Source organism: Phyllobacterium myrsinacearum (assembly GCF_002980555.1).
GTDB classification, from domain to species: Bacteria; Pseudomonadota; Alphaproteobacteria; order Rhizobiales; family Rhizobiaceae; genus Phyllobacterium; species Phyllobacterium myrsinacearum.
The window spans coordinates 1-112,408 of sequence record NZ_PVBT01000007.1 but is presented as its reverse complement, the minus strand read 5'-3'; the positions used below and the strand labels follow the sequence as shown (position 1 = coordinate 112,408).

The 112,408-nt window shown below is 60.6% G+C and carries 111 protein-coding genes and 1 tRNA gene (1 of these 112 cut by a window edge); 72 read left to right on the top strand and 40 right to left on the bottom strand.

The genetic code is table 11. From position 1 onward, the window contains the following. Nucleotides 1–27: the 3' portion of a beta-ketoacyl-ACP synthase III gene (locus tag C5750_RS20890; RefSeq protein WP_105736366.1), read on the top strand. 1,098 nt of this gene lie to the left of the window's left edge; 27 of the gene's 1,125 nt are visible here — the last part of the coding sequence; its start codon lies off the left edge, out of view; its stop codon occupies nt 25–27. Between the two features lies 1 nt (nt 28). After that, the gene (locus tag C5750_RS20885) at nt 29–781 is read left to right on the top strand and encodes a YiiX/YebB-like N1pC/P60 family cysteine hydrolase (RefSeq protein ID WP_105736364.1); all 753 of its coding nucleotides are present in this window, start codon (nt 29–31) and stop codon (nt 779–781) included. Here the strand turns inward: C5750_RS20885 and C5750_RS20880 are convergent. Next, nucleotides 766–1,389 carry a TetR/AcrR family transcriptional regulator gene (locus C5750_RS20880; protein WP_105736362.1) on the bottom strand — a complete coding sequence of 208 codons (624 nt, stop codon included), beginning with the start codon at nt 1,387–1,389 and terminating at the stop codon, nt 766–768. The genes C5750_RS20885 and C5750_RS20880 overlap by 16 nt on opposite strands. Before the next feature lie 90 nt (nt 1,390–1,479). On the opposite strand from C5750_RS20880, the gene C5750_RS20875 reads away from it, so the two are divergent. After that, complete coding sequence (locus tag C5750_RS20875) at nt 1,480–2,271, top strand: crotonase/enoyl-CoA hydratase family protein (RefSeq protein ID WP_105736360.1); 792 nt, start codon at nt 1,480–1,482, stop codon at nt 2,269–2,271. A gap of 7 nt (nt 2,272–2,278) precedes the next feature. Here C5750_RS20875 and C5750_RS20870 read toward each other — a convergent pair whose 3' ends face one another. The 4 genes from C5750_RS20870 to aceA form a co-directional block, all read right to left on the bottom strand. Next, on the bottom strand, nt 2,279–3,565 hold the full coding sequence (locus C5750_RS20870) for an NAD(P)/FAD-dependent oxidoreductase (protein WP_105736359.1): 1,287 nt from the start codon (nt 3,563–3,565) through the stop codon (nt 2,279–2,281). 10 nt (nt 3,566–3,575) lie between these two features. Beyond that, a complete protein-coding gene (locus tag C5750_RS20865) occupies nt 3,576–5,009 on the bottom strand; it encodes a glutamine synthetase family protein (protein WP_105736357.1) in 1,434 nt (477 codons plus the stop codon). A 184-nt stretch (nt 5,010–5,193) separates the two neighbouring features. Continuing rightward, the gene (locus tag C5750_RS20860; RefSeq protein WP_027230260.1) at nt 5,194–5,427 is read right to left on the bottom strand and encodes an SMc00767 family acetate metabolism repressor; all 234 of its coding nucleotides are present in this window, start codon (nt 5,425–5,427) and stop codon (nt 5,194–5,196) included. A gap of 107 nt (nt 5,428–5,534) precedes the next feature. Next, nucleotides 5,535–6,824: an isocitrate lyase gene (gene aceA / locus C5750_RS20855; RefSeq protein WP_105736355.1), complete on the bottom strand. Its 1,290-nt coding sequence runs from the start codon at nt 6,822–6,824 to the stop codon at nt 5,535–5,537. A gap of 250 nt (nt 6,825–7,074) precedes the next feature. Here aceA and C5750_RS20850 point away from each other — a divergent pair, with 250 nt between their 5' ends. The 6 genes from C5750_RS20850 to C5750_RS20825 all read left to right on the top strand — a co-directional run bounded on the left by C5750_RS20850 (nt 7,075) and on the right by C5750_RS20825 (nt 13,754). Then, nucleotides 7,075–8,496 (top strand): helix-turn-helix domain-containing protein, encoded by a 1,422-nt coding sequence (locus tag C5750_RS20850; protein WP_105736353.1) that lies wholly within the window; start codon nt 7,075–7,077, stop codon nt 8,494–8,496. Between the two features lie 96 nt (nt 8,497–8,592). Beyond that, nucleotides 8,593–9,540 (top strand): DMT family transporter, encoded by a 948-nt coding sequence (locus C5750_RS20845; RefSeq protein ID WP_105736351.1) that lies wholly within the window; start codon nt 8,593–8,595, stop codon nt 9,538–9,540. A 169-nt stretch (nt 9,541–9,709) separates the two neighbouring features. Next, complete coding sequence (locus C5750_RS20840; RefSeq protein ID WP_105736349.1) at nt 9,710–10,801, top strand: polyamine ABC transporter substrate-binding protein; 1,092 nt, start codon at nt 9,710–9,712, stop codon at nt 10,799–10,801. A 66-nt stretch (nt 10,802–10,867) separates the two neighbouring features. Then, nucleotides 10,868–12,013 carry an ABC transporter ATP-binding protein gene (locus C5750_RS20835; protein WP_105736347.1) on the top strand — a complete coding sequence of 382 codons (1,146 nt, stop codon included), beginning with the start codon at nt 10,868–10,870 and terminating at the stop codon, nt 12,011–12,013. 9 nt (nt 12,014–12,022) lie between these two features. Continuing rightward, complete coding sequence (locus C5750_RS20830) at nt 12,023–12,934, top strand: ABC transporter permease subunit (protein ID WP_105736345.1); 912 nt, start codon at nt 12,023–12,025, stop codon at nt 12,932–12,934. Between the two features lies 1 nt (nt 12,935). After that, the gene (locus C5750_RS20825; protein ID WP_105736343.1) at nt 12,936–13,754 is read left to right on the top strand and encodes an ABC transporter permease; all 819 of its coding nucleotides are present in this window, start codon (nt 12,936–12,938) and stop codon (nt 13,752–13,754) included. A 16-nt stretch (nt 13,755–13,770) separates the two neighbouring features. On the opposite strand, the gene C5750_RS20820 is transcribed toward C5750_RS20825, so the two are convergent. Next, nucleotides 13,771–15,708, bottom strand: a complete 1,938-nt coding sequence (locus C5750_RS20820; RefSeq protein ID WP_158531264.1) for an AsmA family protein — start codon at nt 15,706–15,708, stop codon at nt 13,771–13,773. A 182-nt stretch (nt 15,709–15,890) separates the two neighbouring features. After that, the gene (locus C5750_RS20815) at nt 15,891–19,070 is read right to left on the bottom strand and encodes a sensor histidine kinase (RefSeq protein ID WP_105736340.1); all 3,180 of its coding nucleotides are present in this window, start codon (nt 19,068–19,070) and stop codon (nt 15,891–15,893) included. Between the two features lie 290 nt (nt 19,071–19,360). Between C5750_RS20815 and C5750_RS20810 the strand changes: the two genes are divergently transcribed. Together C5750_RS20810 and C5750_RS20805 are read left to right on the top strand one after the other, a co-directional pair. Further along, nucleotides 19,361–19,816: a phasin gene (locus tag C5750_RS20810; RefSeq protein WP_105736338.1), complete on the top strand. Its 456-nt coding sequence runs from the start codon at nt 19,361–19,363 to the stop codon at nt 19,814–19,816. A 224-nt stretch (nt 19,817–20,040) separates the two neighbouring features. Continuing rightward, nucleotides 20,041–20,117: transfer RNA gene (locus C5750_RS20805), tRNA-His, on the top strand. Nucleotides 20,118–20,174: 57 nt separating this feature from the next. Here the strand turns inward: C5750_RS20805 and C5750_RS20800 are convergent. After that, the gene (locus C5750_RS20800; protein WP_245421188.1) at nt 20,175–20,609 is read right to left on the bottom strand and encodes an acetyltransferase; all 435 of its coding nucleotides are present in this window, start codon (nt 20,607–20,609) and stop codon (nt 20,175–20,177) included. Nucleotides 20,610–20,782: 173 nt separating this feature from the next. On the opposite strand from C5750_RS20800, the gene C5750_RS20795 reads away from it, so the two are divergent. The 3 genes from C5750_RS20795 to C5750_RS20785 are packed head-to-tail and all read left to right on the top strand — an operon-like array spanning nt 20,783 to nt 23,935. Next, nucleotides 20,783–21,460, top strand: coding sequence for a response regulator transcription factor (locus C5750_RS20795; RefSeq protein ID WP_105736336.1), 678 nt, complete (start codon nt 20,783–20,785; stop codon nt 21,458–21,460). After that, nucleotides 21,450–22,835 carry a sensor histidine kinase gene (locus tag C5750_RS20790; protein ID WP_165403429.1) on the top strand — a complete coding sequence of 462 codons (1,386 nt, stop codon included), beginning with the start codon at nt 21,450–21,452 and terminating at the stop codon, nt 22,833–22,835. The genes C5750_RS20795 and C5750_RS20790 overlap by 11 nt, the downstream gene beginning before the upstream one ends. Nucleotides 22,836–22,846: 11 nt before the next feature. Beyond that, nucleotides 22,847–23,935, top strand: a complete 1,089-nt coding sequence (locus C5750_RS20785; RefSeq protein ID WP_245421187.1) for an ABC transporter substrate-binding protein — start codon at nt 22,847–22,849, stop codon at nt 23,933–23,935. Between the two features lies 1 nt (nt 23,936). Here C5750_RS20785 and xseA read toward each other — a convergent pair whose 3' ends face one another. Next, on the bottom strand, nt 23,937–25,520 hold the full coding sequence (xseA, locus tag C5750_RS20780) for an exodeoxyribonuclease VII large subunit (RefSeq protein ID WP_105736330.1): 1,584 nt from the start codon (nt 25,518–25,520) through the stop codon (nt 23,937–23,939). A gap of 84 nt (nt 25,521–25,604) precedes the next feature. On the opposite strand from xseA, the gene C5750_RS20775 reads away from it, so the two are divergent. Next, nucleotides 25,605–26,174, top strand: a complete 570-nt coding sequence (locus C5750_RS20775; RefSeq protein WP_105736744.1) for a DUF2585 domain-containing protein — start codon at nt 25,605–25,607, stop codon at nt 26,172–26,174. A 4-nt stretch (nt 26,175–26,178) separates the two neighbouring features. Here the strand turns inward: C5750_RS20775 and C5750_RS20770 are convergent, their stop codons facing one another. After that, nucleotides 26,179–27,135 (bottom strand): LysR substrate-binding domain-containing protein, encoded by a 957-nt coding sequence (locus C5750_RS20770; protein WP_105736328.1) that lies wholly within the window; start codon nt 27,133–27,135, stop codon nt 26,179–26,181. Between the two features lie 205 nt (nt 27,136–27,340). On the opposite strand from C5750_RS20770, the gene C5750_RS20765 reads away from it, so the two are divergent. Beyond that, complete coding sequence (locus C5750_RS20765) at nt 27,341–27,628, top strand: DUF1127 domain-containing protein (RefSeq protein WP_158531265.1); 288 nt, start codon at nt 27,341–27,343, stop codon at nt 27,626–27,628. A gap of 110 nt (nt 27,629–27,738) precedes the next feature. On the opposite strand, the gene C5750_RS20760 is transcribed toward C5750_RS20765, so the two are convergent. From C5750_RS20760 to C5750_RS20735, 6 genes are all read right to left on the bottom strand, one after another. Next, entirely contained in the window at nt 27,739–28,698 is a 960-nt protein-coding gene (locus C5750_RS20760; protein ID WP_105736324.1) for a DUF937 domain-containing protein, read from the bottom strand. A gap of 78 nt (nt 28,699–28,776) precedes the next feature. Further along, on the bottom strand, nt 28,777–29,715 hold the full coding sequence (locus C5750_RS20755) for a phosphoribosylaminoimidazolesuccinocarboxamide synthase (RefSeq protein WP_105736322.1): 939 nt from the start codon (nt 29,713–29,715) through the stop codon (nt 28,777–28,779). A 75-nt stretch (nt 29,716–29,790) separates the two neighbouring features. Beyond that, a complete protein-coding gene (locus C5750_RS20750) occupies nt 29,791–30,534 on the bottom strand; it encodes an SDR family oxidoreductase (RefSeq protein WP_105736320.1) in 744 nt (247 codons plus the stop codon). Nucleotides 30,535–30,557: 23 nt separating this feature from the next. Further along, nucleotides 30,558–31,931 (bottom strand): glutamate--cysteine ligase, encoded by a 1,374-nt coding sequence (locus C5750_RS20745; RefSeq protein ID WP_105736318.1) that lies wholly within the window; start codon nt 31,929–31,931, stop codon nt 30,558–30,560. Nucleotides 31,932–32,038: 107 nt separating this feature from the next. Continuing rightward, the gene (locus tag C5750_RS20740; RefSeq protein ID WP_105736317.1) at nt 32,039–32,773 is read right to left on the bottom strand and encodes a 16S rRNA (uracil(1498)-N(3))-methyltransferase; all 735 of its coding nucleotides are present in this window, start codon (nt 32,771–32,773) and stop codon (nt 32,039–32,041) included. 46 nt (nt 32,774–32,819) lie between these two features. Further along, the gene (locus C5750_RS20735) at nt 32,820–33,257 is read right to left on the bottom strand and encodes an Lrp/AsnC family transcriptional regulator (protein WP_105736315.1); all 438 of its coding nucleotides are present in this window, start codon (nt 33,255–33,257) and stop codon (nt 32,820–32,822) included. Nucleotides 33,258–33,390: 133 nt separating this feature from the next. On the opposite strand from C5750_RS20735, the gene C5750_RS20730 reads away from it, so the two are divergent. Together C5750_RS20730 and C5750_RS20725 are read left to right on the top strand one after the other, a co-directional pair. Next, a complete protein-coding gene (locus C5750_RS20730) occupies nt 33,391–34,290 on the top strand; it encodes a DMT family transporter (protein WP_105736313.1) in 900 nt (299 codons plus the stop codon). A gap of 83 nt (nt 34,291–34,373) precedes the next feature. Further along, nucleotides 34,374–34,898, top strand: coding sequence for a GNAT family N-acetyltransferase (locus tag C5750_RS20725; protein ID WP_105736742.1), 525 nt, complete (start codon nt 34,374–34,376; stop codon nt 34,896–34,898). Between the two features lie 9 nt (nt 34,899–34,907). On the opposite strand, the gene C5750_RS20720 is transcribed toward C5750_RS20725, so the two are convergent. Further along, nucleotides 34,908–35,525 (bottom strand): hypothetical protein, encoded by a 618-nt coding sequence (locus tag C5750_RS20720; RefSeq protein WP_105736311.1) that lies wholly within the window; start codon nt 35,523–35,525, stop codon nt 34,908–34,910. A 72-nt stretch (nt 35,526–35,597) separates the two neighbouring features. Here C5750_RS20720 and C5750_RS20715 point away from each other — a divergent pair, with 72 nt between their 5' ends. Together C5750_RS20715 and C5750_RS26650 are read left to right on the top strand one after the other, a co-directional pair. Further along, nucleotides 35,598–36,296, top strand: coding sequence for a type 1 glutamine amidotransferase (locus C5750_RS20715; protein ID WP_105736309.1), 699 nt, complete (start codon nt 35,598–35,600; stop codon nt 36,294–36,296). 174 nt (nt 36,297–36,470) lie between these two features. Continuing rightward, the gene (locus tag C5750_RS26650) at nt 36,471–36,611 is read left to right on the top strand and encodes a hypothetical protein (RefSeq protein ID WP_165401767.1); all 141 of its coding nucleotides are present in this window, start codon (nt 36,471–36,473) and stop codon (nt 36,609–36,611) included. Here the strand turns inward: C5750_RS26650 and C5750_RS20710 are convergent. Together C5750_RS20710 and C5750_RS20705 are read right to left on the bottom strand one after the other, a co-directional pair. Further along, nucleotides 36,608–37,345: a metallophosphoesterase gene (locus C5750_RS20710; RefSeq protein ID WP_105736307.1), complete on the bottom strand. Its 738-nt coding sequence runs from the start codon at nt 37,343–37,345 to the stop codon at nt 36,608–36,610. The two genes, C5750_RS26650 and C5750_RS20710, sit on opposite strands and share 4 nt — an antisense overlap. Next, nucleotides 37,342–38,124, bottom strand: coding sequence for an FCD domain-containing protein (locus C5750_RS20705; protein ID WP_105736305.1), 783 nt, complete (start codon nt 38,122–38,124; stop codon nt 37,342–37,344). The genes C5750_RS20710 and C5750_RS20705 overlap by 4 nt, the downstream gene beginning before the upstream one ends. Before the next feature lie 180 nt (nt 38,125–38,304). Between C5750_RS20705 and C5750_RS20700 the strand changes: the two genes are divergently transcribed. After that, complete coding sequence (locus tag C5750_RS20700) at nt 38,305–39,612, top strand: DUF3422 family protein (protein ID WP_245421186.1); 1,308 nt, start codon at nt 38,305–38,307, stop codon at nt 39,610–39,612. Here C5750_RS20700 and C5750_RS20695 read toward each other — a convergent pair whose 3' ends face one another. After that, nucleotides 39,613–40,512: a LysR family transcriptional regulator gene (locus tag C5750_RS20695; protein ID WP_105736303.1), complete on the bottom strand. Its 900-nt coding sequence runs from the start codon at nt 40,510–40,512 to the stop codon at nt 39,613–39,615. A 32-nt stretch (nt 40,513–40,544) separates the two neighbouring features. After that, the gene (tet, locus tag C5750_RS20690) at nt 40,545–41,744 is read right to left on the bottom strand and encodes a Tet(A)/Tet(B)/Tet(C) family tetracycline efflux MFS transporter (protein WP_105736301.1); all 1,200 of its coding nucleotides are present in this window, start codon (nt 41,742–41,744) and stop codon (nt 40,545–40,547) included. Between the two features lie 68 nt (nt 41,745–41,812). Here tet and C5750_RS20685 point away from each other — a divergent pair, with 68 nt between their 5' ends. The 5 genes from C5750_RS20685 to glcF all read left to right on the top strand — a co-directional run bounded on the left by C5750_RS20685 (nt 41,813) and on the right by glcF (nt 47,177). Beyond that, nucleotides 41,813–42,454 carry a TetR/AcrR family transcriptional regulator C-terminal domain-containing protein gene (locus tag C5750_RS20685; RefSeq protein ID WP_105736299.1) on the top strand — a complete coding sequence of 214 codons (642 nt, stop codon included), beginning with the start codon at nt 41,813–41,815 and terminating at the stop codon, nt 42,452–42,454. A 115-nt stretch (nt 42,455–42,569) separates the two neighbouring features. After that, nucleotides 42,570–44,066, top strand: a complete 1,497-nt coding sequence (locus tag C5750_RS20680; protein ID WP_105736297.1) for an FAD-linked oxidase C-terminal domain-containing protein — start codon at nt 42,570–42,572, stop codon at nt 44,064–44,066. Between the two features lie 3 nt (nt 44,067–44,069). Then, nucleotides 44,070–44,642, top strand: coding sequence for an ASCH domain-containing protein (locus C5750_RS20675; protein WP_105736295.1), 573 nt, complete (start codon nt 44,070–44,072; stop codon nt 44,640–44,642). Further along, entirely contained in the window at nt 44,639–45,850 is a 1,212-nt protein-coding gene (glcE, locus tag C5750_RS20670; protein ID WP_105736293.1) for a glycolate oxidase subunit GlcE, read from the top strand. The genes C5750_RS20675 and glcE overlap by 4 nt, the downstream gene beginning before the upstream one ends. A 1-nt stretch (nt 45,851) precedes the next feature. Further along, a complete protein-coding gene (gene glcF / locus C5750_RS20665; protein ID WP_105736291.1) occupies nt 45,852–47,177 on the top strand; it encodes a glycolate oxidase subunit GlcF in 1,326 nt (441 codons plus the stop codon). 147 nt (nt 47,178–47,324) lie between these two features. Here glcF and C5750_RS20660 read toward each other — a convergent pair whose 3' ends face one another. Further along, nucleotides 47,325–48,119 (bottom strand): L,D-transpeptidase, encoded by a 795-nt coding sequence (locus C5750_RS20660; RefSeq protein WP_105736290.1) that lies wholly within the window; start codon nt 48,117–48,119, stop codon nt 47,325–47,327. 195 nt (nt 48,120–48,314) lie between these two features. Between C5750_RS20660 and C5750_RS20655 the strand changes: the two genes are divergently transcribed. The 6 genes from C5750_RS20655 to msrA all read left to right on the top strand — a co-directional run bounded on the left by C5750_RS20655 (nt 48,315) and on the right by msrA (nt 53,759). Continuing rightward, nucleotides 48,315–48,962: a DNA-3-methyladenine glycosylase I gene (locus tag C5750_RS20655; protein ID WP_105736288.1), complete on the top strand. Its 648-nt coding sequence runs from the start codon at nt 48,315–48,317 to the stop codon at nt 48,960–48,962. A 134-nt stretch (nt 48,963–49,096) separates the two neighbouring features. Beyond that, nucleotides 49,097–50,611 (top strand): histidine--tRNA ligase, encoded by a 1,515-nt coding sequence (hisS, locus tag C5750_RS20650; RefSeq protein WP_105736286.1) that lies wholly within the window; start codon nt 49,097–49,099, stop codon nt 50,609–50,611. 6 nt (nt 50,612–50,617) lie between these two features. Further along, a complete protein-coding gene (locus C5750_RS20645) occupies nt 50,618–51,748 on the top strand; it encodes an ATP phosphoribosyltransferase regulatory subunit (protein ID WP_105736284.1) in 1,131 nt (376 codons plus the stop codon). Then, nucleotides 51,745–52,443, top strand: coding sequence for an ATP phosphoribosyltransferase (hisG, locus tag C5750_RS20640; RefSeq protein WP_105736282.1), 699 nt, complete (start codon nt 51,745–51,747; stop codon nt 52,441–52,443). The genes C5750_RS20645 and hisG overlap by 4 nt, the downstream gene beginning before the upstream one ends. A 112-nt stretch (nt 52,444–52,555) precedes the next feature. Then, nucleotides 52,556–53,050, top strand: a complete 495-nt coding sequence (gene msrB, locus C5750_RS20635; protein WP_105736280.1) for a peptide-methionine (R)-S-oxide reductase MsrB — start codon at nt 52,556–52,558, stop codon at nt 53,048–53,050. Nucleotides 53,051–53,072: 22 nt separating this feature from the next. Continuing rightward, the gene (gene msrA / locus C5750_RS20630; protein ID WP_105736278.1) at nt 53,073–53,759 is read left to right on the top strand and encodes a peptide-methionine (S)-S-oxide reductase MsrA; all 687 of its coding nucleotides are present in this window, start codon (nt 53,073–53,075) and stop codon (nt 53,757–53,759) included. A 65-nt stretch (nt 53,760–53,824) separates the two neighbouring features. On the opposite strand, the gene C5750_RS20625 is transcribed toward msrA, so the two are convergent. Both C5750_RS20625 and fumC read right to left on the bottom strand, forming a co-directional pair. Next, entirely contained in the window at nt 53,825–54,232 is a 408-nt protein-coding gene (locus C5750_RS20625) for a DoxX family protein (protein WP_105736276.1), read from the bottom strand. 108 nt (nt 54,233–54,340) lie between these two features. Then, nucleotides 54,341–55,732: a class II fumarate hydratase gene (fumC, locus tag C5750_RS20620; protein ID WP_105736274.1), complete on the bottom strand. Its 1,392-nt coding sequence runs from the start codon at nt 55,730–55,732 to the stop codon at nt 54,341–54,343. 159 nt (nt 55,733–55,891) lie between these two features. Here fumC and C5750_RS20615 point away from each other — a divergent pair, with 159 nt between their 5' ends. The 3 genes from C5750_RS20615 to C5750_RS20605 all read left to right on the top strand — a co-directional run bounded on the left by C5750_RS20615 (nt 55,892) and on the right by C5750_RS20605 (nt 57,510). Next, nucleotides 55,892–56,668: a helix-turn-helix domain-containing protein gene (locus tag C5750_RS20615; RefSeq protein WP_158531266.1), complete on the top strand. Its 777-nt coding sequence runs from the start codon at nt 55,892–55,894 to the stop codon at nt 56,666–56,668. A gap of 70 nt (nt 56,669–56,738) precedes the next feature. Beyond that, on the top strand, nt 56,739–57,146 hold the full coding sequence (locus C5750_RS20610; protein WP_105736270.1) for an SRPBCC family protein: 408 nt from the start codon (nt 56,739–56,741) through the stop codon (nt 57,144–57,146). A gap of 10 nt (nt 57,147–57,156) precedes the next feature. Then, entirely contained in the window at nt 57,157–57,510 is a 354-nt protein-coding gene (locus C5750_RS20605) for a VOC family protein (RefSeq protein ID WP_105736738.1), read from the top strand. An 11-nt stretch (nt 57,511–57,521) separates the two neighbouring features. Here the strand turns inward: C5750_RS20605 and C5750_RS20600 are convergent, their stop codons facing one another. Beyond that, a complete protein-coding gene (locus C5750_RS20600) occupies nt 57,522–58,202 on the bottom strand; it encodes a glutathione S-transferase family protein (RefSeq protein ID WP_105736268.1) in 681 nt (226 codons plus the stop codon). Nucleotides 58,203–58,271: 69 nt separating this feature from the next. Then, nucleotides 58,272–58,832, bottom strand: coding sequence for an NADPH-dependent FMN reductase (locus C5750_RS20595; protein WP_105736266.1), 561 nt, complete (start codon nt 58,830–58,832; stop codon nt 58,272–58,274). 91 nt (nt 58,833–58,923) lie between these two features. Here C5750_RS20595 and C5750_RS20590 point away from each other — a divergent pair, with 91 nt between their 5' ends. From C5750_RS20590 to C5750_RS20580, 3 genes are all read left to right on the top strand, one after another. Next, nucleotides 58,924–59,331 (top strand): winged helix-turn-helix transcriptional regulator, encoded by a 408-nt coding sequence (locus C5750_RS20590; RefSeq protein ID WP_105736264.1) that lies wholly within the window; start codon nt 58,924–58,926, stop codon nt 59,329–59,331. Nucleotides 59,332–59,405: 74 nt separating this feature from the next. Continuing rightward, entirely contained in the window at nt 59,406–59,660 is a 255-nt protein-coding gene (locus C5750_RS20585; RefSeq protein WP_105736262.1) for an AbrB/MazE/SpoVT family DNA-binding domain-containing protein, read from the top strand. Further along, entirely contained in the window at nt 59,657–60,058 is a 402-nt protein-coding gene (locus C5750_RS20580; RefSeq protein ID WP_105736259.1) for a type II toxin-antitoxin system VapC family toxin, read from the top strand. The genes C5750_RS20585 and C5750_RS20580 overlap by 4 nt, the downstream gene beginning before the upstream one ends. Before the next feature lie 124 nt (nt 60,059–60,182). On the opposite strand, the gene groL is transcribed toward C5750_RS20580, so the two are convergent. The 3 genes from groL to C5750_RS20565 form a co-directional block, all read right to left on the bottom strand. Then, entirely contained in the window at nt 60,183–61,829 is a 1,647-nt protein-coding gene (gene groL, locus C5750_RS20575; protein WP_105736257.1) for a chaperonin GroEL, read from the bottom strand. Between the two features lie 65 nt (nt 61,830–61,894). Then, the gene (gene groES / locus C5750_RS20570; RefSeq protein ID WP_105736255.1) at nt 61,895–62,191 is read right to left on the bottom strand and encodes a co-chaperone GroES; all 297 of its coding nucleotides are present in this window, start codon (nt 62,189–62,191) and stop codon (nt 61,895–61,897) included. Nucleotides 62,192–62,432: 241 nt separating this feature from the next. Next, nucleotides 62,433–62,807 (bottom strand): winged helix-turn-helix transcriptional regulator, encoded by a 375-nt coding sequence (locus tag C5750_RS20565; RefSeq protein WP_105736253.1) that lies wholly within the window; start codon nt 62,805–62,807, stop codon nt 62,433–62,435. 99 nt (nt 62,808–62,906) lie between these two features. On the opposite strand from C5750_RS20565, the gene C5750_RS20560 reads away from it, so the two are divergent. Beyond that, nucleotides 62,907–63,920 carry a zinc-binding alcohol dehydrogenase family protein gene (locus C5750_RS20560; protein WP_105736251.1) on the top strand — a complete coding sequence of 338 codons (1,014 nt, stop codon included), beginning with the start codon at nt 62,907–62,909 and terminating at the stop codon, nt 63,918–63,920. A gap of 136 nt (nt 63,921–64,056) precedes the next feature. Here the strand turns inward: C5750_RS20560 and C5750_RS20555 are convergent, their stop codons facing one another. From C5750_RS20555 to C5750_RS20545, 3 genes are all read right to left on the bottom strand, one after another. Further along, nucleotides 64,057–64,353: an ArsR/SmtB family transcription factor gene (locus C5750_RS20555; RefSeq protein WP_199537984.1), complete on the bottom strand. Its 297-nt coding sequence runs from the start codon at nt 64,351–64,353 to the stop codon at nt 64,057–64,059. A 5-nt stretch (nt 64,354–64,358) separates the two neighbouring features. Further along, nucleotides 64,359–65,354 (bottom strand): cation diffusion facilitator family transporter, encoded by a 996-nt coding sequence (locus C5750_RS20550; RefSeq protein ID WP_105736247.1) that lies wholly within the window; start codon nt 65,352–65,354, stop codon nt 64,359–64,361. A 129-nt stretch (nt 65,355–65,483) separates the two neighbouring features. Beyond that, a complete protein-coding gene (locus C5750_RS20545) occupies nt 65,484–66,188 on the bottom strand; it encodes a glutathione S-transferase family protein (RefSeq protein ID WP_105736736.1) in 705 nt (234 codons plus the stop codon). A gap of 133 nt (nt 66,189–66,321) precedes the next feature. Here C5750_RS20545 and C5750_RS20540 point away from each other — a divergent pair, with 133 nt between their 5' ends. The 7 genes from C5750_RS20540 (at nt 66,322) to C5750_RS20510 (ending at nt 74,750) form a co-directional block, all read left to right on the top strand. Next, nucleotides 66,322–66,654, top strand: coding sequence for a winged helix-turn-helix transcriptional regulator (locus C5750_RS20540; RefSeq protein WP_105736245.1), 333 nt, complete (start codon nt 66,322–66,324; stop codon nt 66,652–66,654). A gap of 102 nt (nt 66,655–66,756) precedes the next feature. After that, entirely contained in the window at nt 66,757–67,605 is an 849-nt protein-coding gene (locus tag C5750_RS20535) for a TIGR01459 family HAD-type hydrolase (protein WP_105736734.1), read from the top strand. A gap of 12 nt (nt 67,606–67,617) precedes the next feature. After that, nucleotides 67,618–68,598, top strand: a complete 981-nt coding sequence (locus C5750_RS20530; protein WP_105736243.1) for a bifunctional riboflavin kinase/FAD synthetase — start codon at nt 67,618–67,620, stop codon at nt 68,596–68,598. A gap of 103 nt (nt 68,599–68,701) precedes the next feature. Next, complete coding sequence (locus tag C5750_RS20525) at nt 68,702–69,550, top strand: MipA/OmpV family protein (protein WP_105736241.1); 849 nt, start codon at nt 68,702–68,704, stop codon at nt 69,548–69,550. A 282-nt stretch (nt 69,551–69,832) separates the two neighbouring features. Continuing rightward, nucleotides 69,833–72,751, top strand: coding sequence for an isoleucine--tRNA ligase (gene ileS, locus C5750_RS20520; protein WP_105736239.1), 2,919 nt, complete (start codon nt 69,833–69,835; stop codon nt 72,749–72,751). Nucleotides 72,752–72,942: 191 nt separating this feature from the next. Then, a complete protein-coding gene (locus tag C5750_RS20515) occupies nt 72,943–73,617 on the top strand; it encodes a hypothetical protein (RefSeq protein ID WP_105736237.1) in 675 nt (224 codons plus the stop codon). A gap of 146 nt (nt 73,618–73,763) precedes the next feature. Continuing rightward, on the top strand, nt 73,764–74,750 hold the full coding sequence (locus C5750_RS20510) for a DUF4105 domain-containing protein (protein WP_245421185.1): 987 nt from the start codon (nt 73,764–73,766) through the stop codon (nt 74,748–74,750). Here C5750_RS20510 and C5750_RS20505 read toward each other — a convergent pair. Beyond that, entirely contained in the window at nt 74,747–75,178 is a 432-nt protein-coding gene (locus C5750_RS20505) for a nucleoside deaminase (protein ID WP_245421203.1), read from the bottom strand. The genes C5750_RS20510 and C5750_RS20505 overlap by 4 nt on opposite strands. 108 nt (nt 75,179–75,286) lie before the next feature. Between C5750_RS20505 and C5750_RS20500 the strand changes: the two genes are divergently transcribed. Genes C5750_RS20500 through C5750_RS20480 form a run of 5 tightly spaced genes read left to right on the top strand, consistent with a single transcriptional unit; the run spans nt 75,287 to nt 81,436 of the window. Continuing rightward, entirely contained in the window at nt 75,287–77,107 is a 1,821-nt protein-coding gene (locus C5750_RS20500; protein ID WP_105736233.1) for a pseudouridine synthase, read from the top strand. An 11-nt stretch (nt 77,108–77,118) separates the two neighbouring features. Further along, the gene (gene rsmD / locus C5750_RS20495; RefSeq protein ID WP_105736730.1) at nt 77,119–77,676 is read left to right on the top strand and encodes a 16S rRNA (guanine(966)-N(2))-methyltransferase RsmD; all 558 of its coding nucleotides are present in this window, start codon (nt 77,119–77,121) and stop codon (nt 77,674–77,676) included. Between the two features lie 57 nt (nt 77,677–77,733). Further along, nucleotides 77,734–79,200: a M16 family metallopeptidase gene (locus tag C5750_RS20490; protein ID WP_105736231.1), complete on the top strand. Its 1,467-nt coding sequence runs from the start codon at nt 77,734–77,736 to the stop codon at nt 79,198–79,200. Continuing rightward, nucleotides 79,197–80,516 (top strand): M16 family metallopeptidase, encoded by a 1,320-nt coding sequence (locus C5750_RS20485; protein ID WP_105736229.1) that lies wholly within the window; start codon nt 79,197–79,199, stop codon nt 80,514–80,516. The genes C5750_RS20490 and C5750_RS20485 overlap by 4 nt, the downstream gene beginning before the upstream one ends. 17 nt (nt 80,517–80,533) lie before the next feature. Next, on the top strand, nt 80,534–81,436 hold the full coding sequence (locus C5750_RS20480; RefSeq protein ID WP_105736227.1) for a patatin-like phospholipase family protein: 903 nt from the start codon (nt 80,534–80,536) through the stop codon (nt 81,434–81,436). Between the two features lie 44 nt (nt 81,437–81,480). Here the strand turns inward: C5750_RS20480 and C5750_RS26645 are convergent, their stop codons facing one another. Together C5750_RS26645 and C5750_RS20475 are read right to left on the bottom strand one after the other, a co-directional pair. After that, a complete protein-coding gene (locus C5750_RS26645) occupies nt 81,481–81,654 on the bottom strand; it encodes a hypothetical protein (protein WP_158531267.1) in 174 nt (57 codons plus the stop codon). A gap of 81 nt (nt 81,655–81,735) precedes the next feature. Beyond that, on the bottom strand, nt 81,736–83,556 hold the full coding sequence (locus C5750_RS20475; RefSeq protein WP_105736225.1) for a monovalent cation:proton antiporter-2 (CPA2) family protein: 1,821 nt from the start codon (nt 83,554–83,556) through the stop codon (nt 81,736–81,738). A 143-nt stretch (nt 83,557–83,699) separates the two neighbouring features. Between C5750_RS20475 and C5750_RS20470 the strand changes: the two genes are divergently transcribed. From C5750_RS20470 to lpxK, 6 genes are read left to right on the top strand one after another with little or no spacing between them, the layout of a single operon-like run. Next, nucleotides 83,700–85,043: a TldD/PmbA family protein gene (locus C5750_RS20470; RefSeq protein ID WP_105736728.1), complete on the top strand. Its 1,344-nt coding sequence runs from the start codon at nt 83,700–83,702 to the stop codon at nt 85,041–85,043. Next, nucleotides 85,030–85,839, top strand: a complete 810-nt coding sequence (locus C5750_RS20465; RefSeq protein WP_105736223.1) for a 3'(2'),5'-bisphosphate nucleotidase CysQ — start codon at nt 85,030–85,032, stop codon at nt 85,837–85,839. The genes C5750_RS20470 and C5750_RS20465 overlap by 14 nt, the downstream gene beginning before the upstream one ends. Before the next feature lie 45 nt (nt 85,840–85,884). Beyond that, nucleotides 85,885–86,133: a DUF4170 domain-containing protein gene (locus C5750_RS20460; protein ID WP_105736221.1), complete on the top strand. Its 249-nt coding sequence runs from the start codon at nt 85,885–85,887 to the stop codon at nt 86,131–86,133. Nucleotides 86,134–86,163: 30 nt separating this feature from the next. After that, entirely contained in the window at nt 86,164–86,937 is a 774-nt protein-coding gene (locus tag C5750_RS20455; RefSeq protein WP_105736219.1) for a lysophospholipid acyltransferase family protein, read from the top strand. Then, complete coding sequence (waaA, locus tag C5750_RS20450) at nt 86,934–88,256, top strand: lipid IV(A) 3-deoxy-D-manno-octulosonic acid transferase (protein ID WP_105736217.1); 1,323 nt, start codon at nt 86,934–86,936, stop codon at nt 88,254–88,256. The genes C5750_RS20455 and waaA overlap by 4 nt, the downstream gene beginning before the upstream one ends. Next, nucleotides 88,253–89,284, top strand: coding sequence for a tetraacyldisaccharide 4'-kinase (gene lpxK, locus C5750_RS20445; RefSeq protein ID WP_105736215.1), 1,032 nt, complete (start codon nt 88,253–88,255; stop codon nt 89,282–89,284). The genes waaA and lpxK overlap by 4 nt, the downstream gene beginning before the upstream one ends. Here the strand turns inward: lpxK and C5750_RS20440 are convergent. From C5750_RS20440 to mutL, 3 genes are all read right to left on the bottom strand, one after another. Continuing rightward, complete coding sequence (locus C5750_RS20440) at nt 89,279–89,734, bottom strand: hypothetical protein (protein WP_105736213.1); 456 nt, start codon at nt 89,732–89,734, stop codon at nt 89,279–89,281. The two genes, lpxK and C5750_RS20440, sit on opposite strands and share 6 nt — an antisense overlap. Before the next feature lie 3 nt (nt 89,735–89,737). Next, nucleotides 89,738–89,974 (bottom strand): DUF2093 domain-containing protein, encoded by a 237-nt coding sequence (locus C5750_RS20435; protein ID WP_105736211.1) that lies wholly within the window; start codon nt 89,972–89,974, stop codon nt 89,738–89,740. Between the two features lie 66 nt (nt 89,975–90,040). Further along, nucleotides 90,041–91,900, bottom strand: coding sequence for a DNA mismatch repair endonuclease MutL (mutL, locus tag C5750_RS20430; RefSeq protein ID WP_105736726.1), 1,860 nt, complete (start codon nt 91,898–91,900; stop codon nt 90,041–90,043). Between the two features lie 140 nt (nt 91,901–92,040). Here mutL and C5750_RS20425 point away from each other — a divergent pair, with 140 nt between their 5' ends. Both C5750_RS20425 and C5750_RS20420 read left to right on the top strand, forming a co-directional pair. After that, nucleotides 92,041–93,231: an acyl-CoA dehydrogenase gene (locus C5750_RS20425; protein ID WP_105736209.1), complete on the top strand. Its 1,191-nt coding sequence runs from the start codon at nt 92,041–92,043 to the stop codon at nt 93,229–93,231. A 2-nt stretch (nt 93,232–93,233) separates the two neighbouring features. Further along, a complete protein-coding gene (locus tag C5750_RS20420; protein ID WP_105736207.1) occupies nt 93,234–94,085 on the top strand; it encodes an MBL fold metallo-hydrolase in 852 nt (283 codons plus the stop codon). Here C5750_RS20420 and C5750_RS20415 read toward each other — a convergent pair. Next, entirely contained in the window at nt 94,072–95,370 is a 1,299-nt protein-coding gene (locus C5750_RS20415; RefSeq protein WP_105736205.1) for an aspartate aminotransferase type Ic, read from the bottom strand. The two genes, C5750_RS20420 and C5750_RS20415, sit on opposite strands and share 14 nt — an antisense overlap. Before the next feature lie 76 nt (nt 95,371–95,446). Then, nucleotides 95,447–95,785: a protein tyrosine phosphatase family protein gene (locus C5750_RS20410; protein ID WP_105736203.1), complete on the bottom strand. Its 339-nt coding sequence runs from the start codon at nt 95,783–95,785 to the stop codon at nt 95,447–95,449. A gap of 315 nt (nt 95,786–96,100) precedes the next feature. Between C5750_RS20410 and urtA the strand changes: the two genes are divergently transcribed. The 13 genes from urtA to C5750_RS26400 all read left to right on the top strand — a co-directional run. Further along, a complete protein-coding gene (urtA, locus tag C5750_RS20405) occupies nt 96,101–97,405 on the top strand; it encodes an urea ABC transporter substrate-binding protein (protein WP_105736201.1) in 1,305 nt (434 codons plus the stop codon). 116 nt (nt 97,406–97,521) lie between these two features. After that, the gene (gene urtB, locus C5750_RS20400) at nt 97,522–99,144 is read left to right on the top strand and encodes an urea ABC transporter permease subunit UrtB (RefSeq protein ID WP_105736200.1); all 1,623 of its coding nucleotides are present in this window, start codon (nt 97,522–97,524) and stop codon (nt 99,142–99,144) included. Further along, a complete protein-coding gene (gene urtC, locus C5750_RS20395) occupies nt 99,141–100,328 on the top strand; it encodes an urea ABC transporter permease subunit UrtC (RefSeq protein WP_105736198.1) in 1,188 nt (395 codons plus the stop codon). Before urtB ends, urtC begins: the two co-directional genes overlap by 4 nt. Before the next feature lie 3 nt (nt 100,329–100,331). Next, a complete protein-coding gene (urtD, locus tag C5750_RS20390) occupies nt 100,332–101,078 on the top strand; it encodes an urea ABC transporter ATP-binding protein UrtD (protein ID WP_105736196.1) in 747 nt (248 codons plus the stop codon). A 37-nt stretch (nt 101,079–101,115) separates the two neighbouring features. After that, complete coding sequence (urtE, locus tag C5750_RS20385) at nt 101,116–101,811, top strand: urea ABC transporter ATP-binding subunit UrtE (protein ID WP_105736194.1); 696 nt, start codon at nt 101,116–101,118, stop codon at nt 101,809–101,811. A 65-nt stretch (nt 101,812–101,876) separates the two neighbouring features. Further along, nucleotides 101,877–102,773 carry a LysR family transcriptional regulator gene (locus C5750_RS20380; RefSeq protein ID WP_105736192.1) on the top strand — a complete coding sequence of 299 codons (897 nt, stop codon included), beginning with the start codon at nt 101,877–101,879 and terminating at the stop codon, nt 102,771–102,773. Between the two features lie 102 nt (nt 102,774–102,875). Beyond that, nucleotides 102,876–103,349 carry a formate dehydrogenase subunit gamma gene (locus C5750_RS20375; protein WP_105736190.1) on the top strand — a complete coding sequence of 158 codons (474 nt, stop codon included), beginning with the start codon at nt 102,876–102,878 and terminating at the stop codon, nt 103,347–103,349. Continuing rightward, the gene (locus C5750_RS20370; RefSeq protein WP_105736188.1) at nt 103,346–104,902 is read left to right on the top strand and encodes a formate dehydrogenase beta subunit; all 1,557 of its coding nucleotides are present in this window, start codon (nt 103,346–103,348) and stop codon (nt 104,900–104,902) included. The genes C5750_RS20375 and C5750_RS20370 overlap by 4 nt, the downstream gene beginning before the upstream one ends. Before the next feature lie 9 nt (nt 104,903–104,911). After that, nucleotides 104,912–107,791, top strand: a complete 2,880-nt coding sequence (gene fdhF / locus C5750_RS20365; RefSeq protein WP_105736186.1) for a formate dehydrogenase subunit alpha — start codon at nt 104,912–104,914, stop codon at nt 107,789–107,791. Nucleotides 107,792–107,793: 2 nt separating this feature from the next. Then, nucleotides 107,794–108,729, top strand: a complete 936-nt coding sequence (gene fdhD, locus C5750_RS20360) for a formate dehydrogenase accessory sulfurtransferase FdhD (RefSeq protein WP_105736184.1) — start codon at nt 107,794–107,796, stop codon at nt 108,727–108,729. Further along, nucleotides 108,722–108,973 carry a formate dehydrogenase subunit delta gene (locus C5750_RS20355; protein ID WP_105736182.1) on the top strand — a complete coding sequence of 84 codons (252 nt, stop codon included), beginning with the start codon at nt 108,722–108,724 and terminating at the stop codon, nt 108,971–108,973. Before fdhD ends, C5750_RS20355 begins: the two co-directional genes overlap by 8 nt. Nucleotides 108,974–109,142: 169 nt before the next feature. Then, a complete protein-coding gene (locus C5750_RS20350; RefSeq protein WP_105736180.1) occupies nt 109,143–110,798 on the top strand; it encodes an OFA family MFS transporter in 1,656 nt (551 codons plus the stop codon). Nucleotides 110,799–110,989: 191 nt separating this feature from the next. Next, the coding region (locus C5750_RS26400; RefSeq protein ID WP_146118189.1) for a S8 family peptidase at nt 110,990–112,408 on the top strand (1,419 nt) is incomplete at its 3' end.

Sequence of the window (112,408 nt, the reverse complement as noted above, 5' to 3'; positions counted from 1 at the left end):
GGCAGCGTGATCGTGAAGAAGGTGTAGCTTGGCGCTCCCGGAGCCTCTCACCACGGCGAAGACGTCCCGGCCCGATCCATCGGGATTTCAGTCAGGTGATTTTGTGTGGCCGAAGAAGCCGGGCGTTATCGTTCCCTATTCCGCGTCCTACGCGCCTGAGATGCGGCAGATTCCAACTGATTTTTACGACAAGCAAAAGTTCGAAGCCGAGAAGAGCGCTTATCTGGAGCGAGCAGCAAAATCCGATCCGGATTTCGCCGCATCGCAAGAAAACCGGCTCAATCGGCTGAGCTTTGAAGCGTTTGCCAGACAATATCACGGGTCGCACACCCTGAACGCGGCGTCATTGGGGACGGGATCGATCGTCTACGTTGGACATGTGGCTATCCTTGAAATTTGCGATGGCGCGCCGTTTGTGATTGAGGCAGTCTCGGGCCAAGGCGTGATCAGGCATTCCTATGAAGACTGGCTTGCTTCCCGCCCCGGAGAAGATATCTGGCTTGGCCGGGTTGAGGATTTGCCGCAGGAACAGCGCTCGGAAATACCAGCCGAAGCAAAAAAATATCTTGGCCGCCCCTATGAATTCTTCAATCTGGATTTGAACGACGATTCCGGTTTCTATTGTTCGAAACTCGTTTGGCTGGCCATTTTCCGCAGCCTGCAATTTGCCATCGATGACGATCCGCAGGGCGAGAGATTTTTCTGGTTCTCTCCCAAGCAGTTGATGAATGCCAGGCGAGTCCAGCTTCTCTACAATCCTGGAAGCTATCTGGACAACTGAGACTTGTTTGAAAGCGAAGGTCGCTCGGCGGTCCTGATTTCAGACAGGTGAACAAGGGCCGCTGCCGCTTTGCCCGCAGCCTCGACATAGCTGGCGTCGCGATGGACGAGCATGACCGAAAAGGCTCCGTCCATCAGCAGAACAATCTGCCGGGCGAGGGCTTGCGGCTCTTCCACGCCGGCTGTTGCCAGAACATCCGCCAGCCACGCCTCGAATTTCTTCTTGTGTGCGGAACCGATCTTGATGGCGGGATGGCCGGGCATGTTGGCCAGTTCGGCGGCTGTCCGCAGGAAACCGCAGCCTTTCCATTTTTTGTGCCGCGCGGCCTTGGCCAGATGGGTGAAGATCGCTCCGACCTTGTCCGCAATCGCGCCGTCCGCCGCGTTGAACCATTTCGCAAACAGCGCAAGATTGGGCTGGTCGCGCGACTGGAGATAGGCGGCAACCAGATCGTCCTTGCTCTTGAAATGATAGTACAGCGTCCGCTTTGTCAGCTCCGCCGCTTCCGCAACGGCATCCACGCTGACTGCACGGATACCCTGCGCATAGAACAGGCAGCTGGCGGCATCGAGAATGCGGTCGCGGGTCGGGTCGGATGTCCTTGGCATAGTGATAAAGTATACCAACCAGTGAATATACACAATGCGCAAGGGGCATTACATCTTCGGCCTTGATCCCTTCTGTGAAAGGCAAAGCCGATGTCCGATCCCGTGCTCTTCGAAATCAAAGACAATATCGCGTTCCTGACCCTGAACCGGCCGGAAAAGCTCAATGCCCTGAACTATGCAACCAATGATCTGCTGCTGCAGCTTCTCGACCGCATCGAGGATGATCCCGGCATCCGCGCCGTCATTCTGACGGGCGCAGGCGACCGGGCGTTTTCAGCAGGCGGAGACATTCATGAATTCTCGCAGAGCATAAGCGAGGGCGTTGATATCGCCGTCAGGGCGTTCGTGCGGCGGGGGCAGGCGATGACCGCACGGATGGAGGCGTTTCGCAAGCCGGTCATTGCTGCCGTCAATGGCATTGCCTTCGGCGGCGGTTGCGAAATCACCGAGGCGGTGCATCTGGCCGTTGCAAGCGAGCGCGCCGTATTTGCCAAGCCCGAAATCAATATCGGTATCCCGCCGACCTTTGGCGGCACCCAGCGCCTGCCGCGCCTTGCCGGACGCAAGCGCGCGCTGGAACTGCTGTTGACCGGCGATACTTTTTCAGCGGCGCGAGCCCTCGAACTCGGCCTCGTCAACAGGGTGGTTCCCCACGAAGACCTGCTTCCCGCAGCGATCGAGCTTGCCGGCCGTATTCTGCGCCATTCCCCGGTGGTGGCTGCGGGCATCATCACTGCGGTCACACGCGGGTTGAACATGCCTATCGGCGAGGGGTTGCAGATGGAAAGCGAACAGTTTGCCCGTGTCGCGCCGTCGCACGATACACGGGAAGGGTTGAATGCCTGGATCGGGCGGCGGGTGCCCGCATACCGGGGAAACTAGCCGGGATTCAGATCCGGTCCATCAGGGCATACCAGCTGAGTGCCAGAAACAGCAAGGGCGCGCGGAAGGTGCGCCCGCCCGGAAATGCCGGTACTTTCAGCTCTTCCAGCAGTTTCAGGCGGTCGCGATTGCCGGCGACGGTTTCGGCATACAGCTTGCCGGCATAGTTCGACAGCATCACGCCATGACCGGAATAGCCGCCCGCCGAAATGACATTGGGCATGACTTCGCGCACGAAGGGCTGCCGGGGCAGAGTGATGCCGACGGAGCCGCCCCAGGCCTGCGTGATTTCCACCTCGGCGAGTGCCGGATAAATCTCGGCGATCTGCCGGCGGATATGGGTGCTGATATCAAGCGGATTGTCTGCGGTGTAGGCTTCCCGTCCGCCGAACAGCAGCCGCCCATCCTTGGAACGGCGGAAATAGCGCACGACAAAGCGGGAGTCATCGACGCTCTCGCCGCCGGGCAGGACTGGACTGTCTTGGCCAAGCGGCACCGTAGCGCCGATGAACGAGCGGATCGGCATGACATGCGAAGCACTGACCGGTTCGAGGTTGCCGCCATAGGCATTGACCGCGATCAGGCATTTGGCGGCCGTCACATCGCCTTTGGCCGTTGCCACCGTCACGCGCCCGTTCTGCGAGGTGATGCCGGTAACTTTGGTATTCTCGTAAAGATGGGCCCCGGCCCGCGCGGCCGCCCGTGCTGTGCCGACCACAAGTTTCATCGGCTGGATATGGCCGGTGCCCGCATCGTAGACACCGCCGAGATAGCGCGTGGAACCGAGGCGTTCCGCTGTCTCCACCGCATCCATGTAGTGAATATGCGGATAGCCGAAACGCGTTGCCATCAGTTCGGCATGGGCGCGGTAATCTTTCAGATAGCGCTTCTTGTGCACAACGGACATTTGCCCCGGCACGAATTCGATGTCGATCTTGTGCGTGTCGGCGAACTGCAGAAGGTGTGCCTTCGCCTCTTCGGCAAGATCGAACAGCGCCTTGGCGCGGGTAAAGCCGTATTGTCCTTCCAGCTCCTCCGCCCAGGCGCGCTGTCCGGTGCCGAGCTGACCGCCATTGCGCCCCGAGGCGCCGTCACCGAAACGGCAGGCTTCCAAGAGGACGACGCCGACGCCCGCCGAGGCGAGGTGAACGGCGGCGGAAAGGCCGGTAAAGCCGCCGCCCACGATGACGACGTCGGCGGTGCGCGAACCGTCCAATGCCGGATATTCGGTGCGATCCGCAATGGTCGACTCATACCAGGAGACGCCGGGGGAAATCGGGGATTGGTAGGGCATGTTCTACTGATCAGACGTTGAGGAGCAGATATTCGCGCTCCCACGGACTGATAACCTCCATGAAAGTCTCGAACTCCGCGCGCTTGATGGCGGCGTAGGTGATGGCAAAGGACTGTCCCAGCATGGCGGTCAGGTCCTTGTCCTGCTCGAACAATATGGTCGCCTCGATCAGCCCGCGCGGCAGCTCGATCAGGTTGTCATTGACCGTGGTCGACGCAGGCGCATCCGGCTCGATCCTGTTGTTCATGCCGAGCAGGCCGCAGGCGAGTGACGCCGCCAGGGCGAGATAGGGATTGGCGTCCGACGACGGAATGCGGTTTTCCACACGCCGGGCATTGGGGTCCGAACGCGGCACGCGGAAGGCCGTGGTGCGGTTGTCGTAGCCCCATTTGACATTGACCGGCGCAGACGCGGCCGGTGTCAGCCGCCGGTATGAATTCACGTAAGGTGCGAACATGACCAGGGAGGCCGGAACGTGCTTCTGCATGCCGCCGATAAAGTGGCGGAAGGCCTCGCTTTCACTGCCATCGGGATTGGAAAACACGTTGCGGCCGGTCTTCTTGTCGACAATCGACTGGTGGATATGCATGGCCGATCCGGGCTGGCCCTGGATGGGCTTGGCCATGAAGGTCGCATACATGTCGTGCTTCAGCGCCGCCTCGCGGATGGTGCGCTTGAACAGGAATACCTGGTCCGCAAGCTCGACGGGGTCGCCGTGGCGCAGGTTGATTTCCAGTTGTGCCGCGCCTTCTTCGTGGATCAGCGTGTCGATCTCCAGACCCTGACCCTCGGAGAAATGATAGATATCGTCGATCAGTTCGTCGAATTCGTTGACGCCGGCGATGGAATAGCCCTGGCCGCCGCCAATCGCCCGGCCGGACCGGCCGACGGGCGGGGTCAGCGGATAATCGGGATCGGGGTTCTTCTTGACGAGATAGAACTCGATTTCGGGCGCGACGACAGGCTTCAGGCCCTTCTTGTTATAGGCGGCAACAACGCGCTTGAGCACGTTGCGCGGGGTGAATTCCACCGCAGCGCCGTCCTTGTTCACGAGGTCGCAAATGACCTGCGCGGTGGGGTCGCTCTCCCAGGGCACGACGGAAAGGGTCGACAAATCCGGCATCAGTTTGAGGTCGCCGTCGTCTTCCGGATAGGAGAAGCCATAGCCGTCTTCGGGATAGTCGCCGGAGATCGTTGCCATGAACACCGCGGAAGGCAGCGCCAAGGATGTGTTGGAGGTGAATTTCTTCGACGGCATCATCTTGCCGCGGGCAACGCCCGCCTGATCCGGGGTGATGCATTCGATGTCTTCGATATCCCGCCAGGCCAGCCACTCGGAAGCTTCACGCCAGTTTTTTACGCCGCGGGTGGCTTTGACATAGGCGGGCGTGCGCCGCCGCGTTGAGGTCCGTGCGGGTTTCTTCTCAGGGGTTTCAGAAGGCATCAATCACCAGAATTTATTGCGGTTTTTGGATGATAGATCAAAACTCATCCCGATGGGAAGGCGGGCGCGAGAAAATTGTGGTCGTGTTTTTTGCCGTCAAAAACCAAAACCGCCCGCAATTGCTTGCGGACGGTCCGGCGCGCCGTGCTGGTTCCAGACCGAAACCAGAGACGGCCACGGTGAGCTATTGCCGGGTGACGACCACCGGGATCAGCAGGTCGCCCCAGTTGCCGTCGCCGCCATGGTGACGGGCGGAGCGGACCAGCTCCACGGACACGCCGGCATCCACTGCCTTCATGACGGATTGGTTGAGGCGATGCAGATCATTCGCGACCATGCGAATGACAGCCTGCTGGTCTGCATTCATGGCCGATGATTGCTCCTCGGCCCGTTCCTTCACGCGTGTCTGCGGTGCCATGATGATGCTCCTTGTTTCTGGCGTTGCAGTGGAACAATCACCGTGATTGTCCCGTATGGACCGGCGGCATGTAAGGGCCTCGCCGGCGGTCCGGATTGGGATGCCTGTTACTCGGCTGCCGGACGGAACTGCGCCGTCTCGGTCGATTCCTTCATGGCCGTCGTCGACGACTGACCGCCCGTGATGGCCAGTGAGACCGCATCGAAATAGCCCGTGCCAACCTCGCGCTGGTGCTTGGTGGCGGTGTAGCCGTTTACCTCGGCGGCGAACTCCGCTTCCTGCAGCTCAGAATAGGCGGACATCTGGCGGTCCTTGTAGCCGCGGGCCAGTTCGAACATGCCGAAGTTGAGCTGATGGAAACCGGCCAGCGTGATGAACTGGAACTTGTAGCCCATCGCACCCAGCTCGCGCTGGAACTTGGCAATCGTTGCTTCGTCCAGATGCTTCTTCCAGTTGAACGAGGGCGAGCAGTTATAGGCCAGCAGCTTGTCCGGATGTTCCTTGCGCACGCCTTCGGCAAAACGCTTGGCCTGTTCGAGGTCCGGCTTCGAGGTCTCGCACCAGATCAGATCCGCGTGCGGTGCATAGGCAATCGCCCGGGCGATGCAGGAGTCGAGACCGTTCTTGACCTGATAGAAGCCTTCCGTGGTGCGTCCGGCGTCATAATCGACGAATGGGCGGTCGCGCTCGTCAATATCCGAGGTCAGAAGCTTTGCGGCTTCCGCATCCGTGCGGGCAATGACCAGGGTCGGCGTTCCCATCACGTCGGCGGCAAGCCGCGCGGCGTTGAGGTTGCGGATATGGGCAGCGGTCGGGATCAGAACCTTGCCGCCGAGGTGGCCGCACTTCTTTTCCGATGCCAGCTGGTCCTCATAATGCACGCCCGCAGCCCCGGCCTCGATGAAGGCCTTCATGATCTCGAAGGCATTGAGCGGCCCGCCGAAGCCGGCTTCCGCATCGGCAACGATCGGTGCGAACCATGTGTCGACCGACAGACCCTTGCCTTCCGCCGTTTCGATCTGGTCGGCGCGCTGCAATGTCTTGTTTATGCGTTTTGCAAGCTCTGGAGCAGCATTTGCAGGGTACAGTGACTGGTCAGGATACATGGCGGAAGCAGTATTGGCATCGGCTGCAACCTGCCAGCCGGAGAGATAAATCGCCTTAAGGCCCGCACGCACCATCTGCATCGCCTGGTTGCCCGAGAGAGCGCCAAGGGCATTGACGAATCCGTCTTCATGGATGAGCTGCCACAGGCGGTTGGCACCGTTTTCAGCAAGAGTATATTTGATCTGAACCGAACCGCGCAGTCTTTTGACATCGTCAGGCGTATAGGGACGTTCAATACCATCGAACCGGCCTCCCGGGGCATTGGGTACGAGATTGTAAAAATCAGTCATTGTCTTTCTCCAGCTTCTGTTGACGCGATCGCAGACAGGTCATTTGGGAGTTTCGATGGCTGCGTTCATGTGACTGAATTTACATTGCAGTGCAGTAATTCCAATAAATATCGCCATAATAGGCGGATTTATCGAGTTAGCATGTCGCTGCTTTGACAAATATGATTTGTAAATTTGTAAACTTTGTAATACTGCTTCGATGTCCAAGCGTGTGTAAATTTTGTCAATATTGCTGACATAAGAGGTGGAAATGGCCGAGGGCAAGATATTCGCCGGTCCCCGCATCCGGCGCATCCGCAATGAGCAGGGGCTGACGCAGACGGCCATGGCCGAAGCGCTGGGCATTTCGCCGTCCTATCTCAATCTCATCGAGCGCAATCAGCGCCCGCTGACAGTGCAGCTGCTGTTAAAACTGTCTTCCACCTACAAGATCGAACTCGATACGCTGCAGGTTGAAACCGGCTCGTCCATGGCGGCACTGAAAGAAGTCTTTTCTGATCCCTTGCTCAACGGCGAATTGCCCGGAGACCAGGAACTGATCGAGATCGGCGATGCCGCACCCAATGCAGCGGCCGGTGTCATCAAGCTGTACCGCGCTTACCGGGAATCGCTGGAGCGCCTGTCCGATCTCTCGGGAATGCTGGCAAAGGAAGGGCATGCGCCGTCGCTGTCATCCACGCGTTTGCCGCTCAGCGAAGTGCGGGACGTGCTGGAGCGCAGACCCAACCATTTTGCCCGCATAGAAGGGGAGGTTGACAGCTTCATTCACCTGATCAAGCCGGGCGATGATCTGTCCGGTGCCTTGAAGGCATGGCTGAAAAGCGAGCATGGGATCACGGTGCGTGTCCTGCCGGTTGCAACCATGCCGAACTGGCGGCGGCGCTATGACCGGCATTCGCAGCGCCTGTTTATCTCCGAACGGCTGTCGCCGTTCGATCAGCTGCGCGAACTGGCCATCGAGGCGGTTCTCATCCGCATGCAGGTGGTTGTCGCGGCTGAGATCCAGGAGCTGAAACTATCCTCCGATGAAGCGCGCCGCATCGCCCGGTTTGAACTTGCCCGTTATGCGGCGCAGGCCCTGATGATGCCGTACCAGGCATTCCAGACCGCTGCCCAGCGCGCCCGCCACGATGTCGACGTGCTGCGCTCGCGTTTCAATGTCTCCTTCGAGCAGGCGGCCAACCGGCTGACAACCCTGCAAAAGCAGGGGGCGGCGGGCATTCCGTTTTTCATGCTGGAGGTGGATCACGCGGGCAACCGCTTCCGCCGGGCTGGCGCACAGGGCTATCCGCAGTCACGCTTTGGCGGCGAGTGTCCAAAGCTGGCGGTGCACGCCGCCTTTGCTCAGCCGGGCCAGATTCTTGTCGAAGCCATCGAGATGCCGGGCGGCGCCGAATTCATGACCATTGCCCGCACGCTCGAGGGGCCGCAAGGCGGGTTCAATGAGCGCCCCCGGCGCACGGCGATCCTGCTCGGCTGCGATATCGGCTTTGCCGATGAAACGGTTTATGGTGCTGCGCTTGGCGGCAGGAATATCGGTGCGACGCCGGTGGGACCCGCCTGCCGTCTCTGCGAGCGCTCGGCCTGCCTTTCGCGTGCCGAGCCGCCGGTTACCCGGCCGCTGGGGCTGGACGAGATGGTGACGGGGCTGAGTGCCTTCGATTTTCAATGATGCCGCTGGATTTGCGGGCGAAAACGATGCAGAAAGCGACAATCTCCGGTCGTTTCCCACACTCACTGCAGAGTTGAAATTTGGCATTGTATCCCCATGAGTGTTTCGTCTGTCCCGCTGCCGCCGGTTGCCGCGCCTGATCCCGCCAAGAGCGCATCGGAGACCGCGGTCGGCTGCCTGCTGGTTGCGGGCTCGGCCATCGCCTGGAGCACGGGCGGCGCTCTGACCCGGTTTCTCGACACGACGGATAACTGGACGGTGGTGTTCTGGCGCTCCGTATTCGCCGGGCTCTTCCTTTTGTGTTTCATGCTGGTCCGCGATGGTCCGCGCGGTACGCTGCGGCTGTTCCGCAGCATGGGGCTGGCCGGGGTGGGCGTCGGCATCTGTTTTGCCATTGCATCATCCTGCTTCATCGTTGCCCTGTCCTACACGACGGTCGCCAATGTCCTGTTGCTTCAGGCGGCAGTGCCGCTGCTGGCGGCGCTGATTTCCTGGGTGCTTTTTCGCGAAAGGGTCAGTCTTGCAACCTGGGGTGCCATTGCCGTGGTGATCGCCGGCGTTGCCATCATGGTTTCCAACTCGCTGGATGGTGCGGTTTCACCCATCGGCGACCTTCTCGCCTTGCTGATTGCCATCTCCTTTGCATCCGCCACGGTGATCACGCGGCGCAAGGCGCATCTGCGCATGACGCCTGCGGTTTTTCTCGGCGTGGTGATGGCTGCCTGTGCCGCCTCGATGATGAGCGGATCATTCTCGGCAAGCGCGCGGGACTTCGGTTTCCTGTTTGCTCTGGGGGCGGTCAATCTCGGTCTGGGCCTTGCGCTTTTCGTCAGCGGCGCCCGTCTTATTCCCTCGGCGCTTGCCGCGTTGATCGGCACGCTCGAGCCTGTGCTCGGGCCGGTGTGGGTCTGGCTTCTGCACAATGAAGTCCCGACGCAGCGCACCATCATCGGCGGCGGCATCATCCTTTGTGCCTTGCTCTTTCATCTGGGCTGGGAATACCGGCGCCAGCGCGCGGCTTCGACGCGAAAGCCGGTGGTCTGACACTCCCTGCGCGGGAATGCGGCGATCAAAATCGCGTTGATCTGCAACTTTAGATGAGGGAGTTGCTGCAACCCAGTTGACGAAGTGATCGCAATCTAAAAAGGTAGAGGAAACTTGGGAACCCCTGGCACGGCTGAAAGATCAGGTGCCAGCAGCATGGAGGCATTTTATGGGTATCAAATCCATCCTTTTAACGGCCACTTTCGCCCTTGGACTTGCCACGGCAGCCGGCGCGCAGGAACGCGTCGTCAACGTCTACAACTGGTCTGACTATATCGACGACAGCATCCTGGCTGACTTCACCAAGGAAACCGGCATCAAGGTTGTCTATGATACCTTCGACTCCAATGAAATTCTCGAAACCAAGCTGCTGGCAGGCGGAACCGGTTACGATGTTGTTGTTCCGACTGCGTCCTTCCTGCAACGCCAGATTGCCGCCGGTGTGTTCCAGAAGCTCGACAAGTCGAAGCTGCCGAACCTGAAGAACATGTGGGATGTGATCAACCAGCGCATCGAAAAATATGATCCCGGCAATCAGTACGCCGTCGACTACATGTGGGGAACCACGGGTCTTGGCTATAATGTCGACAAGATGAAGGAAATTCTCGGATCGGATGCGCGTCCGAACTGGGATATCCTGTTCAAACCCGAAATGGCGGCCAAGTTCAAGGATTGCGGCGTCCACGTGCTTGATTCTGCTTCGGATGTCCTGCCGTCGACGCTCGCCTATCTCGGCCTCGATCCGGACAGCAAGAATCCCGACGACCTCGCCAAGGGCGCGGACCTGTTGACAGCGGTTCGCCCATCGATCCGCAAATTCCATTCGTCGGAATATATCAATGCACTCGCTGCCGGCGATATCTGTCTGGCACTCGGCTATTCCGGCGACATCCTGCAGGCCAAGGCGCGTGCGGAAAAGGCCAATGCCGGCGTGAAGCTGGACTACGCCATTCCGTCGCAGGGTGCGCAGATGTGGTTTGACGTGATGGCCATCCCCGCCGATGCGCCGCACGTGGCGGAAGCCCACGAATTCATCAACTACATCATGCGTCCGGAAGTGGCTGCCAAGGCTTCGAACTTCGTGTCCTATGCCAATGGCAACAAGGCCTCGCAGGAATTCATCGACAAGGCCATTCTGGAAAATCCGTCGGTCTATCCGGATGAGGCCACATTGGCCAAGCTCTTCACCGTGACGCCTTACGATACGAAAACGCAGCGAACCGTCACGCGGCTCTGGACCAAAGTGGTAACAGGCCAGTAAATATCGAGAAAACCCCGGCAGAAAATGCCGGGGTTTTTAACGTCAAGACCAAATACCGGGGCAATCATGAAATCACTGGGAAGCTTTCGCCGTAAATTCGCACCTTGGAATGATCCTGAAGCAAAACCCTATATTTCCTTCGAGAATGTCACCAAAAAGTTTGGTGACTTTACCGCTGTCGATGACTTGTCCCTGACGATCTACAATCGTGAATTCTTTGCCCTTCTCGGCGCATCCGGCTGCGGCAAGTCCACGCTCCTGCGCATGCTGGCCGGGTTTGAGGAGCCGACCTCGGGCCGCATCCTGCTTGACGGCCAGGACATGCGCGGCATCCCGCCCTACAAGCGGCCTGTGAACATGATGTTCCAGTCCTATGCCCTGTTCCCGCACATGACCGTCGAGGGCAACATCGCCTTCGGCCTGAAGCAGGATGGCATGCCGGCGAACGAGATCGCCGCGCGCGTTGCGGAAATGCTCAAGCTGGTCAAGCTCGAGCAGTTCGCCAAGCGCAAGCCGCATCAGCTTTCCGGCGGTCAGCGCCAGCGCGTGGCGCTTGCCCGTTGCGTCGCCAAGCGGCCCAAGGTGCTGCTGCTGGACGAGCCGCTGGGTGCGCTCGACAAGAAACTGCGTGAAGAAACACAGTTCGAACTGATGGACCTGCAGATGAAGCTGGGCCTGACCTTCGTCGTCGTGACGCATGATCAGGAGGAGGCCATGACCATGGCCGACCGTATCGCCGTCATGGACAAGGGCAAGGTCAAGCAGGTGGCAACGCCCGCGGAAGTCTACGAAGCCCCGAATTCCAAGTTCGTCGCCGATTTCATCGGCAATGTGAACATGTTCGAAGGCACGGTTTCGACCGTGGTGCCCGGCAAGGTCGACATCGATGTCCCGGCCGACAAGATCACCATTCGCACGGATGCAACCCGCGACTGCGCCGCCGGCCAGTCCGTCGGGTTTGCCATCCGGCCGGAGAAAATCCGCCTCAGCCGCAAGGAACCGGCCAATACCGCCGTCAACGCCGCGCATGGCGAACTCTACGATATCGCCTATTTCGGCGACATGACGGTCTTCCACGTCCGGCTTGAAAGTGGCCGCATCATCAAGGCGGCCAGTTTGAACGCGGTGCGCACGGTCGAAGACCCGCTTGGCTATGACGACATGGTCTGGGTCAATTTCGATACCGATGCCGGCATCCTGTTGACGGCGTAGGGGGCTGCCATGCAAAAACTGATCGCGTCCGTCGTCAGCCGCCTCGTCATCAGCATTCCCTACCTGTGGATGCTGATCTTTTTCCTTATCCCGTTCATCATCGTCTTCAAGATTTCACTCTCGCAAGTGACGATGGCGATACCGCCCTATACGCCGACGATTGATATCTGGGCGGGCTGGCAGGGGCTGGTCAACAGCGTCTCGCAGTTCTCCTGGGACAATTACACGTTCCTGGGCAGCGATCCGCTCTATGTCAAAGCCTACCTGTCCAGCGTGATCATTGCTGCCATTTCGACATTCCTGACGCTGCTGGTGGGCTATCCCATCGCCTATGGCATGGCGCGGGCGCCCGCGACGGTCCGGTCAACCCTGCTGATGCTGGTGATCCTGCCTTTCTGGACAAGCTTCCTCATCCGCGTTTATGCGTGGATCGGTATTCTCAAGCCGGAGGGGCTGCTCAACCAGTTTCTTATGTGGGCCAATGTCATCCACACGCCCCTGAACATTCTCAATACCAACACCGCGGTGCTGATCGGCATTGTTTATTCCTATCTGCCGTTCCTAGTGCTGCCGATCTATTCGACACTGGAGAAGATGGATTATTCCCTGGTCGAGGCGGCAGAGGATCTCGGCTGCCCGCCCATCACCGCCTTCTGGAAAATCACCTTCCCGCTGTCGCTGCCCGGCGTTGTCGCCGGTTGTTTCCTTGTCTTCATTCCGGCCGTCGGCGAATTCGTCATTCCCGATCTTCTCGGCGGATCGGAGACGTTGATGATCGGCAAAACCCTGTGGAACGAGTTCTCCGCCAACCGTGACTGGCCGCTGTCTTCCGCGGTCGCCGTGGTTCTGCTGGCGCTGCTGGTCGTGCCCATCGTGCTGTTCCAGCGGTCGGAAGCCAAAGCCCAGGAAAGCGAGAAGTGACATGAACACCACCTGGTCCCGCTTCAATATCGTTTCGCTGGTCATCGGTTTCGCGTTCCTCTACCTGCCGATCGTGCTTCTGGTTGTCTTCTCCTTCAATGAATCCCGTCTTGTCACCGTCTGGGCCGGCTTCTCGACCAAATGGTATGTGTCGCTGTTCAACAACAAGAGTTTCATCGATGCGGCGTGGGTCACCATCCGCGTCGGGTTGATTTCGGCGACCTTTGCGACAATCCTCGGAACGCTCGGTGCCCTCGCGCTCACCCGCTATACGCGCTTCCGGGGACGGATGCTGTTTTCAGCGATGATCTATGCGCCGCTGGTCATGCCCGAGGTTATCACCGGCCTGTCGCTGCTCCTGCTGTTCGTCGCCATCGGTTTTGACCGGGGCATCTGGACCGTCACGCTTGCCCATATCACATTCACCATGTGTTTCGTGGCTGTTGTGGTGCAGTCGCGCCTGGTAACGTTCGACCGTTCGCTCGAAGAGGCGGCCATGGATCTCGGGGCGACACCGGTGACCACCTTTTTCAAGGTTACCCTGCCGGTGATCATGCCCGCGGTGGTATCGGGCTGGATGCTCGCCTTCACGCTGTCGCTCGATGATCTGGTGATTTCAAGCTTCACTTCGGGACCGGGAGCGACCACCCTGCCGATGCGGATTTACTCGCAGGTGCGTCTCGGGGTGACGCCGGAGATCAATGCTGCCTGTACCATCCTGATTGCCATCGTGGCCGTGGGCGTGGTGATCGCGTCGATTGCCAACAAGCGCCGCGAAGTACAGAAGGCGCGGGACGAGCAGGCCGCCGCCCGTCACTAACCTCTTTCTCGATGCACTAATTCCCCGGTGCGATGATCGGCGAGATGAAGGGATTGTCCCACGATCCGCCGATAAAGAAGCGCGTGTGGTTGAATACCGGCGCGGGCTTCTGTTCGGCAGGCGCGGCTTGCGCGGTGGCGTCAGCGGGCGCCGGGGCAGGGGCTGCCGTTGTTGCAGGAGCTGGAGCCGGTGCCGTAGCCGGAACTGGCACCGCGTAGTCGCCGGTCAAGGCCAGGCTCTTGCCGATGAGGGTGACAATGCCGGCAAAGCTCAGCACGCCGGATTTCATCTGCACTTGCGCCGTCTCAAGGGCGGCGACGCCGTCCATGATATTGGCCTTGATCTCCATGCGGTCGAATGCCAGCCAGGCGTCGGTTTTCTCATTCAGGCTGAAAAACCGGTCGGTTTTGGCCCGGTTAAGCAGGTTGTTGAAATCGATGCTTTTGATCTGCCCGGTGCCGAAGCGCATGCTGAGGGTTCCCTTGGCGTTCTCCATGGCCGATGACCACCGGGTGATCGGCCCCTTGAGAACGAGGGATATCGTGCCCTTGCCCAGTTCGAACCGGTTGCCAAGCCCTAGCAGCGGGGCAATGGCGGCGCTGTTCACATCCGTGCCGTTGAGACGCAGTTCACCGGTGGCGCCGCCATCGCCTTCTTCTGCCAGCTGGAAACTTGCGGCAATGGAGCCGTTGAAGGCCGCCGCCTCGCCGATGTCGAAAATGGCCCGGCCGTTGCGAACCTGCGCGGTGGCGGCAACATTCGTCAGATTGACCGAACCGGCCGTGGCCTTCTGGGTGGAGACGCGCAGGTCCACATTGGCCTGTTTGAGGAACCGGGTATCGATAACCGCATTGGCGTTGGCCGACCCGTCGGGCAGGGGCATGAAGCCTGCCAGCACGGAGCGCAGGTCGAGCGTCTCGAAGGCAAGCGTGCCGGTGACGCTTGGCGTTCCATCGTTCAGGACGATTTCAATGCCGCCCTTGGCCGGATTGTTGTTCAGCGTTGCCGTCAACCCGTCCAGCTTCATGCGGTTGGCCGAGCCGGAAACCGTGGCGTCGAGGGCGAAGCTGCCAATGGGTGCGCCGGGAATGGATGGGGTCTTCGACCATTCCAGCGTCCGGCGCAGGGACGGGGAGGTCAGCGACAGGGTACCCTGAAAGAACTGGTTCTTGGCAATATTGGCCGAGCCGTTGAAAGCAAGGGTGAGCGGCGTCGATGTCAGGTTCACCTGAAGCGGGCTGGTGCCGCCGGCCAGCAGCAGCAGCGCCTTGCTGGCGGAGCTGTCGATCTCGGTTTCCTCGCCATGCCAGATGGCATTGCCGCGGAAACTGGCGACGCCCGAGGTCTGCGGCCATTCAAAAACGCCGCTGATACTGGAAATCTGCTCTTCCGCTCCGTTGAGCGGCCGCTTGAATGTGACCATGGCGTCTTCAAGCCGGATGCGTCCGAACGGCTGCGACGACACATTGCTCATATCCGGCTTTGCTGGATTGGCCTCGATGGCCGCCCGTGCCTCGCGCATGACGTCGCCGATGCGCCCGTCGGTTTTTGCCAGGGATTCGCCGATCTGCGACAGGCTCTTGATCGGCTCATCGATGACAAAACGCGGCCGGATGATGGTGGTCTCGGTGAATTCCGTCCGGCCCATCAGGGCGGAAAGCAGCGACAGATCAACCTCGATGCGTTCCGCCTTCATGAAAGGCGTGCCTTCGCTCTGCCAGGGATTGCGGATGGTCACGTCGGCGAGCGAGGCGGAAAAGACCGGAAAGAACGAGATTTGCGGCGTCTGCCGTGATTCGACACTGTAACCCGTCCAATTGCTGAGCTCCTGAATGAGCCGGGCACGGATGACATCCGTGCTGACGAGATAGGGAATAGCGGCGAGAAGTCCCGCGGCAACGAGAGCCAATGCGATGATTGTCGCGAATATGTTCCTCGGCCGGTACCAGGACATGAATATTCCGATGTCTGCTGTTCTTCCGGCGTCACGCCGGAAGGTTTCACGCTTCTCCATCTACGGTTTAGCGATGATGCGTTGCAATTCAAGGGCCAGAGATAGTCGGACGCCAATTTGTTGCAGAGCGTTTGCCATCGCATTGCGGAGTGAATGAGGCGATGGAAGCTGTCTTACAATTTTCAGTCAGCGAGAACGCGGGTCGATGGAAAACTGATTTCGACCATCGTGCCGCGCCCCGGCGCCGAATCGATGGCGAAGCTTGCGCGGTTTGCTTCGGCCATGGCCTTTGTCAGCGGCAGGCCGAGACCCGTGCCGTCGGTGCGCGCATGTTTGGGCGTGGTGATCTGCTTGTAGGGACGCAGCGCCTGTTCGACTTCCTGCCGCGTCATGCCGATGCCGGTATCGCGCACCCGCAGAAGCACGTCGCCGCTCGGTTCGTAACTGGTCGAAACGATCACCTGTCCGCCCGGTCCCGTGAAACGCACGGCGTTCGACAGAAGGTTGAGGGCAATCTGGGTGATTGACCGCTGGTCGGCGACAATGTCGGGCAGGCGCGAGGTAAGGCTGGAGCGGATGATCACCCGCTCGCGGTTCGCCTGCGGCTGCATGATCGCCACGGCCTCGGTGAGAGCGTCATTCAGCGAAACCGCCTGGAAGTCGAACTCCACCGCCCCCGCCTCGATCTTGGAAATGTCGAGGAGATCATTGACCAGCGACAGCACGTGATTGCCGGAACGGCTGATATCATGGAGATAGTCGCGATACCGCTCATTGCCGACAGGGCCGAATTTTTCGTCGGCCATCAGCTCGGAAAAGCCGATGATGGCATTGAGCGGCGTGCGGATTTCATGGCTGATCCGGGCGAGGAATTCGCTCTTCTGGCTGGAGGTGCGCTCTGCCTCGCGCTTGGCGCTGAGCAGTTCTTCCTCGGCCTGTTTCCAATGGGTGATGTCCCGCAGCACGACGCAAAAGCCCTTTGACGCGTCGAGCTTGCCGATGGTCATGAACAGCGGAATGAACCGCCCCTTGCTTTCGCGGCCGATGACCTCGCGGCCATCATTGAGAACGCTGGCAACCCCGTTGTCCGACAGGCCGCTGACATAATCCATGGCCGTCCGCTGGCTTTCGATGGCAAAGAGCAGGGAGAATGCCTTGCCTTCCACGTCTTCCGGATTGTAGCCAAACAGCGCCGCCGCCGAATGATTGACCGAACGGATGGCACCGGCGGAATCAAGCAGGATCACACCATCCGTCGCGGTATCGAGAATCGCATTCAACTCGTCGATGCGGGTTTGCAGAAGCTGCCGCTCGCTGTCGTCAAACCGCTGTTCCGGCGATTGCACGACGGGCGGCTGCACCTCCGGCGACAGGGCCAGCAGCAGGGCGCGTTCGCCGTCTTCGTCCCAGCGTACGGCTTGAAGATGTGCCTGGACACGTCTGGTCGTGCCGTCGCTCAGCTGCAGGTTTACACCTTCCGCTGTCTCGCCGTCCGTCTGTTCCGGACTTTCGGCAAACAATGCGTTCAATCCGCCCGCCGCATTGATGTCCGCATGCGTTTCATGAAGCGTGGCATCGAGCAGGGCCTTGTTGGCGTAGAGAAGAATGCCATGGCGATGGATGAGGACAGGAAGAGGCAGGGCGGCGAGAACGGTGGTATCGACGCCGTGCCGGGCCTTTGTCCGGATATTCTCGGCAAAATCCTGCTGCGGCGACGGACCGGCCGCAATTGCCGCCGTCTCCTTGTCTACCGGTACGGAGAAGCCTGGGCCGACCACTTCCGCATCGGGAACGGGCGGCACGACGGGCGCGGACATCGCCGGCTGGTCCGATGGCGCTTCGACGCTGGTTGCAGAAGCCGCAGGGGCGGCTTCCTTTGGGTTGTCAGCCAGAACTTCACGGCGCAGCCGCTCCGCGATTTCCCTGAAGGCATTGCGTTCGGCATCGTTCAGGCGCCCGTCATCGCGCGGAAGACGGTTGGTCTTCAACGGGATGACATTGCCTTCAATCGCTTCTATCCCGGCTTCGTCGCGGGCGGGTTCGGCCGGTGCGGCCGGCGTAATGGCGATGACGGGTTTTTCGCCGTTGAACACATCGCCGTTGAACACATCGACGGGCGGGATGGGCTTGGGCGCGAGTGCCTTGCCGATGGCTTCCGGATCGGTGGTAACATCACCCATGCGGGCAACACCGAACCCGCGAAAGCCCATGAATACCCGCTCGCGCGAATAGATCGGCAGGCCCGCCAATTCGACGGGCACGCGCAAACCGGTGCCTTCAATCGGCCACAGCACCGAGCGGCCGGACCACGTGTCGCGCCGTTCGAGAAGTTCGGCAATCTCGCCGCTGCTGTCGAGCCCGTAGACATTGGCGACGTCGCGGAAGGATTTTCCGATGACCGCCGCCGAGTTGGGGCCTACCGCGCTAACGAATTCGGGCGATATTTCATCGAAGGTTGCATCGGCATCGACTTTCCAGACAAACCGGATGGGATTGTCCGAGGGCTTGTAGTGGAAGGACCCGTCTCCGGAGATCGCATTCTCCGCCTGTCGCAGGGCTGGTTCGACGGCAACAGTGTCCTGCGGCGGTACCGCCGCTTCGGCACGGCTTTCCCGGACATCCTGGACAACGCTGATTGGCGGTGCCACGGGCGCTTCCGGCTGTCTGTCTTCCGTATCTGCCGGCTGCTCTGCGCTTGCATTGACGTCGCGGATGGCAAAGAGAAGATGCAGGGCAGGGCTGTCGGTCAGCCGCGCTATGCCGGCCGGTACGGAACCGTTGGCTGTCTGCACCGGACGTTTCACCAGCCGGTTGCGTTCCAGGCGCACTTCGCGCACCAGATCGCCCAGCATCTTGTCGCTGAAGCCGATGCTGCGGAACTGCTCCGAGGCAGCCAATATCGTGCCCGCGGCGTCGATCATGGCCGCATGGGTGGTGCTGTCGCCGAAACCCTTGATGGCCAGCGCGGCAATCCCGGTTTCGGAATTCAGCCGGGCGGTATTGGCAATGGACAGAAGGATGGCGGCTTCGCCGCGTGGCAAGGTCAGGTCGCTTGCCTGGAGTGTCAGGATGCGGCTGGCCAAGCCGAAGGCCACGCGCAATGACACGGTGCGGCCATGGCCGATGGCGGGGAAACCGTCCAGCGCCTTGAGCTGCCGTCTCGCCTGCACATTCAGAACAGCGCCGGCATCGAGAATATCGTCGATGGTCGCATAGCCAAGCGCGTTTGCACCCTGGCCATTCGCCCAGATGACATTCTCCAAATCCGGAGAAATCACCACAAGCGCATCGCCATTGGCAAAATGCTCGCGAATTTCATCCAGAACGGCAATATCGATGAATGGGTAAGTTCCAGACGTCATCGTTTGACCGGTGCACTCCACAATAAAGCATCCGCTGTCTGCGGATTGTCTTAATACTCTGTTAATAATCGTCTGGCGACCAATCGTCCACTCACAGTCCCTTACGTCACACGTCTTTCTCTTGGTTTAGTTAACTTGGAAGACGCTCCACAAAAATATTTGAATGAAAAATCAGGCGCTTGATTGTGCACCGCAAAAGAAATGTTGCATTGCACAATAAATTGGGTTATATACTCGTCATGAATTCACAAGCAGTCGCATAGACCGGCTGCACACGGAAGGAACAGATTATGAGCAAGACCACCAAACAGACTGCTGATGCGTTCTCGATCCCTGCCTTTGATGCAACCGCTGTAACCGATCAGGTTCGCGAATTCACCGAGAAGGGCGTTGCCCAGTCCAAGGAAGCCTATGCTAAGATCAAGGATCAGGCCGAAGCTGCCCAGAAGACACTCGAAAGCACCTTTGAAACTGCACAGTCGAACACTGCTGCTCTCTCGCTCAAGGCTCTGGCTGCGCTGCGCGCCAACACCGAAGCCAGCTTCGCTCATATCGAAGCTCTGATCGGCGTTAAGTCTTTCGGCGAAGTCATCGAACTGCAGAGCGCGTTCGTTCGCAAGCAGGCTGAAGCCCTGACCGATCAGGCCAAGGAATTCCAGACAGTTGCAACCAAGGCTGTTGAAGAAATCTCCGCTCCGGTCAAGTCGGCTGTCGAGAAGGCAATCAAGGACGTCAAGGTCGCCTGATTTAAAGGCCCTTGATGAAAAAATACTCCGGCGGCACTCCTCCTCCCGGCCGCTGGACGAGCAAGACCCGATAGTTCCTCCCGTATGGGTCTTGCATTAATGGAAAAGGCCGGTTCCTCCCCCGGCCTTTTCTTTTTTGTTGGTTTTTGCCTTTCTGTTGCATCGGGTGCTTGCCAAAAGCATCAATCTTACGTATGTGACCCCTGTCGAAAAGAAGACGGTGCGCGGTCGTAGCTCAGTTGGTTAGAGCGCAGGATTGTGGCTCCTGAGGTCGGTGGTTCGAATCCACCCGTCCGTACCACTTCTTCCCAAAGCCCCCCAATATCCTCCGAAATACAAAGCCGGATCAAACCGGTTCTCAGGCTGGCTGCTGCATGTGAATCAGCGGAAAGGGGCGGCCCGATCCATCGCGTTCGGATCGCCCGACGACAACAAATCCATAATGTCGGTAAAAGCCGTGCGCACCGGGATTCTGCTCGTTCACATCAACGCTGAGCCGGCCCTTGAGCGTTCGCGCGTGATCCAGAAGCTGCCGGCCGGTTCCCTGGCCATGCCATGCCGGATCGACGAACAGCATCTCCACCTTGGCACCGGACAGGCCCATGAAACCCAGGAGCGGGCCGGATGGCGACTGCGCCACCCACACCTCAAGTCCGGGAAGGGCTTCGTCCCGCACGAGCGGCAGGAAGAACTGGATGTCTTCCTCGGACAGGAAATGGTGCGTCGCCCGGACGGCGCTTTCCCAGATTGCCACCAGCGGCGGTATGTCGTCCGGTTGTATTGGTCGGATCATCATCATCTTCATTCTCTGCCCGATGTCATCAACGGGAGTTCGATATCGCTCCGGCGCCCATTTGCCAAGCCGGTCCGGTTCGTCCGGCCCATGCGCCCGCTGCATTCAATCCCTGCATGGTAAAAGCATTCATCGTCAATTGATCCCGGCGGGCGTTCATGCCAATGAAAAACATGCGCATATTGCTGGTTGAGGATACGCATGATGTGGGGGAGGCTATCGCCAAACGGTTCGAGGCGATCGGCCATGCTGTCGATTGGGAAACCGACGGGCGCGCGGCGGCGGAAATCATTGATTTCACCGAATATTCGCTGATCATCCTCGATGTCATGCTGCCGGGCATGGACGGTTTTGAGATTCTCAAGCGCCTGCGCAAATCCGGCAATGCCGTACCCGTCCTCGTGCTCACGGCGCGTTCCGAGATCGAGGACCGCGTCGGCGCCCTTGATCTGGGTGCGGATGATTACCTCGTCAAGCCCTTCGATTTTCGTGAGCTTGAGGCGCGCGCCCGTGTGCTGATCCGGCGCCGCACCGGCGGCGAGGCGACCAATCTGATCAAATGCGGCGATATCGCCATCGATCGCGGCGCACGGTCCGTGCATGTGGGCAAGCGCGAAGTCCAGTTGAAGCGGCGCGAGCTGACACTGCTTGAAGTCATGGCCGCGCGGCCCGGCCGTGTTTTCAGCAAGGATGAACTGCTCGACCAGATTTTCGGTTTCGACGAGGCTGCCAATGCCAATGCCATCGAGCTCTATGTCGGCCGGTTGCGCAAGAAACTGGAAGGCGCGCAGGCGCGCATCGTGACGGTGCGCGGACTGGGCTATCAACTGGTGCCCGGCGATGCAGCATGAGCCGTCCCTCTTTGCCCGCCTGGCCCGGCGAATTTCGCTGGTTCTGGGCATTGGTGCCGCCCTTCTTGTCAGCGCAGCCTGGTATTATGCGGAAACGGCGGCCGACAAGGCCTACGACCGGCTGCTTGTCGGCGCTGCCCTGCAAATGGCGGAAAGTCTTTCGGTCGAAAGAGGGGCGCTCAGTGCCCGTTTGCCCACATCGGCATTCGAACTGCTGGGACTGGCCGAACGGGACCGGATTTTCTACCGCGTCATCGACACCAACGGCAAAACCGTGACCGGCTATGATGATCTGCAAAGCCCGGCGCCCTCGGACGGCGCGCGCGATGCTGTCAGCATCAGCGAAGGTATCTACAAGGGCGAGGCAGTGCGCATAGCCCGCGCCACCCGTGTGCTGGCCGACCCCTCGGTGACGGGGCATGTCTATGTCATCGTGGCACAGACCAACGAGGCGCGCTCCGCCCTGACGCGGGAGCTGACGCTGCGCGCCACCATCCTTGTCGTTGTCATGAGCTTTCTCGCCTTTGCCGGTGCCATGCTGGCCATCCGCTATGCCTTGCAGCCCGTGGAGCGCTTGGGGGCGGCCGTGCGCCGCCGTGACCCGCATGACCTGACGCCTGTCTCGGTTGGCGTTCCGCGCGAACTCGATCCGTTTGTCAGTTCCATCAACCATTTCATGGGCCGCCTGAATGAACGCGTCGACCTGCTGCAACGGTTCATCGCCGATGCCGCCCATCAGATCCGGACACCGCTGACAGCTCTGTCCGCGCAGATCGATCTTCTCGGGCATGACAAGCTGGACAAGACCGGACGGCAGCATTTCGAACGCGTGCAGCAGCGCACCGGCGAGCTGGCGCGCCTGACCAACCAGTTGCTCAGCCATGCCATGGTCATCCACCGCGCCGATTCCATCCAGCTGGAGCCGATCAGCCTTGTCGATGTGGCGCGCCGTGCCTATCGCGCCGCCATTCCCATCACCGTTGACCCCGATATCGTCATCTCGTTCGAAGCGCCCGATGACCGCCCCTTTGTCCTTGGCGATGCGGTCAGCCTGCGCGAGGCTATCGTCAATGTCATCGACAATGCCCTGCGGCACGGAACGGATCAGCGGCTTGAGGTGCGCGTGCGCTCCGATGCGCTTGATGCCTATGTCGAGGTCGAGGATGACGGGCCCGGCATTCCGCCGGAGGGCTGGGAAAAAGCCACCCAGCGTTTCGCCACGTCGAAATCGCACGAAGGCAGTTCCGGCCTCGGCTTCGCCATTGCCCAGGAAGTCGTCAATGCCCATGGCGGTACGCTGGGTTTTCGCGCGCGCGACGAGAAGAGCTTCACGGTTATCCTGACATTGCCGTTGTACAAGGGCCCCGCGAAATGATGAAACGTTTCATGGCTACCCTGATGGCCACAATCCTTGCCCTGACATCCCAGGTTCTGGCGGCCGCGGACAACCAGACGCGGTTTCCGTCGCTGCAGACGGAAACCGGTAGGCTGACGATCTATTCGACCACGGACCTGGCCGCCATGAAGCCGCTGATTGACGATTTTCAGCGCTCCGCGCCGGGCATATCGATTGATTACATCGAGTATCTCACCAATGAGCTGCACGCGCTGGCCAGCGAAGCCTGCCGCAAGGATGAGCCGCTCGGCGACCTACTCCTGTCCTCGTCAGTCGATCAGCTGCTGAAACTGGCCAATGATGGCTGCGCCGCATCGCATACATCGCCGGAAACGCTGCGTGTGGCCGATTGGGCCAACTGGCGCGACGAGGTTTTTGGTTTCACCTATGAACCGGCGGTCTTCGTCTACAACACGCGCAAGGTGCCGCCGGCCGAAGTGCCGCGCACCCATGTGGAACTGGCCGACCTCCTGCGCGAACGTCTCGATTACTATCGCGGCCGTGTCGGCACCTACGACATCCGCCTGTCAGGCATTGGCTATTTGCTGGCCTTCAACGACGCGCGCCAGACGAATACCGTTTTTGGCCGCTTGCTGGAAAGCATGGCGCGCGCTTCTGCGGTGGCGCGATGCTGCACCGGCGAAATTCTCGAGGAGGTGGCGAGCGGCCGGCTGTATATCGGCTACAACATGCTGGGTTCCTATGCCTATGACGCGGCGCGAAAGCATCCCGACCTCAGGGTTGTCGTGCCGCGGGACTATACGTTGGTGCTCAGCCGCGGCGCGCTCATTCCCAAATCCGCAGAGCGCGGCGACCTTGGCGCGCAGTTCCTCGATTATCTCCTGTCGGAGCGCGGCCAGGCGATTGCGCGCAGCAACGCCTTCTATTTTTCCGAAACGGGCGGCCTGCCGCCGGATGTTGACGGGCCGCAGAACCTGAAGGAATCAGGAATTGCCCAGCCCATCCGCATCGGGCCGGGGCTGCTGGCCGTGCAGGATTGGGCGCAGAGACAGCGTTTCATCGAGGATTGGTCGCGCTCATTGATCGAGCTCAACAGCCCGGAATGGACGCGCGAGTAAATTAAAACAGCGAGCCCTGGTCGGTGCCGGGCGCGGCTGGCTTTTTCGCTGGTGCCGGACGGTCCGGCTTTGGCCTGATCGGATTGGCATCGGATTCCCCGGCCACGGCCTGAACCTCGCCATCCTGGAAGCGCAGCGTCAGATGATCACCGCTGCCGACGGCGGCGGCGCGTTTCACCGGTGCTCCCGCCGTGTCGAGCACGATGGCAAAGCCGCGCTCAAGCACGCTTGCGTGCGAAAGCGTTTTCATCAGCCGTTCCAGTTCGCTGCCGCGCCGCCTGGCCCGGTCCAGCGTGATGCCGATGGCCTGATCCTGCCGCCGCTCCAGCTGGGTCAGCGATTGGCGTCCCCGCACGGCAAGGCGGGCAATCGGTTCGGGCGACAGGCGCTGGGTATGACGGGCGAAGACGGCGCGCCGGTCCCGCAGGAAAACACCAAGGCTGCGCGGCAGGCGGTCGGCGAAAACGGTGACTTCCCGCTGCTTTTCGCGAAACCGCTGCTGCAGGACCCGCGGCGACAATTGCCGGGCACGGCCATCGAAATGCGCACGCTTTTTCTGGGTGTTCGCCTGCAAGGCACGGCCGAGCCGGGCGGCGGTTTCGTCGAAATGCCGCCGGGGCAGGGCAAGCAGCTGGTCGGCCGAGGGCAGGGCGCGCGACAGGGCGCGCTGGGCCTGGCGGCGACTGTCGAGGTAGCGCGACATGCCCGCAGCCAACCGCGCGCCATAGGTGGCAACGCTTGCCTGCAGGTCGGCCCGCACCGGTACCGCCATTTCGGCGGCGCCGGTCGGGGTCGGCGCGCGGACGTCGGCGGCAAGATCGATCAGCGTCCAATCCGTTTCATGCCCGACGGCTGAAATGACGGGGATATCGGATGCCGCAACGGCGCGCACGACGACTTCATCGTTGAACCCCCAGAGATCTTCCAGGCTGCCGCCGCCACGCGCCACGATGAGAACATCGGGCCGGGGCAAGGCGCCGCCCGGCTGCAGGGTGTTGAAGCCATTGACAGCGGCGGCCACTTCCGCGCCTGACGTTTCGCCCTGCACACGCACCGGCCAGACCAGCACATGCAGCGGAAAGCGGTCGGTAATGCGGTGAATGATATCGCGGATAACCGCGCCGGTGGGCGAAGTGACCACGCCGATGACGCGCGGCATGAAGGGCAGCAATTGCTTGGCGGCCGGGTCGAACAGACCTTCCGCACCGAGTTTGCGCTTGCGCTCTTCCAGAAGCGCCATCAAAGCCCCTGCGCCGGCCGGCTCCATCTGCTCGATGACGATCTGGTATTTTGACGAGCCGGGATAGGTGGTCAGCTTGCCGGTCGCGATGACTTCCATGCCTTCTTCAGGCTGGAATTTCAGCCGGCTCATGCTGCCGCGCCAGACCACTGCCTCGATCCGCGCCTTGTCGTCCTTCAGGGAAAAATAGGCATGGCCCGAGGAATGGGGGCCGCGATAACCGGAAATTTCGCCGCGCACGCGCACATGGCCGAACGTGTCCTCAACAGTGCGCTTTAGCGCTCCGGAGATTTCGGATACGGAATACTCGGCGACATTGGACGTCGATTCGGACTTTTCGGTCATTTCCTATTCCTACCGGGGTGGCGAACGGCGTCAAGTCTTGGACAGGCGGGTTCCAGGGTCCGGGGATGAAAAGGGGGAATGCTCATGATGCAACGTCTCAGTCTGCGCCATTATCTGATGATCGGCGCCGCGATGATCGCGGTGACCGCCATCGTCCTGCTGTGGATGGGCCGCAATCCGATCTGCACCTGCGGAACGGTCAAGCTTTGGGTGGGCGAAGTCAACTCGTCCGACAATTCCCAGCATATTTCCGACTGGTATTCCCTGTCGCACATTATCCACGGCTTTCTGTTCTACGGCCTTTTGTGGCTGGTTGCGCGCGGCAGGCCGGTGGGTTTGCGCCTGCTGCTTGCCATCGTGGTGGAAGCCGCGTGGGAGATTTTCGAGAACACCGACATGGTCATCAACCGCTACCGCGAGGCGACCATTGCGCTCGGTTATACCGGCGACAGCGTGCTGAACTCGGTGTGCGATATCCTGTTCATGGTGATCGGCTTTTTCTTTGCCTCCCGCGCGCCGCTCTGGCTGACGATCCTCATCGCCATCGTGTTCGAATTGCTGGCGGGATATGTCATTCGTGACAACCTCACCCTCAATGTCCTGATGCTGGTCTATCCGCTCGATGCCATCAAGGCGTGGCAGGGCGGGCTGTAACTGCCTACCAGCCCGGAACCAACTCTGTCGAGCGCACCTGCCGCAGCCGCGGGTTGACCTGGTTGGGCGCGGCCGCCGGCGCCATGCTGACCGGGGTTGGCATCGACAGGTTGTCGAGGCTTTCGACGATATGCTGCGCCAGCGCGTCCACGATGGCCGAGGGCTTGGTGTGGCCGCGCATGATGCCGATGCCGAATTCCGGCAGGCGGCCAAAGCCGTCGGCTTCGGTGAGCACGCGCATGCCGGGGCGCAGGGCGCATTCCGGCAGGATCGAGACGGCAAGACCAGCGAGCACAGCGGCCGCCAGAACCGTCGCCGACCAGCTGGTGAACAGGATGCGATAATCGTGATGCATGGTGTCGAGCACGTCGATTGCCGCGGCGCGCCAGATGCAGGTCGGCCGGCCAACGGCAAGCGGCAGCACCTTCTCCTCATGCACCGTATGGTGCGCCGACGTGACCCAGAGCAACTGCTCGCTGCGCACCACTTCCGAACGGCGCATGTCGTCGCACTGGGTGACCAGCGCGAGATCCAGCTGCCCCTTGCGGATCATCTCATCGAGATTGACCGTGGGCTCGCACACCACCGAAAGTTCGACGCGCGGGTTGGACCGGGAAAAGCGCGCCATGATTTCCGGCAGGAAGCGGTCGGCATAATCGTCCGGGGTGCCGATGCGGATGTGTCCCTGCAACTGCGTATCGTCGAAAGCGGCGATGGTTTCGCCGTTGAGCTGCATCATGCGGCGGGCATAGGCCAGCAGACGCTCGCCGTCTTCGGTCAGCTTGTTGGTGCGCCCGTCCCGTTCGAAGAGTGCCTTGGAAACCCGCTCTTCCAGCCGGCGCATCTGCATGGAGACCGCTGACTGTGTCTTGTTGACCGCATCCGCAGCTCGGGTGAAGCTGCCGCTGTCGGCAATGGCGATAAATGTCTGCAATTGGTCAAGATCAAGAGGCGCATTCATGGCTTCGCTCCCGGACGGCACAATCCATCATTATTATTGAACGTTTACATGAAAAACATTCGTTTGAATAATCAATTTTTGTGGATCATTCTACAGATGTTCAGGAGACGCCCGTGTTGAAACGATACCGGGCGTGATGCGTAGAAAATGGTTTCAACGCGGTTCAACCCTTCTTGATCAGCGCCATTCAAAAAGGAGTAGGGCGATGACGACGACAACGAGAACGACTGAAGTAAATGGATTTGTGCCCGCGATCGCTTTCGCGCTGGCTCAGGCCGCTGGCTTTGTCACCCGAATGATCGTCGCCCGCCGCAATCGCAAAACGATTTTGAGCCTCGGGGAGTGGAACGATCAAATGCTGCATGACATCGGTGTCACGCGCGGTGATCTGCATTCGGCTCTTGGCACGTCGCTGCTTGAAGATCCGAGCGAAAAACTGGGTGCACTGGCCGATGTACGGGCCCGTTTGCGCGCAGCACGCTCGATCAGCTGAGCATCGATTTTGACGGTTTAGCAGGCGTCCCATTCACACCGGAATCCCCTCCCGGTGCCCCGCCTGCCCACTGCCCGGCCTTCTGGCCGGGCTTTTTCTTTATGGGGCCGCTACTTGTTGCGGTCCATGCCGCGCAGATACTGGTCGAAAATGGATTCCACGCCCTTCTGGTATTGTTCGTTGGTTTTCCGGCCCGTTTCGAACATCTGGTCGAGGACATCCTTGAACGGATTGTTGGCAGTGGGTGGTTGGTCCGGCTGCCGGGGCTGAGGCTCCGGTGCCGTGCGCTGTTGCGCGCCGCCGCCGAGCATATCGCCGAAGATTTTGCCGAGGGGATTGTCGCCGAACGGGTTCTGCGCATTCCCCGCCGGCTGCTGGCCTTGCGGCGTGGCGCCGGGAAACCCGCCGCGCGTCATCTGTTCGAGGATTTGGCCAAGCGGATTGTTGCCCCACGGATTGGCCTGACCCTGCGGCTGCTGCGGCGCTCCGGCAGCGCCGCCGCCAAGCATGCTTTCCAGAATCTGGCCCCAGGGGTTGGCGGCGCCCGGCTGGTTGGGCGCGGTCTGGCCGCCGATGCCGCCGCTTTGCCGCATCATCTGCTCGATGAAATCGCCAATGACATTGCCGCCGCCGAGCCCGGCCGCCGCAAACTGGCCTGTCGACTGCTTGTAGAGCCCGCCCATGGTCATGGATGCGAGCACCGGCAGCATCTGCTGCAGCGTACTGACGGCGATGCCGGTCATCCGCGCGGCGTGATCGGCGACGGCGCGTGACAATTCCTTCGAACCGAACAGATTGTTCAAAATGGCATTGCCGTCGGCGATACCCGCCGGATTGAAGGCCGCTTGCGGATTATCAAAATAATTGACGTGTTGGCCCGATGACAGCGACTGGATGAAGGCGCCGACGCCCATGGGATCGGCGGTATTGCGCTGCAAGCCCTGCGAAAAGGCAGGCATCAATGCCTCGATGGCGGCGATTGTCTGTTGTTGCGAGAGCTGAAACTGGCGGGACAATGCCTCCACGGCCTGCCCGCCCTGTCCCTTCAGGAACATGTCTACAAGATTCATGGCGCCGATCCTCCTTCGGGCTGATGCACGAGAGAAGAGTAGCCCTGCCGACAACCAAAGTTCAATCTTTTTATCGGGTTAGAAGTACTGCGCCAGATTCTTGCGGATGCGTTCGAGCGGATCAACGGCGGGATCGCCGGGCACGAATGTTTCACCGGTAATCGTTTCATAGGCCTGGATATAGACCTTGGTCGTCGCCTCGATCATATCCTGCGGAATCTCGGGGATATCATCCTTGTAGGGGTCGCAGCGTTCGACCACCCAGGTGCGGATGAAGTCCTTGTCGAAACTGACCGGGCGCTTGCCCGGCGCATAGCTGTCGGCAAACCAGTAGCGGCTGGAATCCGATGTGTGGATTTCATCGGCCAGCACGATGTTGCCGTCGGCGTCCGTGCCGAACTCGTACTTTGTATCGGCCAGAATGAGGCCGCGGCTTGCGGCAATTTCCTGTCCGCGCGCGAAAAGCTTGAACGCATAGCTGGAAATCGTGTCCCACTGTTCCTGCGTCAGTAGCTTCTGGTCGAGTATTTCCCGGGCGGTCAGCGGTTCATCATGGCCACCATCGAACGCCTTGGATGTCGGCGTGATGATCGGTGCGGGAAGCTTTTCATTGTCCTGCAGGCCGTCGGGGAAGGTCGTGCCATACATCTCCCGCTTGCCGGCCTTGTAGAGCGTTAGGATCGACGTGCCGGTGGTTCCCGCGAGATAGCCGCGCACGATGATTTCGACCGGCAGGATATCGAGGCGGCGGGCAACCACGACGTTCGGGTCGGGGTAATCAAGCACATGGTTGGGACAGATATCGCTGGTCTGCTCGAACTGGTAGCGCGCGGTCTGCGTCAGCACTTCGCCCTTCAGCGGAATGCAGGCCAGAATCCGGTCAAATGCGCTGATGCGGTCCGTGGCGATAATGATGCGCCGCCCATCCGGCAGATCATAATTCTCGCGCACCTTGCCGCGGTAATAATTCGGCAGTTCGGGAATGAAGGCTTCGGTGAGCGCTTTGTGTGTGGGCATGGTGTGAAGAATCCGCGTCAGACAATCTGGCTTCCGCATAACACATAAGTCGGGCAACGGGAGTCAAATTCTTGACTAGCGCCCGCCGGTTACATCAAGGAGTGCGCCGGTCACATAGGACGCGGCATCGCTGAGCAGCCAGACGATGGATTCGCCGACTTCGTCAGCCGTTCCCGGCCGTCCCAGCGGTGCCATCACGCCGAGGCGCTGCGCCCGGTCCGGCTGGCCGCCGCTGGCGTGGATGTCGGTCTCGATCAGGCCGGGGCGGACGGCATTGACGCGGATGCCTTCGGCACCGACTTCCTTGGAAAGGCCGATGGTCAGCGTATCCATCGCGCCCTTCGATCCGGCGTAGTCGACATATTCCGACGGTCCGCCGAGGCGGGCTGCGGCGGATGACAGGATGACGATCGACCCGCCTTTGCCGCCGCGCGATCGCGCCATGCGTCGGACACCCTCGCGGGCGCAGACATAGGCGCCGAGGATATTCACATCGAACATGCGTTTGAGGCGTTCGGTGTCGATATTCATCAGCTTGGATGCGGGCGCTACGATACCGGCATTGATGACAAGGCCGTCCAGCGGGCCGAGTTCCTCGGTCTGCTTGAACATGGCGATGACGTCGGCCTCGTTGGCGACGTCACCCTGTATGGCTTTTGCCTTACCGCCGGCTGCGATGACGGCCGCAACCACCTCGTCGGCGGCAGCCCTGTTGCCGATATAGTTGACGCCGACCGACCATCCCTTTTGACCCGCAAGAATGGCCGCCGCACGGCCAATGCCACGGCTTGCACCTGTTATCAGGATGGTCTTGGTCATCGCATGTCTCCCAAAGGGTGGAATTAGTAGGCGTACTCCAGAAAGGCAGGTTCAACCGAACCGCCCCAGACCGTGTTGTACTGGCTGAGCATCTGCTCGGCGGAGGTCGTGCCGCGCGCGACCACTTCCTCCAGCGATGCGAGATAATGCGTCTCGTCAAAACCTTCGCTGTTGAGCAGCGCGCGGTTTTTCAGGCCAAGGCGCGAAATCGCCAGCACGTCGCGGGAAATGTCGTGCACAGAGCGGTTGCGCAGCGTGGCGCGCAGGCCCTTTGCCGGCACTTCATCGCGCAAAGCCTGCACTTCCGGATAGGTCCAGTCGCGGGTGAGGGCTTCCGCCGCATCCAGGGCCTCGGCGTCGTAGAGAATGCCGACCCAGAATGCCGGCAGCGCGCAGATACGCCGCCACGGGCCGCCATCGGCGCCGCGCATTTCAAGGAAGCGCTTCAGCCGCACTTCCGGGAACAGCGTTGAAAGGTGGTTCGTCCAGTCGCCCATATTGGGCGTGGCGTCCGGAATGGTATCCTTCAACGCGCCGTTCATGAACTGGCGGAAGGTCACATGCGTGCAGTCATGGTAACGGCCATGGCGCAGGACAAAATACATCGGCACGTCGAGCGCCCATTCCACGTAATCGGCAAAGCCGAAATTTTCGTTGAAGATGAACGGCAGCACACCCGAGCGGTTGTTGTCCGTATCGCGCCAGATATTGGAACGCCAGGACAACAGGCCGTTCGGCTTGCCCTCGGTGAACGGCGACATGGCGAACAGCGCCGTGGCGATGGATTGCAGCTTTACGGACACCTGCATCTTGCGCCGCATGTCGGTTTCCGAGGCGAAGTCGAGATTCACCTGGATGGTACAGGTGCGGTACATCATGTTCAGCCCGTCCTTGCCGACCTTCGGCATGTAGTTGGACATGATGTTGTAGCGGGATTTCGGCATGCGCGGCGTTTCGGCCAGGGTCCATTTCGGGCTGCCGCCGAGACCCAGGAAGCGGATGCCGAGCGGTTCGGCTATCTCGCGCACCTGCGCCAGATGCGCATTGGTTTCGCGGCAGGTCTGGTGGATGGTGGAGAGCGGTGCACCCGACAGTTCGAACTGGCCGCCCGGTTCCAGCGAGATTGCGCCCTGTCCGGTTGGCTCGACCAGGCCGATAATATTGCCTTCGTCAATGATCGGTTCCCAGCCCAGCTTCGACTGCATGCCTTCAAGGATGGCGCGGATGCCGCGCGGACCGTCATAGGGAACCGGACTGTTGTCTTCGGTGTAGAACGGGAATTTCTCATGCTCCGTGCCGATGCGCCATGCCGATTGTGGCTTGGAGCCCTGGGCGAGGTAGGTCGCCAGTTCTTCCGTACCGGAAAGGGGCGTCTCGTCTGTTGTATCGCGCGCCATGGATGGTGCTTCCCCACTAGAATGTTCGAACTTGCGGCGTGATTGGCTGTTTTCGGAAAAGAGCGCAAGCAAATTTCGCTGATGCACTCATCAAGAGAATTTGTAACTCACCAATCGCCGATCGTCGCCTGAATAAGCGCGAGTGCGGCAACGGCGGCTGTGTCGGCGCGCAGGATGCGCTGGCCCAGCGGAATGGCGGTGACAAACGGCAGTTTGCGCAAGGTCTCGCGCTCCGTATCCGAGAACCCGCCTTCCGGGCCGATGAGAACACCAAGCGGCCCGCGCGGCAGGCTTTGTAGCAGTGGCAGCGGGTTATGGGTATCATGACCTTCGTCGCAGAAAATCAGCCTCCGCCCCGCATCCCAGCCATCCAGCAGTTTCTCAAGCTTGACCGGTTCGCGCGTTTCCGGGATGGCCAGCACGCCGCATTGCTCCGCCGCCTCGATGGCATTGGCCTCGATCCGGTCCGTGCCGATTCGGGTGACCTGCGTGTGCTGGGTGATCACCGGTTGCAGAACCCCGGCACCCATTTCAACCGCTTTTTGCACGAGGTAGTCGAGCCGCCCCTGCTTGAGCGGGGCGAAACAATAGACAAGATCAGGCGTTGCCGGTTGCACCCGCGTCAGTTCAAGCGGTTCCAGCGCCAGTTTCTTCTTGCTTTCAAAGCGCAGGGCGGCGCGCCATTCGCCGTCCCGGCCGTTGAAAACGAGGATTTCATCGCCGTCCTTCATCCGCAGCACATTGGCAAGATAGTTGACGGCTTCCGCCGGGGCGTCGGTTCGCCTGCCTGCCGCCAGATCTGCGGTCATATAAAGCCGTTGCATTCTGTAATTTGCGCGCATGGGAGATGGATGCCAGAGAGGGGATGGGGCGGTCAAGCGGACGGTGTCAGCCGAGAGGCGGCAGACGCCGCTTCACCGGCGAGGATTTGACGATGGAGGTGTTGGTTTCCGCCTTTTCCGCCAGCCGGTCGAGCAGGCCATCCAGCTGTTCCATGCTGCGGAAATGCAGCTTGCCGATAAAGCAGTCATCACCCGTCACCTTGTCGCATTCCGTAATTTCAGGCATCTCCTGGATCAGCCGCTCGACGATATGCAGCATGCCGGGCAGGGGCCTGACCCGCACGATGGCTGTCAGATTGTAGCCGAGCGCCGCCGGATCGATATCGACGGTGAAGGCGCGGATCACCTTTTTTTCTTCAAGCCGCCGCAGTCGCTCGGACACGCTGGGGGACGAGAGCCCGACTTTCTGGCTCAGTTCCTTCAGCGAGATTCGCGCATCTTCGATCAGAATGCCGAGGATGGTCTTGTCCATTTCGTCGAGCATAGCAACCTCGTAAGGCAGATCAGGGAATTTACCTGCATTAAACAGGTGTACTCAATATTGTACCTTCTTCTTCATATATCAAAACGCCGTCCCGCCGAATAGTCTTGTGATGCAAGATGAAGGGACGAGCGCTATGGAACGGGATGTAGCAAGAGGCAGCGTGGAAATGACCGCTGCGATGATGATTTCGGGCACGATCGGCTGGTTTGTGCTGATGTCCGGTCAGCCGGTCTTATCCGTCGTGTTCTGGCGCTGCGCCTTTGGAGCGCTGACATTGCTCGGCGTTTGCGCTGCACTCGGCCTGCTGCGTCCCAACATCATGTCATGGAAGCTGTTCGGTCTTGCCGTTCTTGGCGGCGTTGCCATTGTGCTCAACTGGGTGCTGCTCTTTGCCGCCTATTCCCGTGCGTCCATTGCCATTGCGACGACGGTCTACAATGTCCAGCCGTTCATGCTCGTCGTGTTGGGCGCGCTGATCTTCAAGGAGAAACTGACATTCACCAAGCTGTTCTGGCTGGCTGTCGCATTTGCCGGCATGCTGCTGATCGTTCAGGCCAAGCCCGGCGGCGGTTATACGGGAACCAACTACATGGCCGGTATCGGCCTGTCGCTGGGCGCGGCCTTTCTCTACGCCATCGCATCCATCGTGGCCAAGCGGCTGAAGGGCACGCCGCCGCATCTGATTGCGCTCATTCAGGTTTGCGTCGGCATCGTGCTGATGGCGCCGCTTGCCGATTTCAGTGTCCTGCCGAAAGGCGCGGCTAAATGGGGCAGCATCGTCACGATTGGTGTGGTTCACACGGGATTGATGTATATTCTGCTCTATAGCGCCATCCAGAAATTGCCAACCCATCTCACCGGATCGCTGTCCTTCATCTATCCCATCGCTGCCATTCTGGTTGATTATTTCGCCTTCGGGCATCAGCTGCAGCCCGTTCAGTTCCTGGGATCTGCAGCCATTCTCATCGCTGCGGCCGGTACCAGCCTTGGATGGAAACTGGGCCGGTCAGTACCGGAGGGCGCCAAGGCATAAGATCAGACGGCATTTGCCAGATACGGTTTTGTTCTATATGTCTGGAAAGAACATGAACACTTTTGACATTGCAGAACAAAGCCATGGAAATACGTCCTCTCACCCGCGATCAGATCGAACATGTCTGGAGCATTGACCGCAGCGAAATCATCGAAAACATCTATACGCTGAAAGATGGGGAACTGGTTCTCCATCCCGAATTTTGTGATGCGCCGGGTTGGGAAGAGGGCGAGCCGGAAAAATACACGCCCTTGCTTCAGGAAAGTTTTGACCGGGGCGGCCAGTTCTTTGGCGCCTTCGATGGCGGAAAACTCGCGGGCGCGGCCATTGTCGACAGCATCTGGCGCGGTCCAAGGAAAGACTTGCTGCAGTTGAGTTTTCTGCATGTCAGCCACGCCTATCGCGGCCGCCGCCTGGGTGTGCGGCTGTTTGAACGCAGCAGGCAGGCGGCGAAGGAGCGCGGCGCCAAGGGCTTCTATATCTCCGCCACGCCATCGGAGCACACGGTGAATTTCTATCGACATCTCGGTTGTATCGTGACCGCGCCCGATCCGGAACTGTTTGCGATGGAACCGGAGGACATTCACATGGAGTGCGTTTTTAGCTGAAATAACGCATTAAGATTGAACTCCCGTGATGATTGGCTGGTAACCGCCGCGCAAGGCCTCAACGGTGGAGGGCGGTGTCAGCAGGCTGACGTCCCGTGTGGGCAGGGGGCAGGCCGCATAGCCGTCCCAGGACCAGAGATAAGTCGCGCGCCGATAGACGAGATAGGCATTGTCGCCGGAGGCGATCATGCTTCCATCCGGCAGGTCCTTAACCGCCGTTGCAAGCCGGTGGCGTCTCTTGGCGCCGTCCCCGTCGAGGCGCTCCCCGTGCAACACGCGGTCCATTTCCGGTGCCGATTGTCTGGCGATGCGCTTGCCATCGGCCCAGGCCGCCTGAAAGGCCTTCGCCCGTTCCCGCTGGCAATAGAAGCATGGGCGGTGTCCGGCACTGAGCGCCGTCGGCTCATCGAGAAAGAACAGCTCGGTCCAGCTTTGCCGGGCCATGACGGCGCGCCGGACGTTCCTGAATGCGCAGACGCAGATGATCCAGGCCCTGGTGGTCCAGCGCCGTTTCAGCAGGGTGCGCGTTGTCGGATCGTGGATGATGCCGCGATTGCCCATGAGGGTTCCGCGCTGGGGAACGGCGAGGATGTCGCCGAAGGGTGTGACACGGTTTTGCAGGGGCATTTGATGGCTTCCGGCTGTGAAGGCTCCATGCTATCGCAGGATCATCGTCAATGCGATCATCAGGCAGGTAGAATGCGCGTTCTCGTTGTACAGAATTATCAGAATACCGGATTGGGGCTTGTTGGACAGGCCTTGGCGGAGGCCGGTGCACAGATTGATCTGGTGCAGGCCCATACCGGTGAACCGTTGCCTGCCGATGACGCCGGTTACGACGCGCTGATCTCGCTCGGCGGCGATCAGAATGCCCTTGCTGACGACCAGTTTCCCTATCTTCCCGCGCTTGCCCGGCTGATCCGGCGCTTTGGCGATGCGGACAAGGCGGTGCTTGGCATCTGCCTTGGCAGCCAGCTTGTCGCGCGCGGCTACGGGGCTGAAAATATCCTGGATCGTCCGCAGGAATTCGGCTGGCATGCGGTCACGGTGACGGCCGAAGCGGCAGCCGATCCCGTGCTGTCCGCGGTTGCGCACGACTTTCCGATTTTTCACTGGCACAGGGATACATTTTCCCTGCCTGAAGGCGCTGTGCATCTCGCCTCGAGTGCGATGACGCGCAATCAGGCCTTCCGCGTCGGGCGGGCCGTCTATGGTATCCAGTTTCACTTCGAGGCAGATACCGCGCTGGTCGAGGAATGGCGGCATGTTTTCCACGGCGAGATCATGAGGGACAACCCCGGCTGGCTTGCAAACTATCCGGCACTGGTTGCGGAAAACGGTGCTTCGGCCGATGCGGCCGGCCTCGCTTTGGCGCGCGCCTGGGTCGCACTGATCTAGCGGCGGACGATTCAGTTGCATCTGTGCAACAGGCAAAATTTGAATCAAATTGCCCCGTCGGTATTCATGGGGAGCGTGGCTTTCGTTCACTTGCTGGAAAGAATTGTGCGCTGTAGTTGCCGGGCCGGTTAGCTGGCATGAAGCCAGGCCGTAGAGACTGATGGAAACGCCCGAATGACGATGAAAAGTGCCGCCCTCTTGACCGCAATGATGCTTGCATCGATCCTTTTCATGGGCGCCGAACTGGTATCGGTTGATGCCGGAGGCCGCACCGTATCGAGCGATGGTTACGGAATCAGCTCCGCCTCGCGTTAAACAATCGCTTCCAGAAAAGACTTGGCTTCAGCGTCGATCCTGATGGCGCTGAGGCGGCCGCTGGCATAGGCGCCGGTATCCAGATTGACCCGGTTCTGCCGCACTTCCACATCGCTGGCCGGTGTGTGACCGTGAATGACGACCTTGGAATGCAACCGGGGATCGTCGAGAAACTCCCAGCGAATCCAGATCAGATCGTCCGGATTTTGCCGGTCGAAATCAACCCCGGGCCTGATACCGGCGTGACAGAAGAAAAAATCTCCGAGGATCATCGAGCGGCGCAAACCGCGCAGAAACTCCACATGGGTTGCCGGCACGGCGCGCAGCAGGGCAGAGCGTCCCGCCGCCACCGAGGCCGGATCGTCAAAATCGATCGTTACGCCATAGGAGCGCGCTGTCTGCCTGCCGCCATGCCGGGCGAAGACGCCATGCGCGTCGCCCGTGGCCAGAAAATCCAGAAATCCGATATCGTGATTGCCTGCCAGCGTCAGCATGCGGTGGTTCTTCCTCTGGGCGTTCACCAGATGCTCCAGCACCCCCCTGGAATCCGGGCCGCGATCCACATAGTCGCCGAGATGCACCGCCACCCAGTCGAACGGCGGCTCCTTGGCGTTTTCAGCCAAAATCCACCGGTGCATCTCCTGCAGCAGATCGAGGCGGCCATGCACGTCACCGATGGCATAGACCCGCAGGCGATCGGGACCGCGCGCATGTTTGAAGTCGACTGTCTTCATGGGCGATCCAATTCCCGCTGGCTGCGCCGCAGCCGCGATGTTTCCTGCCAGGCACTGCTGCGCGCCGCGTCTTTCTGGGCCTGTTCGATAAAGTCGATGTGCCCGTGCACGGCAGCCCGCGCCCCGTCGGGATCTGCAGCCAGGATGGCGGCGGCGATGGACAGATGCTGCTGCAGCAGCTTTTCCCGGGCGCCGGGAAAGCCGTAGATGAGGGTGCGATTGTAGAACACATCGTCGGCGAGCAGCCGGTAGCAGGAGCGCAGCGTGTGCAGCAGAATGATATTGTGGGCACATTCGCCGATGGTGCTGTGCAATTCGACATCCAGCTCGGCCTCCCGTTTGAAATCATCGGTCTCGTAGGCGCGCTGCATCGCGTCAACGATACCGCGCAAAAGCAGGCGGTCATCGTCCGTTGCCCGGCGCGCGGCATAATCCGCCGCGATGCTTTCGATCTCCCGGCGGTATTCGAGATAGTCCGCTGCTGCCTTCGGGTGGCTGGAGATCAGCTCCATGACCGGCTTGGAAAAGACCTCGCCGATGACATCTGCAACGAAGGTGCCGCCGCCATGGCGCGCGACAAGCAATCCCTTGGCTTCGAGAGCCTTGAGCGCGCTGCGCAGAATGGGGCGCGATACGTCGAACTGCACGGCAAGGTCGCGCTCGCCCGGCAAGCGGTCGCCCACGCGCAGAATACCCTCGAGAATGAGTGTCTCGATCTGGCCGATAATGTCATCGGCCGTTCGCGAGGAGTGGATGCGGGCAAAAACCGGGCTGCTCATGATGAAAATCGTCCGCAGGAGTGATGTGTCCTGACAGCGTACCGGCAAATCACGAAACTGGTCAATTCTTTGATCCAGTTGGCAAGCGTCGCATAGCCGCAGCCTTCCGGCGTAAAGGAGCATTGAAAGGGCCGGTCATTGCGTTCACCATCTTGTGAACACGCCACCAAAGGGGCCGGTATGAAGGGGAAAAGACTGAAAACAGCGGCGGCATTTTCCAACGCGGCCACGGGGCCGGGCGTGATGGGCTTTCCGGGGCATGCGGAGCGTTGCGTGGCGCTGGGTGAAGTGCATGCGCGGCCCTATCCCCTGGTGGATACGCCGCGCCTTCTCATCCAGCTTGCCTTCATGACCGAAGGCGGTTCCACGGTCGATCATGCGGTTCTGGCGGAGCTCAGCCGCAGCATAGGCATAGCGCCTCCCGCGCGCGATGCCCGCCACCACATCATGCCCTGGGGCAACGGCACGTTGCGCTGGGAGCGGCATACGGAGTTCTCGACCTATCTGTGGGAAGGTCCGTTGCCGCGCGCCGGCCAGGCAGCACAGCATCCGTTCGGGGAGGGCTTCAATCCGCCGGGCACCGTGATTGACGGCGTGCGGCTGGAGATCATCCGCAAGGACAATGGCGCCGCGGCGCTGGTGGAGGAATTCGATCCGGCCAGCCTCTGCTACAGCGATGTCGAGACCGGGCGTGCATCCATCGTGACGGATTTCCGGCAGGACGGCGACGGCATGACCCGCATTCTGATCCTCGATGATGGCCTGTCGCCCGCCCGCGCCGGTGCCCTGTCGCAGCGTGTGATCGAAATTGAGACCTACCGGACCCTTGCCATGCTCGGCCTGCCGCTGGCGCAGTCCCTGTCGCCGCGCATTCGCCGCATCGAGGACCGCCTGGCGGGTCTGACCACGGAAATGCGCGCACCGGATGCCGATAATCACAAACTGCTCGATGAATTGACCTCCCTTGCCGCGGAACTCGAAGCCGATGCAGCCTCGAGCCTGTACCGGTTCGGGGCAAGCCGGGCCTATAATGGCATCGTGCTGGAACGGCTGGCCGCGCTGCAGGAGGAGCCGGTGACCGGCTATGAAACCTGGGCGGCGTTCATCCAGCGGCGCATGGCACCGGCCATGCGCACATGCCATTCTGTCAGCGGAAGACAGGAAAACCTGTCGGAAAAACTCTCGCGCGCCGCCACGCTGCTGCGCACGTCGGTTGACGTGGAACTGGAACGGCAGAACCGTGATCTCCTGAGCTCGATGAACCGGCGCGCGCAACTGCAGCTGCGCCTGCAGCGGACGGTGGAAGGCCTGTCGGTGGCCGCGATTTCCTACTATGTCGTGGGCCTGTTCTATTATCTTGCCAAGGGCGCCGAGGCCTATGTGCCGGAACTGCACTCATCGGTTGTCACCGCTGCCTTTGTTCCCATAGCGATCATTGCCATGTGGTTTCTGGTGAAATCGATCCGCAAATCCCACAATGACGACTGATCAGACCCGGTCCCATGGCGCCACTGGGCCGTAGAGCGCCGCGAGATAGTCGATGAACACGCGGACCTTCGCCGGCAGAAACTGCCTTGAGGGATAAATCGCGTAAATCGCGATGTTGTGCGAAGCGGCGTAGCCGGTCAGCACGCGGACAAGCTGGCCGGCAGCAAGTTCAGGCCCGATGTCCCAGGTGGAGCGCAAGGCTATGCCAAGACCGCCGAGCACCGCGGCGCGCACCACCTCGCTCGAATTGGTCAGGATCGGCCCGGTCGGGCGCAGGGATACGCTGCCATCCGGCCCGTTCAGCCGCCAGGGATCGCCGTTATGGGCGGCAAGACAGATATGATGGTCGAGGTCCGCAATGGAATGCGGGGTTCCGTGCTCGGCGATATAGCGCGGCGATGCAACAAGATATCTTTGCACCGGCGCGAGCTTGCGCGCCACCAGGCTGGAGTCGGACAGCTCCGCAATGCGGATGGCGAGGTCATAGCCTTCCCCGACAATGTCGGCAAATTCATCCGTCAGCATGAGATTGATGGACAGATCCGGATTGGCCCGCATGAAGGGTTCGAGATGCGGCGCAATATGCATGCGCCCGAAGGTGGTGGGCGCCGAGACTTTCAGCAGGCCGTGTGCCTGTTCGGAACGGCGCGATACGAAAGCTTCCGCTTCCTCGACACCCGACAGGATCGCCAGGACCCGCTCGTAATAGCCTTGCCCCGTTTCGGTCAGGGCAATTTGCCGGGTGGTGCGCTGCAGGAGGCGGGTGCCCAGCCGCTCTTCAAGCCGCCGCAGCCGCTTGGAAATGACGGCGGGCGACAGGCCGAGCTCCCGCCCCGCCGCCGACATGCTGCCGGATGAAACCACGCGCGCAAAAATTTCCATGTCATTCAGATGATCCATCGGCGCACTCTTTCCGCGGGATCAATCCAAGGTCAAGCCCCTGAAGGGCCTGCCGCCCGGCGATAGGCGATGGCGCGCAGCAGCGGAATGCAAGGAATGTACAGCATCGCAGCGGAAATCCAGACAAAGCCGCTCCAGCCGGGCCGGGTGGCAGCATAGATGGCGGTAAACGCCACCGGTCCGATGATGCCGGTCAGGCTTGTTGCGCCGGCAAGAATGCCCTGGACTTCGCCGAGCCTGGTTTCATCGACCTGCCGCGTGATGATCGACTGGAGCGCGGGGCTGGCGATGCCGCCCATGGACAGGAAGACAAGGATGGGCAGGACCATCCAGCTCTGGCTGGCAAAGCCCATCAGCACATAGCCGATGCCGTCCATGCCCATTCCAAGGATCAGCGTGCGCCTTTCGCCGAGCTTTTCAGTGATGGGACCGGTAAGCAGCCCCTGGACGAGCGCATGGCACAGGCCGAAGGCGGCCAGTGAAAGACCCACGGCCGAAACGCTCCAGGCGAACCGGTCCTGCGTGTAGAGGATCCACAGCGCTGCAGGCACCTGGCCGATAAGCTGGATCAGCGTGAACACCATGACGAGCGGTGTCAGGCTCCCGATGCCGGTCACCCGGCGGAAACCGCCAAGCGGATTGAGATTTTGGGCCGCAAGCGGCGCTTTCACACCTTTTCTGGTTTCCGGCAGGAAGAAAAGCGCGAGCAGGAAGTTGGCGCCGTTGAGCGCCATGGCCAGCAGAAACGGGTAGTGGATGCCGAAACCTCCGGCAATGCCGCCCAGCAGGGGGCCGGCAATGAAGCCGAGGCCGAAACAGGCGCCGATCATGCCAAACCGCTGCGCGCGGCCGTCTTGCGGGGTGATATCCGCGATGGCGGCGCTTGCCACGGACATGGTTGCGCCGGTAACCCCCGAAATGATGCGGCCGATATAAAGCAGCGGCAGCACCATGGCCGACGCCATGACCAGATAATCCGCCGTCGCCCCGGCGAGGGAGACAAGGATGACCGGCCGCCGGCCAAAGCGGTCGCTCAGCGCCCCCAGAAGCGGCGCGCACAGAAACTGCATCAGCGCATAGAGAGCAAGGAGAATGCCGTAATGCGCGGCAACGTTGTCCGCATGCGTCAGCCCCGTCAGGAGTTCCGGCAGGACGGGCATGATCATGCCCACGCCCACAGCATCAAGGGTAACCGTTGTCAGAATCACGATCAGGGGTTTGTCGAAAGTCATGGATAACTCTTATTTATCATTGATAAGTAACTGGACGCATATCCCTTATCGGTGATAAATTGTCAAGCATGGCAAAACGAAGTGATATCAAATTGCAGCGCGAGGCGGTCATCAGGACGGCCCTGGATCTGCTCGGCGAAACGGGCGTCGATGGCCTGACCACAAGGCGCATTGCGGCGGCTCTGGGGGTGCAGCAGCCAGCATTGTATTGGCATTTCAAAGACAAGGCCGCTTTGCTCGATGCGCTGGCCGAGGCCATGCTGGTGGAAAACCACAGCCGCTCCCTGCCGCTGCCGGATGAGGACTGGCGGCATTTCCTCATCGAGAATGCACGCAGCTTCCGGCGGGCCTTGCTCGCCTACCGCGACGGAGCCAGGGTCCACGCGGGGTCGCGGCCCAGTCCGGCACTTTACCCAGCCGTGGAAGCGCAGCTCGGTTTCATGGTTGCCGCAGGATTTGATATTGTGGCGGCCGGGTACATCCTGCAGGCGGCCGGGCATTATGTCGTCGGTTCGGTGCTCGAGCAGCAGGCCGCCATGGCGGCAAATGGTCTGCCCGGACACGGGACAGGGAGCGATATGGCGCCGGAGACAGGCGTGCAGTTTCCGCTGCTCGGTCAAGCCTTCAGGAAGATCGAGAATGTCTCGCCGGATGAAGGCTTTGAATTCGGGCTTGTCGCGCTTGTCGCTGGCTTTGAGAGTCTGCTGTGAGACGCGTCACTTTGGCTGTGTGCCGCCTCCATTCAACAGTTTAGACTGTTTACAAACTCGAATGGACACTGGTAAACATAATTTACCAGTTAAGGAGTTTGCTGGAGGAGGTTTCATGTCCGGATTGGTGATGCCGAAAGCCGATGCGGCGACCATGTCGCGCCGCAAGGAGATCGTTGCCGCCTTGCAGGCCATCGTTCCGGGCGAGGGGGTTGTCGACGTTGCCAGCGCAATGCGCGCGTTCGAGTCCGATGCGCTGACCGCCTATCGCCAGCTTCCGCTCGTTGTCGTTCTGCCGCAGACCGTGCGGCAGGTTTCGCAGATCCTCAAATACTGCCACGACAACACTGTGAAAGTCGTGCCGCGCGGGTCGGGAACATCGCTGTCCGGCGGCGCCTTGCCGCTCGAAGATGCGGTGCTGCTCGTCATGTCGCGGTTCAACCGCATCCTTGAAATCGATTATCCCAACCGCGTTGCCGTCGTGCAGCCGGGCGTGACCAATCTCGGCATCACCAAGGCGGTGGAACATGAAGGTTTTTATTACGCGCCGGACCCCTCGTCGCAGATCGCCTGTTCGATCGGCGGCAACGTCGCGGAAAATTCCGGCGGCGTGCATTGCCTGAAATACGGGCTGACGGCCAACAATGTCCTCGGTCTGGAGATGGTTCTGATCAGCGGCGAGGTCGTGCGGCTTGGCGGCAAGCATCTCGATTCGGAAGGCTATGACCTGCTCGGCCTGATGACCGGTTCGGAAGGTCTGCTGGGCGTGGTGACGGAAGTCACCGTCCGCATCCTGCAGAAGCCCGCAACGGCCCGCGCGCTGATGGTCGGTTTCCCCTCGAGCGAAACCGCCGGACAATGCGTTGCCGATATTATCGCCGCGGGCATCATTCCGGGGGGTATGGAAATGATGGATCGTCCGGCGATCCACGCCGCCGAGGATTTCGTCCATGCAGGCTATCCGCTCGACGTTGAAGCCCTGCTGATCATCGAGCTCGATGGTCCGGCGGTGGAGGTCAACCATTTGATCGACATGGTCGAGAAGATCGCCGGCAGAAACGGCGCCTCCTCCTGCATCATATCGCAGAGCGAAGAGGAGCGGATGACGTTCTGGGCGGGGCGCAAGGCGGCCTTTCCGGCGGTCGGGCGCATTTCACCGGATTACCTCTGCATGGATGGCACTATCCCGCGCAAGGAACTGTCGCAGGTTCTGGCGGGCATGCGGGCGCTTTCGGAAAAATACGGATTGCGCGTCGCCAACGTCTTCCATGCGGGGGATGGCAATCTGCATCCGCTCATCCTGTACGATGCCAATATTCCCGGTGAACTGCGCAAGGCGGAGGATTTTGGCGCCGATATCCTGCGGCTGTGCGTCAAGGTGGGCGGCGTTCTCACCGGGGAACATGGCGTGGGTGTCGAGAAACGTGAGCTGATGCCGGAAATGTTCAACGAGATCGATCTCAACCAGCAGATCCGCGTGAAATGCGCCTTCGATGACAAGCATCTGCTCAACCCCGGAAAGGTTTTCCCGCAGTTGCATCGCTGTGCCGAACTGGGGCGGATGCATGTCCACCGCGGTCAGGTGCCGTTTCCCGACATTCCGAGATTCTGACCGATGTTGTTCAGGGCACATACGCTCGAAGCCATTGCCCGCGGGGATGTCGATCTGGCATTCCGGCGCTGGACCCGGCCGACCGTGAAAACAGGATCGCGTCTGCGGACGGCCATCGGCTCATTGATCATAGGCGAGGTCTCTCTGGCCGCACCGGAAAAGATCACGGCGGACGAGGCGAAGCGGGCGGGATTTGCTGACGTTGCGGCCCTGGAGCGGGACCTGCGCCAGGGCAACGGCGCGATCTACCGTATAGCCATTGCGGGCGTGGACGTGGACGAGAGAATAGCCTTGCGCGAGGAGGCCTTGTCGCAGGCGGATCTTGCCGGCCTCGCGGACCGGCTCGCCCGCTGGGACAAGGCGGCGACGCAACCGGGCTACCACCGGAAGATATTGCAAGTGATTGCGGACCACCCGGAAATGGCGGCGGCGGATCTTGCCGCCCGGCTCGGCGTTGAAAAGCTCAAATTCAAGCGTGATGTGCGCAAACTCAAGGAGGTCGGCTTGACCATCAGTCTCGACATTGGCTACCGGCTCTCGCCGCGGGGCCGGAGCTTTCTGGGCGCGCTGACATGACCATATTCACCCCTTCAACCGAAGCCGAGATTGTCGAGGCGGTGCAGTGGGCATTGTCCGAGGGCGCACCGGTGGAGGTCTGCGGCCATGGGTCGAAGCGCGGTCTCGGCCGTCCGCTGCAGACCGAGCACACGATAGCCCTGTCGAACCATTCCGGCGTGACACTCTATGAACCGGATGAACTGGTATTGAGTGCCAAGGCGGGAACACCCATTGCGGAACTGGAGGCCTTGCTTGCGTCCAAGGGGCAGGCCTTTCAGTTCGAACCCATGGATTACGGGCCATTGCTGGGACAGGCGGCGGGGCAGGGCAGTCTTGGTGGTGTCCTTGCTGCCAATCTGTGTGGTCCGCGCCGGTTGAAGGCGGGATCGGCCCGCGATCACGTGCTGGGCGTGCGTGTTGTCTCGGGACGCGGCGAGCTGTTCAAATCGGGCGGCCGGGTGGTCAAGAACGTGACTGGCTACGACCTTTCCAAGGGCATGGCCAATTCCTGGGGCACCCTTGGTATCGCAACGGAAATCACCTTCAAGGTCCTGCCCGCGCCGGAGACGGAGACAACGCTCGTTGTGCGCGGCCTGATGGATGACGAGGCTGCACGGGCTATGGCCATCGCCATGGGATCGAGCGGCGAGGTGGCGTCCGCGGCGCACCTGCCGGTGAACATTTGCGGACGGCTTGTCGATGGCGTTCTGAAAGGCGAGGCGTCGACACTGCTGCGGCTGGAGGGGTTTGCGCCCTCCGTTGCTGACCGAGCGGCGATGCTGCGCGGCTTGCTGTCATCCGCTGGTGCCATTGAGGAACTGTCCGGTGAGATATCGCGCAAGCTCTGGCAGGAAGTGCGCGATGTCATCCCGTTTGCCGATGGAACCGAACGGCCGGTCTGGCGCGTGTCCATGGCGCCGATGGAAGCCTACAAGCTGGTGGCATCCATGCGCATGGGCGCTGCGGCCGATGCCTATTATGACTGGCAGGGCGGGCTGGTCTGGATGCGGCTCGACGGAGAACCCGAAGCGGAGGCAGTCCGGGCCCTCATCCGCAAATATGGCGGCGGCCATGCCACGCTGGTGCGCGCGCCGGATGCTGTCCGCGCCGCCACCCCCGTCTTTGAACCGCAGCCCGCAGCACTGGCGGCGCTGTCGAAGCGGCTGAAACAGCAGTTTGACCCGGACGGTATTCTCAATCCCGGCCGCATGGTTGCAGGAGTGTAGCATGCAGACCAACTTCACCCCGCAGCAGTTGCTTGACCCCGGTGTTGCCGAATCCGAAAAGATCCTGCGCAAATGCGTCCATTGCGGCTTCTGCACCGCCACCTGCCCGACCTATGTCACGCTGGGCAATGAACTCGACAGCCCGCGCGGGCGCATCTATCTCATCAAGGACATGCTGGAAAATGGCCGTCCTGCCGATGAGCAGATCGTCAAGCATGTCGACCGCTGCCTGTCCTGCCTTGCCTGCATGACAACCTGCCCTTCGGGCGTCAACTACATGCATCTGGTTGATCACGCCCGCGCCCACATCGAAAAAACCTATAAACGTCCGGTGATGAACCGTTTCATCCGGGCGCTGCTGGCGTTCGTTCTGCCGTATCCCCAGCGCTTCCGGCTGTCATTGACGGCGGCGAAACTCGGCCGTCCCCTGGCGCCGCTGTTCCGGTCCATCCCGGCACTGAAACCGGTTGCAGCCATGCTCGATCTCGCGCCGAAATCCGTTCCGGCAACATCGCGCTTTGCCGAGCCGGGCCTGCACAAGCCGGCACAGGAAAAGCGGGGCCGGGTCGCCATTCTGACGGGCTGCGCCCAGCCGGTGCTGAAGCCCGGCATCAACGAGGCGGCAATCCGTCTTTTGACCCGCCTCGGCGTTGAAGTTGTCGTGCCGAAAGGCGAGGGCTGCTGCGGCTCTCTCGTCCACCATATGGGGCGCGAGGAGGCTGCGCTGGACGATGCCCGCCGCAACGTCGACGTCTGGACGCGTGAGTTGAACACGGGCGGGCTCGACGCCATCATCGTCACGGCGTCGGGCTGCGGCACGACAATCAAGGATTACGGCCATATGCTGCGGCTCGATCCGGATTACCGCGACAAGGCGGCCGTCATCTCGGCGCTGGCCAGGGATATCACCGAATATCTGACGACCCTTAATCTGCCCGCGCCGCAACATCAGGCGGATCTCGTCGTCGCCTATCACTCCGCCTGTTCCATGCAGCATGGCCAGAAGCTGACACGGCAGCCGAAGGATTTGCTGAAGGCTGCCGGTTTCACCGTCCGCGAGCCCGCCGAGGGGCATCTTTGCTGCGGCTCCGCCGGAACCTACAACATTATGCAGGCGGAGATTGCCCGCACGCTGCGTGACCGCAAGGTGAAAAACATCGAGGCAACGGGCGCCAGCGTCATCGCCACAGGCAATATCGGCTGCATCACGCAGATCGCCAGCGCTGCGAAGCTGCCCATTGTTCACACGGTGGAGTTGCTGGACTGGGTCTATGGCGGGCCGCGTCCAGAGGGCGTGCCTGCGCCTGTCATGCGTGCTGCCGGATAGGCAAAAGAATGGCGGTGGCTCCCATGGAACCACCGCCCAGTTTCGGCACCGCCCCCGGTGCCGTCCCCACTAGAGCGGTTTGCGGCCATGTTGAACCAAATTCCCTCCGGCAGAACGATTCAATATGGCCGCAAACCGCTCTAACTCTCACATCACAACGACTTTCGTGCCGACTTTGACGCGTTCGTAGAGATCCGTGACATCTTCATTGCGCATGCGGATACATCCGCTGGAGACGGCCTGACCGATTGTCCAGGGTGCGTTGGTGCCGTGAATACGGTACAATGTATCGCCGAGATAGAGTGCGCGGGCGCCGAGCGGATTGGCCGGGCCGCCTTCCATGTGAACCGGGAGAATCCGGCCCTTTTCTTTCTCGCGCTCGATCATCGACGCGGGCGGGCGCCAGTCGGGCCATTCCGCCTTGCGGGTGATGTTGTTGGTGCCGTTCCAGCCGAACCCCTCCTTGCCGACGCCAACACCGTAGCGGCGCGCTTGGCCGTCGGCTTCGACGAGAAAGAGGAAACGCTGGGAGGTGTCGATGACGATGGTGCCGGGCGCCTGCGGGCCGCTATAGGCAACGGTCTGCGGCAGGAATTTCGGGTCCATGGCGCGCTTTTTGGGTTGCGCTTCGGCGGCAGGTTCGGCCGGGCGGCGGAATGACACTTCGCGCACGGCGGGGTTGGCCGCCTCTTCGGTCCGGGCCGGACGGCGCGCCTCGCGGCGATGCATGCTTGTTGCGCGTGCCGGCGGGTCGCTCAGGATAACCCGGTCACGAATATTCGCCGAGGTGCCGACGGGGCGCTCCCGCAGCTGCATCACCCAGGGCGCGGACAGATCGGGGCTCATGACCACCGGCGGCCGCGTGGCATAGCGCTCGCTGGCATTGGCGTGGAAGGCAAAGACGGTCAGGCAGGAGGTGGCAAGCAGCAACGCGGTCTTCATCGGACAATTCTCTTGGCAATCAACGCTCCTGACAGGATTTGTCAGGTTTCGGATTGAGTTTGCCCGCGCGGCGGTAGAAAAAAGTGAACGAGGATCAATAAAAAGCGATTCTTTCCGGAAACTATTTGTTGTGGTTACCGGATGGTTTCGGCGACTGGTTAATGCCAGGTGAACATGTTCCGGAAGGACAGGCAGATGACGGAAGAAGCGCTGGTAAAGACGGGTTTGATGACGGGCGAGGACGGGCAAACCAGATGTTCCTGGCCCGGCGCGCTGCCGGAATATATCCATTACCACGATCACGAGTGGGGACGGCCCGTCACGGACGACCGCCGCCTGTTTGAAAAGATATGCCTGGAAGGCTTTCAATCCGGCCTGTCGTGGCTGACCATCCTGCGCAAGCGCGAGAATTTCCGCGAGGCGTTCGACGGTTTCGATTTCGAACGCATCGCCCGCTATGGCGAGAAGGATATCGAGCGGCTGCTGGCCAATGCCGGGATCATCCGCCATCGCGGCAAGATCACCTCAACCATCAACAATGCCAGGCATGTCCTTGAACTCCTCGAGGAGAAAGGTTCGCTTGCCGCCTATTTCTGGAGTTTTGAACCACCGGTTGAAGAGCGCCCCAGCATTGTCGACTACGGCACGCTGATGGCCAATCCGACGACACCGGCATCGGTGCGTCTTTCCAAGGATTTGAAAAAACGCGGTTTCAGCTTTGTCGGCCCGACCACCATGTATGCGCATATGCAGGCCATGGGGCTGGTGAACGACCATGTGGAAGGCTGCAAATGCCGGGCGGAGATCGAAAAAATCCGCGCGAACTTCAAGCGGCCTGTCTGATCCACCGGCAGGAAACTGAAAACGGCCCGTGAACCCGCTTTGCTGCGGCAATTGCGAGCCGGTAATTCCTTGCCCTCCATGCCCTGATCGGTTAGAGCAAACTCCAATTCACTTCAGGGTATCGGATCAAAATCATGACAACGAAGGCAGACAGGTTGAAGGCGCGGCTGCCGCGCGGTTTTGTGGATCGGGTTCCCGATGATCTGCGTGCAGCCGAAACGATGATGGCTGATATCCGCAAGGTCTATGACCTCTATGGTTTCGAGCCGGTGGAAACGCCGCTCGTCGAATACACCGATGCGCTCGGCAAGTTCCTGCCCGACCAGGACCGGCCGAACGAGGGCGTGTTCTCCTTCCAGGACGATGACGAGCAGTGGCTGTCGCTGCGCTACGATCTGACTGCGCCACTCGCCCGTTACGTAGCGGAGAATTTCGAGAGCCTGCCAAAGCCCTATCGCAGCTACCGCGCGGGCTGGGTGTTCCGTAACGAAAAGCCGGGTCCCGGCCGTTTCCGCCAGTTCATGCAGTTCGATGCCGATACGGTCGGCGCGCCCTCCGTCTCGGCGGATGCGGAAATGTGCATGATGATGGCCGATGTGATGGAAGCCGTCGGCATCAAGCGCGGCGACTATGTCATCCGCGTCAACAACCGCAAGGTGCTCGACGGCGTGCTGGAGTCCATCGGCCTCGGCGGCGATGACAAGATGGGCCAGCGTCTGGTCGTCCTGCGCGCCATCGACAAGCTCGACAAGTTCGGCGCCGACGGTGTGCGTTTGCTGCTTGGCAAGGGCCGTCTTGACGAAAGCGGCGACTTCACCAAGGGCGCGGGCCTCGACGAGGCGGCGATCACCAAGGTGCTGGCATTTACCTCCGCTGGCGGTGCCAATGGCAGCGAAACCATTGCCAATCTGGAAGCCGTTGTCGCCGGCAACGACAAGGGTGTCGAAGGCGTTGCCGAACTCGCCACCATCGAGGCCCTGTCGTCGGCAGCCGGTTATGGCGCACGCATTCGCATTGACCCGTCCGTGGTGCGCGGTCTCGAATATTATACCGGTCCGGTGTTCGAAGCCGAACTGACCTTCGACGTGACCAACGAGAAGGGCGAAAAGGTCGTTTTCGGTTCCGTCGGCGGCGGCGGCCGTTATGATGGTCTGGTGTCGCGTTTCCGCGGCGAACCCACGCCGGCAACGGGCTTTTCCATCGGCGTATCACGCCTGATGACGGCCCTGAAGAACCTTGGCAAGCTTGACACGTCGGATAATGTCGGGCCGGTCGTCGTGCTGGTCATGGACCGCGACACGGCAAGTCTCGGCCGCTACCAGAAGATGGTTTCGGACCTCAGGCAGGCGGGCATTCGCGCGGAAATGTATCTTGGCGGTTCCGGCATGAAGCCGCAGATGAAATATGCCGACCGGCGCGGCGCACCCTGCGTTATCATTCAGGGTTCGCAGGAACGCGACAATGGTGAAGTGCAGATCAAGGACCTGATCGAAGGGGCGCGTCTTTCGGCCGAGATCGAGGACAATACCGTGTGGCGTGAAGGCCGTCAGGCACAGATCACTGCCAGGGAAAGCGATCTCGTGGCGGAAGTGCGCAAGATTCTCGAAGCCCAGGCTGAGGATCGTGCCAACGCCGCGAAGGCAGGCTGATCTGATATGACCGGTTCCCGTGCTCCTGTCTTTGCCAGTGATCTCGCCGCGCTGATTTCAGCGCGGGATGCGGAGCTTGTGGATATTCCGGTCATTCAACCGGCTGACCAGTTTCTCGATATGGCGGGCGAAGACTTGCGCCGCCGGATTTTCCTCACCGAGAACGAGAATGGCCAGAGCCTGTGCCTGCGCCCGGAATTTACCATACCGGTCTGCCGCAACCACATCGAGCTGAATGCCGCCACACCCAAGCGCTATGGCTATCTCGGCGAAGTCTTCCGCCAGCGGCGTGAGGGCGGCAACGAATTCTTTCAGGCCGGGGTTGAGGATCTGGGCGATGCCAACCGCGCCCGCGCCGATGCCCGGTCGCTGGCAGACGCCATTGCCTCCATCCGTCTCGTCGCGCCGAAGGCCGAGCTTGAAACGCTGCTCGGCGATCAGGCGATTTTCGAAGCGGTTCTGGCGGCACTCGGCCTGCCGCGCGGCTGGCAGAAAAAGCTGGCGCGCGCCTTTGGCAATCCGGGCCAACTCAAAAGCCTGCTTGCCGATCTCTCGTCCAGCCAGAAGAACGGTTCTCTGCCCGACCATCTCACTGCGCTGGTTGCAGACGGCGACGAGACCGGACTTGCCGCCGCGCTGGAGCAGGACATGCAGGTGGCGGGTCTGTCGCCCGGTGCCGGGCGCAGCCCGCAGGAGATTGCGCGCCGCCTGATCGAGAAGGCCAATCTGGCCTCGGTCAAGCTGCCGGCGCAGGCCTTTGCCGCGCTCGAAACTTTTCTTGCCATACGCGTGCCGTTGCAGGCTGCGTCGTCCCATCTGCGCACGTTCTCGCGTGCCAATGAATTTGACCTCGGTCCTGCTCTCGACCAGTTCGAAGCCCGGGTTGTTGCCGTGCGCGAAGCGGGGATCGAGCAGGAAAATATCGTCTACGACGCTGCCTTTGGCCGCCCGCTCGATTATTACACCGGCCTTGTCTACGAAACCCGCGCACTGAACAGCCCCGACCTCGGCGCCATCGTCGGCGGCGGGCGCTATGACCGGCTTTTGACCATGCTCGGCGCGGTCGATTCCATTCCCGGCGTCGGTTTTTCGATCTGGCTCGACCGGCTGGAGAAAATTGCCGGAGAGGCGCAATGACCATCACGCTCGCGCTTCCCTCCAAAGGCCGCCTCAAGGAACAGGCACTGGACGTGCTTGAAAAGGCCGGACTGAAGGTCATCCTGCCGAAAGATCAGCGCAATTATCGTGCGCAGGTTGAGGGCGACAGCAGGATCGACATCCTGTTTCTGTCGGCCTCCGAGATTGCCCGCGAGCTTGGCTATGGCAGCGTCGATCTCGGTGTGACAGGCGAGGACCTCATCCGCGAGAGCCTGTCCTCCGCCGACGAGCGCGTGCAGATCGAAGCGCGGCTGGGGTTCGGCCATGCGGATGTGGTCGTGGCCGTGCCGGAAGTCTGGTACGACGTGTCGACGATGGCTGACCTTGACGATGTGGCAGCCGAGTACCGCCAGCGTCACGGCAGGCGCATGCGGATCGCCACCAAATACTGGCGCCTCACTCAGCAGTTTTTCTCGCAGATGCACGGTATCCAGGTCTACCGCATCGTTGAAAGCCTTGGCGCCACCGAGGGCGCGCCCGCATCCGGCTCCGCCGATATCATTGTCGATATCACCTCGACCGGTTCGACCCTGCAGGCCAATCATCTGAAAGTGCTGGAAGACGGCATCATCCTCAAATCGGAGGCGTGCCTGGTTTCCTCGCGCCGCAGTGCCGATCCAGCGGCCGTTGCGGCCCTGGCGCAGCGCATACAGGCGGCGATAGCGCACGGCTAAGCATCAACTATCCGTGATATTGCGCGGGCCCTGTAACTTTTGTTGCCTCCCGTACGTATTCCCCTGCAGATGACTGGTATGTTTCGGTCATCCTGTTCAGGGAGACTTTGTCATGATGACACGCCGATCGCTTTTTGGCGGTGCTGTTCTGGGACTTGGAGCGCTGCTTGCCGCACGCTTTTCCACCCAGCCCAAGGCCTATGCAGCCGGCACGTTTGAGGTCGAGCACACGGATGCCGAATGGAAGAAGCTGCTCACATCGGACCAGTATGACGTGCTGCGCCGGGAAGGCACGGAGCGCCCGTTCTCAAGCCCGCTCAACCACGAAAAGCGCAAGGGGACCTTTGCCTGCGCCGGGTGTGATCTGCCGCTCTTCGATTCCGATACGAAATTTGACAGCGGCACCGGCTGGCCGAGTTTCTGGGCGCCGATCAAGGGAGCCGTGACGGAAGTGTCGGACAGTTCGTTCGGCATGACACGCACCGCCGTCAATTGTCACCGCTGCGGCGGCCATCTCGGCCATGTCTTTGACGACGGGCCGCAGCCGACCGGTCTGCGCTATTGCATGAACGGCGTTGCCCTTACCTTCAAACCAGCTGCCGCCTGATATCCGGGAAAGGATCATCGATATGAAATTGCGTCAAATTCTGCTCGCCTCCTGCCTCATCTTTACGCCGGCCACCGCCTTTGCCGAAAGCATCACCATGGTGCCGCCACCCGCTATCGACCAGACGGCAACCGCAAAGACGGAAACGATCGTTCTCGCCGGCGGCTGCTTCTGGGGCGTGCAGGGTGTCTACCAGCACCTGAAGGGCGTCACCAATGCCGTATCCGGTTATTCCGGCGGCAAGAAGGAAACCGCGAGCTATGAGACAGTCAGTTCCGGCAACACGGGCCACGCGGAATCCGTCGAGGTGACGTTCGATCCCAAGGTGGTCAGCCTCGGCAAGATCCTGCAGGTCTATTTCTCCGTGGTGCACAATCCGACCGAACTGAACCGGCAGGGGCCGGATTCGGGAACACAGTACCGCTCGGCGATTTTCACCACCAATGAGGATCAGGCGAAGATTGCCCAAGCCTATATCGCCCAATTGGACAAGGTAAAGGCCTATTCGGGACCGATCGTCACCAAGATTTCCGCGCTGGATACATTCTATCCCGCGGAGGGCTATCATCAGGATTATGCAACGCTGCATCCGTCGCAGCCCTATATCGCCTATTACGATCTGCCGAAGATCGAGGGCCTCAGCAAGTTCTTCCCGCAGGATTACCGGGACAAACCGGTTCTGGTGAGCGAAGCCAAGGCTTCGAACTGACCGGGAAAACCGGGCAATAAAAAAGGCCGCGTTAAGCGGCCTTTTTCATGAAACCTCGATTGATTTCAGCGAAGCTTGGCATCGACCGAAAGCGAGCCTGCACCATGCTGGGCCAAAACGAAGAAACCGCCGGCGATAGCAAGGTTCTTGAAGAACTGGATGCTTTCGAACGGTGCCCAGTGACCGACATAGGCGGCGCCGAGCGTGAAGAGGCCGAGAAGAATGGCGGCATAGCGTGTCTGGAAGCCGAAGAGAACGGCAAGGCCGCCCACGAGTTCGACGAGACCGACGATAACAGCTGTTACCGTTGGCAGCGGCAGGCTCTTGGCTGCAAAATATTCAGCCGTACCGGCCAAGTTGGTCAGCTTGCCATATCCCGCCGGGATGAACAAAAGGGTCAGCAGAATGCGGCTGATCAGCGTGACGATGGCATTGCTGGACGTTGTTGAGTTGGCAAGTGCGTTGTCTGACATGGGATCGTTCTCCAGAGTTTGTCGTGACAACCGAATATCTAAATTCGATTGTCAAACAAAGCCACTATTTTCTCGACGCATTGTTCACAACGAAATGATTTTCTCTTCTCATTCCGGTGCGATCATGCGTTCCGGGCGAACGAGGCGGTCATAATCCTCGGCCGAAACGTGGCCGCTGGCCAGTGCTTCCTCGCGCAGGGTTGTGCCATTCTTATGGGCGGTCTTGGCGATTTTGGCGGCATTGTCATAGCCGATGGCGGGCGCAAGCGCCGTCACCAGCATCAGGGAACGCTCGAGCAGGTCCTTGATCCGCACTTCATCCGCTTCGATGCCTTCGACGCAATTGTCGGCGAAGGACACCATCGAATCCGCAAGCAGACGGATCGACTGCAGGACGTTGAGGGCAATGACCGGCTTGAAGACATTGAGTTCGAAATGGCCCTGGCTGGCTGCGACCGTGACGGTCGTCTGGTTGCCGAATACCTGTGCGGCCACCATCGTCAGCGCTTCGGCCTGCGTGGGGTTGACCTTGCCCGGCATGATCGACGAGCCCGGTTCGTTTTCCGGCAGCTTCAGCTCGCCCAGGCCGGAGCGGGGGCCCGAACCCAAAAAGCGGATGTCGTTGCCAATCTTGAAAAGATCGGTGGCAAGGGCATTCAGGCTGCCATGGAAATTGGCGAGTGCGCCATGGCTGGCAAGCGCTTCGAACTTGTTCGGTGCCGTCCTGAAGCTGAGGCCGGTGATATCAGACACGGCTTCGGCAAAGCCCGTGTCGAAACCAACCGGCGCATTCAGGCCGGTGCCGACGGCCGTGCCGCCCTGCGCCAGCAGGAACACATCGGCAAGGCTCTGTTCGATGCGCTTGCGGGCATATTCCAACGCGGCGCGATAGCCGGAGAATTCCTGGCCGAGCGTGACCGGTGTTGCGTCCTGGGTATGTGTGCGGCCGATCTTGATGATATCGGCAAAGGCCTTTTCCTTCTTCGCCAGGGCGGCGGTGAGATGGTCAAGGGCAGGATAGAGCCGCTTGGTCGCCTCGACGGCGGTGGCGATATGGATGGCGGTCGGGAACGTGTCGTTCGACGACTGGCTCATATTGACGTGGTCGTTCGGATGAACCGGCTTCTTCGAGCCCTTTTCCCCGCCAAGCATCTCGATGGCGCGGTTGGAAATGACCTCATTGGCATTCATGTTCGACTGGGTGCCGGAACCGGTCTGCCAGACGACGAGCGGAAAATGATCGTCCAGCTTGCCTTCGATGACTTCTTCCGCTGCGACGGTGATGGCGCGGCCGGTCACCTCGTCGAGCTTGCCGAGCGCCATGTTGGTCTCGGCGGCAGCGCGCTTGACGATGCCGAGGGCGCGGACGAGCGGGATCGGCATTCTTTCGCCGCCGATCTTGAAATTATGCAGCGAGCGCTCGGTTTGCGCGCCCCAGTATTTGTCCGCGGCGACTTCGATGGGACCAAACGTATCTGTTTCGGTGCGGGTATTGCTCATCGTGCTTTCTATCCTGTTGGAAGTTGCCGGAAGAACTACTGCTAACCTCCGCGCGAGGCAAGGTTTGCCAGGAGAATGTTGTTCTGGAAATCGTTCGGCAATGGGATAAAATCGATTATACGGCGTTCTGCGCAAACGAAAATTTCAGCGGGGTTCCCCATGAATTCACACCAGGAGACGCCTGTTCTTGCCAATTGCTCGGGGCAGTATCGTGAGTCGGTGCCCCAGGCGGCGCTCAAGCCGCATTTTCTCTGCGTCTGGAGCCATGTGAGCCCACATGCCGGGGGAAAGCCGGTGACGGTTGTTCCCGATGGCTGCGTCGATATCCTGTGGTCGCAAGGCCGCTTGAGCGTCGCCGGGCCCGACATCGCACCCCATGTGGTCGACCCCGGCATAACCAGCGTCGTCGGCCTGCGCTTCGCGCCGGGTGCTGCCGCAAAATGGCTTGGCCTGCCCATGTCCGAACTCGTCGGCTTGCGCGTTGATCTCAGTGAATTGTGGGGCACAAAGGCTGCCGCGCTTGTGGACGCCCTGAGCCCGGCACAATCCGAAGCGGATGCCATGCGGCGGCTGGAAGCGGGCATCGCCGCAATGGCGGGCGCGATTGACCGGCCTGATGCGGTTATGTCCCATACCTTCTCGGTGCTTGGCCGGGTGGGCGAGGGGTCGCATGTCTCCCGGCTTGCCAGCCATCTCGACATGAGTGCGCGCACCTTGCGGCGGCACTGCCGGACCCATTTCGGCTATGGCCCAAAGACACTCGAACGCATCCTGCGCTTTCAGCATTTCCTCCATCTGGCGCAATGTACACCGGAAAGCAGCCTTGGCATGCTGGCCTTCGAGGCGGATTATGCCGATCAGGCGCATCTGAGCCGGGAGGTAAAAGCGCTGGCGGGCATTTCGCCCGGCGACGTCGTGCAGCAGATGGCCGCCTGATTGGCCGTTTTGTTCAAGACAGGGCCGGCGGGATCAACGATAGGTAACGTGCAAATGGGGAGGACAGGCCGTGGTGACGCGTGACTCGCGAACTCTACAGGTTTCCATCGAACGGGATTGGCGCGCGGTTTACGACTTCGCGTCCGATCCGGAGAATGTGCCGAAATGGGCATCCGGGCTGGCATCCGGTTTGCAGAAACTCGGCGACGAATGGCTTGCGGACGGCCCGGCCGGGAAACTACGCATCCGCTTCGCCCCGCTGAATGCCTATGGGGTGCTGGATCATTGGGTCGTGACGGAGACCGGCGAGGAAGTCTATGTGCCGTTGCGCGTGATCCCGAACAATGATGGCTGCGAGGTCAGTTTCACGCTGTTCCGCATGCCTGAGATGAGCGACGGGAAGTTTGCCGAAGACGCCGCCTGGGTTTTGAGAGATTTGACGGCATTGAAAGCCGTTTTGGAAACACCACAGACATGAAGGACAGATGATGGCTCCATCGGGCAAGGACAAACGGATCGACTATATCGAATTCAACGTCAGTGATATCGGCCGCATGCGGGCCTTCTATGGCGCGGCGTTCGGCTGGACTTTCAAGGATTACGGGCCGGAATATTGCGAATTTTCCGACGGCAATCTCACCGGCGGCTTTGCTGCAGGCGGTGATGCGCGGACCGGCGGGCCGCTGGTCATTCTCTTCGCCGATGACCTTGCCGGTGCTCAGAAGCGCGTCGAAACAGCCGGCGGAAAAATCGTCAAGCCCATTTTCGATTTCCCGGGCGGCCGGCGCTTTCACTTCGCCGACCCGGATGGCTACGAGCTTGCGGTCTGGTCAGACCAATAGCCGGGACACGCTCAGGCGGCCAGCTTCAGCATGTGCGCATCGTAGCGCTCCATGAACTGGCGCAGCAGCTGCGGATATTCCGGCGTGACCGCAGCCTTGACACTCGCGCGCTCCGACAGGGCGCGGCGCCACGCACGCACGTTCGGGTAAGCGGCAAACACGCCGTGATCGCCGAGTGCATCGAACGTATCGAAGTAGCGGAAAACCGGAGCAAACACCGCATCGACGAGGCTGAATTTTGCTCCGGCAAAGAACGGCCCGTCGCCGAGAACCTCTTCGAGGCGGGCAAACTTGGCTTTCAGTGTCGCGAGCTTGTCGTTGAACAGCGCTGCGTCTTTGGTGGTTTCCAGTGACCAGATATCCGAAAGGATGGTCGAGCCGAATTCCATCCAGCCGCGATGGCGGGCCCGGTCGAGGGCATTGTCGGGATGCAGGCGCGGTTCACCCTCGGTCTCTTCGATATATTCGGCAATGACCGAGCTTTCAAACAGGATGGCCTCGCTGCCGTCGTCCTGTTCCACCTTGAGGAGCGGGACCTTGCCCAGCGGCGATATCTTGAGGAACCAGTCCGGCTTGGCATTGAGATCGATATAGATCTTGTCGAAGGGCACGCCTTTTTCCGCCAGTGCAATCGCCGCGCGCTGCACGTAGGGGCAAAGGAGATGGCTGATGAGGGTAAGCTTCTTGGTCATGGCGGGTCTCCCTGTTCGGTATGGCTGAAAAGCAAAAGGGCGGCCGTTGGAACGGCCGCCCTTTAGAATTTATGCGGAGCGGGCTGCCTTCAGCGCCTGTCCCCACCAGACAAGCTGGTCGAGCTGATTGGTGGCTGCTTCATTCAGGTGGGCATAGTCGCCAAGCGTCTTTTCGCCTTTGACCACGCTCAGATATTCCGGGAAGGAGATGTGGATGCCGGTTTTGACCGATGCCGCGCTCATCTCGACGAAAATCAGGCGAAGGTGCTCGACGGCACGCGCGCCGCCGACGCCGCCATAGCCGACGAAACCGACCGGCTTGTGGATGAAATCGCCAAGATCGATCGCGTTTTTCAGCACGCCCGTCGGCGCATGGTTGTATTCGGCGACCGTAACCACATAGGCATCGAATTCGCGCAGTTTCTTCTTCCAGCGTTCCGCTGTCTCGCTCTGTTCCGTGGTTGCGCGCTCTTCGCCGAAGAACGCCATCGGATAGTCGATGAGATCAAGGATTTCGACCTCGACATCGGCGCGTTTGCCTGCAATCTCGGCGATCCATTTTGCCGGGAACTCGGCAAAGCGGCCAATGCGCGTGCTGCCAACGATGATGCCGATCTTCAGTTTCGTCATATTCAGAATTCCTCAGGTTTTCGCTATGGTAACTATTGGTTACTGGCGCTATATAAGTGACTGTTGAAAATACCCGCAAGGAGGCACTTTTTTGAAACCGAAGCACTTCCAAGTAACCTCTGCCTGCACGGCGGTGAATCACATTCTGGCCCGCGTCGGTGACAAATGGACCGTTCTGGTTATCAACTATCTGGGCAATGGTTCAATGCGCTTTAACGAGCTGAGACGGACCATCAACGGAATTTCGCAGAAGATGCTCACCAGCACCCTGCGTGGGCTTGAGCGCGACGGCTTCGTCACCCGGACCGTCTATCCGACCATTCCGCCGCGCGTGGACTACGCGCTGACCGATCTTGGCCGCGAGCTGCTGGTGCCGGTTCGCGGGCTGGCGGATTTCGCTATCCAGAATGAGCAACGTATCGCCAATGCGCGGGCACGGTTCGACAACGCTACCGGCGTGGCTGACATTGCCGCCTCGTTTGCCGAAGCTGCGGAGTAGCGCGTTCGCCATGCACTCTTGAAAGTAAGGTAAAAATGCCTTACTTTGCTGCGGATTGAACAGGCGGCGATGTGATGAGCATACTGACAGTGACGGCCAAGGGCCAGGTTACCCTTCGAAAAGAAGTACTGCAGCATCTGGGCGTGCAGCCCGGCGACAAAATCGTGACTGAGCTTCTGCCCAACGGCAAGGTTGAAATTCATGCCGCCAAGCGGTCTGGTTCGATAGAAAATTTTATCGGACTTCTAAGCCGCCCGGATCAAAAACCGCTCAGCGTCGAAGAGATAAATGAGATCATTGCGGACGGATGGGCTGGTCTCAAAAAATGAAAGCCGCGCTTGATACCAATGTTCTCCTCAGAGCGGTTGTTCAAGACGATCCGGTCCAGTCCGCCACCGCGGCCAATCTCCTCAGAGAGGTTGAATTGGTGGCTGTCAGTACGACGTCCCTGTGCGAATTCTGTTGGGTGCTCGCCAGAGGCTATAAGTTTGATCGAAGCGATATTGCGCGAGCCGTGCGTGCTTTGACCGAAAGCGAAAATGTGGTCTCCGCCAAAGCCGCCGTCGAGGCCGGCCTTGCCGTGCTCGACGCGGGCGGTGACTTTGCCGATGGCGTGATCGCCTTCGACGGGCAGCGATTGGGCGGTGAAGTGTTCGTCACTTTCGATAAAATTGCGGCCAATATCATTGAAGCAAGTGGTGTGCCGGTAAAGCTCTTGTCGGTTTAACAGGCCATATAACCGGGCGATCTCTCCCCGATCGACACGCCTTGATCGAACATTGCTTAAAACACGGACAGCAAAAAAGGCGGGCCAAAGCCCGCCTTTTCCGTATGCGATTGGCGTGGACTGATTAGAAGTCCATACCGCCCATGCCGCCCATACCGCCGCCTGGCATCTGGGGAGCGCCGCCATTGTCCTTCTTCGGAGCTTCGGCGATCATGGCTTCCGTCGTAACAAGAAGACCAGCAACCGATGCTGCGTCCTGCAGAGCAGTGCGAACAACCTTGACCGGGTCGACGATGCCCATGACGATCAGATCGCCATATTCACCATTGGCCGCATTGTAGCCGTAGGTTTCCTTCTTGCTCTCAAGGATCTTGCCGACAACGATGGAAGCTTCGTCACCTGCGTTTGTTGCGATCTGGCGAGCCGGAGCCTGCAGAGCGCGACGAACGATGTTGATGCCAGCGTCCTGGTCGGAGTTTGCACCCTTGAGTGTCAGGTTTGCCGAAGCGCGGAGCAGGGCAACACCACCGCCAGGAACGATACCTTCTTCAACAGCAGCACGTGTTGCGTTGAGGGCGTCGTCGACGCGGTCCTTCTTTTCCTTCACTTCAACTTCCGTTGCACCGCCAACGCGGATAACGGCAACACCGCCAGCGAGCTTGGCAAGACGTTCCTGCAGCTTCTCACGGTCGTAGTCGGATGTGGTTTCGTCGATCTGCTGCTTGATCTGGCCGACGCGGGCGTTGATTTCGCCCTTCTTGCCATGACCGTCAACGATCGTGGTGTTTTCCTTGGTGATCGACACCTTCTTGGCGCGGCCGAGCATGTCGAGCGTAACGCTTTCGAGCTTGATACCGAGATCTTCGGAAATAACCTGACCACCGGTGAGGATCGCGATGTCTTCCAGCATGGCCTTGCGGCGATCGCCGAAGCCAGGAGCCTTGACGGCAGCAATCTTCAGGCCGCCGCGCAGCTTGTTGACGACGAGCGTTGCAAGAGCTTCGCCTTCGACGTCTTCGGAGATGATGACGAGCGGCTTGGAAGTCTGGACGACAGCTTCGAGAACCGGCAGGAGAGCCTGGAGGTTCGAGAGCTTCTTCTCGTGCAGAAGGATGTAGGCGTCTTCGAGGTCAGCAACCATCTTTTCAGGGTTGGTGACGAAGTATGGGCTGAGGTAGCCGCGGTCGAACTGCATGCCTTCGACGACTTCGAGTTCGGTGTCAGCGGTCTTGGCTTCTTCGACGGTGATAACACCCTCGTTGCCGACCTTCTGCATTGCCTTGGCAATCATTTCACCGATTTCGGTTTCGCCATTGGCAGAGATCGTGCCAACCTGCGCAACTTCTTCCGAAGTCTTGATCTTCTTGGCGCTCTTGCCGAGCTGCTTGACGACTTCTGCAACAGCAAGATCGATGCCGCGCTTCAGGTCCATCGGGTTCATGCCGGCAGCAACAGCCTTGCCGCCTTCCTGAACGATTGCCTGGGCCAGAACAGTCGCAGTCGTGGTGCCGTCACCGGCAATGTCGTTCGTCTTCGAAGCGACTTCACGCACCATCTGTGCGCCCATGTTTTCGAACTTGTCTTCCAGTTCGATTTCCTTGGCAACGGTTACGCCGTCCTTGGTGATGCGCGGAGCGCCGAAGGACTTGTCGATAACAACGTTACGGCCTTTCGGGCCGAGCGTTACCTTGACAGCGTCAGCAAGGATATTGACACCGCGCAGCATGCGCTCGCGCGCGTCGCGGCCGAATTTTACTTCTTTGGCAGCCATTTTATCTCTCCTGGGATTGAACCCGGTTTGATCGAAATTCGTTGGTTAAAGGGAAAACCGGCGGATTAGCCGAGGATGCCCAGAATGTCGGATTCTTTCATGATCAGCAGATCTTCGCCGCCGATCTTGACTTCCGTGCCCGACCACTTGCCGAACAGGACATGATCGCCTGCCTTGACATCGAGCGGGATGAGCTTGCCAGCTTCGTCGCGAGCGCCGGTACCGACGGAGACGATTTCGCCTTCCTGTGGCTTTTCCTTGGCAGTATCCGGAATGATGATGCCGCCTGCAGTCTTTGCTTCGGATTCGATCCGGCGTACGACGACGCGATCGTGAAGCGGGCGGAACTTGGTCTTGGCCATGGTTAGAACCCTTGATGTTGGTGTCAAAACGGTGAAACGGACGGGTGACCGCCCATGTTATTAGCACTCACCATCAGCGAGTGCTAACTGGGCTCGGAGATAGTGGGCAGCCATGGAAGAGTCAAGGGAGAGGTTTGCCGAATTTTCGGCGAATGACGGAAAGGCGATGCGCAACTGGGCGTCTTCAACCCCTCGCAAAATCATCCCATGCAATTGTGAACCAATGATGACGCGCCCGCGGCTATGCGGCCTGCGAGCGCACCGCTGCAGCCTTTGTCGCTTGGGAACGCAGGTGGGTGTCTCCCCAGAGTTTGAGGGCCGATATGATCGGCTCGAGGCTGCGGCCGTGCTCCGTCAGGGAGTATTCCACCTTCGGCGGAACCTGTGCATAGACCTTGCGGGTAATGAAGCCATCGGCCTCCAGCTCACGCAGCTGGTTGGTCAGCATGCGCTGGGTGACGCTGTTCAGGTGCCGGCGGATTTCGTTGAAGCGCAGGGTGCCGGACATCAGATGGAAAAGGATCATGCCTTTCCATTTGCCGCCGATGAGATTGAGCGTTCCTTCCACGGGGCAACCCGGTGCGCAATCAAAATTCGTATGGCGGATGCGCGGCATCACGGTATCCTTTATGACACTATATGCAATTTATGTGCATTCTTGCACTGATCAAACATAGCGCGCATTTGAACAGCGTCAACGTATCAGGAGAATGCCATGCGCGCCGTCGCCTATTATGAACCGCAGCCGATCGCTGCGGAAACCTCACTCGTCGATATCGATCTGCCCAAGCCCGAAGCGCAGGGACGCGACCTTCTGGTTGCGGTGAAGGCCATATCGGTCAATCCCGTCGATACGAAAATCCGCGCGGGTGCAAAGCCGGAAGCGGGCCAGCCAAGAGTTCTGGGCTGGGACGCGGCCGGCATCGTTGTTGCCACGGGGCCGGATGTCCGGCACTTCAAGGTCGGGGATGAAGTATTCTACGCGGGAGCGGTGGATCGCCCGGGAACCAATGCCGAGTATCATCTGGTCGACGAGCGCATCGCCGGGTGGAAACCGAAATCCCTCGATTTCAGCGCCGCCGCAGCCCTGCCGCTGACATCGATCACCGCCTGGGAAACGCTGTTCGACCGGCTCCATATCGACGCGCCGGTTGCTGGGGCGGCCAATGCCATCCTGATTGTCGGCGGTGCGGGCGGGGTCGGTTCGATTGCCGTGCAGCTTGCGCGCAAACTAACCAACCTGACGGTCATCGCCACGGCCTCGCGCCCGGAAACACGCCAATGGGTGGAGGAGCTTGGCGCGCACCACGTCATCGATCATTCAAAACCGCTTGCCGCGCAGGTGGAGGCGCTTGGCCTCGGTGCGCCCGCTTTCGTATTCTCGACAACCAACTCCGATACGCACCGCATGGAGATTGCAGCCCTGATTGCGCCGCAAGGCCGGTTCGGTCTGATCGATGATCCGAAAAGCTACGATATCATGCCGTTCAAATGGAAGAGTGTCTCCATTCACTGGGAGGTGATGTTCACCCGCTCGCGTTACGAGACAGCCGATATCGAGGAGCAGCACAAGCTGCTCAACAAGGTGGCGGAGCTGGTGGATGCCGGCACGTTACGTACCACCCTTGCCGACGATCTCGGCACGATTTCAGCCGCCAATCTGAAAAAGGCCCATGCGCTCATTGAAAGCGGCCGTGCCCGCGGCAAGATTGTCCTGACCGGCTTTTAAATGGCGGCCGCGGGCGGCGTGTCCATGCGCTGCCTGCTATCGCGTTATCGCGCAAACCGTGGCCAGCCGATGATGGCCACGGCAAGATAGGTGCCGCCGCAGATGAGGAGGAGACCGGCAAGGCCGGACCAGAGCTTCAACCGTCCTCACGCACATGGTGGGCCATATCCATCAGCATGCCGCTGACATGGGCGTCGGAAAGCGCGTAGAAGATTTGCCGGGCACGCCGGTCGCCGCGCACGAGGCGGGCGCTGCGCAACAGGCGCAAATGATGGCTGACCAGCGATTGCGACAGATGAAGGCTTTCCGCGATATCGCCGACGGATCGCGGCGCATCAAGGCAATAGAACAGGATGCGCAGGCGGGTCGGGTCGCCGAGGAGCCTGAACGTTTCCGCGAGGCGAGCAGTATCGGAATCCGTCGGCATCGTCATGGCCGTCAATGCTTGTGCCCCGCCTGGCTGTGATCATGGCCGGTGTGATTGCCATCGGTCTCGTGATCTGCCGAGGCGGATGCGGGCTGTTGCCCGATTTCGCCTTCGTCATGCGGCATATCAGGCCAATCAATGGCGATGGTGGCGTGCTGGATATCGAAGCGTTTGGCAAGCTCCGCCTCGACGGTCTTCACAAGATGGCGCGGATCGGTACCGTCCTTTGGCTGGACGTGCAGCGTGGCAAGCGCCTTGCCTGAGGTGATCAGCCAGACATGCACGTGCCTGACGGCAGCAAGCCCTGCAACCGCTCCCATGAGATATGTCTGGATTTCTTCCGGCCTGGCATTTTCGGGCGCGCCTTCCAGCAGGATGTGCAGCGAGTTGCGCAAAAGACCCCAGGCGCTGCGCAGGATCAGCACGGAAACCAGGATGGAGAGAATGGGGTCGATGGGTGTCCAGCCGGTAAAATAGATGATGATGGCGGCACTGATGGCGCCGACGGAGCCGAGAAGGTCGCCCATGACGTGCAGGACAGCGCCCTTGATGTTCACATGTTCCTTGTCGCCGCGGGTCAGGATCCAGAACACCAGCATATTGATGAGCAGCCCGACGACGGCCACGAGGAACATGGGACCCGCCAGAATTTCCGCGGGCGCGCGAAAGCGGTCGATCGCTTCGATCGCGATCCAGACAACAATGGCGAAAAGGGCGATGGCATTGATGAGGCCGGCGATGACCTCGAAACGCAGATAGCCATAGGTGCGGTTCTGGTCGGCGGCGCGCTGGCCGAAGCGAAAGGCCGCATAGGCGAGGGCCAGGGCGCAGGCATCGGTCAGCATATGGCCCGCATCCGCAATCAGCGCCAGCGAGCCGGACATGAGGCCGCCGATCACCTCAATGATCATATAGGAGAACGTGATGATGAAGGCGATCAGCACCTTGCGCTGATTGTCATTGGTTATCTTGGGGCCATGGTCGTGCCCTGCGTGCGACTGCGACATTGTTCCGGCTCGTCCCGTTGATTGGATACAACATATAAATACATATTCATATGTTGTATGTCAATGGAACCAAGCGGCAGGCGGTCCGATCCGCCGGGAGGGCTCCCGGCGGATCCTCGTCAGGCGTGATCAGGCGGCCAGCCGCGCTCCAGCCTCATCCAATGTGATATGGCCGAGAAACTGGCCGCTGGTGACCGCCGGGGTTTCGTCCTCGATGGCATGGGCAAAAATCACGGCCTTGTCGGCTTCCAGCTTCTGCAGATAGGTGTGAAGGCTGGGATACTCCGTTTTCAGGTCGAAGAGACCCAGATCCTCGCCCCAGCGGGCGATGCCGGTCATGTAGGCATCGGCAATCGTCCTGTTGTCACCGGCAAGCCAATCCCGCCCCTGCAGATGGGATTGCAGATAGGCATAGCCGGAGGCGGCTTTCTCCCGCGCGAGGTCGCGCAGCATTTTGATCGCCGGATCGCCCTCTTTCAGCTTGTAGGCGGTCCAGGCCGGCGAAAAGGCCGAGTGAAAGCTGGTGTGCAGATAGGCCAGCATCTGGTTGAGCCTGTCGTGGGCTCCGGTGCCCTGGGCAAATCCCAGTTGCCTCCCAAAATCACGTGCGGCGATGTTGTGAAGAATGGCAAAGCTTTCGCTCAGGCTCCTGCCGTCTTCCAGAAGCAGCGTCGGTGTCTGGTGCATGCTGTTGACGCGGCCATAGAGGGTGCTCTTCGACTTGGCCAGCATGTCGATACGGGCAAGGCGATAGGGTTGGCCGAGCCATTCCAGCGCGACGATTGATCCGAACGAGCAGCCATGCGGCACGCCATAAAACAATACGGGTTCCATTTTCATTTCCTCTTTTTTGAATGTCATACCGCGGTGAAATCCAAGATGGCGATGCCGGTCACTATTGTAAAGAAGGCACAAAAATGTCATGTTGGTACAAATTTTATACCAACATTCAGCTGGAATAGGCGTGATGAAGGATCTGGTTTCCGAATGCCCCGTTGAAAATGCCATGCTGGTGCTGGGCGGGCGCTGGCGCATCCTGCTCGTCTACTATCTGCTGGAAGGAACAAAGCGTTTCAGCGAACTGCGCCGCGACATGCCCAAAATTTCGCAGCGCATGCTTACCCTTGACCTGCGCGCCCTCGAAGAGGCGGGCTACGTGACCCGCACGATCATTCCGCAGGTTCCGGTGCGTGTCGAATACAGCCTGACGGAGGAGGGGCGGCGCCTCAAGACCCTGGTCGAGGTGCTTGGCGAATGCGGCGACCGCCTGGCCAGCCGCGGCTATGTCAAGGCTGCTTGAACCATCGTTCCCGATACAATCACAGGTGACACGATTGCCGCTATCGGCTAAGCGATGCCATCTTATACGCTCCGGCAATCTGAAAGGATCGGCATGACCGACATGGTACATTTGCAGCGTCTCGATGCGCTCAGAGACCGTTATGATGTTCTTCTGTGTGATGTCTGGGGCGTTCTGCACAATGGTGTTGATTCCTTCGCTGCCGCATCAAGCGCCTTGCAGCGCGCGCGGGAAGCCGGGCAGACGGTGATCCTTATCACCAATGCGCCGCGACCCTTTGCCGGTGTTGCCCAGCAGATCAGGATGCTCGGCGTGCCGGACGCCGCCTATGACCGCATCGTCACGTCGGGCGATGTCACGCGTGACCTGATCCGTAACGCGCCGCGCCGCGTGTTTCATCTCGGCCCAGAGCGTGATGAAACGTTATATGAAGGGCTTGATGTCGAGCTGACCGAAGAGCGTGAGGCGGATGTCGTGGTCTGCACCGGCTTCTTTGACGACGATTCGGAGGGCCCCGAAGACTATGCCGACATGCTCACGCGCTTTCGCTCGCGCAACCTGCCTTTCATCTGCGCCAATCCCGACATTGTCGTCGAGCGCGGCGACCGGCTGATCTGGTGCGCGGGTGCCCTGGCGCGTGATTATGGCCAGATGGGCGGGCGCACGCTCATTGCCGGAAAGCCGCATCGCCCCATTTACGAAGCCGCCATTGCCGCGGCGGAGGCCGTGCGCGGCGGGCCTGTCGACCTTGCACGCGTGCTCGCCATTGGCGACGGCATGCTGACAGATGTGAAGGGTGCCGATCTCTTCGGAATCGACGTGCTCTACATTTCCGGCGGCATTCACGCCGGCGATTACGTAAGGGGCGGCATATTCGATCTGGAAGAGCTGCTCGCCTTTCTCAAGAAGCATGGCAGCAACCCCGTTGCCACCATGCCGGCTCTCGCCTGAGGTACATGCACCATGCCGATTCTACGCCTGACCGACCCTTCGCATCTGCCGCAGCATCTGAAGGGCGCCGTGGTGGCGATCGGTAATTTTGATGGCGTGCACCGCGGTCATCAGGCTGTTCTGGGGCGGGCGCTTGATGCCGCGAGCGCCGCCGGAAAGCCGTCGCTGGTTCTCACCTTCGAGCCGCATCCGCGCAGCGTCTTCGTGCCGGATCAGCCGGTCGACCGGCTGACGCCCGCGGCGGAAAAAGCCTCGATCCTGGAAGCACTCGGTTTCGACGCGGTGGTGGAATGCCATTTCACCCGGGATTTCTCGCAGCTTACGGCCGATGTGTTCGTGGACGAGATTCTCGTTGCCGGTCTTGGGGCAAGCCGCATTGTCGCGGGATTTGACTTCCATTTCGGCAAGGGCCGCCAGGGCGGTCCGGCCTTTCTGATGGATGCCGGGGAAAAGCGCGGCTTCCAGGTCACGCTTGTCGATGCATTCCGCGACGAGGGCGGGCAGGCCATTTCATCCAGCCGCATTCGCGAACTTCTGGGCGCGGGCGATGTTGTCGAAGCGTCGGGACTTCTGGGTTACCGCCACCGGATTCGGGCCGAAGTGATCCAAGGCAAGCAGCTCGGCCGGACGATTGGATTTCCCACGGCCAATATGGTGCTGCCGCCCGAGACGCATCTGCAGGAAGGCATCTATGCCGTGCGCTTCCGCCGCGCCGACGGCACACTCCATGACGGCGTGGCCAGCTTTGGCCGCCGGCCCACGGTGGATACGGACGGTGCGCCGCTGCTCGAAACCTATGTTTTCGATTTCACCGGCAATCTCTATGGGGAAGTCTGCGCGGTTTCATTCTTCGCCTATCTGCGCGGCGAAGAAAAGTTCGACGGGCTCGAACCGATGATGCAGCAGATCCGGCGTGACGAGGAGGAGGCGCGCGGGCTGCTGCAGGGTGTGAAACCGCTGTCTCCTCTCGACGATACGATTAATTTTCGATGAAACGGTAAATCGTTTACCATAAGAATAAATCCAATTTTATCTATCCTTCGCTAGCGTCATTCTCAAATCTGCCGCCCTCCCAGGCGAAATTTGGAGTGATTTCATGCATGTTCGTCTCGTCGCTGCTCTTTCGGGCGCCCTTATTCTTGCCGGTGCCGTCCCGGGCTCTGCCGATGACTATTACTATGAAGGTCAGCAGAACCAGACGGCTGCCGCTCCCCGTCAGAACTGGTGGTCGGGCGACTGGTATCTGAAACTCGGTGCAAAGGGCTTCATCGCCCCGCGTTATGAAGGTGCCAAGGACTATCTTCTGCGCGCTGCGCCGGTCATCTCGCTTGGCCGTGCCGGATCCGCCACCCGGTTCAGTTCCCTGAATGACAACGCATCGATCGGCCTGATCGATACGGGCGTGTTCCGCACCGGTATCACCGGCAAGCTGATCACCGGCCGGGACAGCGGCGACGCTAATCTCAAGGGCGTGCATGATGTCGACTGGGGCGTTGAACTCGGCGGCTTTGCCGAGTTCTACCCGACGGACAATATTCGCGGCCGCGTCGAGGTCCGGCGCGGAATCGGTTCGCATGACGGCGTCGTTGCCGACTTTGCCGTCGATGCCTTTACGGATCTGACCCCCACCGTGCGCGTTTCGGCCGGCCCGCGCGCTACGGTGGCATCTCGGGACTATTTCAAGCAGTATTACGGGGTGAACCCGACGGAAGCGGCGGCATCGGGCCTGTCGACCTACCGTCCCGATGGCGGCGGTCTGAAATCGCTCGGCCTTGGCGGCCAGATCACCTGGAAGACGACCGACAAGATCGAAACAAGCGCCTATGCGGAATATAGCCGCCTGATGGGGCCAGCCGCCGATTCCAGCATCGTCAAGGAGCGCGGATCGGCCAATCAGGCGACCTTCGGCCTGCAGGCAACCTACCGCTTCGACTTCGCGCTTTGATCGATATATCGGGCTGATGTGAAGTTTATTGCGTCAGCCCCTTTATTCTGGAAGCAGTGATTGCTAAAAGCGCGCTCATGAAAACTGTTTCCTGGACCCTTGCACAGTCCATACCGCTTCAGACACCACGAATTACTGGCCCGGCCTTCCGGTTTGCCTGAAGCCTAGGCTTGCGGGTGCGGAAGGTCCGGGTTTTCCGGATGCGCCATCGCGCTCTTTTTTGCTTTTCTTTACATCTTTGCCTGCTGCGATGACGCGCGGGCCTGTTCACAAGCTGGAAAAATGACCGACACCGCCAACCCACTCGACTATTCGAAGACACTTTATCTGCCGCAGACCGATTTTCCGATGCGCGCGGGCCTGCCCGCCAAGGAACCGGAATTCGTCAAGCGCTGGGGCGAGATGAATCTCTACAGGAAATTGCGCGAAGACGGCAAGGGACGCCCGCTCTATGTTCTGCATGACGGTCCTCCCTATGCCAATGGCAATATCCATATCGGCCATGCGCTGAACAAGATCCTCAAGGATGTCATCACCCGCTCGTTCCAGATGCGCGGTTTCGATTCCAATTATGTTCCCGGCTGGGATTGCCACGGCCTGCCGATCGAATGGAAGATCGAGGAACAGTACCGCGCCAAGGGCAAGGACAAGGACGACGTGCCGATCAACGAATTCCGTAAGGAATGCCGTGAGTTCGCCGCCAACTGGATCAAGATCCAGTCCGTCGAGTTCAAGCGCCTCGGCATCGAAGGTGATTTTGACAATCCCTATACGACGATGGCTTTCCATGCGGAGAGCCGTATCGCCGGGGAACTCCTGAAATTCGCCATGTCCGGTCAGCTCTATCGCGGTTCCAAGCCGGTGATGTGGTCGGTGGTCGAGCGCACGGCGCTGGCGGAAGCCGAGGTGGAGTATCAGGATTACGAAAGCGACACGATCTGGGTGAAATTCCCGGTCGCCGGCGGCACGGGCGATCTTGGCTCGGCGCATGTGGTGATCTGGACTACGACGCCGTGGACCATCCCGGGCAACCGCGCCGTCAGCTATTCCCCGCGCATTGCCTATGGGCTTTACGAGGTCGAAACCGCGGAGAATGATTTTGGGCCGCGCCCCGGTGAAAAGCTGATCTTCGCCGATGCGCTCGCGGAGGAATCCGCCGCCAAGGCCAAGCTGACCTTCAGGCGGATCAGGGCTGTTTCGGCTGGCGAATTTGCCGCCATGACCCTGGCGCATCCTTTCAAGGGGCTGGGCGGCGGCTATGAATTTGTGGTTCCGATGGTGGCCGGCGATCATGTCACCGACGATGCCGGTACCGGCTTCGTGCACACCGCTCCAAGCCATGGCCGCGAGGACTTTGATGCCTGGACTGCGGCTGCGCGTGAACTCGAGGCGAAGGGTATTTCTCCGGCTATCCCGTTCACGGTTGACGATGCCGGCTTTTATACCAAGGACGCACCGGGCTTTGGTCCGGACCGCGAAGGCGGAGCCGCACGTGTCATCGACGACAACGGCAAGAAGGGCGATGCCAACAAGGCCGTCATCGACGAACTTATCGCCCGCGGCGCGCTGTTTGCCCGCGGCCGGTTGAAGCACTCGTATCCCCATTCATGGCGCTCGAAGAAGCCGGTCATCTTCCGCAACACGCCGCAATGGTTCGTCTATATGGACAAGGACCTCGGCGATCAGACCACATTGCGGTCCCGTGCGCTGGAGGCGATCGACGAGACCCGTTTCGTGCCCGCCGGCGGCCAGAACCGGCTGCGCGCCATGATCGAGGACCGTCCCGACTGGGTCCTGTCGCGCCAGCGCGCCTGGGGCGTGCCGATCTGCGTTTTTGCCGATGAGAATGGCAACGTGCTCAAGGACGATGCGGTCAATGCCCGCATTCTCGAAGCATTCGAGCAGGAAGGCGCCGATGCCTGGTTTGCCGAAGGTGCGCGTGAGCGTTTCCTGGGCGAAAAGGCGAATGAGCCCTGGGTGCAGGTGCGCGACATTCTCGATGTCTGGTTTGACTCCGGCTCGACCCATGTCTTCACGTTGGAAGACCGTCCTGACCTGAAATGGCCTGCCGACGTCTATCTGGAAGGCTCCGACCAGCATCGCGGCTGGTTCCACTCGTCGCTTCTGGAAAGCTGCGGCACCCGCGGCCGTGCGCCCTACAACACCCTCGTCACCCATGGTTTCACCATGGATGAAGAAGGGCGCAAAATGTCGAAATCGCTCGGCAATACGGTCACGCCGCAGGACGTGATCAAGGATTCCGGCGCCGATATCCTGCGCCTGTGGGTCATGACCACCGATTATTGGGAAGATCAGCGTCTGGGCAAGAACATCATCCAGACCAACATCGATGCCTATCGCAAACTGCGCAACACCATCCGCTGGATGCTGGGCACGCTGGCCCACGATGCGGGGGATGAGATTGTCTATGCGGATATGCCGGAACTTGAAAAGCTGATGCTGCACCGTCTTGCCGAACTCGACGAGGTGGTCCGCTCGAGCTACGACGCCTTCGAGTTCAAGCGCATCACCCGTTCCCTGATCGATTTCATGAACGTTGAATTGTCGGCATTCTACTTCGATATCCGCAAGGATGCGCTGTATTGTGATGCACCGTCCAGCATCAAGCGCCGTGCGTCCCTGCAGGTTGTGCGTCATCTGTTCGACCGTCTCGTGACCTGGCTCGCGCCCATGCTGCCGTTCACCACGGAGGAAGCCTGGCTCGACCAGTATCCCGCTGCCGTCTCGGTTCATCTCGAACAGTTCCGTGACACGCCGGCTGAATGGAAGAACGAAGCCCTGGCCGAGAAGTGGCGCAAGGTGCGCGATGTCCGGCGCGCCGTCACCGGTGCACTGGAGCTGGAGCGGGCGGACAAGCGCATCGGTTCGTCACTCGAGGCGGCGCCGGTGGTTTTTGTCACCGATCCGGAATTGTTTGCTGCCGTTGCCGATCTTGATATGGCGGAAATCTGCATCACCAGTGCCATCACGATCAAGAATGAACCGGCGCCGGCCGGAGCATTCACTACCGAGGAGGTGAAGGGCGTGGCTGTCGTTCCCGAGCGCGCTTCCGGTACGAAATGTGCCCGTTCATGGCGCTATACCCATGATGTGGGTTCTGATCCGGCCTATCCGGATGTCTCGGCCCGTGATGCGGCGGCACTGCATGAACTGGCAAAACTCGGCAAACTTGCCTTTTGAGTGTATAAATGCGGATCATTCGCCGGATGATCCGCATTTTGCTTAACAAAAGCCTGCGTCGGCTTGCTTATTGGGACCGGCCTCATGTAAAAGGCTTGCCATTGAGTTGCCTGATTTAACAGGCAGGGCATTGATCAAGCATATGGACTCGGCGGAGTCGGCAATATGAGCTTGAGGCGAAAGTGGCGAGTATGGATTTGAACGGACGTATTACAGTTCTTGGTGCAATGCTTGCGTCCTTGACGCTGGCCGGGTGCATGTCGTCACCAACCTATGGCACCAGCAAGACATCCGGCAGCCAGCTGCTGGACGACGTTTCCAATATCGCCTCGTTCAGTCCCAAGAAAAAAGATCCGATTGCCTATAATCCGCGCCCGGATCTTGTGCGCCCCGTTGGCGGCAGGCCGAGCCAGTTGCCCGCGCCGCAGGAAAATGCCGTTGCAGCGAATGGCGCCAAATGGCCGGAATCGCCGGAACAGCGGCGCAAGCGTTTGCGCGATGAGGCGACGGCCAACCAGAACAATCCCAACTATGTGCCGCAGATCGAGAATGACTCGCCGCCCGCCTCCAGGACCGTCGATAATGGCGAGCACGGTGTCTACAACGACAGGAACCCGCCACCCTCGGGCGTGAGCACGGCAAGCCAGCAATCTGCCGAATTCCGCGCGCGCCGCCTTGCGTCGACCGCCGGTTCGGCAACAACGCGCCGTTATCTGAGCGAGCCGCCGCTGGCCTATCGCGCCCCGGCAGCAACGGCTGCTGCCGATGAGCTTGGCGAGGACGAAGCCAAGAAGGAACGCGACCGCAAGGCCGCCGCCCGCAAGGACAAGGGCTTCAGCTTCAAGAACCTCATTCCCTGGAATTGATGCCACCGGAATGTGCAAGACTGCATGCGATACGTGAAAGGCTCCTTCAAGGAGCCTTTCTTTTTTGGACTCAACAAAGCGTCTTGCCTTTGCCTTGATGTACCGAGACTATTGCAGTGCACTTTGTCAGTTGAGGGCCACCGATCTTGCGTCTTTTGCGTATTCCCGGATTGATCATTCTCGTTCTCCTGACGGCCTTCGGTTTTTTCTGGGGCGGATTTGCGCTCTGGTACCAGCTTCCCCTGGACGTACCAGGTGTGGCTGGCGCTGTGATTGTCTGGATTCTGATCGGGCTGGCGGTTCTTTGGCTCGAAGTGACGGGGCGGGTACGGCGCGCCCTGATTGTCCTCATTCCGGTCATGGCGGCGCTCCTGTTCTGGTGGAGCACCATCATGCCGTCGCTCAACCGCATCTGGGCGGATGATGTGGCGCAGACGGTCACGGGAACGCTGGTTGGCAACCATGTGACGCTGGCCAATGTCCGCAATTTCGAATGGCGCAGCCAGACGGACTACACGCCGCGCTGGGAAGTCCGGTCCTATGATCTGGAAAACCTGGCCTCGGTGGATGTGTTCCTGTCGTACTGGTCGAGCCCGGCGATTGCGCATACGCTGGTGAGTTTCGGTTTCAACAATGGCGATCAGGTGGTTTTCTCGGCTGAAATCCGCAAGAAGCGCCATGAGCAGTTCTCGGAGATCGGCGGCTTTTTCAAGCAGTTCGAGCTGGCGATGATCGCCGCCGACGAGCGCGACATCATCCGGCTGCGCACCAATATCCGCAAGGAGGATGTGTATCGCTATCGGGTCAACCTGACGCCGGAAATGCGGCAGGCCCTGTTCCTTTCCTACCTCGACACCGGCAACCGGCTGTCCAAACAGGCGCAATTCTACAATACGGTGACGGCCAATTGCACGACGGTGATCTTTGACATGATCCGGGCAATCACCCCCGGAGTGCCGCTGGATTACCGCGTCATCCTCTCCGGTTACCTGCCCGGCTATCTCTATGATCTCGGTGCCATTGACCGGAGCAAGCCGCTCGAAGCGGAGACTCAGGCAGCGTCGATCAACCAGCGCGCCATGGATGCCGACAAGGCGGAAGACTTTTCCGCCCGTATACGCGCCGACAACTAGAGCCGTTTTGCGCGGAAGAATTCCTTGAGGATGGTTTCGGCTTCCTGTTCACGGAAGCCGGAATAGACCTCCGGCGCATGATGGCAGGTGGGCTGGGCAAAAAACCGGGCACCATTCTCCACGCCGCCGCCCTTGATGTCCTGCGCCCCGTAGTACAATCGCCGGATGCGGGCGAAGGAAATGGCGGCGGCGCACATCGTGCACGGCTCGAGCGTGACATAGAGATCGCAACCCGTCAGGCGCTCGTCTTCAAGCGCTTCGCAGCCCTGGCGGATGACCAGAATCTCCGCATGGGCGGTGGGATCGTTGCGTTCGCGGGTGCGGTTTCCCGCCCGGGCCAGAACCACGCCGTCCTTCACCAGAACGGCGCCCACCGGCACCTCGCCGCGTTTTGCCGCTGCCTTCGCCTCGGCCAGGGCAAGGTCCATAGGCCCCATAGGATCAGTTTTTTGGTTCACGCTGTGCTCATGGTCCAGAATTTACTCGCAAGCTGCCGTCATAGCTGGTAGTTAGCCCCGCTGAAAGGCAAACATTCCATGACCAGTTCAAATGATGACGGAAAGGGCGGTAAACGTCCCTTTGAAAAGCGCAGCTTCGACAAGAAGGGCGCCGATGGCGGTCGCGGTGGCCGTCCGGCTCCGCGCAAGTTCGATGACGGGGCGCGGGATCCCGCGACGCGCGGTCCGCGCAGGTCATCGCACGAGGATGCGCCGGTTGATGAGAGCGAACGCATCGCCAAGCGCTTGGCCCGCGCAGGCATAGCCTCGCGCCGCGAAGCCGAAACGATGATTGCTGCCGGCCGTATCTCGGTCAATGGCAAGGTGCTTGCCAGCCCCGCGATCAATGTCAAGCGCGAAGACCGCATCGAAGTCGATGGCAAGCCATTGCCACAGAAGGAGCGCACGCGCCTGTGGCTCTATCACAAGCCGGCCGGTCTGGTGACGACCAACCGCGACCCGGAAGGGCGCCAGACGGTTTTTGAATCCCTGCCCAAGGATATGCCGCGTGTCCTTTCCGTCGGACGTCTGGATATCAACACGGAAGGCCTTCTGCTGCTGACCAATGATGGCGGCCTGTCGCGTGCGCTTGAATTGCCGTCCACCGGCTGGCTGCGCCGCTACCGCGTGCGCGCCCATGGCAGCGTGACCCAGGAAAAGCTGGATACGCTGAAAGACGGCATTGCCGTCGAAGGCGTGTTCTATGGCGCGATCGAAGCCACGCTTGAACGCGAGCAGGGCTCGAACGTGTGGATCATGATGGGTCTGCGCGAGGGCAAGAACCGCGAAGTCAAGAATGTGCTCGGCGCCCTTGGCCTGTCCGTCAATCGCTTGATCCGCATTTCCTACGGACCGTTCCAGCTTGGCGATCTGCCCGAGGGTTCGGTGCGCGAAATGAACGGCCGCACGCTGCGCGATCAGCTCGGCGAGCGCCTGATCGAAGAATCCGGTGCGGATTTCGATGCGCCGATCATCAATGTCTTTTCCAATGATGCGGTGAAGGGCGAAGCGGTGCAGCAACCGGTTGCCGATCGCCCGGCGCGCCGTTCCTCCGAATGGATATCGAGTGCGCCGGTGGCGAAAAGCCGTGGCCCGCGTAAGTCCAAGGACGAAAGGCGTGAAGAAGGCCTGTCACGCCTGACGACCGATCGCAGCGAACGGCCCGGTGCCTCGCGCGATGCACGCGGCGGCCGCGACGAACGTCCGGCCCGTGCACCGCGTGCGGACGACCGCAAGCCGCGCGATGCCGCAGGCGCCAAGGGTGCGCGCGGCGCAAAGGCCGAAGAGGCCGTGCCTCCACGAGCCCGCTCGGCCAATGTCTGGATGGCGCCGGGTGCCCGCCCGGTTGGCAAGCCCAAGGCAAAGACCGGCGAACCGCGCGGCGAGCGCCGCCATTCCGATGCGCCGCGCGCAGAGCGGCCGCGCCGTTTCGAGGAAGGTTCCGCGCGTCCTGCGGGTGACCGGCCGCAGCGTGAACGTCCTGCCAGCGGCTATGCGGGCGGCGACAAGCCGCGCAGCTATGCCCCGCGTCCGCCCCGCGGCGATGACGAGCGGGCCGAGCGTCCAAAACGTTCTTTCGGATCGGACCGGCCGGAAGGTTCTCGTGGTGGTCCGCGCCCGCCTCGCCCGCCACGGGTGGGCAAGCGCGAACGCGCCGAACTGAAAGAGCGGGAAGCCGCTGGCGGCAAGCCGTCCTTCCAGTCCGAGCGCCCCAATCGCGCCGAACGTCCATACGGCACCAGCGGCCGCCCGACCCGGCAGGACGGCCGCTCCGGTGACCGGCCCTATGGCGGACCAAAAGGTCCGCGCGGCGGTTCCGGCGGCGGCGCAGGCCGTCCGCCACGCAAGCCCAAGCCATAGGCGTGGACTTCATGCGGATTGTCGGCGGCAAATTTCGCGGGCGGGCCTTGGCGACGCCGAGTACCAATGCCATCCGGCCAACCACGGACCGGACGCGGGAAAGCCTTTTCAACATTCTGGTGCACAATTATCCGGAAAAGTTTGAAGCGACCCGCGTGCTGGATCTTTTTGCCGGCACCGGCGCTCTGGGGCTTGAAGCCATGTCCCGGGGCGCGCGCTATGGTGTCTTCATCGAGGAGTCGACGGAAGGGCGCGGCCTGATCCGTACCAATGTCGAGGCCTTCGGTTTGCTTGGCAATACCAAGATTTTCCGCCGCGATGCCGCCAAACTCGGTGATGCCGGAACAATAGAACCCTTTGACCTCGTTTTCGCCGACCCGCCCTATGGCAAGGGCCTTGGCGAACTTGCCTTCACATCGGCGCTTGAAGGCGGTTGGCTCAATCCCGACACACTTCTCGTGCTTGAAGAAGAAGCCGAAGCCGTAATCAACCTCGATTCGCGGTTCTCGGTGGCCGAAGAACGTCACTATGGCGGAACAATCATACGATTTGTCACGTTGAGCGGCTAAATCGGGCGACCGGATCAGACTTGCTCCGGTTTCGAACAGGATTGCGAAGGAAGACTGATGCCGCAAATATTAAGCCGCGCCATTGCGGCATTCGTTTTGGCCGGAACATTATCGACTGCCGGTTTCATCCTTCCCGCCCATGCCCAGACGATGGCGCAACTGACTGCTGAGGTCCAGAAAGCCGATAGCGCCGGTGTCTCGTCCTTCCGCCTGGAGAACGGTTTGGACGTGGTGGTGATTCCCGATCATCGCGCCCCCGTCGTTACCCATATGCTCTGGTATCATGTGGGGTCAGCCGACGAAGAGCCGGGCAAGTCAGGCATTGCGCATTTCTTCGAACACCTGATGTTCAAGGCGACCAAAACCTATCCGGCAGGCGAGTTCTCCCGCAAGGTGGCTGAAATCGGCGGCCGCGAGAATGCGTTCACCTCCTATGATTACACCGCATTCTTCCAGCAGGTGTCGCCGCAGGCGCTTGAAATGGTGATGACCTATGAGGCGGATCGCATGGAAAACCTCATCCTCAACGAGGATGTGGTGAAGACCGAGCGCGACGTGGTGCTTGAAGAGCGCCGTTCGCGCACCGATACCAATCCCGCCGCCCTGCTGTCCGAAGAGGTCAACGCGACGCTCTATCAGAACCATCCCTACCGTTTCCCGGTGATCGGCTGGTTGCACGAGATGCAGCAGCTCAACCTCAAGGATGCGCTCGCCTTCTACGAAAAATTCTACACGCCGAACAATGCGACGCTCGTTGTCTCGGGCGATGTCGATGCGGCCGAGGTCAGGACGCTGGCGGAAAAGACCTATGGCAAGGTGCCGCGCCGTTCGGAACCCGGCCAGCGCATGCGGCCGCAGGAACCGGAACAGAACACCAAGCGCACCGTGTCGCTTGCCGACCCGCGCGTATCGCAGCCGAGCTTCCAGAAAATATGGCTGGTGCCTTCCTATAACAATGCCAAGCCCGGTGAAGCCGAGGCGCTCGATCTCCTGAGCGAAATCCTCGGCGGCTCCACGCGCAGCCGCGTTTATCAGGCGCTGGTCGTGCAGGACGGATTGGCCGCCAGCGCTGGCGTCTATTATCAGGGCGGTGCGCTCGATGACGGGACATTTGCCGTCTACGGCGCCCCGCGCGGTTCAGCCTCCCTGCAGCAGGTGGAAGCCGGCATGGACGCGCAGATTGCCCGCATCATCAAGGACGGCATTACAGCCGATGAACTGGAAAAGGCCCGCAACCGCTTTCTGAAAAGCGTTATCTTTGCCCGGGACAGCCAGGCGGGCATGGCCCGCATCTATGGCTCGACGCTGTCGACCGGTCAGACGATCAAGGATATTCAGGAATGGCCGGATCGCATTCAGGCGGTGAAGGTTCAGGATATTCAGGATGTGGCCAAGCGCTATCTCGTCGATTCGCGCTCGGTGACCAGCTACCTGATGCCGGAGAACGGCAAGCCTGACGAGAAGATACCGTCGACGGGTGAGACCGCACCGATGCAACCACAGACCGAGGGAGTCATCCAATGATCCGCCTGTTGACGCCCGCTTTCAACCGGATGGCCGCTGCCTTGCTGCTGGTCTTTCTCGCCGCCGCACCTGTCTACGCGGTGGAGATCAAGGAAGTCGTGTCGCCCAAGGGGATTCGCGCCTGGCTGGTGCAGGATGATTTTGTTCCGCTGATTGCGCTGCAATTTTCCTTCCAGGGCGGTTCGGCGCAGGACCCCAAGGGCAAGGAAGGCCTTGCCAATCTGATGACCGGCCTTTTCGATGAAGGTGCGGGCAGTCTCGATTCCGATACGTTTCAGGAAAAGCTCGACAATGTCGGCGCCGAAATGGGTTTTACGGCCGGGGATGACCGCATTTCCGGCGCCATGCGCATGCTGTCCGACAAGCGCGATGAAGCCGTCGATCTGCTGGCCCTCGCGGTCAACACGCCGCGCTTCGATCAGGCGCCGATTGACCGTATTCGCCAGCAGGTGGTCGCCAACATCAAGGCTGCCGAGCGCGATCCGAACACCATTGCCGGCCGCAAGTTTGCTGAAGCGCTGTATGGCGATCACCCCTATGGCCGCCAGTCGCAGGGCACCGAGGCCAGCCTGGCATCGATCACCCGCGATGATCTCGCCGCCTATCACAAGCGGGTCTTTGCCCGCGACAAGCTTATCGTCGGCGTTGTCGGCGCGATCAGCGCCGAACAGCTGGGACCGCTGCTCGACAAGGTATTCGGCGACCTGCCGGAAAAGGCCCAGCTTGATCCCATTGACGATGCCAAGCTGGCATTGGGCAAGACCACCCGTGTCGATTATCCCCTGCCGCAGACATCCATTTCCATGGTCTATCCGGGCGTACGGCGTCAGGATGCGGATTTCTTCCCCGCCTACATCATGAACCACATTCTGGGCGGCGGCACTTTCTCCTCAAGAATTTACAGCGAAGTGCGCGAGAAGCGCGGCCTGGCCTATTCCGCCGGTTCAGCCCTCATCAGCAGGGACCACATGGCCGCCCTGACCATCTCCACGGCCACCCGCTCCGACAGAGCCGGGGAGACGCTGCAGATCCTCAAGGACGAGGTTGCCCGCATGGCCAAGGATGGCCCGACCGGGCAGGAGCTGGCCGAGGCCAAGAAATATCTTGTCGGCTCCTATGCCATCAACAATCTGGATTCGTCGTCGGCGGTCGCCAGCACGTTGCTCGGCCTGCAGGATGAGCATCTGGGCCGCGACTATATCGACAAGCGCGCGGATCTGATCAATGCTGTGACATTGGATCAGGTGAAGGCCGCGGCGCGGAAACTGCTTGAAACCGATCCGGCCATTCTGATCATCGGGCCGCCCCAATCCTGATCAACCGGGGATTTGTCATGAGCGCACGCGATCTCGAAAGTGTTTCCGGTTCTGCGGGAACCAGCGTTGTCAGCAGTTCACCAAGCTTTGCCATTGCCTTTGGCGGCGGCGGGGCGAGGGGGCTTGCGCATATCAATGTCATCGAGGCGCTGGATGAGCTTGGCATCAGGCCGGTGGCCATTTCCGGTTCCTCCATCGGTGCCATCATGGGTGCGGGCATGGCGGCCGGCATGTCCGGCCGGGATATTCGCGACTATGCGGTGGCAACATTGTCGCGGCGCGCCGAAATCGCCGCGCGGCTCTGGCGCCTGCGCCCGGCAACCTTCGGCGAAATGTTCGGCGGTGGCATCCGCTTCAGCCAGTTCAATATTGAAAAGCTGCTCAAGACCTTCCTGCCCGAACAGATACCCGATACGTTCGAGGAACTGCCCATCCCGCTCAGCGTCACCGCAACGGATTTTTACGGCCAGCGGGAAATTCCCATCCACGAGGGTGATCTTTTCAACGCCATAGCGGCTTCCGCTGCCATCCCGGCGCTGTTCCGGCCGGTGCGCCGCGACGACCGTGTGCTGATCGACGGCGGGATCTACAATCCCGTGCCCTTCGATCATTTGAAGGACAAGGCCCAGTTCGTGATCGGCATCGATGTTGTCGGCGGCCCGGAGGGCGATGGCCGCAAGTTTCCGTCGTCGATTGATGCGATGTTCGGTGCCAGCCAGCTGATGATGCAGTCGATCATCGCGACGCGGTTGCGGACCGATCCGCCGGCGATCTTCCTGCGTCCCAGCGTTGCCCGCTTTGGCGTGCTGGATTTTCTGCGGGTTGAACAGGTGCTGCGCGAGTCAATCGGCATCAAGGACGAATTGAAGCGCGCCGTTGATGCCGCCATTGCCTATACGGAACATGCCGAACAGGAATAGCAGCCTATGTTCCGGAGATGGCCGGTTTCGTCGGCCACGTCCATTTACAGAAACGACATGACCTCAAGATAGACGGCCCACCAGAAGATCATCCCGAACGCCGCCATGCCATACCACAGCAGCGCCATGGCGAGACGGTTGCGCTTTTCGGTTCGAAACAACCCGCGATGCAGGGCGGGGTCCGGTGTAGGGGCGACTGCGATTGCGAATGTGACCATGATAAATGAGCCTTGCTGACTGTGCGTTCGTTGCTTTCTAGCAGGATCAGCGCGTCATCAGAATCCGTAGTCTTACCGATCTCACTCCGCCGGTTCGGGATCGGGAAGCATTTCTTCCGTATCGATGCGCTTGGATTCGCGCGTTGGCTTGATCAGCGGCTCCGGCGTCACCGGGCGGGTCAGCAGCAGGTCATTGCCTGCCATCAACCCTTCGGACGCCTGGATGTGCAGCCGGTCCTCGTCACGGCGGCGGATGTCTTCCATGATCTCGTAGGCCACATCTTCGCTGGTTCCGAGCTCTTCAAGCGTGCGGCGGCCGAACAGCAAGCCTGATTCAAAGGTCTCGCGCAATTCGTACTGTACGCCGCGGGCGCGCAGTTTCAGCGTGTGCCCCCGGTCATAGGAACGCACGAACAGCTTGATATCGGGATATTCCGACTGGATAAGCTCGACGATCCGGTCGGTGGTCTCTTTCTTGTGCGTACAGATGGCAACGATTTTCGCCTGGCGGATACCGGCGGCCTCCAGCACTTCCTTGCGCGTGCCGTCACCGAAATAGATGCGGAAGCCGAATTTCGAGGCAGCGCGGATGCGGTCGGCCGAAGCGTCGATCAGCGTGACGCTGGTGCCGCCCGCCAAAAGGATCTGCGCGGCGATCTGTCCGTAGCGGGAAAAGCCGATCATCAGCACGTCGGCACCGGCGGCTCCGTCGAAATCCTCGTCGATCTGTTCTTCCGCATGGGCGGCAACAAGGAAGCGGTTGCCGAGAGCGACCGATAGCGGCATGACGGCCATGGACAGTGTGACCACCGCGATCATCTCCGATGCCGTCGAGGTGCTGAGCAATCCGGCAGCGGCCGCCGTGGTGAACAGGACGAAGCCGAACTCACCGCCCTGGGGCAGAAAGAAAGCGATGCGGACCGCATCATTGTGATTGCACCGGAACAGCCGCGCCAGGATGTAGACGACAAGCGCCTTCACCGCCATGAACACGGGAACGGCGAGAAGAATCGCCTCCCAGTCGGCAAGGATGACCTTGAGGTCAATCGACAGTCCGACGGCCATGAAGAACAGGCCGAGGAAAATACCGCGGAACGGTTCAATGTCCGCTTCCAGCTCGTGCCGGTAGGACGATTCGGCCAGAAGGACGCCGGCAATGAACGCGCCCATGGCCATGGACAGCCCGGCAAACTGCATCAAAAGCGCGGCGCCGAGCACGACGAACAGGGCGGCGGCAATCATCACCTCGCGCGCGCCGGTATTGGCGATGAACCGGAACAGCGGATTGAGGAGATAGCGGCCCACCGCAACGATGGCGCCGATGCAGACGATGGCGATGAGGAATTTACCAAGCGGGTCCGCCTGATGCTGGGCGGAACCGGGTGCAAGCACGGGAATCATGGCCAGCAGGGGAACGATCGCCAGATCCTGAAACAACAGGATGGCGAAGGAAGTCTGCCCGTGCGGCATATTGGTTTCGCCGCGCTCTTCCAATATCTGCATGGCGAATGCCGTGGACGAGAGCGCGAGGCCGAAGCCGATGACCAGAGCCGCCTGCCAATTGACGAGATGGAAGGCGAGGATAAGCCCGGTCAATGCCGCGCCGGAGACGATGACCTGCGCCGCGCCGAGGCCGAAAATCGCATGGCGCATGTTCCACAGGCGCGTGGGTTTCAATTCGAGGCCGATCACGAACAGCAGGAAAACTACACCCAGTTCGGAAAAATGCAGAACCTGCTCGCCATCGGTGATGAGGTTGGCCAGCGGCCCGATCAGCAGGCCCGCGGCGAGATAACCGAGCACGGTTCCAAGCCCGAGCCGTTTGAACAACGGGGCGGCAATGATCGCCCCGGCCAGCAGGGCCAGGGCCTGAAAGTAGAGATTGCCGCTTTGTGAAAGCATGAGCCTGACCCAGTCTGTTGCGAATGTTACCAGTGTTTGCCTTGATAGACCCCAATTTGCACCATATAGGAGGCAGTGCATTGTCTGATCATTGGTCAGATATGTCCTTGCATCCTATCATGCAATCAACTCTAGGGATGAATATGATCGAACCGGCCAATTCCCGCGAATTCGTTGACAATGCCGCTGCGCTTGTCGAAGCCGCACGCCGGGCCGGAGCCGACGCCGCCGATGCGGTTGTCGTGCGTTCGCGGTCCACGGGTGTCAGCGTCAGGCTTGGCAAGGTCGAGGCGACCGAATCTTCGGAAAGTGACGATTTCTCCCTGCGCGTCTTTGTTGGCAGGAAAGTGGCAAGCATATCGGCGACCGCCGGTTCCGATCCGAAAATTCTGGCCGAGCGTGCCGTGGCCATGGCCAGGGTTTCGCCGGATGATGCCTTTGAAGGCCTGGCCGATCCGGCCAATCTGGTGCGCGATATCCGTGACCTCGACCTTTTTGATCCGACGGTTGTCGCCGCCGCGCGGCTGACCGAGGATGCACTGGCTGCGGAAGCGGCGGCTCTTGGCGTGGAAGGCATCACCAATTCCGGCGGCGCATCGGCTTCCGCCGGGCTTGGCGGCATGGTGCTGGTCACATCGGGCGGCTTCGTTGGCCATTACATGGGCTCGCGCTTTTCCCGGTCGGTCAGCGCCATCGCGGGCACCGGTACCGCAATGGAACGCGACTACGATTTTTCCTCGCGCCAGCATTTCGATGCACTCGAGGACCCGGCGGCCATCGGCCGTTCCGCCGCCGCGCGCGCGGTCAAGCGCCTGGGTGCCCGGCAGGCCAAGACCGGCGTGGTCAATGTGGTTTACGATCCGCGCGTGGCCCGCGGCATCGCGTCCCATCTTTCCAGCGCCATCAATGGCGCGTCGGTTGCGCGCAAGACCAGTTTTCTGAAAGACCGTATGGGCCAGAAGATTCTCGCGGACAGCATCAACGTCATGGATGATCCGCTGCGCATCCGCGGCTCGTCCTCGCGGCCCTTCGACGGCGAAGGAATTGAAGGCCAGGCACTGACCATGGTCGAGAACGGTGTTTTGAAGCACTGGTTCCTGTCCACGTCCACAGCCAAGGAATTGGGGCTGAGCACCAATGGCCGGGGCGTGCGTTCGGGGTCGACGGTTGTTCCATCGTCCAGCAATTTTGCCATCGAGCCGGGGGATGAAACGCCCGAAGCCCTGATCCGCGCCGTCGGCAACGGCTTCTATGTCACGGAGCTTTTTGGCCAGGGCGTCGATATGATCACGGGACAGTACAGCCGCGGCGCCTCCGGTTACTGGATTGAAAATGGCGAGCTGGCCTATCCCGTCAGTGAAGTCACGCTTGCGTCCAATCTGAAGGATATGTTCCTGAACATGGTCGCGGCGAACGATATTGACCGTAATTTTGGCGTTGCCAGTCCGACACTCCTGATTGAAGGCATGACTCTTGCCGGCAAGTGAAAAAAATCGCGATGATCTTGCCCTGATCCGAGAAGCGGCGGAAGGTGCCGGGCGTATTGCCCTGTCCTATTTCCGCCAGGACCCGCAGGTCTGGATGAAGACCGGCAATTCACCGGTGACCGAGGCCGACCTTGCCGCGGACAAATACCTGAAGGACATGCTTCTGACCGCCCGGCCTGATTATGGCTGGATTTCCGAGGAAACCCTCGATGACCGCGCGGCAACACCGCGCCGGCGCTTTTTCGTCGTCGATCCCATCGACGGCACGCGCGCCTTCATCGAAGGAACGGATGTCTGGTGTGTCAGTGTGGCGGTTATCGAGGATGGCCGCCCGGTGGCGGGCGTGCTGGAATGTCCGGCGCGCGGCCAGACGATCACAGCGCTCCCAGGGCAAGGGGCTGAACAGAACGGCGCGGCCATTCATGTCAGCACCAGCGGCGTTCCGTTCAAGGTGGCGGGGCCGGGGCCTTTCCTCAAGAAGCTGCCTGACCATTTCCAGCAATCCATGATCGCTGCGCCCTACATCGCCTCGCTGGCCTATCGCATCGCCATGGTGGCCCGGGGTGACATTGCCGGGACCTTTGTCCGGCCGAATTCCCATGACTGGGATCTGGCGGCCGCCGATCTCATTCTTGCGGAGGCGGGCGGTCACGTGCTGACGGCGAACGGCAAGCCGCTGACCTATGGTTTGCGCAACAACGAGACGGGTGACTATCGCCATGGTGCGCTTGTCGCTGCCAGCGGTTTATTGATGGACAACATGTTGGACGTTGTCGCCGAAACCGCCTTCGGCTAAACAGACTTAAATTTTAACGATTGATCACTGAACGGATGGGCGACCATGAGCGAAAATACAGCAGAACCGAAGCAGTTGCTTCACCTGGTTTTTGGCGGCGAACTGAAGAAGCTCGGCGGTGTTGAATTCCGCGATCTGGAAAAGCTGGATATCGTCGGCATCTATCCGAATTTCGAAACGGCACAGCGTGCCTGGAAATCCAAGGCCCAGCAGACGGTCGACAATGCCCATATGCGCTATTTCATCGTGCACATGCACAAATTGCTCGATCCCGATACGGGCAAGGCAAGCTGACCGGTTCTCCGGTCACGCATTGACGACGGCATGATTGATAACAGCACAGCAACCGCCAAGGCGCCCCGCAAGAAGAACGGGGTGCTGAAACGGTTTTGGCGCTCCATCCGGGGGCCGCTGGCAAAGTCGCGTTTTGTCCGCTTCCTGGTGGTCTGGCTGATTACCCAGTTTTTCCGGCTGGTGAATGCCACCAACCCGCGTCTGCCCGGCTCGTCCGATCTGGAGGATATGAAGCGGGGCGGTGAGCCGTTCATTGCCGTGGCCTGGCATGGCCAGCATCTGATGGCGCCCTTCCTGATGCCGCGCGGCGTGCGCTTCGCCGCCATGTTCTCCAAGAGCAAGGATGCGGAACTCAACGCACGGGTAGCTGAACGGTTCGGTGTGGAGATCATCCGCGGTTCCGGCGGGCGGGAGCCTACAAAAAGCATTGAAAAGGGTGGGGTAAGGGCCTTGCTCGCCCTGAAAAAGGCATTGAAGGACGGTAAGACGGCGGCAATGATTGCTGATATTCCCCATGGGACACCCCGCGATTCCGGTCAGGGTGTCATTCTCCTTGCCAAACTGTCGGGCCGCCCGATCATTCCCATCTGCTATATGACATCGCGCAGGAAAATTCTCGAGAAGAGCTGGGATAAGACAACCATTCCCTTGCCATTCGGCAGGTCAGGGTTGATTGTCGGCGACCCGATCTTTGTCCCCGAGGATGCTGATGATGCAATGCTTGAAGCCAAGCGTGTCGAATTGACCGCCAGCCTGAACGCCAATACGGCACGGGTGCAGGCGCTTGTGGATGGCCGGGCATGAGCGAACGGTGGGCGCGCATTGTCCTGAGTACCTATCGCTGGGTGGGTGCCATGGTCTTTCCGGCGGTCGGTGCCTATGTCGCCTTCCGCGCCAGCAAGGGCAAGGAAGAACGCGGGCGTCAGGGCGAGCGTTATGGCGTGGCCAGTGTCGCGCGGCCGGCAGGACCGCTGGTTTGGGTCCATGCGGCGAGCGTCGGTGAAACCTCCGCCGTCACGCCGCTGGTCGAGACCATCGTTGACATGGGAATCAATGTCGTTCTCACCACCGGGACCGTGACATCGGCCAAGATGGTGCAGGAGCGTTTGGGTGACCGGGTCATCCATCAATATGTGCCGCTCGATCTGAAACCGGCGGTTGACCGGTTCCTCAGTCATTGGCAGCCTGATCTTGCTGTGATCTGCGAGTCCGAGATCTGGCCCATGACCATTCTTGAACTGGGGCTGCGGCGGGTGCCGCAGGTTCTGGTCAATGGCCGCCTGTCCGACAAATCCTTTGCGGCCTGGCAGAAACGGCCGTCCATCGCCGAAGCGCTGTTTGAAAATCTCGCCCACGTGGTGGCCCAGTCCGATATTGACGGCGAACGGTTCCGCGCGCTCGGTGCTCGTCCGGTCACGGTATCGGGCAACCTGAAAGTCGATACGGCAATCCCGCCGGTCGTGGAGTCGGAACTTGAGGCTCTGCAGAGGCAGATCGGCAAGCGCAAGACCTGGGCTGCCATTTCCACCCACCAGGGTGAGGAAGACGTCGTTGCGCAGGTCCATCACATGCTGAAGGTCCGGCATCGCGACCTTCTGACCATTATCGTGCCGCGTCATCCCGACCGTGCGCCGGCAATTGCCGAAGACATCGAAAAGCTCGGCATGAAGGTGGCACTGCGCAGCCGCGGCGATGTCATCGCGCCGGATACCGACATCTATCTCGGCGATACGATCGGCGAGATGGGCCTGTATCTGCGGCTGACGGAAATCGCTTTTGTCGGACGGTCTCTCATGGCGCAGGGTGGCCAGAATCCGCTGGAGCCCGCCATGTTGAAGACGGCGATCCTTTCGGGCCGCAACGTGCAGAATTTCCGCGATTCCTACCAGCGCCTGATCAAGAACGGGGCGGCCAAGCTCATCCGCGACAAGGACATGCTGGCTGGGGCGGTCAACTATCTCTTCAACAATCCGGCTGAACGCCAGGTCATGATCGATGCGGGAACGAAGACGGTCGAAGACATGCGCGGTTCGCTTGATCTGACCATGACGGCGCTCGAGCCCTTCATCCAGCCCCTGGTGCTGAAGGCGCGATTGAACGCCCGTGAAGGTGGCTGGAAATGACCAGCGAAGCGCCTCCATTCTGGTGGGAAAAGCCGGATTGGCGCGCGCGGGCCCTCAGCCCCCTGTCGATGATATACGGTATGGTCGCCCGACGGCGCATGCGCCGCGCCAAGCCGCCTGCCGTTCCGGTGCCGGTTTTGTGCATCGGTAATTTCACCGTCGGAGGTGCGGGCAAGACACCGGCGTCCATTGCCTTTGCGCAGGCCGCGGTTGCCGCAGGTCTGAAACCCGGCATTGTCTCGCGCGGCTATGGCGGCGCCTTCTCCGGACTGCACCGGGTCGATCCCGATCATGACAGTGCCCGGCATGTCGGCGATGAACCCATGCTGCTTGCCCGCCATGCGCCGGTGGTTGTATGCGCCGACCGCTTTGCCGGGGCCACTGCACTGCAAGCGGCGGGATGCGATTTCATCATCATGGATGACGGGTTCCAGAGTGCCCGCCTGCATTTCGACTATGCGCTGATGGTCGTCGATGCGGGGCGGGGTATCGGCAATGGCCATGTCATTCCCGGCGGCCCGCTGCGTGCGCCGCTGACGGATCAGCTGGTGCGCACCGATGCCCTGCTCAAGATCGGATCGGCCAATGGCGCCGACCATCTCGTGAGGAACGCTGCACGCGCCGCCAAGCCGGTATATGAAGCCACGCTTCAACCCAAGGCGGTGCTCGGCGTCGCTGATAAACCGCTGCTTGCCTTTGCCGGCATCGGCGATCCCGCGAAATTCTTCCGCACGCTGGAAGAGGCGGGGGGCGTGATCACTGAGGCGCGCCCCTTTCCGGATCACCATCCCTATACGGACGAGGAGATCGCCGAACTCGTCAGAAGCGCCGATGCGGAAGGTTTGACCCTGATCACTACGGCGAAGGATCATGTTCGCCTGCTCGATGGCAGTGAAATCGCCAGGCAGTTCGCCGCGAGAACGCAGGTGCTGGATGTGGAGCTGGTCTTTGCTCACCCGCAGACCGCATCGCGTATCATCGGCGAAACCCGGGAAAGAGCGCGCCTGCGTTTTATTCGCCGCTCATAGCCCGCGACGGAAGTTGCGTATGCGTGGCGGCGTTTCGCCCATGGGGATATCCATGGAGCGGCCGGTTGTCTGGCTGTATTGCCGGTCATTTGCAAAGAGGATTCGTCCCGGCGTACCGATCTGCACGGACAAGGCGACCTTTGGTGCTGATTTCGCCGCCGGTATCTCAATCTCATAGGCAATGGGGAAATAGCCGCTGCGGCCCAGCGTGAAGCTTGTCTCGCCGATCACCGGCATGGGTTTGGAGTTGCCGTTGGTCGCGTCATAGGCGGTGATGTAAACGACGGAGCTTGGTGAAAGCCGTGCCAGCGGCGATCCGCGCAGATAACCCTTGATCGTCTTGGTCGGTCCGCTATAGGCCGGTTCGCGTTTGGCGCCCACCGTGGTGCAGCCGCCGCCCAGAAGCGCGATCGCGGCAAGGGCCAGAAGCGTGGACCGGCGACTGATCACCGGTCAGGCCTTGCTGCGCTGGCGCAGCGACGGGTTCATTGCAAGCTCGCGCTCAAGCGAAATCGTTGCATCCGCATAGGCTTCCTGGCGGGCAACGCTCCAATACCGCAGTTCATCCAGCGCAATCTTTTCCGACGTCACGGCGCAGAGCACGTAAGAGCCCGGCGACAGCACCTGAAAGTCGCCGTCGAGGTAGCGTATCTTGGCTTCGCGCGAGCCGGGGCCTTCAAACCTGTTCATTGTCCGGTGGTTTCCAATTCTTTTCGTCAGCTCATTTAGGCGGCAGATGCCCTGCGGGTCAAGACGTCAGCGCCTGCCGAACAACCGCTCGATATCCGTGAGCTTCAATTCGATATAGGTGGGCCGGCCATGATTGCACGTGCCTGAGCCGGGCGTGTCTTCCATCTGGCGCAGCAGCGCATTCATCTCGTCCGGTTTCAGCCGCCGGCCGGAGCGCACGGAGCCATGGCAGGCCATCGTGGCGGCAACATGATCGAGAATGGCTTTCAGACCGTCGGATGTATCGTGTTCGGCAATCTCGTCGGCAAGGTCGCGGATGAGTTGCTGCACGTCGATCTCGCCCAGCATGGACGGGGTTTCCCGCACGGCAACCGCACCGGGGCCGAAGGCTTCGACCCCGAGGCCGAAACGCGACAGGGTTTCCGCATGGGCCACAAGCCGTTCCACATCCTCTTCCGGCAGATCGACGATCTCGGGAATGAGCAGCATCTGCGCGGGCAGGGGTCTTGAATGCAGCGCCGTCTTCAATGCCTCGTAGACAAGCCGCTCATGTGCCGCGTGCTGGTCGACGATGATGAGGCTGTCTTCCGTCTGCGAGACGATGTAATTGGCATGTATCTGCGCGCGTGCGGCGCCGAGCGGCGCAGCCAGCAGCGCGTGCGGCGCCTCCGCAGTGCTTGCCCGCGTATCGGTGGCCAGCACTTCCGCTTCAGCCAGGAAGCTGCGTACCGGTTCCGAGAAACCGTTGCTTGTATAGGATGGTGCCGGGTCGGGTGTGATGGGGCGAAAGGCAGACTGCTGGGTTGTATAGTTCTGGTTGACCGACGGGGCGCCTTGCCAGTGCTGTGCCGGTTGGGCCGGACGCAAAGGCTCCGCTCCGCCGAGCCGGAAGGACTGCAGCATGGCCTCCGCCCCGCTGGTGGCGGCGCGGATGCCGGACTGGCCAAGCGCCTGACGGATCGCGCCGACGATCAGTCCGCGCACGAGGCCCGGATCGCGGAAGCGCACATCGGCCTTCGCCGGGTGCACGTTGACGTCAACCAGCGCCGGATCGAGGTTGAGGAACAGCACCACGACCGGGTGCCGGTCGCGCGAGATCACATCCGCATAGGCGCCGCGGATGGCGCCCCATATCTGCTTGTCGCGCACCGGCCGTCCATTGACATAGGCAAACTGGTGCAGGCTGTTGGCGCGGTTGAAAGCGGGTATCCCGGCAAATCCGGTCAGGCGTACCCCGTCGCGCTCCGCATCGATGGCAAGCGCGTTCTCCGGGAATTCCCTGCCGAGAACCTGTGAAATCCGCTCCAGCATGCCGGCCGAGCCGACACCCGTCGCCGCAAGCTCGAGCGGCGTGCGGTCGCTGCCCGCCAGGGAAAAGCGGATATGCGGGAAGGCAATGGCAACCCGCTTGACGATATCGCTGATGGCCGAAGCTTCGGCCCGGTCCGTCTTCATGAATTTGAGACGCGCGGGCGTGGCAAAGAACAGGTCGCGCACCTCAGCAATCGTGCCGTTGTTCATCGCCGCCGGACGCGGGCCGTCCATATGACCGCCATGCACGCTGATCTCGAAACCGGAATCGGCCTGTGCCGTGCGGGATTTGACCGATAGCCGCGATACTGAGCCGATGGAGGGCAGGGCCTCGCCGCGGAAACCCAGCGCCCGGATGTCGTGCACGTCATCCGTCAGCTTGGACGTGCAATGACGCGAAACAGCCAGTGTCAGTTCATCCGAAGGGATACCTGAGCCATTGTCGGTGATGCGGATGAGGTTCTTGCCGCCGCCCGCCGTCACCACTTCGATGCGGGTGGCCCCGGCATCGATGGCGTTTTCGACAAGCTCTTTCACCACGCTCGCAGGGCGTTCGATGACTTCACCCGCTGCGATCTGGTTGATGATGGTTTCGGTGAGCTGTTTGATGGCCATGCCATACATATAGGGGATTCGTCCCGCGACGGAAATTGGTCGCGGCCAAAGCACACCGGAATATATTTTAAGCCAAAACTATCTGGCCATCGACGCGATTTTGGTGCTAGGTCTGGGAAAAGCATTATGGAGGAAATTACATGGCGCATTCCAAAGCTTCCTTTGTCTGGACGGATCCGTTTCTGCTGGAAGATCAGTTGACCGAAGACGAACGGATGATCCGGGACAGTGCGCGGGCTTTCGCGCAGGGAGAGCTGGCACCGCGTATCGAGGAAGCCTATCTTGAAGAAAAGACCGATCCGGCGCTTTTCCGCATGATGGGCGAGGCTGGACTTCTCGGCGTCACCCTGCCGGAAGAGTATGGCACCGCCGGTGCGTCCTATGTCGCCTATGGTCTGGTTGCGCGCGAAGTCGAGCGTGTCGACAGTGGCTATCGCTCGATGATGAGCGTGCAGTCCTCGCTGGTCATGTATCCGATCTACGCCTATGGCTCGGAAGAACAGCGCAGGAAATATCTGCCGAAACTGGCATCGGGCGAGTGGATCGGCTGCTTCGGCCTGACCGAGCCGGATGCGGGTTCCGATCCGGCCGGGATGAAGACCCGCGCCGAAAAGGTTGCCGACGGCTACCGGATTTCCGGCTCGAAAATGTGGATTTCCAATTCGCCCATCGCCGATGTCTTCGTGATCTGGGCCAAGTCCGATGCGCATGACGGCCAGATTCGCGGCTTCGTGCTCGAGAAGGGCATGAAAGGTCTTTCCGCTCCGAAAATCGGCGGCAAGCTGTCCTTGCGCGCCTCGATCACCGGTGAAGTTGTCATGGACGGCGTTGTCGTTGGCGAAGAGCACCTTCTGCCCAATGTTGCGGGCCTCAAGGGGCCGTTCGGCTGCTTGAACCGTGCCCGTTACGGCATTTCCTGGGGCGTGATGGGCGCGGCGGAAGATTGCTGGCAGCGCACGGTGCAATATGGCCTCGACCGCAAGCAGTTTGGCAAGCCGCTGGCGGCCACGCAGCTGTTCCAGAAGAAATTCGCTGACATGCAGACGGAAATCACGCTCGGCCTGCAGGCCAGCCTGCGGGTTGGCCGCCTGATGGACGAAGACCGGATGGCGCCGGAGATGATCAGTCTGGTCAAGCGCAACAATTGCGGCAAGGCGCTGGATATCGCCCGTGTCGCCCGTGACATGCATGGCGGCAACGGCATCCAGATCGGCTATCACGTCATGCGCCATGCGCAGAACCTTGAAACGGTCAACACCTATGAGGGCACGCATGATGTGCACGCGCTCATTCTCGGGCGCGCCCAGACCGGCATCCAGGCATTCTTCTAGGAATGACCGACAGGCTCGTCCTGCTTGGAACCAAGGGTGGCCCGGCAATCCGTCCGGGCGGCCCATCGCCGACATCGACGCTGCTGGACATATCAGGACGGCGGATCGTCATCGACTGCGGTCTTGGCGTCGCCCGCGCGCTGGTCAATGCCGATGTGCCGCTCAAGGATCTGGATATGATCCTGATCACGCACCTGCATTCCGACCATGTGCTCGAACTCGGCCCGCTCATGCATACAGCCTGGACATCTGGCCTTGCCCGCAAGGTCACGGTCTATGGTCCGGCCGGAATTGAAGACTACTGGTCAGGTTTCCTGCAATCCATGCGTTACGATATCGATCTGCGCATCGAGGACGAGGGCCGCCCCGATCTGCGCGACCTTGTCGAGCTGAAGGTTTATGCCGATGGTTTGGTCCATCGGGACGCGGAACTGACGATCACCGCCTTGCGTGTCGATCATCCGCCGGTTGTCGATTGCTTTGCGCTCAAGATCGAAGCGTCAGGCAAATCCATCGTCTTTTCGGCCGATACGGCCTATTTCCCGCCGCTGGCCGGTTTTGCCCGGGGCAGTGATATCCTCGTGCATGAAGCGATGCTGGCGGAAGGCGTGGACCGTCTCGTCGCGCGGACGGGCAACGGCGCACGCCTGAAAGACCATCTTCTCGCCAGCCACACGCTGGTTGAAGATGCCGCGCGGATCGCGGTGGCAGCCGAAGTGAAGCACCTCGTGCTGCACCACCTCATTCCTGCCGACGATCCGCAATTCGGCGAAGCCGACTGGCTGGAAGCCCTGCATGGCAAGTGGGATGGCCCATTGACCATCGGCCGTGATGGTCTGGTCATACCGCTTTAGAGCCATTCCTGTCCGAATGCAGTTTTTCCAGTGCCGCCAGCAGAATGCACAGCGCAATACCTTCAGACGCCAGTGCCACTTCCTGCAGGGAAGGGAATGTCGGTGCCAGCCGCAATGTGCGGTCGTGCGGGTCCTTGCCGTGCGGTGAGGTCGATCCGGCTGGCGTCAGGATGACACCGGCCTGTTTGGCCAGTTCGACCACATGCTTGGCAGTGCCTTCCATCGCATCGACGCAGATGAAATAGCCGCCCTGCGGCTTCGACCACTCGGCGACGCCCGTACCGGCGAGGCGCTTTTCCAGGGCATCATTGACCATGTCGAATTTCGGCGCGATCAGGGCGCGGTGGGCCGCCATGTGCTTGCGTATGCCGTCCTCGTTCTTGAGAAACCGCACGTGACGCAGCTGGTTCAGCTTGTCCGGTCCGATGGTCCGCTTGCTGGCACTGGCAAGATACCAGCGCACATTGGCAGGTGACGAGGCGAAGAAGGCAAGGCCGGCACCGGCCAGCGTCACTTTCGAGGTGGAGGCGAAGACAAAGGCCCGGTCGGGATGTCCGGCCTTCTCGCACAGGTCGAGAATATCGGGGATCTGGTGCTCGGTCCCGGTGAGATGATGCACCGCATAGGCATTGTCCCAGAACAGGCGGAAATCCGGAGCGCCGGTTTTCATCGCGGCAAGGCGTTCGATCACCGCGTCGGAATAGGTCTCGCCCGACGGGTTGGAGTATTTCGGCACGCACCACATGCCCTTGACGTTTGGATCGGCCGCGAGTTGCTCGACCATGTCCATATCGGGTCCATCACCCTTGAGCGGTACGGGAAGCATGCGGATGCCGTATTCCTCCAGAATGGAGAAATGCCGGTCATAGCCGGGCACCGGGCAGATGAAAGCCGGGGCTTCCGCCTTCTGCCATGGTTCGGTGCCGCCGGGAACGCCCTTGACCCAGGCCCAGAGCAGACAGTCGTGCATCAGTGCCAGGCTGGAATTGTCGCCGACAACGATCCGGTCAGGCGATGTGCCGAGCGTCGGCGCGAACAACGTGCGCACCTCCGCCAATCCCTGCAGATTGCCGTAGTTGCGGGCGTCTTCACCGGCCTCGCTGAAATGGTCGCCATTGCCGGGCAGGGTCAGCATGCCGTTGGCGAGCGCCAATTGCTCCGGGCTGGGTTTGCCGCGGGTCATGTCGATTTTCAGCCCGCGGGCGCGAAAGGCCTCGTATTCAGTCAAAATCTTTTGGCGCAGGGCGGCGAAATCGTCGCTGTTCAGATCGGCAATACGGCTCATGGGAAGGTCAGCTCTGTTGTCTATACGCTTGGGGGGGGGTAAGACGGCTGCGGGGGCCGCAGCCGTTCTTGCATGGTCAGCCTTTCTGCTGCTGAACAATGCCGTAAATATTGGTCGAGCGGGCACCGGAGCGGCAATAGGCCAGCACCGGCCCATCCGCTTCTTCCAGCGCGGCGGCCATTGCGTCGACATCGTCCTGGGTCAGCTGGCCCGAGACAACCGGAACGTAGTAAATCGGGATGCCTGCCTTTTCGGCAACCTTGGCGATTTCGGCAAATTCCGGCTGATCCGGCGATTCGCCATCGGGGCGGTTGCAGATCAGGGTGTGATAGCCTGCCGCAGCAATATCGCGTACATCGTCCGGTGAAATCTGCCCGGTCACGGCGAAGCCTTCGTCAATCTGACGGATATCCATTTTCTTTCCTCGAGAATGTGATTGGTGGCAGCACCATACATCAAACCAAGTCCAATGCCACATCAAAGCCGATTGATCGGAGCCGCAAATTGCAGGGTGTTGCTCCATAAATAGGCATATAAGACTAATTGATAATAATATAGGCATTCTCCCGCCGCCAAGGCAGTCACTGCTTCATCGGTGCCCAGTGCAAACGCCGTAATCCGCGGCCAAAACCCAAGATTTTACGATTGTATTGCGCGGTGCTCTCCGGTTGGCACGGTCGTTGCATTGTATTCCCTCGGTACAAACAACCACAAAGAGGGGTTTACCTGAATGTTCAGTCTGACAGCCAGATTCATTGGAACCTTCGCCGCCGCCGCAATGGGAGCGACGCTGGCCCTTGCGCCGGCCAAAGCGGCGGAGGATACGATCAAGGTCGGTATTCTGCATTCGTTGTCCGGTACGATGGCGATTTCCGAAACCACGCTCAAGGACACGATGCTGTTCCTCATTGACGAGCAGAACAAGAAAGGCGGGGTTCTCGGCAAGAAGCTCGAGGCCGTTGTTGTCGATCCGGCATCGGATTGGCCGCTGTTTGCGGAAAAAGCCCGTCAGTTGATCGAACAGGACAAGGTCGCGGCGGTTTTCGGCTGCTGGACATCGTCGTCACGCAAATCCGTGCTTCCGGTTTTCGAAGAATTGAACTCGCTGCTGTTCTACCCCGTTCAGTATGAAGGCGAGGAAAGCTCGCGCAACGTCTTCTATACGGGTGCCGCGCCGAACCAGCAGGCCATTCCCGCCGTTGATTATCTCGCCAAGCAGGAAGGCGTGGAGCGCTGGGTTCTCGCCGGTACGGACTACGTCTATCCGCAGACCACCAACAAGATCCTGAAAGCCTACCTCAACGCCAAGGGCGTGAAGGATGAGGACATCATGATCAACTACACACCGTTCGGTCATTCCGACTGGCAGACGATTGTGTCCGACATCAAGAAGTTCGGCTCCGCCGGCAAGAAGACCGCAGTGGTCTCCACCATCAACGGCGATGCCAATGTGCCGTTCTACAAGGAACTCGCCAACCAGGGCATCAAGGCCGAAGACATTCCGGTTGTTGCCTTCTCGGTGGGCGAGGAAGAACTGGCGGGTCTCGACACCAAGCCGCTGGTTGGCCATCTCGCCGCCTGGAACTACTTCGAATCCGTCGATTCCGATGCCAATGCCGAGTTCATCAAGAAATGGCATGCCTATATCAAGAACGACAAGCGGGTGACCAACGATCCGATGGAAGCAACATTCATCGGTTTCAACATGTGGGTGAAGGCCGTCGAAGCCGCTGGCACCACCAAATCGGATGCCGTCATCGATTCGATCGTCGGCGTCTCTGTCCCGAACCTCTCCGGCGGTTACGCGGCGATGATGCCGAACCATCACATCACCAAGCCGGTCCTCATCGGCGAAGTGCAGGCCGATGGCCAGTTCGACATCGTCTACAGGACGCCGGGCCTCGTCGTCGGCGATGAATGGTCGGACTATCTGCCGGGTTCGAAGGACCTGATTTCCGATTGGCGCAAGCCGCTGTCGTGCGGCAATTTCAACGTTGTCACCGGCAAGTGCGGCGGCGCGACCAAGACGAACTAAGCATTAAAATCAGGCTCCGGCTTCGGGTCGGGGGCGACAACGCCGAAGCCAACTCCATCCCCGTCTCATGGCGGGGATGGAGCTCCTCCCAGGAATTTCAAATGTGGGATTGTCGAATGTCATTGAGCCGCTTCCTGTCCATCATCGCGATATTCGGGTTTTGCCTGTTTCCTGCCGTCGCCGGTGCGCAAGGCATGGACGACGCCAAACTCACATCGCTGGTGCAGGCGCTGGCCGGTGATAATTTCGACGAGACGAGCACGGCTGTTTCCGGGCTCGCCAAAAGCGCCGCGCCGCGCGCCGCTGCCATTCTCAACGCATTGAGTGCAGGCGATCTCTATGTCTCGAAGGCCGACAGATCGGTGTTTATTGGTATGCGCGACGGTTCGGACTATGCGGCAACCGATCCGCTGAGCGGTGCAAAACTGCCTCCCGTTCCGCGCAATACGGCCGAGAAGATCAAGGTCAACAACCGGCTGCGCCGCGATATCGCTGCTGCCATCGGCGGCCTGACATTGATGAGCGGCGATGCGGCGGAGCGCCGGTCGGCTGCCGAAGCAATCCTGAAGAACCGCGATCCCGACTCCATCGCGCTGCTGGACCAGGCTTTGTCGTCCGAGAAGGATGCGGGGATCAAACTGCTGATGCAGCGGGCCAAGGCCGCCGCCGTTCTCAATTCCAGCGCGCCGGACGATATGAAGATCGCAGCCATCGCTGAAATCAAGTCCGGCAACGGCCGTGAGGCGCTTGGTCTGCTGACCCCGCTCGCCGGTGTCGAGGGGCCGGTCGGTCAGGCCGCCAGCGCGGCGATATCCAGCATCAACGCAGAACTCGAAATCTGGAACGGCATCCAGAACGTCATTTACGGCCTCTCGCTTGGTTCCGTCCTGCTGCTTGCAGCCATCGGTCTTGCGATCACATTCGGCGTCATGGGGGTCATCAACATGGCCCATGGCGAAATGGTGATGATCGGCGCCTACACAACCTTCGTGGTGCAGCAGATCATCCGCACATCCATGCCGGGGCTGTCGGAATATTCACTTCTGCTGGCCCTGCCTGCCGCCTTTCTCGTCTCCGGCGCCATCGGCGTCGTCATTGAGCGCGGGATCATCCGCTTTCTCTATGGCCGGCCGCTGGAGACTTTGCTCGCCACCTGGGGCATATCACTGGTGCTGCAGCAGGCGACGCGCTCGTGGTTCGGTGCCTCGAATGTTCAGGTGGGCAGCCCGTCATGGATGTCGGGCTCCTTCGATGCCGGCATGCTGACGCTGACATGGTCGCGCCTCTGGATCATCGTCTTTGCCCTGTCGGTCTTTGCCGTGCTGCAGCTCGTGCTGAAGAAAACCATGCTCGGCCTGCGCATGCGGGCCGTCACGCAGAACCGGCGCATGGCATCGTCCATGGGCATCCGCACGCCATGGGTCGACGCGCTTACCTTCGGTCTTGGTTCCGGCATCGCGGGGATCGCCGGCGTTGCGCTCAGCCAGATCGCCAATGTCAGTCCCAATCTCGGCCAAGGCTATATCATCGACAGTTTCATGGTGGTGGTCTTCGGCGGTGTCGGCAATCTCTGGGGAACGCTGGTCGGGGCCATGTCGCTCGGCATTGCCAACAAGTTCCTCGAGCCCTTTGCCGGGGCCGTCCTTGGCAAGATTCTGGTGCTGGTCCTTATCATTCTGTTCATCCAGAAGCGTCCGCGCGGTCTCTTCGCACTCAAGGGAAGGGCCATCGAGGCATGATCACCCAATGGTTTTTCAGGCATGGCGACCGGCGCAGCCGGATTGCGATCTTCCTTCTCCTGGCGGTTGCCTGTCTGGTGCCGGTCCTCAATCTGCTGATGCCGGACACCTCGCCGCTGCATATCCCGACCTATCTGGTTTCGCTGTTCGGCAAATACCTGACCTATGCGCTGCTCGCCGTGGCGCTCGACCTGGTCTGGGGTTTTTGCGGCATTCTTTCGCTCGGCCACGGGGCGTTCTTTGCGCTTGGCGGCTACGCCATGGGCATGTATCTGATGCGCCAGATCGGCCCACGCGGCGTCTATGCCGATCCGGTCCTGCCGGATTTCATGGTGTTCCTCAACTGGAAGGAACTGCCATGGTTCTGGTACGGTTTCGACAATTTCTGGTTCGCGGCGCTGATGGTCGTGCTGGTTCCCGGTGCGCTGGCCTTCGGCTTCGGCTGGCTGGCCTTCCGTTCGCGCGTCACGGGCGTCTACCTCTCCATCATCACCCAGGCCCTGACCTATGCCTTGCTGCTCGCCTTCTTCCGCAACGACATGGGTTTTGGCGGCAATAATGGCCTCACGGATTTCAAGGACATTCTGGGCTTCAACGTGCAGGCGGGGGCGACCCGCTCGGCGCTGTTCGCCGCAACCGCCCTGTTTCTGGCCCTCGCGGTTCTCGTTTCCAGTTTCATCATCCGCTCAAAGCTCGGCAAGGTGCTGGTCGGCGTGCGCGATGCGGAAAGCCGCATGCGCTTTCTTGGCTATCGTGTCGACCGGTACAAGCTGTTCGTGTGGACGGTCTCCGCCATGATGGCGGGCATTGCCGGGGCGCTCTATGTACCGCAGGTGGGCATTATCAACCCGTCCGAGTTCGAACCCGCCAATTCCATCGAAGCGGTCATCTGGGTGGCGGTCGGCGGGCGCGGCACGATCATCGGTCCGATTATCGGCGCGATACTGGTCAATTTCGGCAAGACCTACTTTACCGCCGCCTTTCCGGAGATTTGGCTGTTTGCCCTCGGCGCGCTGTTCATCCTCGTCACGCTGTTCCTGCCCAGGGGCATTCTGGGACTTTACGGCTCGTGGACGAACCGGAGCGCCAGCCATGCGGCGCGCAAGGACGACGAAGTGCTGCCGCCGGTGGTGAAACAGGGCGGCAAGCTTGCCCCGGTACCCGAACCCCAGGCTGCGGAGTAGCCCATGAAGGCCAAGGACACATTGCTTTATCTCGACGGCGTTTCGGTTTCCTTTGATGGATTTCGCGCCATCAACAATCTTTCGCTCGTGCTCCAGTTGGGCGAGATGCGCGCGATCATCGGCCCGAATGGCGCAGGCAAGACCACAATGATGGATATCATCACCGGCAAGACCAGGCCGGACAGCGGCGAGGTCTATTTCAACGGCACGGTCGACCTGACCGGGCATGACGAAGCGGCAATCGCCATGCTTGGCATCGGCCGCAAGTTCCAGAAGCCGACGGTTTTCGAAAGCCATACGGTGGAAGACAATCTTGTGCTGGCACTGTCGGGGCCGCGCTCGGCCCTGTCAGCGCTGTTCCACCGCCAGAGCCAGGATGAAGCCGACCGCATCGACGAAATCCTCTACACGATCCGGCTGTTTGATAGGCGCCACTGGCTGGCGGCCAATCTGTCGCACGGCCAGAAGCAATGGCTGGAGATCGGCATGCTGCTCGCGCAGGACCCGAAACTGCTGCTGGTGGATGAGCCTGTTGCCGGGATGACCGATGCGGAAACCGCGGAGACGGCAAAACTGCTGCGCGATATCGCCCGCACCCGCTCGGTGATCGTGGTGGAGCATGACATGCATTTCGTGCGCGAGCTCGGCGTGAAGGTGACCTGCCTGCATGAGGGCTCGGTGCTGGCTGAAGGCTCGCTTGATCACGTCAGCAACGACCAGCGCGTTATCGAGGTCTATCTCGGGCGATGAGGCGGTGCATGGCACATCAATGGGAAGGAACCTTCTGATGCTCACGGTTGAAAATGCCTCGCTTCACTATGGCGCCGCGCAAGCATTGCGCGGCATATCGCTCGAGGTGAAGCCGCAATCCATCACCTGCGTCCTTGGCCGCAATGGCGTCGGCAAGACAAGCATGCTCCGGGCAATTGTCGGCCAGCACCCGCTATCGTCGGGGTCGATCAGCTTCGATGGTGCTCCGCTCGGCAAGAAGCCGCCCTATGACCGGGCACGAGCCGGTATTGCTTTCGTACCGCAGGGGCGCGAAATTTTTCCGCTGCTCACCGTGCGCGAAAATCTGGCGACGGGTTTTGCCGCCGCCAAACGCGGCAACCGCAATGTACCGCCCGAGGTCTTCGAACTTTTCCCCGTGCTCAAGACCATGCTGGGCCGGCGCGGCGGCGATCTGTCCGGCGGCCAGCAGCAGCAGCTCGCCATCGGCCGTGCGCTGGTGACGCGCCCGCGGCTGCTTGTTCTGGACGAACCGACGGAAGGCATCCAGCCGTCGATCATCAAGGATATCGGCCGCGCCATCCGGTTTCTGCGCGACCAGACCGGGCTGGCCATCCTGCTCGTCGAACAGTATCTCGATTTCTGCCGCGAGCTGGCAGACCACGTCTACATCATGGATCGCGGCGAGATCGTCCATTCCGGCGACGCGGCGAGCCTTGACAAGCTGGAAGTGCGCAAGTTCCTTACCGTCTGAATTGGGTACTGCTCTTGCTGTCGGAGGGCAATCATCGATAGAGTCTTGCGGGAGGACGGATTTCGATGATCGACAAGCTGGAATTTTTTATCGCTCTGGTGCGCAACCAGCATTTCGGCCGCGCGGCGGAGGAATGCGGTGTCACGCAGCCCACCCTGTCGGCCGCGATCCGCCAGCTTGAAGACACACTGGGCGTGGTTCTCGTTCAGCGCGGCTCACGTTACAAGGGATTGACGCCCGAGGGTCAGCGGGTGCTCGAATGGGCGCGGCGGATTGTCGGTGATACCCGGACGATGCGTGAGGAAATCCGCGCCGCCCGCTATGGCCTGTCCGGGCACGTGAAAATAGCGGCAATTCCCACCGCGCTTGCCATGGTTTCGCGCTTGACGACACCGTTTCGCGAAAAACACCCCGGTGTGACCTTTTCGGTGACCTCGCGCACCTCGCTGGAAGTGCTGACGCTGCTCAGCAATTTCGAGATCGATGCGGGAATCAGCTATCTCGACAACGAGCCGCTCGGGCGGGTGACGTCGGTTCCGCTCTATTCGGAACGCTACCAGTTGATCACCTCGACCGGCAGCACGTACTCAGATCGCGAATTTGTGACCTGGGCGGAGGTCGGTCAGTTGCCGCTCTGCCTGCTCACCCAGGACATGCAGAACCGCCGGATCATCAACAAGCATCTGCACGAAGCGGGGGTCGATGTGCATCCGACGCTGGAATCCAATTCGATGATTGTGCTGTTTTCGCACATACGCACGGGCAAGTGGGCGAGCATCATGCCGCTCAACCTTGCGGAAACGCTGGGTTTTTCCGAGCCGATCCGTTCCATTCCCATTGTCGAGCCCGACGCCCGTCACCTCGTTGGACTGGTCGCGGCCGACCGCGAACCCCATACGCCGCTGGTCTCCGCGCTGCTGCATGAGGCCCGGGCGCTTGCCATCGACCTGAATATGGTTTGATAGAAATCTTCTATCGATCAACGGGACTGGTATATTGATTTGTTGTGCCGCTTTTGATCTGTTCTAAGCTACGAGGAGCATTTAGGGAGGGCGCTGCACGAAATGCAGACCGCAAGTACCGATATCGCTGGGAGAGCGATAGGCATTATCAATCAACTGAAGGGTCAAGAAGGTCCGCTCCTTCCGATTCTGCACGAGTTGCAGGGGGAGTTCGGTTATGTGCCGCAGGAGACCTTGCCGCTGATTGCCCAGGCGCTGAACATATCGCGCGCCGAGGTGCATGGTGTGGTCACGTTCTATCACGATTACCGCGACCATCCGGCCGGCCGCCATGTGCTGAAACTGTGCCGTGCGGAAGCCTGTCAATCGATGGGTGGCGATGCCATGGCCCGAAAAGCCCGCGAACTGCTCCGCATTGACTGGCACGGAACCACCGCCGACGGCGCGGTAACGCTCGAACCGGTCTATTGCCTCGGGCTTTGCGCCTGTGCACCCGCCGCCATGCTGGACGGCGAGGTCATTGGCCGCCTGGACGATGAGAAGCTGGAAGAGATAGCGACGGGAGTGCGGCTATGACGGTCACATTCTTTGTCCCGCGCGATTCCGGCGCGCTTGCCCTCGGCGCCGAAAAGGTTGCCCGGACGCTGCAGGACGAGATTGTCGCCCGCAATCTCGATGCGCGCATTGTTCGCAACGGGTCGCGCGGCCTGTATTGGCTCGAACCGATGGTCGAGGTGGAAACACCGTCCGGCCGTGTGGCTTACGGTCCGGTCAAACCGTCTGACCTGGCTTCGCTTCTCGACGCCGGCATGAATGAAGGCCGGACTCACCCACTCTGGCTCGGCCCGACCGAACAATTGCCATTTCTGGCAAAACAGACCCGCCTGACCTTTGCCCGCTGCGGCATAACCGATCCTGTCTCGCTCGATGATTACCGCGCCCATGATGGCTTGAAGGGGCTGGAGAAGGCCCTTGCCCTTTCGCCGCTCGAAATCGTCACTCAGGTAACCGAATCCGGCCTGCGCGGACGCGGCGGTGCCGGTTTCCCCACCGGCATCAAATGGAAGACGGTCCTCGATACGGCAGGCGAACGTAAATACATCGTCTGCAACGCCGATGAGGGCGACAGTGGCACCTTTGCCGATCGCATGATCATGGAAGGCGACCCCTTCGTCCTGATCGAAGGCATGACCATTGCCAGCATCGCCGTCGGTGCCACCAAGGGCTACATCTATACCCGCTCCGAATATCCGCACGCGATTGCCGTGATGAATGAGGCGCTTGATGTCGCCCGCAAGGCTGGCGTGCTCGGCGCTTCGGTGCTGGGGTCTGCCCATGCTTTCGACATCGAAGTGCGCGTCGGCGCGGGCGCTTATGTCTGCGGCGAGGAAACCGCACTGCTGGAAAGCCTCGAAGGCCGTCGCGGCATCGTCCGCGCCAAGCCGCCTTTGCCGGCGCATAAAGGGCTTTTCGGCAAGCCGACGGTCATCAACAATGTGATATCGCTTGCCTCCGTGCCGGTCATTCTCGACAGGGGCGCGGCGTTCTACAAGGATTTCGGCATGGGCCGTTCGCGCGGCACCATTCCGCTGCAGATTGCCGGTAATGTTCGGTATGGCGGACTTTTTGAAACCGCCTTCGGCCTGACGCTCGGCGAAATCGTCGATGATATCGGCGGCGGGACAGCGACAGGACGTCCGGTCAAGGCGGTGCAGATCGGCGGCCCGCTCGGCGCCTATTTCCCGCGCGAACTTTTTGATACGCCCTTCGACTACGAGGCCTTTGCCGCCAAGGACGGGCTCATTGGCCATGCCGGGCTCGTTGTCTTCGATGACAGCGTCGACATGCTGAAACAGGCGCGCTTTGCCATGGAGTTCTGTGCTGTCGAATCCTGCGGCAAGTGCACGCCGTGCCGCATCGGTTCGACCCGGGGCGTCGAGGTTGTCGATCGCATTGCCGCCAATATCGAGCCGGAAAAGCAGATCGCGGTTCTGACCGACCTCTGCAACACGATGAAGTTCGGTTCGCTCTGCGCCCTGGGCGGTTTCACGCCCTATCCGGTGATGAGCGCGCTGACGCATTTTCCTGAAGATTTTCGTCCTGCGCCCGTCGCGGAAGCGGCGGAATAGGAGCCCAAAATGTCCCTGATCCACGAAATCGATTTCGGCACACCCGCCTCCCGATCCGAAAAGATGATCACCCTGACCATCGATGGCAACGAGGTCACCGTCCCCGAGGGCACCTCAATCATGCGCGCCTCGATGGAAGCGGGTATCAAGGTCCCGAAACTCTGCGCGACCGACATGGTCGATGCCTTCGGTTCCTGCCGTCTTTGCCTGATCGAGATCGAAGGGCGCAATGGCACGCCCGCCTCCTGCACCACGCCGGCCATGGACGGTCTTGTCGTTCACACCCAGACCCAGCGCCTCAAGGATATCCGCAAGGGTGTGATGGAGCTTTACATTTCCGATCATCCCCTGGATTGCCTGACCTGCGCCGCCAATGGCGATTGCGAGCTGCAGGACATGGCCGGTGCGGTCGGACTGCGCGATGTGCGCTACGGCTATCAGGGCGATAACCACGTCTTCGCCAAGGCGGACAACGTTGCCAATGACCGTTGGCTGCCCAAGGACGAATCCAATCCCTACTTCACCTATGATCCATCGAAATGCATCGTCTGCTCGCGTTGCGTGCGGGCCTGCGAGGAAGTGCAGGGGACGTTTGCGCTGACCATCGAAGGGCGCGGTTTTTCCAGCCGCGTTTCGCCTGGGATGCATGAGCATTTCATCGACAGCGAGTGCGTTTCCTGCGGTGCCTGCGTGCAGGCCTGCCCGACCGCAACGCTGACGGAAAAGTCGGTCATCCAGATCGGCCAGCCGGAACATTCCAAGGTGACCACCTGCGCTTATTGCGGTGTCGGTTGCTCGTTCAAGGCGGAAATGCGCGGCGAAGAACTGGTGCGCATGGTTCCCTACAAGGATGGCAAGGCCAATCGCGGCCATTCCTGCGTCAAGGGCCGGTTTGCCTATGGCTACTCGACTCACAAGGATCGCATCCTCAACCCGATGATCCGCGAGAAGATTTCCGATCCATGGCGCGAAGTCTCCTGGGACGAAGCCTACAAGCACGTTGCCAATGAATTCCGCCGTATCCAGTACCAGTATGGCCGCAATTCCATCGGCGGCATCACCTCCTCGCGCTGCACCAACGAGGAGACCTACCTCGTGCAGAAGCTGGTTCGTGCCGGTTTCGGCAACAACAATGTCGACACCTGCGCCCGCGTCTGCCATTCGCCGACCGGTTACGGCCTGAACAAGACATTCGGTACATCGGCCGGCACGCAGGATTTCGACAGCGTCGAGCACACGGATGTCGTTATCGTCATCGGTGCCAATCCGACCGATGGCCATCCGGTGTTTGCCTCGCGCCTGAAGAAGCGTCTGCGCAAGGGCGCCAAGCTCATCGTCATCGATCCGCGCCGCATCGATCTCGTGCGCTCGCCCCATGTGGCAGCGTCCTATCACCTGCCGCTGCGCCCCGGCACCAATGTGGCCGTGGTCACCTCGCTGTCCCACGTCATTGTCACGGAAGGCCTGTTCGACGAAAAGTTCATCCGCGAGCGCTGCGACTGGGATGAGTTCCAGGATTGGGCTGCCTTTGTATCCGCACCCGAACACAGCCCCGAAGCGATCGAACAACTGACCGGTGTGCCGCCACAGACGCTGCGCGAAGCCGCCCGGCTGTTCGCCACCGGCGGCAACGGCGCCATTTACTATGGTCTCGGCGTGACCGAGCACAGCCAGGGATCGACAACGGTCATGGCCATTGCCAACCTCGCCATGGCGACCGGCAATATCGGCCGCAAGGGCGTTGGCGTGAACCCGCTGCGCGGCCAGAACAATGTGCAGGGGTCCTGCGACATGGGTTCGTTCCCGCACGAGCTTCCCGGCTACCGCCATGTTTCCGGCGAGGCGACCCGCGATATCTTCGACAAGCTGTGGGGCGTCAAACTGCAGGACGAGCCGGGCCTGCGTATCCCCAACATGCTGGATGCAGCCGTCGATGGCACGTTCAAGGGCATCTACATCCAGGGTGAGGATATTCTCCAGTCCGACCCCGATACCAAGCATGTGGCTGCCGGTCTTGCCGCCATGGAATGCGTCGTGGTCCACGACCTCTTCCTCAACGAGACCGCCAACTACGCACATGTGTTCCTGCCGGGCTCGACCTTCCTCGAAAAGGACGGCACCTTCACCAATGCCGAACGCCGCATCAACCGGGTGCGCAAGGTCATGAGCCCCAAGAACGGTTTTGCCGACTGGGAGGTCACCCAGAAACTGGCGCAGACCATGGGTCTCAACTGGAATTATACGCACCCGTCGCAGATCATGGATGAAGTTGCCCTGACGACGCCGAGCTTTGCCGGTGTGTCCTATGACCTTCTGGAAAAAGAAGGCTCCGTTCAGTGGCCGTGCAATGAAAAGGCGCCATTGGGCACTCCGATCATGCACATCGAGAGTTTTGCCCGCGGCAAGGGCAAGTTCGTCCGCACGGAGTACGTGGCAACCGACGAAAAGACCGGACCGCGATTCCCGCTCCTTCTCACCACCGGGCGTATTCTCTCGCAATACAACGTCGGCGCGCAGACCCGCCGCACCGACAATGTGGTCTGGCACGAGGAAGACCGGCTGGAGATTCATTCACATGATGCCGAACAGCGCGGCATCCGCGATGGCGACTGGGTGCGGATCACCAGCCGTTCCGGCGAGACCACGCTGCGCGCACTGATTACCGACCGGGTTTCACCGGGCGTGGTCTACACGACCTTCCATCACCCGACGACGCAGGCCAATGTCATCACCACGGATTTCACCGACTGGGCGACCAATTGCCCGGAATACAAGGTGACGGCGGTGCAGGTGGGCGCGTCCAACGGGCCGAGCGACTGGCAGGTCAAGTATGACGAGCAGGCCCGCCAGAGCCGGCGCATCGCCCATACACTCGACGCGGCGGAATAGTCATGGCCGGGCGCCCCACACGGTTGCAGGTTCCGCGCATCACCCGCCGCCGCAAGGGCGAGGGCGATGTCTACGCGACCGGCAGCCGCATGGTGCCCGAGGAAACACCCGTGGCATTCAGCTACAATGGCAGCACCCATGCGGTGATGATGGCAAGCCCGGCCGACATGGAGGATTTCGCCATCGGCTTCAGCCTGTCGGAAGGCATTATTGCCCGGCTCGAGGAAATCAGCGACATAGCCATTGAAGAGCATGGCGAGGGCATCGATATCCAGCTGCGCCTCGCCGGTGCGGCCGGACAGGAACTCACCGACCGCCGCCGCCGCATGGCGGGGCCTGTCGGCTGCGGGCTGTGCGGTATCGAATCCATCGAGCAGGCGTTGAAGCCGGTGGCTTCAGTCGGCGCGACGCGCCTGCAGCTGACGCCGGGCGATCTGGCGCAGGCGGTGCGGCTGCTGTCGCCGCTGCAGCCGCTGCACAACGAAACCGGCGCAGTCCATGCGGCCGGGTTCTATATACCCGGTCAGGGTATCGTGGCCGCGCGCGAGGATGTCGGCCGCCACAACGCCCTCGACAAGCTTGCCGGTGCCCTTTGCCGCACAGGCATCAGCGGCGCATCGGGCGCCGTTGTCATCACCAGCCGCGTCTCCATCGAAATGGTGCAGAAGGCGGCGATCATCGGCGCTTCCGTCCTGATTGCCGTATCCGCGCCAACGGCCTTGGCTGTGCGCACCGCGCAGGCGGCGGGCATGACCCTTGTTGCGCTGGTGCGCGGCGATGAATTCGATGTCTTCACGCGTCCCGAGCGCATCCCGGTCGCGGCAAATGCCGTCACGATCGCAGCCGATGATGCCGCTGCATCCGGAAAATCCAATCCGGACCCGGCCTCGCCCACCCTTGTGCAAAGTCCAACCGTTCGATTGGTGCAATATGGATAATGAGAATCACCGGCAGTCGACCGCCGACAAGCTGGTCTATATGGCCAACCAGATCGCCACCTTCTTTCACACCCAGCCCAAGGATGAGGCGGTGGAGGGTGTCGCCGGCCATATCAACAATTTCTGGGAGCCGCGCATGCGTACCCAGCTCTTTGCCATCCTGGAAAAAAACGACAATGGCCTTGATCCGCTCGTGGTCGAGGCCGCGTCCCATATCCGTAGGCCGGGTCCTGTCTTGGCTTGATCGTTGCGAGGGCTGGGTTCTCGCCAGCTCAATGTGTATTGCCCGCTCGCCCCCGGAAGGCCGGAGAACAGCGGAACAACAAACCAGTCGGGGTTGAACCGGTACCGGCAGAAAAACTGAAATACCAAAACATGAACGACCGCCACGAGGGCTTGGAGGAGGAATTCACATGTCAGCAACGGACAGGGCAGGGCCGGGCATTTATGAAAACCCGGGTATTCTCGACCGGGAGCGCATCGTCGCCAAAGCGGGTTTCAACCGGTGGCTGGTGCCGCCCGCAGCGCTTGCCATTCACCTTTGTATCGGCATGGCCTACGGGTTCAGTGTGTTCTGGCTGCCATTGTCGCGCGCCATCGGCGTCGAGCAATCGGTCGCCTGTGCGGATCTCAATCTTCTGACAGCGCTTTTCACCACGAGCTGCGACTGGCGCGTCAGCGATCTCGGCTGGATCTACACGCTGTTTTTCGTGCTTCTTGGCTGTTCGGCCGCCATCTGGGGCGGCTGGCTTGAACGCGTCGGGCCGCGCAAGGCTGGCGTGGTCTCTGCGCTGTGCTGGTGCGGGGGCATGGTATTGGCGGCCATCGGCGTCATCACCCACCAGCTCTGGCTGATGTGGGTCGGCGCGGGCGTGATCGGCGGCATCGGCCTCGGGCTCGGTTACATCTCTCCGGTGTCCACATTGATCAAATGGTTTCCCGACCGGCGCGGCATGGCGACCGGCATGGCCATCATGGGCTTTGGCGGCGGCGCCATGATCGGCGCGCCGCTGGCCAACCTTCTGATGAATCATTTCAAGTCACCGGATACTGTCGGCGTCTGGCAGACGTTTCTGGTCATGGCCGCGGGCTATTTCGTCTTCATGATGTGCGGGGCGTTCGGCTACCGCATTCCGCCAGCCGGCTGGCGTCCGGAAGGCTGGACACCACCGACCGATGCCAGGGCGATGATCACGACGCGGCATGTGCATCTGCGCGATGCCCACAAGACAAAACAGTTCTGGCTGATCTGGGCGGTGCTCTGCCTCAACGTGTCCGCCGGTATCGGCGTGATCGGCATGGCGTCGCCCATGCTGCAGGAAATCTTTGCGGGCAAGCTCATTGGCCTGCCTGATGTCAGCTTCACCCAGCTGGATGCCGGTCAGAAAACCGCTATCGCCTCCATTGCGGCTGGTTTTGCCGGCCTGATTTCCCTGTTCAACATCGGCGGGCGGTTCTTCTGGGCCTCGCTCTCCGACCGGATCGGCCGCAAGGCCACCTATTTTACCTTCTTTGCGCTTGGCATCGTGCTCTATGCGCTGGCGCCGACTGCCGCCCATATGGGCAGCCAGGCGCTGTTCGTCGCCATTTTCTGCGTGATCCTGTCCATGTATGGCGGCGGCTTTGCCACGGTCCCGGCCTACCTCGCCGATATTTTCGGAACGCAGTTCGTCGGCGCCATCCATGGCCGGCTGCTGACGGCCTGGGCAACGGCGGGTATCGTCGGGCCTGTCGTGGTCAATTACATCCGCGAGTTCCAGATCAATGCGGGTGTGCCGCGCGATCAGGTCTATGACCGCACCATGTATATTCTTGCGGGCATGCTGGCGCTGGGCTTCATCGCCAACTTCTTTATCCGCCCGCTTGCATCGAAATGGTTCATGTCCGACGCCGAGGTTGCCGCGCTGCAGGCCAAGACCAAGACGGCGGATGCCGGCGCCACCGGCTCGTTCGGCATCGGCCATGGCGGGCTCGATGCCAAGGCGGCGCTCGCCTGGGCGGCGGTGGGTATTCCCATCCTCTGGGGTGTCTGGGTGACCGTGCAGCAGGCGGTCGTGCTGTTCCGGTAACCGTGTTCACGCGCATCAAGGCAGGCTCCGTTCGCGGGGCCTGTTTTTTGGCTATTTGGCAGCCTTCGTTCCCAAAACAGCAGGCTACCTTGCAACTTAAGTAGCGCTTGACTGCGTAGAGCGATTATCCCTTTATCAGCCGTATATTTTATTCGTTTTTCAAAGAATAATTATAATGGGAACCATATTTCATGTCCTTTCACGCAAAGGCTGCGGCTGTTTCCGCATGTTCCAATCGCTTATCTAAATTCCGCAGTTATCTCCTGAGCAGCGTCTGTGCCGTGTTGATCATCATCGCATCTGGCCCCAACGCCCATGCGCAACAGGTGCCGGGTAAGTATTTCAATGCGGATGGATCAAAGACCGATGATCTGGAGAAGGCGGCGGCGACGTGGCGAACTCCTGAATTTGTCGCCTCACATGCTCTTGGCATAATGGGCGCCGACTACGCCTATGCTTACGGCGCCCGAGGACAAGGTGTCAAAATCGGTATGATGGATGGCGAAGTTTATGGAGATCACCCGGAGTTCAACGGTCAAAACCTGAATAACATCCACGTCGATGGTAAATATGACATCAATATTGGTGCGTTGGGCAAAAAACCAATTCACACAGCAGGAGAAGCGTTTGCCCTCGATGGCATTTGGTACGAAAAGGACAAAGATATACGTAAACCTGATGACCCTGGCCATGGTACGGGAACGACGGGCACTATTTTGGCGCGTCGAGACGGAAATGGTACGCATGGGGTGGCTTTCGACAGTAGCCTCTATTCTGCGCGATCGGGAGAAATGACATATGAGGATAGTCAAGGTAGCCTTGATAACAACTACAAGGAGGCAAAAGAAAAAGATCCGGAAATCTTCCGCCAATCCATGAGTGCGCTCGTCAAAGCTGGTGTCCGTGTCATCCTGGCGGAATGGCAGCTTTATCCGAGACCCAAAGACCGCGGTACCCACACCGGCACTCTGGCGGACCTGAACATACAGTATCTTGGTGGCAAGGATGGCAAGATGCTTCAAGCAATGCGCGATGCCGCCCAAGCCGGGGTACTTCACGTTGTTGCGAACGGCAACTTCACATCGAAAACGCCCCACATCGGAGCAGCTCTTCCCTATTTTGAACCCGCGCTTGAAGACTCTTGGCTTGCTGTTTCGGCGGGTGCTGGCGACAATGATGCGTTGGCCGATTATTCGAATAAATGTGGCCCGAGCCGGTATTTCTGTATCACTATATCGGATTCTATGGTCGCACCGACAAGCACTGTCAATTCCAAAGACCGTACCGTAGAAGCAGGTTTTGCAAATCACAACGGTACCTCGGGAGCCTCTGCGGAAGCCGCCGGTATTATGGCTGTGATGCTGAGCCGCTATCCCTACATGACTGCGTCACAGGCACGCACCGTCCTGCTGACGACGGCCCGCGACGTTGGGGACAAAGGTGTCGATTCAAATTTCGGATTTGGGTTTGTTGATCTCAAAGCAGCCATGAACGGCCCCGGTCAGTTCATGGGCCGGTTTGACGCCAATCTGGGTGCTGGTGTGCGGGACACCTGGAGCAACGACATCTCGCAGGTGGCGCTGGACCAGCGCAAGCGGGAAGAAGCGGAG

Bases quoted from the DNA above. Each gene is read 5' to 3' on its own strand.
- C5750_RS20880 (WP_105736362.1), bottom strand. From the start codon at position 1,389: ATGCCAAGGACATCCGACCCGACCCGCGACCGCATTCTCGATGCCGCC.
- C5750_RS20875 (WP_105736360.1), top strand. From the start codon at position 1,480: ATGTCCGATCCCGTGCTCTTCGAAATCAAAGACAATATCGCGTTCCTG.
- C5750_RS20870 (WP_105736359.1), bottom strand. From the start codon at position 3,565: ATGCCCTACCAATCCCCGATTTCCCCCGGCGTCTCCTGGTATGAGTCG.
- C5750_RS20865 (WP_105736357.1), bottom strand. From the start codon at position 5,009: ATGCCTTCTGAAACCCCTGAGAAGAAACCCGCACGGACCTCAACGCGG.
- C5750_RS20860 (WP_027230260.1), bottom strand. From the start codon at position 5,427: ATGGCACCGCAGACACGCGTGAAGGAACGGGCCGAGGAGCAATCATCG.
- aceA (WP_105736355.1), bottom strand. From the start codon at position 6,824: ATGACTGATTTTTACAATCTCGTACCCAATGCCCCGGGAGGCCGGTTC.
- C5750_RS20850 (WP_105736353.1), top strand. From the start codon at position 7,075: ATGGCCGAGGGCAAGATATTCGCCGGTCCCCGCATCCGGCGCATCCGC.
- C5750_RS20845 (WP_105736351.1), top strand. From the start codon at position 8,593: ATGAGTGTTTCGTCTGTCCCGCTGCCGCCGGTTGCCGCGCCTGATCCC.
- C5750_RS20840 (WP_105736349.1), top strand. From the start codon at position 9,710: ATGGGTATCAAATCCATCCTTTTAACGGCCACTTTCGCCCTTGGACTT.
- C5750_RS20835 (WP_105736347.1), top strand. From the start codon at position 10,868: ATGAAATCACTGGGAAGCTTTCGCCGTAAATTCGCACCTTGGAATGAT.
- C5750_RS20830 (WP_105736345.1), top strand. From the start codon at position 12,023: ATGCAAAAACTGATCGCGTCCGTCGTCAGCCGCCTCGTCATCAGCATT.
- C5750_RS20825 (WP_105736343.1), top strand. From the start codon at position 12,936: ATGAACACCACCTGGTCCCGCTTCAATATCGTTTCGCTGGTCATCGGT.
- C5750_RS20820 (WP_158531264.1), bottom strand. From the start codon at position 15,708: ATGTCCTGGTACCGGCCGAGGAACATATTCGCGACAATCATCGCATTG.
- C5750_RS20815 (WP_105736340.1), bottom strand. From the start codon at position 19,070: ATGACGTCTGGAACTTACCCATTCATCGATATTGCCGTTCTGGATGAA.
- C5750_RS20810 (WP_105736338.1), top strand. From the start codon at position 19,361: ATGAGCAAGACCACCAAACAGACTGCTGATGCGTTCTCGATCCCTGCC.
- C5750_RS20800 (WP_245421188.1), bottom strand. From the start codon at position 20,609: ATGATCCGACCAATACAACCGGACGACATACCGCCGCTGGTGGCAATC.
- C5750_RS20795 (WP_105736336.1), top strand. From the start codon at position 20,783: ATGCGCATATTGCTGGTTGAGGATACGCATGATGTGGGGGAGGCTATC.
- C5750_RS20790 (WP_165403429.1), top strand. From the start codon at position 21,450: ATGCAGCATGAGCCGTCCCTCTTTGCCCGCCTGGCCCGGCGAATTTCG.
- C5750_RS20785 (WP_245421187.1), top strand. From the start codon at position 22,847: ATGGCTACCCTGATGGCCACAATCCTTGCCCTGACATCCCAGGTTCTG.
- xseA (WP_105736330.1), bottom strand. From the start codon at position 25,520: ATGACCGAAAAGTCCGAATCGACGTCCAATGTCGCCGAGTATTCCGTA.
- C5750_RS20775 (WP_105736744.1), top strand. From the start codon at position 25,605: ATGATGCAACGTCTCAGTCTGCGCCATTATCTGATGATCGGCGCCGCG.
- C5750_RS20770 (WP_105736328.1), bottom strand. From the start codon at position 27,135: ATGAATGCGCCTCTTGATCTTGACCAATTGCAGACATTTATCGCCATT.
- C5750_RS20765 (WP_158531265.1), top strand. From the start codon at position 27,341: ATGACGACGACAACGAGAACGACTGAAGTAAATGGATTTGTGCCCGCG.
- C5750_RS20760 (WP_105736324.1), bottom strand. From the start codon at position 28,698: ATGAATCTTGTAGACATGTTCCTGAAGGGACAGGGCGGGCAGGCCGTG.
- C5750_RS20755 (WP_105736322.1), bottom strand. From the start codon at position 29,715: ATGCCCACACACAAAGCGCTCACCGAAGCCTTCATTCCCGAACTGCCG.
- C5750_RS20750 (WP_105736320.1), bottom strand. From the start codon at position 30,534: ATGACCAAGACCATCCTGATAACAGGTGCAAGCCGTGGCATTGGCCGT.
- C5750_RS20745 (WP_105736318.1), bottom strand. From the start codon at position 31,931: ATGGCGCGCGATACAACAGACGAGACGCCCCTTTCCGGTACGGAAGAA.
- C5750_RS20740 (WP_105736317.1), bottom strand. From the start codon at position 32,773: ATGCGCGCAAATTACAGAATGCAACGGCTTTATATGACCGCAGATCTG.
- C5750_RS20735 (WP_105736315.1), bottom strand. From the start codon at position 33,257: ATGCTCGACGAAATGGACAAGACCATCCTCGGCATTCTGATCGAAGAT.
- C5750_RS20730 (WP_105736313.1), top strand. From the start codon at position 33,391: ATGGAACGGGATGTAGCAAGAGGCAGCGTGGAAATGACCGCTGCGATG.
- C5750_RS20725 (WP_105736742.1), top strand. From the start codon at position 34,374: ATGGAAATACGTCCTCTCACCCGCGATCAGATCGAACATGTCTGGAGC.
- C5750_RS20720 (WP_105736311.1), bottom strand. From the start codon at position 35,525: ATGCCCCTGCAAAACCGTGTCACACCCTTCGGCGACATCCTCGCCGTT.
- C5750_RS20715 (WP_105736309.1), top strand. From the start codon at position 35,598: ATGCGCGTTCTCGTTGTACAGAATTATCAGAATACCGGATTGGGGCTT.
- C5750_RS26650 (WP_165401767.1), top strand. From the start codon at position 36,471: ATGACGATGAAAAGTGCCGCCCTCTTGACCGCAATGATGCTTGCATCG.
- C5750_RS20710 (WP_105736307.1), bottom strand. From the start codon at position 37,345: ATGAAGACAGTCGACTTCAAACATGCGCGCGGTCCCGATCGCCTGCGG.
- C5750_RS20705 (WP_105736305.1), bottom strand. From the start codon at position 38,124: ATGAGCAGCCCGGTTTTTGCCCGCATCCACTCCTCGCGAACGGCCGAT.
- C5750_RS20700 (WP_245421186.1), top strand. From the start codon at position 38,305: ATGAAGGGGAAAAGACTGAAAACAGCGGCGGCATTTTCCAACGCGGCC.
- C5750_RS20695 (WP_105736303.1), bottom strand. From the start codon at position 40,512: ATGGATCATCTGAATGACATGGAAATTTTTGCGCGCGTGGTTTCATCC.
- tet (WP_105736301.1), bottom strand. From the start codon at position 41,744: ATGACTTTCGACAAACCCCTGATCGTGATTCTGACAACGGTTACCCTT.
- C5750_RS20685 (WP_105736299.1), top strand. From the start codon at position 41,813: ATGGCAAAACGAAGTGATATCAAATTGCAGCGCGAGGCGGTCATCAGG.
- C5750_RS20680 (WP_105736297.1), top strand. From the start codon at position 42,570: ATGTCCGGATTGGTGATGCCGAAAGCCGATGCGGCGACCATGTCGCGC.
- C5750_RS20675 (WP_105736295.1), top strand. From the start codon at position 44,070: ATGTTGTTCAGGGCACATACGCTCGAAGCCATTGCCCGCGGGGATGTC.
- glcE (WP_105736293.1), top strand. From the start codon at position 44,639: ATGACCATATTCACCCCTTCAACCGAAGCCGAGATTGTCGAGGCGGTG.
- glcF (WP_105736291.1), top strand. From the start codon at position 45,852: ATGCAGACCAACTTCACCCCGCAGCAGTTGCTTGACCCCGGTGTTGCC.
- C5750_RS20660 (WP_105736290.1), bottom strand. From the start codon at position 48,119: ATGAAGACCGCGTTGCTGCTTGCCACCTCCTGCCTGACCGTCTTTGCC.
- C5750_RS20655 (WP_105736288.1), top strand. From the start codon at position 48,315: ATGACGGAAGAAGCGCTGGTAAAGACGGGTTTGATGACGGGCGAGGAC.
- hisS (WP_105736286.1), top strand. From the start codon at position 49,097: ATGACAACGAAGGCAGACAGGTTGAAGGCGCGGCTGCCGCGCGGTTTT.
- C5750_RS20645 (WP_105736284.1), top strand. From the start codon at position 50,618: ATGACCGGTTCCCGTGCTCCTGTCTTTGCCAGTGATCTCGCCGCGCTG.
- hisG (WP_105736282.1), top strand. From the start codon at position 51,745: ATGACCATCACGCTCGCGCTTCCCTCCAAAGGCCGCCTCAAGGAACAG.
- msrB (WP_105736280.1), top strand. From the start codon at position 52,556: ATGATGACACGCCGATCGCTTTTTGGCGGTGCTGTTCTGGGACTTGGA.
- msrA (WP_105736278.1), top strand. From the start codon at position 53,073: ATGAAATTGCGTCAAATTCTGCTCGCCTCCTGCCTCATCTTTACGCCG.
- C5750_RS20625 (WP_105736276.1), bottom strand. From the start codon at position 54,232: ATGTCAGACAACGCACTTGCCAACTCAACAACGTCCAGCAATGCCATC.
- fumC (WP_105736274.1), bottom strand. From the start codon at position 55,732: ATGAGCAATACCCGCACCGAAACAGATACGTTTGGTCCCATCGAAGTC.
- C5750_RS20615 (WP_158531266.1), top strand. From the start codon at position 55,892: ATGAATTCACACCAGGAGACGCCTGTTCTTGCCAATTGCTCGGGGCAG.
- C5750_RS20605 (WP_105736738.1), top strand. From the start codon at position 57,157: ATGGCTCCATCGGGCAAGGACAAACGGATCGACTATATCGAATTCAAC.
- C5750_RS20600 (WP_105736268.1), bottom strand. From the start codon at position 58,202: ATGACCAAGAAGCTTACCCTCATCAGCCATCTCCTTTGCCCCTACGTG.
- C5750_RS20595 (WP_105736266.1), bottom strand. From the start codon at position 58,832: ATGACGAAACTGAAGATCGGCATCATCGTTGGCAGCACGCGCATTGGC.
- C5750_RS20585 (WP_105736262.1), top strand. From the start codon at position 59,406: ATGAGCATACTGACAGTGACGGCCAAGGGCCAGGTTACCCTTCGAAAA.
- C5750_RS20580 (WP_105736259.1), top strand. From the start codon at position 59,657: ATGAAAGCCGCGCTTGATACCAATGTTCTCCTCAGAGCGGTTGTTCAA.
- groL (WP_105736257.1), bottom strand. From the start codon at position 61,829: ATGGCTGCCAAAGAAGTAAAATTCGGCCGCGACGCGCGCGAGCGCATG.
- groES (WP_105736255.1), bottom strand. From the start codon at position 62,191: ATGGCCAAGACCAAGTTCCGCCCGCTTCACGATCGCGTCGTCGTACGC.
- C5750_RS20565 (WP_105736253.1), bottom strand. From the start codon at position 62,807: ATGCCGCGCATCCGCCATACGAATTTTGATTGCGCACCGGGTTGCCCC.
- C5750_RS20560 (WP_105736251.1), top strand. From the start codon at position 62,907: ATGCGCGCCGTCGCCTATTATGAACCGCAGCCGATCGCTGCGGAAACC.
- C5750_RS20555 (WP_199537984.1), bottom strand. From the start codon at position 64,353: ATGACGATGCCGACGGATTCCGATACTGCTCGCCTCGCGGAAACGTTC.
- C5750_RS20550 (WP_105736247.1), bottom strand. From the start codon at position 65,354: ATGTCGCAGTCGCACGCAGGGCACGACCATGGCCCCAAGATAACCAAT.
- C5750_RS20545 (WP_105736736.1), bottom strand. From the start codon at position 66,188: ATGGAACCCGTATTGTTTTATGGCGTGCCGCATGGCTGCTCGTTCGGA.
- C5750_RS20540 (WP_105736245.1), top strand. From the start codon at position 66,322: ATGAAGGATCTGGTTTCCGAATGCCCCGTTGAAAATGCCATGCTGGTG.
- C5750_RS20535 (WP_105736734.1), top strand. From the start codon at position 66,757: ATGGTACATTTGCAGCGTCTCGATGCGCTCAGAGACCGTTATGATGTT.
- C5750_RS20530 (WP_105736243.1), top strand. From the start codon at position 67,618: ATGCCGATTCTACGCCTGACCGACCCTTCGCATCTGCCGCAGCATCTG.
- C5750_RS20525 (WP_105736241.1), top strand. From the start codon at position 68,702: ATGCATGTTCGTCTCGTCGCTGCTCTTTCGGGCGCCCTTATTCTTGCC.
- ileS (WP_105736239.1), top strand. From the start codon at position 69,833: ATGACCGACACCGCCAACCCACTCGACTATTCGAAGACACTTTATCTG.
- C5750_RS20515 (WP_105736237.1), top strand. From the start codon at position 72,943: ATGGATTTGAACGGACGTATTACAGTTCTTGGTGCAATGCTTGCGTCC.
- C5750_RS20505 (WP_245421203.1), bottom strand. From the start codon at position 75,178: ATGGACCTTGCCCTGGCCGAGGCGAAGGCAGCGGCAAAACGCGGCGAG.
- C5750_RS20500 (WP_105736233.1), top strand. From the start codon at position 75,287: ATGACCAGTTCAAATGATGACGGAAAGGGCGGTAAACGTCCCTTTGAA.
- rsmD (WP_105736730.1), top strand. From the start codon at position 77,119: ATGCGGATTGTCGGCGGCAAATTTCGCGGGCGGGCCTTGGCGACGCCG.
- C5750_RS20490 (WP_105736231.1), top strand. From the start codon at position 77,734: ATGCCGCAAATATTAAGCCGCGCCATTGCGGCATTCGTTTTGGCCGGA.
- C5750_RS20485 (WP_105736229.1), top strand. From the start codon at position 79,197: ATGATCCGCCTGTTGACGCCCGCTTTCAACCGGATGGCCGCTGCCTTG.
- C5750_RS20480 (WP_105736227.1), top strand. From the start codon at position 80,534: ATGAGCGCACGCGATCTCGAAAGTGTTTCCGGTTCTGCGGGAACCAGC.
- C5750_RS26645 (WP_158531267.1), bottom strand. From the start codon at position 81,654: ATGGTCACATTCGCAATCGCAGTCGCCCCTACACCGGACCCCGCCCTG.
- C5750_RS20475 (WP_105736225.1), bottom strand. From the start codon at position 83,556: ATGCTTTCACAAAGCGGCAATCTCTACTTTCAGGCCCTGGCCCTGCTG.
- C5750_RS20470 (WP_105736728.1), top strand. From the start codon at position 83,700: ATGATCGAACCGGCCAATTCCCGCGAATTCGTTGACAATGCCGCTGCG.
- C5750_RS20460 (WP_105736221.1), top strand. From the start codon at position 85,885: ATGAGCGAAAATACAGCAGAACCGAAGCAGTTGCTTCACCTGGTTTTT.
- C5750_RS20455 (WP_105736219.1), top strand. From the start codon at position 86,164: ATGATTGATAACAGCACAGCAACCGCCAAGGCGCCCCGCAAGAAGAAC.
- waaA (WP_105736217.1), top strand. From the start codon at position 86,934: ATGAGCGAACGGTGGGCGCGCATTGTCCTGAGTACCTATCGCTGGGTG.
- lpxK (WP_105736215.1), top strand. From the start codon at position 88,253: ATGACCAGCGAAGCGCCTCCATTCTGGTGGGAAAAGCCGGATTGGCGC.
- C5750_RS20435 (WP_105736211.1), bottom strand. From the start codon at position 89,974: ATGAACAGGTTTGAAGGCCCCGGCTCGCGCGAAGCCAAGATACGCTAC.
- mutL (WP_105736726.1), bottom strand. From the start codon at position 91,900: ATGGCCATCAAACAGCTCACCGAAACCATCATCAACCAGATCGCAGCG.
- C5750_RS20425 (WP_105736209.1), top strand. From the start codon at position 92,041: ATGGCGCATTCCAAAGCTTCCTTTGTCTGGACGGATCCGTTTCTGCTG.
- C5750_RS20420 (WP_105736207.1), top strand. From the start codon at position 93,234: ATGACCGACAGGCTCGTCCTGCTTGGAACCAAGGGTGGCCCGGCAATC.
- C5750_RS20415 (WP_105736205.1), bottom strand. From the start codon at position 95,370: ATGAGCCGTATTGCCGATCTGAACAGCGACGATTTCGCCGCCCTGCGC.
- C5750_RS20410 (WP_105736203.1), bottom strand. From the start codon at position 95,785: ATGGATATCCGTCAGATTGACGAAGGCTTCGCCGTGACCGGGCAGATT.
- urtA (WP_105736201.1), top strand. From the start codon at position 96,101: ATGTTCAGTCTGACAGCCAGATTCATTGGAACCTTCGCCGCCGCCGCA.
- urtB (WP_105736200.1), top strand. From the start codon at position 97,522: ATGTCATTGAGCCGCTTCCTGTCCATCATCGCGATATTCGGGTTTTGC.
- urtC (WP_105736198.1), top strand. From the start codon at position 99,141: ATGATCACCCAATGGTTTTTCAGGCATGGCGACCGGCGCAGCCGGATT.
- urtD (WP_105736196.1), top strand. From the start codon at position 100,332: ATGAAGGCCAAGGACACATTGCTTTATCTCGACGGCGTTTCGGTTTCC.
- urtE (WP_105736194.1), top strand. From the start codon at position 101,116: ATGCTCACGGTTGAAAATGCCTCGCTTCACTATGGCGCCGCGCAAGCA.
- C5750_RS20380 (WP_105736192.1), top strand. From the start codon at position 101,877: ATGATCGACAAGCTGGAATTTTTTATCGCTCTGGTGCGCAACCAGCAT.
- C5750_RS20375 (WP_105736190.1), top strand. From the start codon at position 102,876: ATGCAGACCGCAAGTACCGATATCGCTGGGAGAGCGATAGGCATTATC.
- C5750_RS20370 (WP_105736188.1), top strand. From the start codon at position 103,346: ATGACGGTCACATTCTTTGTCCCGCGCGATTCCGGCGCGCTTGCCCTC.
- fdhF (WP_105736186.1), top strand. From the start codon at position 104,912: ATGTCCCTGATCCACGAAATCGATTTCGGCACACCCGCCTCCCGATCC.
- fdhD (WP_105736184.1), top strand. From the start codon at position 107,794: ATGGCCGGGCGCCCCACACGGTTGCAGGTTCCGCGCATCACCCGCCGC.
- C5750_RS20355 (WP_105736182.1), top strand. From the start codon at position 108,722: ATGGATAATGAGAATCACCGGCAGTCGACCGCCGACAAGCTGGTCTAT.
- C5750_RS20350 (WP_105736180.1), top strand. From the start codon at position 109,143: ATGTCAGCAACGGACAGGGCAGGGCCGGGCATTTATGAAAACCCGGGT.